This is a genomic window from Acidovorax sp. GW821-FHT10A04, assembly GCF_059415825.1.
Genome location: NZ_JBWKNZ010000003.1, coordinates 54,943 through 170,285, shown reverse-complemented (window position 1 = coordinate 170,285; position 115,343 = coordinate 54,943). Strand labels below are relative to the sequence as shown.

Annotated in this window: 98 protein-coding genes (1 of these 98 running past the window's edge); 65 read left to right on the top strand and 33 right to left on the bottom strand. The window is 63.6% G+C overall.

The window, feature by feature from the left end:
• Window positions 1-105: 105 nt before the first annotated feature.
• Complete coding sequence (locus AC07PF_RS08440) at window positions 106-846, bottom strand: SDR family NAD(P)-dependent oxidoreductase (RefSeq protein WP_494611527.1); 741 nt, start codon at window positions 844-846, stop codon at window positions 106-108.
• A gap of 81 nt (window positions 847-927) precedes the next feature.
• Here AC07PF_RS08440 and AC07PF_RS08435 point away from each other — a divergent pair, with 81 nt between their 5' ends.
• Window positions 928-1,611 (top strand): TetR/AcrR family transcriptional regulator, encoded by a 684-nt coding sequence (locus tag AC07PF_RS08435; RefSeq protein WP_494611526.1) that lies wholly within the window; start codon window positions 928-930, stop codon window positions 1,609-1,611.
• Between the two features lie 81 nt (window positions 1,612-1,692).
• On the opposite strand, the gene AC07PF_RS08430 is transcribed toward AC07PF_RS08435, so the two are convergent.
• Together AC07PF_RS08430 and AC07PF_RS08425 are read right to left on the bottom strand one after the other, a co-directional pair.
• On the bottom strand, window positions 1,693-4,737 hold the full coding sequence (locus tag AC07PF_RS08430) for a DUF2135 domain-containing protein (protein ID WP_494611525.1): 3,045 nt from the start codon (window positions 4,735-4,737) through the stop codon (window positions 1,693-1,695).
• A gap of 109 nt (window positions 4,738-4,846) precedes the next feature.
• Complete coding sequence (locus AC07PF_RS08425) at window positions 4,847-5,644, bottom strand: IclR family transcriptional regulator (protein WP_494611524.1); 798 nt, start codon at window positions 5,642-5,644, stop codon at window positions 4,847-4,849.
• 135 nt (window positions 5,645-5,779) lie between these two features.
• Between AC07PF_RS08425 and AC07PF_RS08420 the strand changes: the two genes are divergently transcribed.
• The 10 genes from AC07PF_RS08420 (at window position 5,780) to AC07PF_RS08375 (ending at window position 12,743) form a co-directional block, all read left to right on the top strand.
• Window positions 5,780-6,481: a 3-oxoacid CoA-transferase subunit A gene (locus tag AC07PF_RS08420; protein ID WP_494611523.1), complete on the top strand. Its 702-nt coding sequence runs from the start codon at window positions 5,780-5,782 to the stop codon at window positions 6,479-6,481.
• A 26-nt stretch (window positions 6,482-6,507) separates the two neighbouring features.
• Window positions 6,508-7,167 carry a 3-oxoacid CoA-transferase subunit B gene (locus AC07PF_RS08415; protein ID WP_492231388.1) on the top strand — a complete coding sequence of 220 codons (660 nt, stop codon included), beginning with the start codon at window positions 6,508-6,510 and terminating at the stop codon, window positions 7,165-7,167.
• Window positions 7,168-7,220: 53 nt separating this feature from the next.
• Entirely contained in the window at window positions 7,221-8,426 is a 1,206-nt protein-coding gene (gene pcaF, locus AC07PF_RS08410; RefSeq protein ID WP_494605799.1) for a 3-oxoadipyl-CoA thiolase, read from the top strand.
• A 29-nt stretch (window positions 8,427-8,455) separates the two neighbouring features.
• A complete protein-coding gene (gene pcaD, locus AC07PF_RS08405) occupies window positions 8,456-9,247 on the top strand; it encodes a 3-oxoadipate enol-lactonase (protein WP_007856469.1) in 792 nt (263 codons plus the stop codon).
• Between the two features lie 104 nt (window positions 9,248-9,351).
• The gene (locus AC07PF_RS08400) at window positions 9,352-10,080 is read left to right on the top strand and encodes an SDR family oxidoreductase (protein ID WP_494611522.1); all 729 of its coding nucleotides are present in this window, start codon (window positions 9,352-9,354) and stop codon (window positions 10,078-10,080) included.
• Between the two features lie 81 nt (window positions 10,081-10,161).
• On the top strand, window positions 10,162-11,163 hold the full coding sequence (locus AC07PF_RS08395; RefSeq protein WP_494611521.1) for a Bug family tripartite tricarboxylate transporter substrate binding protein: 1,002 nt from the start codon (window positions 10,162-10,164) through the stop codon (window positions 11,161-11,163).
• Window positions 11,164-11,410: 247 nt separating this feature from the next.
• Complete coding sequence (locus AC07PF_RS08390; RefSeq protein ID WP_494611520.1) at window positions 11,411-11,572, top strand: hypothetical protein; 162 nt, start codon at window positions 11,411-11,413, stop codon at window positions 11,570-11,572.
• A 25-nt stretch (window positions 11,573-11,597) separates the two neighbouring features.
• Window positions 11,598-11,966, top strand: a complete 369-nt coding sequence (locus tag AC07PF_RS08385) for a hypothetical protein (RefSeq protein ID WP_494611519.1) — start codon at window positions 11,598-11,600, stop codon at window positions 11,964-11,966.
• A 59-nt stretch (window positions 11,967-12,025) separates the two neighbouring features.
• Complete coding sequence (locus AC07PF_RS08380; RefSeq protein ID WP_494611518.1) at window positions 12,026-12,361, top strand: hypothetical protein; 336 nt, start codon at window positions 12,026-12,028, stop codon at window positions 12,359-12,361.
• Window positions 12,362-12,422: 61 nt separating this feature from the next.
• Entirely contained in the window at window positions 12,423-12,743 is a 321-nt protein-coding gene (locus AC07PF_RS08375) for an NTF2 fold immunity protein (RefSeq protein ID WP_494611517.1), read from the top strand.
• A gap of 111 nt (window positions 12,744-12,854) precedes the next feature.
• Here the strand turns inward: AC07PF_RS08375 and AC07PF_RS08370 are convergent, their stop codons facing one another.
• A complete protein-coding gene (locus tag AC07PF_RS08370; RefSeq protein ID WP_494611516.1) occupies window positions 12,855-13,472 on the bottom strand; it encodes a short chain dehydrogenase in 618 nt (205 codons plus the stop codon).
• Window positions 13,473-13,594: 122 nt separating this feature from the next.
• On the opposite strand from AC07PF_RS08370, the gene AC07PF_RS08365 reads away from it, so the two are divergent.
• On the top strand, window positions 13,595-14,491 hold the full coding sequence (locus AC07PF_RS08365; protein WP_494611515.1) for a LysR family transcriptional regulator: 897 nt from the start codon (window positions 13,595-13,597) through the stop codon (window positions 14,489-14,491).
• Window positions 14,492-14,509: 18 nt separating this feature from the next.
• Here the strand turns inward: AC07PF_RS08365 and AC07PF_RS08360 are convergent, their stop codons facing one another.
• From AC07PF_RS08360 to gcvA, 3 genes are all read right to left on the bottom strand, one after another.
• Complete coding sequence (locus tag AC07PF_RS08360) at window positions 14,510-14,851, bottom strand: hypothetical protein (RefSeq protein WP_494611514.1); 342 nt, start codon at window positions 14,849-14,851, stop codon at window positions 14,510-14,512.
• Window positions 14,852-14,874: 23 nt separating this feature from the next.
• Window positions 14,875-15,318 carry a surface-adhesin E family protein gene (locus AC07PF_RS08355; RefSeq protein WP_494611513.1) on the bottom strand — a complete coding sequence of 148 codons (444 nt, stop codon included), beginning with the start codon at window positions 15,316-15,318 and terminating at the stop codon, window positions 14,875-14,877.
• 124 nt (window positions 15,319-15,442) lie between these two features.
• Entirely contained in the window at window positions 15,443-16,354 is a 912-nt protein-coding gene (gcvA, locus tag AC07PF_RS08350) for a transcriptional regulator GcvA (protein ID WP_494611512.1), read from the bottom strand.
• Between the two features lie 124 nt (window positions 16,355-16,478).
• Between gcvA and AC07PF_RS08345 the strand changes: the two genes are divergently transcribed.
• The 3 genes from AC07PF_RS08345 to AC07PF_RS08335 all read left to right on the top strand — a co-directional run bounded on the left by AC07PF_RS08345 (window position 16,479) and on the right by AC07PF_RS08335 (window position 19,054).
• On the top strand, window positions 16,479-17,078 hold the full coding sequence (locus AC07PF_RS08345) for a LysE family translocator (RefSeq protein WP_007856456.1): 600 nt from the start codon (window positions 16,479-16,481) through the stop codon (window positions 17,076-17,078).
• Between the two features lie 244 nt (window positions 17,079-17,322).
• Complete coding sequence (locus AC07PF_RS08340) at window positions 17,323-18,018, top strand: M24 family metallopeptidase (protein ID WP_145695672.1); 696 nt, start codon at window positions 17,323-17,325, stop codon at window positions 18,016-18,018.
• Window positions 18,019-18,106: 88 nt separating this feature from the next.
• Window positions 18,107-19,054, top strand: coding sequence for an NAD-dependent epimerase/dehydratase family protein (locus AC07PF_RS08335; protein ID WP_494611511.1), 948 nt, complete (start codon window positions 18,107-18,109; stop codon window positions 19,052-19,054).
• 32 nt (window positions 19,055-19,086) lie between these two features.
• Here the strand turns inward: AC07PF_RS08335 and AC07PF_RS08330 are convergent, their stop codons facing one another.
• The 6 genes from AC07PF_RS08330 to AC07PF_RS08305 all read right to left on the bottom strand — a co-directional run bounded on the left by AC07PF_RS08330 (window position 19,087) and on the right by AC07PF_RS08305 (window position 25,083).
• A complete protein-coding gene (locus AC07PF_RS08330) occupies window positions 19,087-19,707 on the bottom strand; it encodes a Pr6Pr family membrane protein (protein ID WP_494611510.1) in 621 nt (206 codons plus the stop codon).
• Between the two features lie 157 nt (window positions 19,708-19,864).
• Window positions 19,865-20,506, bottom strand: coding sequence for a trimeric intracellular cation channel family protein (locus AC07PF_RS08325; RefSeq protein WP_007856451.1), 642 nt, complete (start codon window positions 20,504-20,506; stop codon window positions 19,865-19,867).
• Window positions 20,507-20,542: 36 nt separating this feature from the next.
• The gene (locus tag AC07PF_RS08320; protein ID WP_494611509.1) at window positions 20,543-20,899 is read right to left on the bottom strand and encodes a hypothetical protein; all 357 of its coding nucleotides are present in this window, start codon (window positions 20,897-20,899) and stop codon (window positions 20,543-20,545) included.
• The gene (locus AC07PF_RS08315) at window positions 20,896-21,768 is read right to left on the bottom strand and encodes a hypothetical protein (protein ID WP_494611508.1); all 873 of its coding nucleotides are present in this window, start codon (window positions 21,766-21,768) and stop codon (window positions 20,896-20,898) included. Before AC07PF_RS08315 ends, AC07PF_RS08320 begins: the two co-directional genes overlap by 4 nt.
• The gene (locus tag AC07PF_RS08310) at window positions 21,765-22,895 is read right to left on the bottom strand and encodes a PepSY-associated TM helix domain-containing protein (protein WP_494611507.1); all 1,131 of its coding nucleotides are present in this window, start codon (window positions 22,893-22,895) and stop codon (window positions 21,765-21,767) included. Before AC07PF_RS08310 ends, AC07PF_RS08315 begins: the two co-directional genes overlap by 4 nt.
• Before the next feature lie 28 nt (window positions 22,896-22,923).
• On the bottom strand, window positions 22,924-25,083 hold the full coding sequence (locus AC07PF_RS08305; RefSeq protein WP_494611506.1) for a TonB-dependent siderophore receptor: 2,160 nt from the start codon (window positions 25,081-25,083) through the stop codon (window positions 22,924-22,926).
• A gap of 256 nt (window positions 25,084-25,339) precedes the next feature.
• Between AC07PF_RS08305 and AC07PF_RS08300 the strand changes: the two genes are divergently transcribed.
• Entirely contained in the window at window positions 25,340-25,546 is a 207-nt protein-coding gene (locus AC07PF_RS08300) for a hypothetical protein (RefSeq protein WP_494611505.1), read from the top strand.
• A gap of 7 nt (window positions 25,547-25,553) precedes the next feature.
• Here the strand turns inward: AC07PF_RS08300 and kefC are convergent, their stop codons facing one another.
• Window positions 25,554-27,437, bottom strand: coding sequence for a glutathione-regulated potassium-efflux system protein KefC (gene kefC, locus AC07PF_RS08295; RefSeq protein ID WP_494611504.1), 1,884 nt, complete (start codon window positions 27,435-27,437; stop codon window positions 25,554-25,556).
• A gap of 169 nt (window positions 27,438-27,606) precedes the next feature.
• On the opposite strand from kefC, the gene AC07PF_RS08290 reads away from it, so the two are divergent.
• The 4 genes from AC07PF_RS08290 to AC07PF_RS08275 all read left to right on the top strand — a co-directional run bounded on the left by AC07PF_RS08290 (window position 27,607) and on the right by AC07PF_RS08275 (window position 30,516).
• Entirely contained in the window at window positions 27,607-28,245 is a 639-nt protein-coding gene (locus AC07PF_RS08290; RefSeq protein WP_494611503.1) for a LysE family transporter, read from the top strand.
• A gap of 109 nt (window positions 28,246-28,354) precedes the next feature.
• Window positions 28,355-28,972: a nucleotide-binding protein gene (locus AC07PF_RS08285; protein ID WP_494611501.1), complete on the top strand. Its 618-nt coding sequence runs from the start codon at window positions 28,355-28,357 to the stop codon at window positions 28,970-28,972.
• Between the two features lie 75 nt (window positions 28,973-29,047).
• A complete protein-coding gene (locus tag AC07PF_RS08280) occupies window positions 29,048-29,512 on the top strand; it encodes a MaoC family dehydratase (RefSeq protein WP_145695664.1) in 465 nt (154 codons plus the stop codon).
• 62 nt (window positions 29,513-29,574) lie between these two features.
• Window positions 29,575-30,516: a LysR family transcriptional regulator gene (locus AC07PF_RS08275; protein ID WP_007859059.1), complete on the top strand. Its 942-nt coding sequence runs from the start codon at window positions 29,575-29,577 to the stop codon at window positions 30,514-30,516.
• A gap of 236 nt (window positions 30,517-30,752) precedes the next feature.
• Here the strand turns inward: AC07PF_RS08275 and AC07PF_RS08270 are convergent, their stop codons facing one another.
• A complete protein-coding gene (locus AC07PF_RS08270) occupies window positions 30,753-31,301 on the bottom strand; it encodes a tRNA (cytidine(34)-2'-O)-methyltransferase (protein WP_494611500.1) in 549 nt (182 codons plus the stop codon).
• 52 nt (window positions 31,302-31,353) lie between these two features.
• Complete coding sequence (locus AC07PF_RS08265; RefSeq protein WP_494611499.1) at window positions 31,354-32,136, bottom strand: phosphoribosyltransferase family protein; 783 nt, start codon at window positions 32,134-32,136, stop codon at window positions 31,354-31,356.
• Window positions 32,137-32,175: 39 nt separating this feature from the next.
• Between AC07PF_RS08265 and AC07PF_RS08260 the strand changes: the two genes are divergently transcribed.
• The 8 genes from AC07PF_RS08260 to AC07PF_RS08225 all read left to right on the top strand — a co-directional run bounded on the left by AC07PF_RS08260 (window position 32,176) and on the right by AC07PF_RS08225 (window position 38,548).
• Window positions 32,176-33,084 (top strand): biotin synthase, encoded by a 909-nt coding sequence (locus AC07PF_RS08260; protein WP_494611498.1) that lies wholly within the window; start codon window positions 32,176-32,178, stop codon window positions 33,082-33,084.
• A gap of 89 nt (window positions 33,085-33,173) precedes the next feature.
• Entirely contained in the window at window positions 33,174-33,710 is a 537-nt protein-coding gene (locus tag AC07PF_RS08255; protein ID WP_007859054.1) for a DUF2244 domain-containing protein, read from the top strand.
• A gap of 60 nt (window positions 33,711-33,770) precedes the next feature.
• A complete protein-coding gene (gene coxB / locus AC07PF_RS08250) occupies window positions 33,771-34,940 on the top strand; it encodes a cytochrome c oxidase subunit II (RefSeq protein WP_145695660.1) in 1,170 nt (389 codons plus the stop codon).
• Window positions 34,941-34,970: 30 nt separating this feature from the next.
• The gene (ctaD, locus tag AC07PF_RS08245) at window positions 34,971-36,602 is read left to right on the top strand and encodes a cytochrome c oxidase subunit I (RefSeq protein WP_007859052.1); all 1,632 of its coding nucleotides are present in this window, start codon (window positions 34,971-34,973) and stop codon (window positions 36,600-36,602) included.
• 5 nt (window positions 36,603-36,607) lie between these two features.
• A complete protein-coding gene (locus AC07PF_RS08240) occupies window positions 36,608-36,727 on the top strand; it encodes a cytochrome oxidase small assembly protein (RefSeq protein WP_007859051.1) in 120 nt (39 codons plus the stop codon).
• A gap of 27 nt (window positions 36,728-36,754) precedes the next feature.
• Window positions 36,755-37,384, top strand: a complete 630-nt coding sequence (locus tag AC07PF_RS08235; RefSeq protein ID WP_494611497.1) for a cytochrome c oxidase assembly protein — start codon at window positions 36,755-36,757, stop codon at window positions 37,382-37,384.
• A complete protein-coding gene (locus AC07PF_RS08230; RefSeq protein WP_494611496.1) occupies window positions 37,381-37,587 on the top strand; it encodes a DUF2970 domain-containing protein in 207 nt (68 codons plus the stop codon). Before AC07PF_RS08235 ends, AC07PF_RS08230 begins: the two co-directional genes overlap by 4 nt.
• A gap of 79 nt (window positions 37,588-37,666) precedes the next feature.
• The gene (locus tag AC07PF_RS08225; RefSeq protein ID WP_007859047.1) at window positions 37,667-38,548 is read left to right on the top strand and encodes a cytochrome c oxidase subunit 3; all 882 of its coding nucleotides are present in this window, start codon (window positions 37,667-37,669) and stop codon (window positions 38,546-38,548) included.
• A gap of 63 nt (window positions 38,549-38,611) precedes the next feature.
• Here AC07PF_RS08225 and AC07PF_RS08220 read toward each other — a convergent pair whose 3' ends face one another.
• Window positions 38,612-38,845, bottom strand: coding sequence for a twin transmembrane helix small protein (locus AC07PF_RS08220; protein ID WP_494611495.1), 234 nt, complete (start codon window positions 38,843-38,845; stop codon window positions 38,612-38,614).
• A gap of 15 nt (window positions 38,846-38,860) precedes the next feature.
• Between AC07PF_RS08220 and AC07PF_RS08215 the strand changes: the two genes are divergently transcribed.
• Genes AC07PF_RS08215 through AC07PF_RS08195 form a run of 5 tightly spaced genes read left to right on the top strand, consistent with a single transcriptional unit; the run spans window position 38,861 to window position 43,043 of the window.
• Window positions 38,861-39,628: an SURF1 family protein gene (locus AC07PF_RS08215; RefSeq protein WP_007859045.1), complete on the top strand. Its 768-nt coding sequence runs from the start codon at window positions 38,861-38,863 to the stop codon at window positions 39,626-39,628.
• Window positions 39,570-40,322 carry a redox-active disulfide-containing membrane protein gene (locus AC07PF_RS08210; RefSeq protein WP_494611494.1) on the top strand — a complete coding sequence of 251 codons (753 nt, stop codon included), beginning with the start codon at window positions 39,570-39,572 and terminating at the stop codon, window positions 40,320-40,322. The genes AC07PF_RS08215 and AC07PF_RS08210 overlap by 59 nt, the downstream gene beginning before the upstream one ends.
• Window positions 40,319-41,509: a COX15/CtaA family protein gene (locus tag AC07PF_RS08205; RefSeq protein WP_494611493.1), complete on the top strand. Its 1,191-nt coding sequence runs from the start codon at window positions 40,319-40,321 to the stop codon at window positions 41,507-41,509. The genes AC07PF_RS08210 and AC07PF_RS08205 overlap by 4 nt, the downstream gene beginning before the upstream one ends.
• Entirely contained in the window at window positions 41,506-42,408 is a 903-nt protein-coding gene (gene cyoE / locus AC07PF_RS08200) for a heme o synthase (RefSeq protein WP_494611492.1), read from the top strand. The genes AC07PF_RS08205 and cyoE overlap by 4 nt, the downstream gene beginning before the upstream one ends.
• Window positions 42,409-42,419: 11 nt before the next feature.
• Window positions 42,420-43,043: an SCO family protein gene (locus AC07PF_RS08195; protein WP_494611491.1), complete on the top strand. Its 624-nt coding sequence runs from the start codon at window positions 42,420-42,422 to the stop codon at window positions 43,041-43,043.
• 67 nt (window positions 43,044-43,110) lie between these two features.
• Here AC07PF_RS08195 and AC07PF_RS08190 read toward each other — a convergent pair whose 3' ends face one another.
• The 14 genes from AC07PF_RS08190 to AC07PF_RS08125 form a co-directional block, all read right to left on the bottom strand.
• Window positions 43,111-44,175, bottom strand: a complete 1,065-nt coding sequence (locus AC07PF_RS08190) for a Bug family tripartite tricarboxylate transporter substrate binding protein (protein WP_081497280.1) — start codon at window positions 44,173-44,175, stop codon at window positions 43,111-43,113.
• A 131-nt stretch (window positions 44,176-44,306) separates the two neighbouring features.
• Window positions 44,307-45,248: an RNA polymerase sigma factor RpoH gene (rpoH, locus tag AC07PF_RS08185; protein WP_007851592.1), complete on the bottom strand. Its 942-nt coding sequence runs from the start codon at window positions 45,246-45,248 to the stop codon at window positions 44,307-44,309.
• Between the two features lie 453 nt (window positions 45,249-45,701).
• On the bottom strand, window positions 45,702-46,883 hold the full coding sequence (locus AC07PF_RS08180) for a Wadjet anti-phage system protein JetD domain-containing protein (protein ID WP_494611490.1): 1,182 nt from the start codon (window positions 46,881-46,883) through the stop codon (window positions 45,702-45,704).
• Window positions 46,880-50,332, bottom strand: a complete 3,453-nt coding sequence (locus AC07PF_RS08175) for an SbcC/MukB-like Walker B domain-containing protein (protein ID WP_494611489.1) — start codon at window positions 50,330-50,332, stop codon at window positions 46,880-46,882. Before AC07PF_RS08175 ends, AC07PF_RS08180 begins: the two co-directional genes overlap by 4 nt.
• Window positions 50,319-51,011 (bottom strand): DUF4194 domain-containing protein, encoded by a 693-nt coding sequence (locus tag AC07PF_RS08170; RefSeq protein ID WP_494611488.1) that lies wholly within the window; start codon window positions 51,009-51,011, stop codon window positions 50,319-50,321. Before AC07PF_RS08170 ends, AC07PF_RS08175 begins: the two co-directional genes overlap by 14 nt.
• Window positions 51,008-52,444 (bottom strand): Wadjet anti-phage system protein JetA family protein, encoded by a 1,437-nt coding sequence (locus tag AC07PF_RS08165; RefSeq protein WP_494611487.1) that lies wholly within the window; start codon window positions 52,442-52,444, stop codon window positions 51,008-51,010. Before AC07PF_RS08165 ends, AC07PF_RS08170 begins: the two co-directional genes overlap by 4 nt.
• 11 nt (window positions 52,445-52,455) lie before the next feature.
• The gene (locus tag AC07PF_RS08160; RefSeq protein ID WP_494611486.1) at window positions 52,456-53,313 is read right to left on the bottom strand and encodes a WYL domain-containing protein; all 858 of its coding nucleotides are present in this window, start codon (window positions 53,311-53,313) and stop codon (window positions 52,456-52,458) included.
• A gap of 605 nt (window positions 53,314-53,918) precedes the next feature.
• Window positions 53,919-57,320, bottom strand: a complete 3,402-nt coding sequence (locus tag AC07PF_RS08155; RefSeq protein WP_494611485.1) for a TM0106 family RecB-like putative nuclease — start codon at window positions 57,318-57,320, stop codon at window positions 53,919-53,921.
• Window positions 57,321-57,490: 170 nt separating this feature from the next.
• Window positions 57,491-57,670: a hypothetical protein gene (locus AC07PF_RS08150; RefSeq protein ID WP_494611484.1), complete on the bottom strand. Its 180-nt coding sequence runs from the start codon at window positions 57,668-57,670 to the stop codon at window positions 57,491-57,493.
• A 10-nt stretch (window positions 57,671-57,680) separates the two neighbouring features.
• Window positions 57,681-57,959 carry a hypothetical protein gene (locus AC07PF_RS08145; RefSeq protein WP_494611483.1) on the bottom strand — a complete coding sequence of 93 codons (279 nt, stop codon included), beginning with the start codon at window positions 57,957-57,959 and terminating at the stop codon, window positions 57,681-57,683.
• 86 nt (window positions 57,960-58,045) lie between these two features.
• On the bottom strand, window positions 58,046-59,104 hold the full coding sequence (locus AC07PF_RS08140; protein WP_494611482.1) for a helix-turn-helix transcriptional regulator: 1,059 nt from the start codon (window positions 59,102-59,104) through the stop codon (window positions 58,046-58,048).
• Between the two features lie 28 nt (window positions 59,105-59,132).
• Window positions 59,133-59,534: a transposase gene (locus AC07PF_RS08135; protein WP_494611481.1), complete on the bottom strand. Its 402-nt coding sequence runs from the start codon at window positions 59,532-59,534 to the stop codon at window positions 59,133-59,135.
• A 131-nt stretch (window positions 59,535-59,665) separates the two neighbouring features.
• Window positions 59,666-60,088 carry a cupin domain-containing protein gene (locus AC07PF_RS08130; RefSeq protein ID WP_494611480.1) on the bottom strand — a complete coding sequence of 141 codons (423 nt, stop codon included), beginning with the start codon at window positions 60,086-60,088 and terminating at the stop codon, window positions 59,666-59,668.
• Between the two features lie 41 nt (window positions 60,089-60,129).
• Window positions 60,130-62,559: an AAA family ATPase gene (locus AC07PF_RS08125; protein ID WP_494611479.1), complete on the bottom strand. Its 2,430-nt coding sequence runs from the start codon at window positions 62,557-62,559 to the stop codon at window positions 60,130-60,132.
• 241 nt (window positions 62,560-62,800) lie between these two features.
• On the opposite strand from AC07PF_RS08125, the gene AC07PF_RS08120 reads away from it, so the two are divergent.
• From AC07PF_RS08120 to AC07PF_RS08105, 4 genes are all read left to right on the top strand, one after another.
• Window positions 62,801-63,073, top strand: coding sequence for a hypothetical protein (locus AC07PF_RS08120; RefSeq protein ID WP_494611478.1), 273 nt, complete (start codon window positions 62,801-62,803; stop codon window positions 63,071-63,073).
• A 49-nt stretch (window positions 63,074-63,122) separates the two neighbouring features.
• Window positions 63,123-64,406 (top strand): metallophosphoesterase family protein, encoded by a 1,284-nt coding sequence (locus tag AC07PF_RS08115; protein ID WP_494611477.1) that lies wholly within the window; start codon window positions 63,123-63,125, stop codon window positions 64,404-64,406.
• A 39-nt stretch (window positions 64,407-64,445) separates the two neighbouring features.
• Window positions 64,446-67,925, top strand: coding sequence for an ATP-binding protein (locus AC07PF_RS08110; protein WP_494611476.1), 3,480 nt, complete (start codon window positions 64,446-64,448; stop codon window positions 67,923-67,925).
• A gap of 70 nt (window positions 67,926-67,995) precedes the next feature.
• The gene (locus tag AC07PF_RS08105; protein ID WP_494611475.1) at window positions 67,996-68,289 is read left to right on the top strand and encodes a hypothetical protein; all 294 of its coding nucleotides are present in this window, start codon (window positions 67,996-67,998) and stop codon (window positions 68,287-68,289) included.
• A 21-nt stretch (window positions 68,290-68,310) separates the two neighbouring features.
• Here the strand turns inward: AC07PF_RS08105 and AC07PF_RS08100 are convergent, their stop codons facing one another.
• Together AC07PF_RS08100 and AC07PF_RS08095 are read right to left on the bottom strand one after the other, a co-directional pair.
• Window positions 68,311-68,766, bottom strand: a complete 456-nt coding sequence (locus AC07PF_RS08100) for a helix-turn-helix domain-containing protein (RefSeq protein WP_494611474.1) — start codon at window positions 68,764-68,766, stop codon at window positions 68,311-68,313.
• An 83-nt stretch (window positions 68,767-68,849) separates the two neighbouring features.
• The gene (locus AC07PF_RS08095) at window positions 68,850-70,040 is read right to left on the bottom strand and encodes a tetratricopeptide repeat protein (protein WP_494611473.1); all 1,191 of its coding nucleotides are present in this window, start codon (window positions 70,038-70,040) and stop codon (window positions 68,850-68,852) included.
• A gap of 374 nt (window positions 70,041-70,414) precedes the next feature.
• Here AC07PF_RS08095 and AC07PF_RS08090 point away from each other — a divergent pair, with 374 nt between their 5' ends.
• The 28 genes from AC07PF_RS08090 to AC07PF_RS07955 form a co-directional block, all read left to right on the top strand.
• Complete coding sequence (locus AC07PF_RS08090; RefSeq protein ID WP_494611472.1) at window positions 70,415-92,089, top strand: calcium-binding protein; 21,675 nt, start codon at window positions 70,415-70,417, stop codon at window positions 92,087-92,089.
• A 12-nt stretch (window positions 92,090-92,101) separates the two neighbouring features.
• A complete protein-coding gene (locus AC07PF_RS08085) occupies window positions 92,102-92,572 on the top strand; it encodes an SMI1/KNR4 family protein (RefSeq protein ID WP_494611471.1) in 471 nt (156 codons plus the stop codon).
• 82 nt (window positions 92,573-92,654) lie between these two features.
• Window positions 92,655-93,881, top strand: coding sequence for a glycosyltransferase (locus AC07PF_RS08080; protein WP_494611470.1), 1,227 nt, complete (start codon window positions 92,655-92,657; stop codon window positions 93,879-93,881).
• A gap of 596 nt (window positions 93,882-94,477) precedes the next feature.
• Complete coding sequence (locus AC07PF_RS08075; protein ID WP_494611469.1) at window positions 94,478-94,744, top strand: flagellar biosynthetic protein FliQ; 267 nt, start codon at window positions 94,478-94,480, stop codon at window positions 94,742-94,744.
• Between the two features lie 13 nt (window positions 94,745-94,757).
• Window positions 94,758-95,621 carry a flagellar biosynthetic protein FliR gene (fliR, locus tag AC07PF_RS08070; RefSeq protein ID WP_494611468.1) on the top strand — a complete coding sequence of 288 codons (864 nt, stop codon included), beginning with the start codon at window positions 94,758-94,760 and terminating at the stop codon, window positions 95,619-95,621.
• Complete coding sequence (locus tag AC07PF_RS08065; RefSeq protein ID WP_494611467.1) at window positions 95,621-96,715, top strand: EscU/YscU/HrcU family type III secretion system export apparatus switch protein; 1,095 nt, start codon at window positions 95,621-95,623, stop codon at window positions 96,713-96,715. Before fliR ends, AC07PF_RS08065 begins: the two co-directional genes overlap by 1 nt.
• Window positions 96,712-98,808: a flagellar biosynthesis protein FlhA gene (gene flhA, locus AC07PF_RS08060; protein WP_494611466.1), complete on the top strand. Its 2,097-nt coding sequence runs from the start codon at window positions 96,712-96,714 to the stop codon at window positions 98,806-98,808. Before AC07PF_RS08065 ends, flhA begins: the two co-directional genes overlap by 4 nt.
• Before the next feature lie 41 nt (window positions 98,809-98,849).
• Window positions 98,850-99,641, top strand: coding sequence for a flagellar hook-basal body protein (locus AC07PF_RS08055; protein ID WP_494611465.1), 792 nt, complete (start codon window positions 98,850-98,852; stop codon window positions 99,639-99,641).
• A 53-nt stretch (window positions 99,642-99,694) separates the two neighbouring features.
• Window positions 99,695-100,489 (top strand): flagellar basal-body rod protein FlgG, encoded by a 795-nt coding sequence (gene flgG, locus AC07PF_RS08050; RefSeq protein ID WP_494611464.1) that lies wholly within the window; start codon window positions 99,695-99,697, stop codon window positions 100,487-100,489.
• On the top strand, window positions 100,486-101,523 hold the full coding sequence (gene flgA / locus AC07PF_RS08045; RefSeq protein WP_494611463.1) for a flagellar basal body P-ring formation chaperone FlgA: 1,038 nt from the start codon (window positions 100,486-100,488) through the stop codon (window positions 101,521-101,523). The genes flgG and flgA overlap by 4 nt, the downstream gene beginning before the upstream one ends.
• On the top strand, window positions 101,520-102,119 hold the full coding sequence (locus tag AC07PF_RS08040) for a flagellar basal body L-ring protein FlgH (RefSeq protein WP_494611462.1): 600 nt from the start codon (window positions 101,520-101,522) through the stop codon (window positions 102,117-102,119). The genes flgA and AC07PF_RS08040 overlap by 4 nt, the downstream gene beginning before the upstream one ends.
• The gene (locus tag AC07PF_RS08035) at window positions 102,083-103,267 is read left to right on the top strand and encodes a flagellar basal body P-ring protein FlgI (protein ID WP_494611461.1); all 1,185 of its coding nucleotides are present in this window, start codon (window positions 102,083-102,085) and stop codon (window positions 103,265-103,267) included. Before AC07PF_RS08040 ends, AC07PF_RS08035 begins: the two co-directional genes overlap by 37 nt.
• 24 nt (window positions 103,268-103,291) lie before the next feature.
• Window positions 103,292-103,684 (top strand): flagellar basal body protein, encoded by a 393-nt coding sequence (locus AC07PF_RS08030; RefSeq protein ID WP_494611460.1) that lies wholly within the window; start codon window positions 103,292-103,294, stop codon window positions 103,682-103,684.
• Between the two features lie 20 nt (window positions 103,685-103,704).
• Window positions 103,705-104,118, top strand: a complete 414-nt coding sequence (gene flgC, locus AC07PF_RS08025; protein WP_494611459.1) for a flagellar basal body rod protein FlgC — start codon at window positions 103,705-103,707, stop codon at window positions 104,116-104,118.
• Window positions 104,115-104,438: a flagellar hook-basal body complex protein FliE gene (gene fliE, locus AC07PF_RS08020; protein ID WP_494611458.1), complete on the top strand. Its 324-nt coding sequence runs from the start codon at window positions 104,115-104,117 to the stop codon at window positions 104,436-104,438. The genes flgC and fliE overlap by 4 nt, the downstream gene beginning before the upstream one ends.
• Before the next feature lie 46 nt (window positions 104,439-104,484).
• Window positions 104,485-105,963, top strand: a complete 1,479-nt coding sequence (fliF, locus tag AC07PF_RS08015; RefSeq protein WP_494611457.1) for a flagellar basal-body MS-ring/collar protein FliF — start codon at window positions 104,485-104,487, stop codon at window positions 105,961-105,963.
• Between the two features lie 2 nt (window positions 105,964-105,965).
• Window positions 105,966-106,661 (top strand): hypothetical protein, encoded by a 696-nt coding sequence (locus tag AC07PF_RS08010; RefSeq protein ID WP_494611456.1) that lies wholly within the window; start codon window positions 105,966-105,968, stop codon window positions 106,659-106,661.
• Window positions 106,658-107,551, top strand: coding sequence for a FliH/SctL family protein (locus tag AC07PF_RS08005; RefSeq protein ID WP_494611455.1), 894 nt, complete (start codon window positions 106,658-106,660; stop codon window positions 107,549-107,551). The genes AC07PF_RS08010 and AC07PF_RS08005 overlap by 4 nt, the downstream gene beginning before the upstream one ends.
• Complete coding sequence (locus AC07PF_RS08000) at window positions 107,548-108,969, top strand: FliI/YscN family ATPase (protein WP_494611454.1); 1,422 nt, start codon at window positions 107,548-107,550, stop codon at window positions 108,967-108,969. The genes AC07PF_RS08005 and AC07PF_RS08000 overlap by 4 nt, the downstream gene beginning before the upstream one ends.
• The gene (locus AC07PF_RS07995) at window positions 108,966-109,478 is read left to right on the top strand and encodes a hypothetical protein (protein WP_494611453.1); all 513 of its coding nucleotides are present in this window, start codon (window positions 108,966-108,968) and stop codon (window positions 109,476-109,478) included. Before AC07PF_RS08000 ends, AC07PF_RS07995 begins: the two co-directional genes overlap by 4 nt.
• Window positions 109,479-109,777: 299 nt before the next feature.
• Window positions 109,778-110,560, top strand: a complete 783-nt coding sequence (locus AC07PF_RS07990) for a hypothetical protein (RefSeq protein ID WP_494611452.1) — start codon at window positions 109,778-109,780, stop codon at window positions 110,558-110,560.
• Window positions 110,557-110,955 (top strand): flagellar hook assembly protein FlgD, encoded by a 399-nt coding sequence (locus AC07PF_RS07985; RefSeq protein ID WP_494611451.1) that lies wholly within the window; start codon window positions 110,557-110,559, stop codon window positions 110,953-110,955. Before AC07PF_RS07990 ends, AC07PF_RS07985 begins: the two co-directional genes overlap by 4 nt.
• Window positions 110,956-110,978: 23 nt before the next feature.
• Window positions 110,979-112,154, top strand: coding sequence for a flagellar hook protein FlgE (locus AC07PF_RS07980; RefSeq protein ID WP_494611450.1), 1,176 nt, complete (start codon window positions 110,979-110,981; stop codon window positions 112,152-112,154).
• Window positions 112,155-112,157: 3 nt separating this feature from the next.
• A complete protein-coding gene (locus tag AC07PF_RS07975; RefSeq protein WP_494611449.1) occupies window positions 112,158-113,024 on the top strand; it encodes a FliM/FliN family flagellar motor C-terminal domain-containing protein in 867 nt (288 codons plus the stop codon).
• 72 nt (window positions 113,025-113,096) lie between these two features.
• Window positions 113,097-113,486: a FliM/FliN family flagellar motor switch protein gene (locus tag AC07PF_RS07970; protein WP_494611448.1), complete on the top strand. Its 390-nt coding sequence runs from the start codon at window positions 113,097-113,099 to the stop codon at window positions 113,484-113,486.
• A complete protein-coding gene (locus tag AC07PF_RS07965; RefSeq protein ID WP_494611447.1) occupies window positions 113,483-113,887 on the top strand; it encodes a flagellar biosynthetic protein FliO in 405 nt (134 codons plus the stop codon). The genes AC07PF_RS07970 and AC07PF_RS07965 overlap by 4 nt, the downstream gene beginning before the upstream one ends.
• Window positions 113,884-114,648 carry a flagellar type III secretion system pore protein FliP gene (gene fliP, locus AC07PF_RS07960; protein WP_494611446.1) on the top strand — a complete coding sequence of 255 codons (765 nt, stop codon included), beginning with the start codon at window positions 113,884-113,886 and terminating at the stop codon, window positions 114,646-114,648. The genes AC07PF_RS07965 and fliP overlap by 4 nt, the downstream gene beginning before the upstream one ends.
• A gap of 19 nt (window positions 114,649-114,667) precedes the next feature.
• Window positions 114,668-115,343 carry the 5' portion of a sigma-70 family RNA polymerase sigma factor gene (locus AC07PF_RS07955; protein WP_494611445.1) on the top strand. Its footprint extends 149 nt past the window's final position, so 676 of the gene's 825 nt are visible here — the first part of the coding sequence; it begins with the start codon at window positions 114,668-114,670; the stop codon falls past the right edge of the window.

Here is a 115,343-nt window from a genome sequence, read left to right as displayed (position 1 = left end):
TCTTTCACGCGGTGGTAGCCGCGTGGACACATGGCGCATGCGGAAAACCTGGAAAGCGAAAGCCCGCCGACGCCTTTACCACGGCAGCGCCCACGCCATGCCCACCTAGGTCAGAAGCCCGCCATCGACGTTGATGATGGTCCCCGTGATATGCCGTGCGGCCGGGCTTGCCAGGAAGGCAACGGTGGCGGCGATGTCTGCCGGTGCGGCGTAGCGGCCCAGGGGCGTCAGGCTGCGCTGGAAGTCCGAGCTCTCGCCGGTTGACGGATTCATGTCCGTATCGGTCGAGCCCGGCTGCACGAGATTGGACGTGATGTCCTTGGGCCCCAGTTCTTGCGCAAGGCCGCGCGTAAAGGACTGCAGCGCCGACTTCGTCATGTAATAGACCGTGCCCGGCGCGCCCACGATGCGGTCCGCCCCGGCCGAGCCGATGGTGATGACGCGCCCGCCGGCCCCCAGGTGCGGGATGGCTGCCTGCGTCGCCAGCACGGGGCCGCGGACGTTGACCGCGAGCAATGCGTCGATGTCGCTGACACTGAAGTCGGCGATGGTGTTGTAGAGTGCGATGCCGGCGTTGTTGACCAGGATGTCCAAGCCACCCAGCGCGGCGACGGATTCCTCGACTGATCGCTTGATAGCAGCCGGATCAGCGCTGTCTGCCTGGATGGCCAGGCCGCGTTGGCCCAGCTGCTCAATGGCGGACACCACTGCCTGCGCGCGGTCGGCCGCATGCTGAAATGTCAGGGCAACGTCGGCGCCGTTCTTGGCCAATTCCAGCGCAATGGCGGCCCCGATGCCTCGAGATCCACCGGTTACCAGCGCACGTTTTCCAGCAAGATTTTTCACGGATTTTCCTTTTTGCAGTGATCGATGCATAAATCGTAGAATCACTGCGCAGGGATGGTCAAGCTATTTATGCAGTGATTGATGCAAAAAAAGGTTATTGAGTCTTCGAAGTCCGTTGCCAGCGCGCCCCGTGCGCGGGGTCGACCGCGCGCGTTCGACCGGGAGGCCGCGTTGATGAAGGCCATGCGGCTGTTCTGGATCAAGGGCTACGAGGCCACCTCGATCGCCGACCTGACGGCGGCCCTGGGTGTCGGTTCCACGAGCCTCTATGCCGCATTCGAATCGAAGGACGCGCTGTACGCGGAGGCACTGCGGCTTTACTCCGTGACCTATGAGGACCTGGTACTGGGGCGTTTCCGCCAGGCGCCCACGGCCCGCGAAGCCGCGCTCGCTTACCTTCGGGATTCGGCCGCTGCGATGACCGGAGCCGATTGCGACCTGCCTCGCGGATGCATGGTCACGCTGGGTAGCGTGGGCAGCGAAGGCCACGACGAGCTCGGCGAGCTCATGAAGAGCACGCGAAGCGGTGGCTACACCGTGCTGCTGGCGCGCCTTGAGCAGGCCGTGGCTGGCGGCGAGCTGCCCAGGTCCGTCGATGTCACCCACCTTGCGCGGTACCTGCAGACCGTGCAGAGCGGGATGGCCGTGCGGGCCCGCGACGGCGCCAGCCGCGAAGAACTCCAGGCCGTAGCCGAGATCGCCGTGGCGGGGTGGGATCGCATGGTGCACGGAGGCCCTGTGCAGACATCCGCACCCCCCAACTGACCCGCGCCGCGACGCGGCCGCCAGCACATGGTCAGCAACGGTCGGCGCGCGGCTGGCGTCTGCCGGCGCAGCGCCATGCCGTCACGGCCTGCCGATCGTGAAACTCCCCACCGTCACCACATCCCCCCGGCCCGTCAGCCGCAGCACCACATCCTGGTCCTTCTGCGCGGGCGTACCGAAGCCGGTGGACAGGCGCAGCATCAGCGTGGTGGCCGGGGTCACCACCTGCTGGTTGTGGCCGAAGAAGCGGGCGCGCACGGTGTAGGTGCCGGGCTTGGCGTGCTTCAGTGAAAACTCCTCGGGGCCATAGCCGCCCGTGAAGTCGGCGGCCATGCGCCCGCCTTGGTAGGTGAGGCGGTGGGCGTAGTAGGCCTCTTGGCCATTGGGGTCCAGCACGTACAGGTCGATGTCGGTGTTGTCCGCGTCCCACGAGAGCACGGCGCGCAGGTCCAGGGGCAGGTTGCGCAGCAGGCGCGGGTCCATGGCGCTGGTGTTGACGGGCTGGCCCGCGGCCTGGGCCTGGGCGGCGATGGCGTTGAGCTCGGCCAGCGCGACCAGCTCCACGCCGGGGAAGCGCCCGTCCCAGGGCTTGGCCACCACCTGCCACAGCTGGTCCACCGCGGCCTGGGGCTGGCCGGCCTGGGCCAGGGCCAGGCCCAGGTCGCGCCAGGACTGGGGCTCGTCGGGCGCCAGCGCCAGCACGCTGCGCAGCACGGGCAGGGCCACGGCGGTGTCGCCGCCCTGCAACAGGCGATAGGCCAGGATGCGCAGCACGTGGCGGTTCTCCAGCTCCATCTCGGCCAGATTGGACAGTACGCGCCGCGCCAGGGCGCCGTGGCCGCGCTCGTACAGCAGGTCGGCCACGTCCAGGAAGAAGGCCGTGCTGTTGGTGTGCGAGGGGCGCTCGTCGAGGTAGATGGCTTCCAGGTCCTCCACCGAGCCCGCCGCGCGCAGGCGGCGCAGGTAGGGCGCATCGGGCTGCCAGGCGCGCAGCTGGATGGAGGCCGAGGGCGGGGCAGCAGGGCCACCGGGCGCGGCAGCGGCCATGCGCAATGCGGGCTGCCCGCTGGCGGCCGGTGCCGACTGGGCCATGGGTGCGGGCGCTGGCTGGGCCATGGGGGCCGCAGCCGACTGGGCCGTGGCGGGCGCCCCCGCCGGGGGCGGCGGCGCTGCCGCTGCGGCCACCACCCCCTCGCCCGCGGCCTCCTTGGGCTTGGCGGGCAGGTCGCCCTTGGGGAAGTCTTGCTCCCACCAGGCGATCTTGTCGCCGAACTGGCGCGCAATGCGGTCCAGTTGCTGGGCACTGCGGGCCGCCTCGCGGCTGGCACTGTCGGTGCGCAACTGGGCCCAGCGGGCGCGCAGCGCGGGCGGGGGCTCGATGTCGTGGCGTGCGTAGTCCTGCACCGTGTCGAGCACGATCAGCGAGGTCTCGCGGCTGGCGATGCGAAACGCCTGGCCCAGGCGGCGCACGGCGGCGCGCTGGCGCTCGCCCTCGGCTGTGAGCCGTGCCATGCGCAGCGCGGCCCAGCGGTGCGCGGCCACCCCCGTGGCCAGGTCCGGGCTGTCCGCAGCCGGTGCCGCAATGCGCAGGCTGCGCGTTTCGCTTTGACCGCCGGGCAGCGGCCACTGCAGCGTGACCACGGCCTCGGGCCCGGTGAAGCGCCCGGCCAGCGCGATACGGCCTTGCTCGGGCAGGGTGGAGGCCAGCTCCACATCGTCGGCGCCTTCGCTGGCTGTCACCTGCACGCGCGGCGCCTGCCGGGCCAGGGCGTCGAGCGCCTGGGCCGTGGACACAGCCAGCAGGTCCAGGTAGTGGCCGCCGCTGGCCTCGGCCATGCGGCGCAGCCCGGCGGCGTTGCTGCCGGCGCTGGCGCTCACGGCATACGTCGGCACGGCCTGCACGGGCAGGGCGGTGGCGTCGTTGCCCGCGCCCCAGTTGCCCAGCCCATCGCTGAACACCAGGGCCATCTGCACGCCCTCGGGCGCGCGCAACGCGGCGGCCTGGGTCGCACCGTCGTAGGCCATGCCCTTGAGCCGGTCGCGCAGCGCGGCCCAGTCGCCGCCCTGCACGTTGAAGCGTTCGATGGGCCCGGCCACGTCGCGCACGGTCTGCAGCAGCACCTCCACCGTGCCCAGGCGGCGCAGCCAGCCGTCCAGCAGCGCGAGCTCGCGCCCATGGTCGCGTCCGGCTCCGGAGCCCGAGGCGTCCCACACCAGGCCCACGCGCCCGGGCCGTGCGCGCTCGGCGCTGCGGGCAGCCACGGGCAGCTCGGCGTAGAAGTAACTGGCGCCGTCAAAGCGCTGCGTGGCCACCAGGGGCCGGGCCGCTTGGGGCGTGGTGGGCAGCTGTACGCGCAGCTCGTCGCCGCGGCTGTGCCGTGCGCCTGCCAGGGTGATGCGCGCGTCTGCCCCGTCGGCGCGGGCCGGCATGCGCAGCGTGCCCAGCTGGGCCTTGATGCCGCCCGGCGCCACGCCGGCCACGCGCACCGCCACATCGAGCCGCGTGGCCTGTGCCTGCAGGCCCAGGGGCAGGCGCCACAACGGCGCGGCGGCGTTGGGCAGCACCTCGCTCAGTTCCAGCACCACGCGCCGGCTGCCGTTGGAGGGCAGGGGGTAGACGCGCAGGCGGTGGTGGTTGCCGCCCACCGATTCGAGCAGGGCCGGGTCCACGCGGGCGCGCGTGATGTCCTCGAACACCTGGCGGCCCTTGGCCTTGTCGACCGGCACGGCGGGGCGCAGCTCGCCGTCGATGTCGAGCGCAAAGCCGGTCACGCTCTGCCCTTCGGCCAGGGGGAACTGCAACTGCGCCTCCAGCACGCGCCCATTGGGGTTGAATAGCTCCAGCTCGATGCGCGTGGCCGCTGTGCGTCCGACGATGGTGGCCTGTACGTCGAGCCGGCGCAGCTCGATGGGCGTGGCCGCCGATGGAACCTGCCAGGTGAGCATGCGCGGGGGCGCCACCGCCACCAGCGGTGCCTGTGCATGTGCCTGGGGCGTGGGCACCACGCGCTGGGCCTGCGTGGGGGGCGCAAGCGGCAGCAGCACCAGGGCGCACAGGCCGCCCAGCAGGCGGCGTTGCCAGGTTCGGTGCGGCCAAAGGGGGGCTGGCGCGAAGGTCATCGTCATGGTCACTCGCTCGGGGTGGAACAGACCCCGCACGATACGCGCGAAGCCCGCCCAGGACCGCCCCGACGTGCGCACCCTTTTGGGGGATGGCGCGCGGCGCTGCGCGTGCCTACTGGCTCGACCCCATCATGCGCGAGATGGTGCGCGCCGCCTTGAGCAGCGCGGGCAGCATCGCCTGCTGCATCACCTCGGCACTGGTGCGGTTGGCCTGGCCGCTGATGTTGAGCGCGGCCACGGTCTGGCCGGTGCGGTTGGTGAGTGGCGCGGCAATCGAGATCAGTCCTTCCTCCAGCTCCTGGTTCACCAAACACCAGCCCTGCTGGCGCGCCTGCCGGATGCGGGTGAGCAGGGTGGGCACGTCGGTGGCGGTGTGCTCGGTCCAGCGCTGCAGGGAGTGGGCTTCGAGCCGGGCCTGCAGTTCCTCGTCGGGCAGGGCCGAGAGCAGCACGCGGCCCATCGATGTCCAGCACGCGGGCAGGCGCGAGCCCACGCCCAGGTTGGTGCGCATGATCTTGTGCGTGGGCACGCGCAGCACGTAGACGATGTCCAGGCCGTCGAGCACGGCGGCCGAGGAGGACTCGCGCACCTTCTCCACCAGGTCTTCCATCACCGGCTCGGCCAGGTTCCAGATGGGCAGTGACGACAGGTAGGCAAAGCCCAGGTCCAGGATGCGCGGCGTGAGGCGGAACTGCCTGCCATCGGTCTCCACATAACCCAAGGTCTGCAGCGTGAGCAGGATGCGGCGCGCCCCGGCGCGCGTGAGGCCGGTCTGCGCGGCCACCTCGCTCAGCGTCTGCTGCGGCGCGCTGGCGCTGAACGAGCGGATCACCTCCAGCCCGCGCGCAAAGGATTGCACGTAGCTGTCGCTGGGCTTGGGGTCTTTGGCGGGCGCGATTTGGGTGTTCATGGGCGGTGTGACTATAATTCTTTTAGCGAACATTTGTTCTGTAGGCGAACAAATGCCGGCAAAATTTTCCAGGCGAAGTTGCGGGCGCGAGACAACGAACGCGCGGCTTGCCTCCATTCTCAGGAAAGCAGATCGATGATCAACAAGATTGCAGACTCGGTGGCCCAGGCGCTGGCCGGGGTGAAGGATGGCGCCACAGTGCTGATCGGCGGCTTCGGCACGGCCGGCATCCCTGGCGAGCTGATCGACGGGCTCATCGCCCAGGGCGCGCGCGACCTCACCGTGGTCAACAACAACGCGGGCAATGCGGACCACGGCCTGGCTGCGCTGCTCAAGGCGGGCCAGGTGCGCAAGATCATCTGCAGCTTTCCGCGCCAGGTCGACAGCTATATCTTCGACGAGCTGTACCGCAGCGGCAAGCTGGAGCTGGAACTGGTGCCCCAGGGCAACCTGGCCGAGCGCCTGCGCGCCGCGGGGGCCGGCATCGGCGCCTTCTTCTGCCCCACGGCCCATGGCACCGAGCTGGCTGCGGGCAAGGAGACGCGCGAGATCAACGGCAAACACTACGTGCTCGAATACCCCATCCACGGCGACGTGGCGCTGATCAAGGCTGAAAAGGGCGACCGCTGGGGCAACCTCACCTACCGCATGTCGGCACGCAACTTCGGCCCCGTGATGGCCACGGCCGCCAAGACCACCATCGCCACAGTGCATGAGGTGGTGGAACTGGGCGCGCTGGACCCCGAGGCCATCGTCACGCCCGGCATCCACGTCACCCATGTCGTTCGCATCGACCGGGTCGCCACGCAAGCCGGCGGCATCAAGAAGACAGCCTGAACATCGCGGACCGAGTGAACACCACCATGACCACTTCCACCAGCTACCAAAAACGAAGCAAGGACGACCTGGCCCGCCGTGTGGCGCAGGACATCCACGACGGCGCCTACGTGAACCTGGGCATCGGCCAGCCGACCCTGGTCGCCAACCACATCCCCGCGGGCCGCGAGGTCATCCTGCAAAGCGAGAACGGCATCCTGGGCATGGGCCCGGCGCCCGCTGCGGGCAATGAGGACTACGACCTCATCAACGCCGGCAAGCAGCCTGTGACGCTGCTGCCCGGCGGCGCGTATTTTCACCATGCCGACAGCTTTGCCATGATGCGCGGCGGCCACCTCGACATCTGCGTGCTGGGCGCATTTCAGGTCTCGGCCACGGGCGACCTGGCCAACTGGAGCACGGGCGAGCCGGGCGCCATCCCCGCCGTGGGCGGCGCCATGGACCTGGCCATCGGCGCCAAGCAGACCTGGGTGATGATGGACCTGCTGACCAAGCAGGGCGCCAGCAAGGTGGTGGCGCAGTGCAGCTACCCGCTCACCGGTGTCGCCTGCGTCAAGCGCATCTACACCGATCTGTGCACACTGGCATGCACGCCAGCGGGCCTGCAGGTCATCGACACGGTGGACGGGCTCACGCATGCCGAGCTCGAACGCCTGGTGGGCCTGCCACTGCTCGCTGCCGCCTGACCCCTTTCGTCCATCACCGCTTTCATCACAACCATCCTCAGGAGACAAGAACCATGAGCCAGCAAGCCTTTATCTGCGACGCCATCCGCACCCCCTTCGGGCGCTACGGCGGCGCGCTGTCCAGCGTGCGCACCGATGACCTGGGCGCCATCCCGCTCAAGGCGCTGATGGCGCGCAACCCCGGTGTGGACTGGGCCGCGGTGACCGACGTGCTGTACGGCTGCGCCAACCAGGCCGGCGAAGACAACCGCAACGTGGCGCACATGTCCAGCCTGCTGGCGGGCCTGCCCATCGAGGTGCCCGGCGCCACCATCAACCGCCTGTGCGGTTCGGGGCTGGACGCCGTGGGCTCGGCCGCGCGCGCCATCAAGGCCGGCGAGGCGGGCCTGATGATTGCCGGCGGCGTGGAGAGCATGAGCCGTGCGCCCTTCGTGATGCCCAAGGCCGAGACGGCCTTCAGCCGCAACAACGCGGTGTACGACACCACCATCGGCTGGCGCTTCATCAACAAGCTGATGAAGGAAAAGTACGGCGTGGATTCCATGCCCGAGACGGCCGAGAACGTGGCCGTGGAGTTCGGCATCGAGCGCGAGGCGCAGGACCGCATGGCCCTGGCCAGCCAGCTCAACGCCGTGGCCGCACAGAAGGCCGGCCACCTGGCGCGCGAGATCACGCCCGTGACCATCCCCCAGAAAAAGGGCGATCCCATCGTGGTCGACAAGGACGAGCACCCTCGCGAAACCAGCCTGGAAGCGCTGGCCAAGCTCAAGGGCGTGGTGCGGCCTGACGGCAGCGTGACGGCCGGCAACGCCAGCGGCGTGAACGACGGCGCCTGCGCCCTGCTGCTGGCCGACGAGGCCAGCGCCGGCAAGTATGGCCTCAAGCCCCGCGCCCGCGTGGTCGGCATGGCCACGGCCGGCGTGGCGCCGCGCATCATGGGCTTCGGCCCCACGCCCGCTACGCTCAAGGTGCTGGCGCAGACCGGCCTGACCATCGACCACATGGACGTGATCGAGCTCAACGAAGCCTTTGCCGCACAGGGCCTGGCCGTGCTGCGCGCCCTGGGTTTGAAGGACGACGACGCGCGTGTGAACGCCTGGGGCGGCGCCATCGCCTTGGGCCACCCGCTGGGTGCCAGCGGCGCGCGCCTGGTCACCACCGCCGTCAACCGCCTGCACGAGCACGCGGGCCAGTACGCGCTGTGCACCATGTGCATCGGCGTGGGCCAGGGCATCGCCATCATCCTCGAGCGCGTCTGACCCGCAGCTTGTCTACAGGAGCCCAGGCCGTGCCCACCACCTTGTTGCAGACCCCCGCCGGGGCCTTTCGCGTCGCCATCGACGGCCCCGAGGGCGCACCCGTGCTGGTGCTCTCCAACTCCCTGGGCACCACCCTGGAGATGTGGGACGCCCAGGCCGCGCGCCTGGCCCGCGACCACCGCGTGCTGCGCTACGACACGCGCGGCCATGGCGGCAGCGTCGTCTCGCCCGGTCCCTACCGCTTCGAGCAGCTGGGCGGCGATGTGCTGGCCCTGCTCGACGCCCTGCAGGTCGAGCGTGCCAGCTTCTGCGGCATCTCCATGGGGGGCTTCACCGGCCTGTGGCTGGGCGTGCACGCCGGCCACCGCCTGAACCACCTGGTGGTGGCCAACAGCGCCGCCAGGATCGGCACCGAAGAGGGTTGGCGCACGCGCGCCGCCCTGGTGCGCGACAAGGGTGCCGCCGCCATGGCCGAGTTGGCCGCGTCGTCTCCCGGCCGCTGGTTCAGCGAGGCCTTCGTGGCCGCGCAGCCCGACCTGGTGCGCCGCGCCCAGGGCTGGATCGCCGGCATCGCCCCCGAGGGCTATGCCGCCTGCTGCGAGGCGCTGGCCACCAGCGACCTGCGCGGGGACATCGCCCGCATCGCCGTGCCTACCTTGCTCATTGCCGGCGTGGCCGACCCCGTGACCACGGTGGCCGACGCACGCGCCATGCAGGCCGCGATACCGGGCGCGCAACTGGTGCAGTTGCCGGCATCGCACCTGTCCAACCTGGAAGCCCCGGCCGAATTCGACGCCGCACTGGCCGCCTTTGTGGCCTGAGCACTGAAACACGCCACCCCTGCCACCGCGCCGAATGGCGCGTGTGGCGCCCGCTGGCTGGGCGCAACCCTGGCCACCCCTGAACATTGGAAGGAAGAACCCCCATGACCCAAGCAAGCAGCCTGCGCGAGCGCGTCCTCATCACCGGTGGTGGTGCCGGCATTGGCGCGGCCACGGCCGAGCGCTGCCGGGCCGACGGCTACGAGCCCGTGGTCATTGACCGTGTGGTCGACCACGTGCCCGGCGGCATCCAGGCCGACCTGTCGAACACCGCCGACACGGCGCGCGCGTTGCAGCAGGCCCTGGCCGGCGGCCCCATCACGCGGCTGGTGAACAACGTGGGCATCGTGGTGCCGGCCGAGGCCGAGCAGCAGACGCTGGACGAGTTCGACCTGGCCGTGGCGCTGAACCTGCGCTGCAGCCTGCAGTGCATGCAGGCCCTGCTGCCCGGCATGAAGGAGGCGGGGTTCGGGCGCATCGTCAACATGTCCTCGCGCGCCGCGCTGGGCAAGGAGCTGCGCACCGCGTATTCGGCCACCAAGGCCGGCCTCATCGGCATGACGCGCGTGTGGGCGCTGGAGCTGGGCCGCCACGGCGTCACGGCCAACGCCATCGGCCCCGGCCCTATCCGCACCGAGCTGTTCGACCGCGCCAACCCGCCCGACGCGCCGCGCACCCGCGCCATCATCGAATCCGTGCCCGTCAAGCGCGTGGGCACGCCGGACGACGTGGCGCATGCCGTGTCGTATCTGCTCGATGCGCGCAGCGGCTTTGTCACCGGGCAAGTCCTGTATGTCTGCGGCGGCATGACGGTCGGCGTGGCCGGTGTCTGACGCCCCGGCATTTTTCCCCCGAGGTCCTGCAGTGCCAGCGGCCTTGCCTTCCCCCATTTCTAACCGTGTTCAGGAGATGACATGAACCCCATCCGTATTCCCTCCACCCGCCGCACCCTGCTGGCGGCCCTGGCCACCGCCGCCGTCGGCGCTGCCATCCCTGCCGGCGCCCTCGCGCAAGCCGCCTACCCGAGCAAGACCGTGACCATCGTCGTGCCGTTCGCGGCGGGGGGCACCACCGACATCCTGGCGCGCATCATCGGCCAGGCCCTGACCACGGAGCTGGGCCAGCCGGTCATCGTGGACAACCGCGCAGGCGCGGGTGGCAACATTGGCGGCGCGCTGGCCGCCAAGGCGCCGGCCGACGGCTACACCCTGTTCATGGGCACGGTGGGCACGCACGCCATCAACGCCAGCCTGTACAAGAAGATGCCCTTCGACCCGATCAAGGACTTTGCGCCGCTCACGCGCGTGGCCAACGTGCCCAACCTGCTGGTGGCCAACCCGGCCCAGCCCTACAAGAGCGTGAAGGAACTCATTGCCTACGCCAAGGCCAACCCCGGCAAGGTGAACTTCGGCTCGTCGGGCAACGGCAGCTCCATCCACCTGTCGGGTGAGTTGTTCAAGTCGCTGGCCAAGGTGGACATGGTGCACGTGCCCTACAAGGGCAGCGCCCCGGCCGTCACCGACCTGCTGGGCAACCAGATCGGCATCATGTTCGACAACATGCCCTCGGCCATCCAGCACGTGCGCTCGGGCAAGCTCGTGCCCATCGCCGTGACCACCGCCAAGCGCTCGCCCGAGCTGCCCAACGTGCCCACCATCGCCGAAGCCGGCGTGCCCGGCTACGAGGCCACCTCGTGGTTCGGCATGTTCGCGCCCACGGGCACGCCTGCACCGGTGCTGGCCAAGCTCAACACGGCCCTGGTCAAGGTGCTCAACCAGGCCGAGGTGAAGAAGAAGATCAACGAGCAGGGCGCCGAGACCTACAGCGAAACGCCCGCGCAGTTTGCCGCCTTCATCCAGGCGGAAAGCGTGAAGTGGGGCAAGGTGGTGCAGGAGTCCGGCGCGAGTCTGGACTGACCCCCTGCGCCGCTGCGCGCCACGGTGCGTCCGCCAGAGGCGGCCGCTCTTCGTTGCCGCCCAGGCCTGCGCAGGCAGGCTTGGAGCCGCGGCACCCAGGCCCCGAAGGGGACGCCACCCGTGGCATGGCAAAGCCAGTTCCATGGTGGCGCTGGTGTGGCCAAGCGCCCATCACCATCCCCAGCCGGCCGAGCGGCGTGCGCGCCGTGGTCGCCATGCCCCACTTCCGGCCCCGCCGGGCCGCACCATGCCCGAGCGCGACAAGCGCCGCCGGCTGCGCCTGGCCGTGGACCAGGGCATCGCCCGAACCCCGGGCGCGTGGTTCTCCTCCCGCGCCAAGTACGCCCACCACCTGCGCCTGAACATCGCCCGCCCCTGCTGCCAGGGCGCAACAACAGGCGATGGATGAGTCCAATTGGAATGAGAATGGAGCCATGAAAATAGCAAGCGCTGCTGCCGGACTTTTGGCCTGCCTGGCTGGATTGGCGGCCTGCCTGTTTGCCTATGCCCAGTATTCGGACTACAGGGAGAAGGCCGAGTTGGAGAGCTTGGTATTCAACGCGCAGAGCCTGCAACAGCAGTTGGAAGATGCTTTCAGAAAGACCGGCAGGTTTGATGACGGGGTCACCGCGGGTGAAAGTTTCAAGGCCCAAAAGGTATCCGTCAGGAACGGAACGATTGCCGCGACGGGCTCTCTGGGCCAGTTGCTGGTGTTGGTGCCCCAAGTGGATGGCGCTGTGGTGCGATGGCAGTGTTATGCCGCCCCTGAAAGGGCAATACCACGCAATTGCCTTGCGAAGTGATCTGATCTTGCTTTGGGCATGGTGCAGCGACTACGTTGTGGGTGACTGGGGATGTGAATATGGAAGGTGGAATGAAATGGGGGGCTCTGGCTTTTATGGTCGGCCCTCCTTTGGTTTTCTTTCTGATTGCGTACTTTTCAAAGAGCAGAGGGGTGTTCCAGTGGATGGTGACACTGGTGTTTTTGTATTTCTGCTTTGTTTGTACTTTCGCTATCGATGCTCTGTTCAGAGCAGTAGGAAAGGAGGCGCATCGGACCGGCCGATCTTCTGAAGCATTCTCTGCAGGGATGGGCACCCTGTTTGATAGCCTCTCGGAAATCAGGTTGGGGCTGCTCGCCATGGGTGCATTCATGTGGCTGCTGGCGATGTGTGGCACCTATCGGTTCAAGGGCTGAGCGCGAACCACCGATTCCCCCGGGGCCACCCGGGGCCCCAGCCAGATCTATGGGATGACCGATGTCTAAACGCTTTCGCCTGGCACTTTGCTTCCTGCTGCTTGGCAGTGTCCTGGCGTGCGATGAGTACACGCCGCACAACTATGTGCCGGCGGGGGGAATCGTGCCGGATGCTGACACGGCGATCAAGATCGCTGAAGTGGTTGCCGTGCGCATCTACGGCCAGGACCGAATTGACAGGCAAAGGCCGCTTCGCGCATCGCTGTCGTGGGGGACGTGGACCGTTGTAGGAACCTTGCCACCACATCTCGTGGGTGGAACGGTGGAGATCGACTTGTCGAAGGCCGACGGGCGGGTGAGCCGCGTGACGCACGGCAAGTAGTTCGGGATTTGTGACATGGGTGCTCCACGATGGGGCTCTGCCGATGGGATCGCTGGGCAGGCAGGACTGTTTGCGACCCACTCACCCCCAGGGCTGCGCGGGCCTCGGTGCTCAGCCACCCACGCGGTACACCCGTCCGGTCTGCCCCCCTTCCACGCTGCGCAGGTAGGCCAGGGCCACGCGCACCGCGGGCACGGACTCGAAGCCCGGGAAGAAGGGGCCGTAGCTGCCCACCGACTCGGTCAGGATGGTGGGGCTCACGGCATTGATGCGCAGGCCGCGCGGCAGCAGCTCGATGGCGGCAGCCGCCACGAAACCGTCGATGGCGGCATTCACCGCCGTGGCGTTGGCGCCATTGCGGATGGGTTCGATGCCCACGATGCCGCTGGTCAGCGTGATCGAGCCGCCCTCGTTGAGGTAGTGCTGGCCCAGCAGCGCCAGTTGCACTTGGCCCAGGAGCTTGTCCTGCAGGCCCAGGTTGAACTGCTCGGGCGTCATCTCGGCCAGAGGGCCGAAGTGCAGGTTGCCGGCGGTGCTCACGATGGCATCGACCTTGCCCACGGCCTTGAGCAAGGCGGCCACGCCGCCCGGTTGCGCGAAGTCGGCGCGGTGCATGCCGCTGTTGCGGCCCGCGGTGATGACCTCGTGGCGCGCCGAGAGGTTGGCCAGAACGGCCTGGCCGATGGTGCCGCTGGCGCCGATGAGAAGAATCTTGCTGGTGGAGGACATGGCTTGTTCCTTTTGCGGGTGTTGCCCGAAAGCGTTGAAGAAGCCTGGATTGTTTTGTGAATCAATAAGCGCATAAAGTACAGTAAAGTTCTTCTTGAACTAACCCAGGGTTTGCAATCCCCATGGACAAGCTGCGCAACATGGAGGTCATGGTGGCCGTGGTCGAGGCCGGCAGCTTTGCGGCCGCCGCGCGCCAGCTGGACATCTCGGCCGTGATGGTGGGCAAGCACATCCGCCAACTGGAGGAGCACCTGGGCGCACGCCTGTTCCAGCGCAGCACGCGCCAGAACAGCCTGACCGAGGTGGGCGCGGCCTTCTACGAGGACTGCCGGCGCGTGCTTGAACAGGTGCGCTGGGCCGAGTCGGCGGTGGAGCGCAACCGTGCCGTGCCCCAGGGCCTGCTGCGCGTGAGCGCGCCCTTCACGCTGGGCAACCAGGTGATCGCGCCGCTGGTGGCCGACTTCCTGCTCGCCCACCCGCAGGTGCGCCTGGAGCTGCAGTTGACCGACAGCGTGGTGGACATGGCGGGCGAGGGCTTCGACGCGGCCGTGCGCATCGGCGCCATTGCCGACGAGGGCCTGGTGGCCCGGCCGCTCAAACCCTACCGCATGGTGATCGCCGCGACGCCCGGCTACCTGGCGCGCCATGGTTGCCCCGAGCGCGTGGCCGACCTGGCGCAGCACCAGTGCCTGAGCCATTCGGTCTGGCAGCGGCGCGTGGAGTGGACGCTGTACGACGATGGCGGCAAGGCCTTCCAGTGGCCCGAGTTGGCGCGCTTCACCTGCAACCAGGGCGACGGCCTGCGCCAGGCGGCTCTGCGCGGCCTGGGCCTCATCATGCAGCCCGAGGTGCTGCTGGCCGAGGAGATCCGCGAGGGCCGGCTGGTGCCGGTGCTCACCCGCTGCGTGCCCGCACCGCGCCCGGTGCACCTCGTCTATGCGCCCGACCGGCGCCAGTTGCCCAAGCTGGCGCGCTTTGTCGAGTTCGTGGTGCGGGTACTGGGGCAGCCTGCGGCGTAGGCGCCGGCCTGCGGCAGCTCAGGCATCCCCGCCGTGGAATTTCTCCCACGCGATGGACTCGATGTGCCCCGTCGGTTCATTCGATTGCTCGTCGAGCAGCTTGTACATGATCTGGTGCTGGTGGATGGAGGCGCTGCCTTCCAGCCCGAGCAGCACGGTGTAGAGCGCGTCGGTCAGCGCACCGTTGACCACCGTGCGGGTCAGGGCGATCTGCGCTTCGGTCAGGCCCGCCTGCTGGAGCGCGGCGATGCGCGAGATGCTGAAGGTGGGGTTGAAGTAGCCGGCCAGCAGGTGCTCCTTGAGGTCCTTGAACTCCTGGGCAAAAGTCTCCGGCGTGATGGAGAAAGCGGGGTTGCTCATCAAGATCCTTCTACCCCGGGAGGCTACAGATTGCGCACCTTGCACGCCGCCGAAATCATGCGCCGCGACCACTCGCTGGACATGTCCTTGAACAGCACCGGGGCCTCGCCCTCCTTGTACTCCTCGCGGCCGACGCTGGGGCCGGCCCACTCGGGCTGCGCGTAGTACGCAAGCCACAGGTACCAGGCCTTGCGCGAGGGGCAGTCGACCACGACCTTGGCGTAGTAGGAGCGGTATTTCTGGCCGCGGAACGAGGTACGCTGCTGGTCGCGCGAGACGCGCAGGTCGAGCACCACGCGCTGGTCCACGCCGATGGGTTCGGGCAGGATCTCGATCAGGTTCTTGCCCGCATCGGCGCGGTCGCCGCTCAGCGTGAACCAGCCGTCCGAGGAAACGGGCCGCTGCTGCGGTTGCGGCTGCTGGCCCCCTGCCAGGGCTGCGATACATAGAACAACGGCGCAGAGCATGGGAGGCGTGGGGTGTGTCCAGGGACGGTGGCAGCAATCGGAAAAAATCATTATCACTGAGGCAGGCGCTCAGTTTCTCCCTGTTACAACAGGGCGCGTGCCGGGCCATGGCGTGCCCACCCGTTCAGGTGTTGCGCCAGGCCGATGATTCTGCTAACACCCAGTCGCGAAACGCCACCAGGCGCGGCTGCCCGGCCGCCGCCGGGGGGTAGGCCAGCCAGTAGCTGTAGTCGTTGGGCAGGTCGAGCGCAAAGGGTTTCACCAACCGCCCCGCCGTGATGTCGGCCGAGGCCAGGAACATGCGCCCCAGCGCCACGCCCTGGCCCTCGGCAGCGGCCTGCAGCACCAGGGCCGAATCGCTGAACCCCGGACCTGCGCGCACGATGGCATCGGCCCCGCTGCGCGTGGCGCCGGCCAGTGCCAGCCAGCGCGGCCACAGGTCGCCCGGCTGGTCGTGCAGCAGGGTGTGGGCCTGCAGGTCGGCCACCGTGGTCAGCGGTGCCTGCGCCAGCAGCGCCGGGCTGCACACGGGCGACAGGCGCTCGCGCGAAATCAGGTCGGCCTGCAGGCCGGGCCAGCGCCCCAGCCCCAGGCGGATGGCCAGGTCGAAGCCGTCGTGCGCAAAGTCGTGCAGCCCCAGCTCGCTGGTGATGTGCAGGTCGATGCCCGGGTGCAGCGCTCGAAAGCGTGCCAGCCGCGGCACCAGCCAGCGCGCCACGAACGAGGGCAGGGCGGTGACGCGCAGCGGGCCCACCAGGCTGTGGTCGTTGCCGGCCACGCGCTCGGTGGCGCTGGCCAGGGCGTCGAGCAGGCGGCTGAGCTCGGGGGCATAGGCCTTGCCGGCCGCGGTGCGGGTGAGCGTGTGGCCCTGGCGCTCGAACAACTTGAGCCCCAGCCACTCTTCGAGCTGCCGCACCTGGTGGCTGATGGCCGCCTGCGTCACGTGCAACTCGTCCGCCGCCCGCGTGAAGCTGTGGTGGCGCGCCGCGGCCTCGAAGGCGCGCAGGGCATTCAGCGGGGGCAGGCGGCGGGCCATTGCGTGGGGTCCTCTCCATCAATATTACTTATCGATAGCATGAGATTACATCGTTTGGCAACAGTGCGTGTGGCCGCTGTAATCGGCGCTTTCTCCCTCCGTTGTTGTATTGGAAGCGCCGCCCATGATTGCCCTGTCCACCTGGCTCCTGATCCTTGCCTTTGCCGTGCCCATGATCGTCAGCCCCGGCCCGGGCAATACAGTGTTGGCCGCATCGGGCGGGCAGTTCGGGCTGCGGCGCACGGTGCCGTTCTGGATGGGTTTCGAGGCTGGCAACCTGGTGTGGTGCCTGGTCTACGGCTTTGGGCTGAGCGAGGTGTTCGCGCGCAACCCGGCCGCCTACACCGCGCTCAAGTGGGGCGGCACGGCCTACATCGTGTACCTGGCCTGGTGTTTCTTTCGCAGCGCGGGCGCCACCGAGCGGCAGGACCTGCGGCCGCTGGGTTTTGTCGACGGGTTTGTCTCGCTGAGCCTCAACCCCAAGGTGCACTCGATGATTCTGGTGATGTTCTCGCAGTTTCTCTCGCCTGCGCTGCCGCTCTCGGCCCAGGTGCTGCAGATGGCCGTGGTCTTCGTCGTGGTGGGCCTGGCCTGCCACTTCGTGTGGATCTATGGCGGGCAGGTGCTCTTCAGCCGCGCGCAAAGCCCGCGTGCCATTCGGCTGCAGGGGCTGGCGTTCGGGGCGTGCATGCTGGTGGTGGCGGGGGTGATGGCGGTGTCGTGAGGGGGCGGCCGGCCAGGGCCTGCCATTCGATTCACCGATATGGGGTGACAGCCCACTAGCCGCAGTCAACCTGCAGCCCCCATCAAGCCCTGCCCCCGATGGCTCCAGATGCCTGCCTTTCATGATGGACAAATTCCTGCTTGGACTGCAGCCTGTCGGCGTGTAGGCTAGATTTTGACAATCAGCCCCCAGCGGGCTTTCGACGCTATGCGGCGATGTTTCTCCGCTTTCCCTGGAAGCCCACATGCCGACGATCAGACACCATCGCGAAGTCCAAGCCATTGCCAGACGGGTGCTCGCAGACCTGGGCGAGACCATCACCCCCGACGATAGCGAGAGGACAATCGCCGCGCGTGCGACCTCGATGATGAAACGCCTTGGCATAACAGCCACTTGGTACTACGACTGCCCGGCGTTTGTTCTTTTAGGTTCCCGGAGTTGCTTGTCCGTGTCAGGTGCGAACTATGTGCCTGAAAGCGAGCCCGTCGGCGCCACCAATCTCGTCACCGTCGACTTAAGTCCGTCGCTGAATGGAGCCTGGGGAGACTGCGCCCGCAGCTTTGTTGTCGAAAACGGTCGGCACACGGATATGCCCACATTGCCTGAGTTCAAGCGGGGTTTGGACGCAGAGCGACAACTACATCGGCGAGTGATCTCTTTCGCAACCAGGGAAACAAGCTTCGAGCACCTGTTCGATTTTGCGAACGCGGAGATCGCCGCCCTTGGCTTCGAAAATCTGGACTTCTCAGGCAACGTTGGACACAGTATCGAATCCTCTCGAATAGATCGTCGATTCATCGAGGCGGGTAACAGCGCACGGCTCGGCGATGCAAAGCTGTTCACGTTTGAACCTCACATCCGTGAACTGGGAGGCCAATGGGGCTTCAAGCATGAGGACATTTATTTCTTCGGGGCCGATGGGAAAATTGCCGCTCTCTGAGGCCGCGTTGGGCATGTGGCCACCGCACATGGATTTCAGTACCATCTTGGCCACGGGTTAGCCCACTCCAACCGCAAAGTCTCTATCTATGCAGAAGATACTGCTCCTGGGAGGGTCGGTGTTTGTCGGCCGCGCGTTGCTGCAGCGATTGATCGCACAGGGCTTCGACCTCACGGCGGTGACGCGTGGGTTGGTTCAGGCCGACTGGGGCGCTGCACACCACATCGCCTGTGACCGGCGGGATGCGCACCAACTGGCATCGCGCTTGCGCGGACACACTTTTGATGCAGTGGTCGACGCTTCTTGCTACGGCCCGGAGGATTGCCGTGCGCTCCTTGCCGGGCTGCAGGCGATGCCCACCACCTATGTGTTGCTCAGCTCTGCCGCGGTCTATGAGCGGTCCACCGCGCCACTCCCATTTTCTGAGGCATCGCCTGCACACGGGGATGGCATCTGGGGAACCTATGGCCGCGACAAGGCCGCGGCCGAGACAGTGCTCTCCGAATCCTCGATACCTCGCCAATTCGTGGTTCGGCCGCCGTACATCCATGGCCCCGGGAACAACCTGGACCGGGAGCGCTTCGTGTGGGCCAGACAGCTGGCGCAGGACCCGATTTTTGTCCCTGCAGACGGGGAAACGCTCATTCAGTTCGTGGGCATTGACGATTTGACGCGCGCCATCGTCGGATTCCTGGACCCGCGGTGTGCCGTGGCTCCCGGAATCTACAACCTGGCATCACCAACGTACGTTTCCTTCAACCAGTACATCGCACTTCTTGGGCAGATCGCCGGTCGCCAGAGCCATGTCGTTCATGTCTCGGACTCCACCATCCCGGCACGGGAGTATTTCCCCTTCCGCAAGGCGCACCTGATCTTGTCGACGCAGAAACTGGGTACCTGGAGCGAGCGACCTCAGACACCGCTTGTGGAGGGTCTGCAGGCAGCATTCGATTGGATTTCCGCTTCCTCCAACTTCACCGTGGAGCCATCGCCAAGAGAAGTAGACTTGCGGCGCCTTTACGCACCCAGTGCGTAGTTTTTGGCACCACCTGTTTGCGCGGCCGCACACTAAGTTGCCACCCGCGCACGCCGGCTGGCCCAGGCCAGCAGCGCCCACCCTGCGAGTACGACGACGACCGCGATTCCCACCGCATACACCGCTACGCCGCCGTACCCGCCCACCTTCTCCGGATTCAGGAAGGGGTAGGGGTACCACCCCACGGCAGCGCCGCGCACCATCGAATACGCGAGGTACATGCCCGCGAACCCCACCACCCAGCGCAGCGGCCGCACGCCCACGGTCGGGCGCGGCGGCCACAGCAGCCAGTCGAGCAGCACCACGACGGGCATCACATGGTGCACTACCGAGTTCACCCAGGGCCTCAGCTCGCCCAGATCCACGCCGCGCAGCAGCAGCGCGAACACGACGCCGACCACCAGCATGCAGGTGGCGGTCACGGCGCGCAGCGATTCGAAAGCGGCCGAGGGCCGTGCGTGCGTCCATTGGCGGCATGCACCCGCGATCAAGACGCCAGCGGCCAGCAGGTTCGACAGGTTGGTGAAATAGCTGAAGAAGTTGAGCACGTTGTAGCCCAGCCCCACATGCAGCCACAGTTGCCAGCCGACGGCAGCGAGCGTGAGGAGGGCGAATGCCAGGCGGAGAACGGCGGTGAGGGGTGTGGGGGTCATGGTGGATCGGCGTTGATGGCGACGAAGCTGCCGCGTGGTCGAAATTGCGCAATCGATGCATTCAGCCCGTTAATTTAAGCCCATCGAGGCGACCGTTTTCTCCCACTTTGCGCGTGCAGGGTTGACGGAGGCTTGTGTGCGCGCGCAGCCCCTTGCATCACACCCGCCACGCCGGCAGCTCCCAATTGCGCCACAGCGCCAGGCCGCGCAGCCCGGCCGTGGCCAGCACGCAGGCCAGCAGCGGGGCCCAGGGGGGCATGTCCATCTGGCGCAGGGCCACGTCGATCCAGCCGCCGGCAAACGCGCACAGGGCATACGGCCGGTGGTCGCTGAACGCCTGGGGCACCTCGTTGCACAGCACGTCGCGCAGCACGCCGCCGAAGACGCCGGTGGTCACGCCCATCATCACGGCGATGATGGGGGGCATGCCCACGGCGGTGGCGGTGTCGATGCCCACGGCAGCGAACAGGCCCAGGCCGATGGCGTCGGGCAGCAGCATGGCGCGCTCCGTCGGCTTGAAGTGGCGCTGGCGCATGAACAGCATGGCGCACACGCACAGCGCCAGCAGGCCCCAGATGAAGCCGGTGTGGCGTATCCAGAAAAACGGCCGCTGGTCCAGAAGCAAATCGCGCAGCGTGCCGCCGCCGAAGGCTGCCACAAAGGCCACCACGCACACGCCCACCACGTCCATGCGCTTGCGCGCCGCGGCGATGATGCCCGACAGCGCGAAGGCAATCGTCGCCGCCACTTCGATGAAAAAGCGCAGCGTGTGAATCCAGGGGGCGTCGAGCAGGTCCATGGGCGCGATTGTGCCGCGCGCTGCCCGGTCCAGGGGCTATGCCAGTGCGTGCACCAGCAGGCCCAACACACAGCCGGCCCAGCCCAGGGCACCGATGCGCCGCGCCCGGCGCAGGCTGCCCTCTGGCCACTGGTTCATGGCCAGCACCAGGCCCCAGCCCAGCACCATCCACGATGCGAGCATGATGGCGATGCCTGCGGCCGGGCCGGCGACCACCGTGGCTGCAGTGGCCTGCAGCGCCAGCGTGGCCAGCGCCAGGCCCCAGGCCTTGCGCTGCGTTGGCGGGCCGGCGAGGGCATCGCCCCAGGCCCGGGTGGCGGTGGCCTGGGCCCAGTGCACCAGGGCCAGCAGGCAGGCGGCGGCCGCGCAGGCCAGGGCGAGGGTGTCGTTCATGCTGCCGGCTCCGCGTGCTGCGTGGGCTGGGCGGGTTGGGTGGCGGGCACCGATGCTGTGTGCTGCCGCCGTTGCCGCCGTTGCCGCCACAGGCGGTGCAGCACCGCGACGCCCATGGCCAGGCACAGGGCCGCAGCGATGCCCCACACGGTCATGCCCGAGCGCCAGGCCAACCACGCCAGCGCCGCTGCGGCCAGGGCCGCCAGCACGGCGGCGGCGCGCGGCCACCAGGCCTGCAGCGTGGCGGCGGGCAGCACCAGGAAGAAGGCGGTGAGCAGGCCCAGCATGCCGGCCCCGCGCGCGGGCTCGCCCGCCGCAAGGGCGATGCGCAAGGACTCGGCCGCCAGCAGACCCGCAAGCCAGAACGAAAGGGCCTGCGTGGAAGGCATGGAGGGCCAGCGCCACCGCCAGGGCGCGGTGCGGCGGTGTTGGTTGTGATGTGTTCCGTGGCTGCCACCGCTGCTGTCGCGGCGGCGATTCGCCTGCACCCGCGCCGGGCCGATGAAGGCGGCCAGCCCCGCCAGCACAACACCCAACGTCACCAGGCTGGCCAGCATGGGCCACTGCAGCGGGGCATCCAGCACCAGGCCCGCCGCGCCCGCCAGCCCCAGCAGCACGCCGGCCGCGCCCAGTGACACGCGCCACAGCGCCAGGTGGCGCAGCGCCCAGGCCGCGAGCAGCGAGGTGATGAGCCAGGTGGCGATCAGCGTCCACACGGCCCACACCGGCCGCTGTGCCAGCGGCGGCAGGCCGGCCGGCGGCCACAGGTGCACGAGCACGGCCACCAGCACCGCAGCGGGCACGGTGGCGTGCAGCGCGAGGAAGCAGCGCACCATGAAGGATGCGTTGGGGGCGGCCGGCTTCGTCATGCCTGCTGCCTGCCCTGCACGCCCGCCTGTTGCTGTGCGTCACGCTGGCGCTGCCGGCGCGAGTCCAGCCAGATCAGCGTGCCCGAGAGGGAGAGAAACGCCGGCGTCATGCCCAGAATGAAATACAGCCACTTCAAGGCCAGCCCGCCGAAGTCGCCGAAGTGCAGCGGCTCCATGAGCCCATTGACCAGCGACCAGAAGCCGGCCGTGCGCGGGTCCAGCGCCTTTTTGGGCGCACCCGTGGCTGCGTTCATGTCCACCCGCGCCGTGCTGGCCAGGTGGCCGGCCAGTGCGCCGGTAAAGCTGGCCTCGGCCGCGCTGGTGCCCCAGCGGCGCAGCGACACATAGCGTGCCTCCAGCCCCGGCACGGCCTGCTGCGCGCTGCGGTACAGGGCGTCGAGCGATTGCATGGGGGCAGGTTCTGCCGCGGGCGGCTTGCGCGCGGCACTGGCCGCAGGCGCGCCCGCCATCACGTATTTGGTTCCCTGCTCGAACAGCGGCGCCAGCCCCAGCCAGGCGCCCGTGGCGGCGATCAGGATGTGAAAGCCCAGCCCCCAGATGCCGGCGGACTTGTGCAGGTCCGACATCACCACCCGAAAGCTGCGGCCCCAGCGCTGGGTGAACAGCTCGGCCAGGATCTTGCGGTGGATGACGATGCCCGTGCCGATCAGCACCAGCATGGCCACGCCCAGAAAGCCCACGATCCAGCGCGGCCCGAAGAACAAGAACACATGCAGCATGCGCAGGTACTGGCCGAGCTGGCTGTCCACCGGGCCCACCACGGCGCCCGTGTCCGAGCGCAGGGCCACCTTGGTGCGCTGGCTGGCGGGGGCGCCGCGCTCGCGCACGTGGGCGAAGTAGTTGGGGTTCACCTCGTCAGGCAGGGCGATGGTCTCCACCGTGGCGCCCGGGTAGCGCGCCTGCAGCTGGGCCAGCACCGCATCGAGCGGCGCGGGCGGCTGCGTGCGCGGCAGCCCGGCCAGCGAGGGGTTGGCCCACAGGTCGATCTCGTTCTTGAACACCACCACCGCGCCCGAGAAGCAGACGATGAACATCAACAAGCCCGTGACGATGCCCGCCCACGAGTGCAGGACGAAGAGGCGGTTCAGGGTGCGCTGGCTGGTCATTTCGGCTGGCGGTGGGGAGTGAACGGCTTCAGAAGAAGTACGTCAGCCCCAGGCTGAAGTTGCGCGGCAGTGCGGGCGAGACCACGTTGGCGTTGATCGCGCCGTCGTAGTAGGCCTTGTTGAACAGGTTCTTCACCCCGGCCGTCAGGCGGTAGTTCGGCCCCGCGTAGCTGATCGAGGCATCGGCCACCACGTACGAGGGCAGAGTGAAAGGGTACGAGCCGATCTGCTCGCTCACATAGCGCCCGCCCAGGCCCAGCGTCACGCGCGGGTTCTGCGGCAGCTTGTAGGTGGCCCAGGCCGTGAGCGTGTGGCGCGGCGTGAGGTTGAGCGGCAGGCCCACGATGGTGGCGTTGTTGTCGCGCGTGACCTTGGTCTGCGTGTAGGTGTAGGCGCTGGTGAGCTTTACGCCGTTCTTGAGGTCGGCGCCCACTTCCACCTCCAGCCCGCGCGCACGCTGCTGGCCGGTCTGCACGCTGAAGCCGGTGTTCACCGGGTCGGCCGTGGTCACGTTCTCGCGCACCAGGTCGAAGAGGGCCAGCGCACCCGTGAGCTGGCCGCCCGGGGCCTCGTACTTCACGCCCGCCTCCCACTGCTTGCCGGTCTCGGGCACAAAGGGCGTGCCGTTGAAGGCCAGGCCCGAGGTCGGCAAGAAGGACTCGCCATAGCTGCCGTACGCTGCCCAGCCGGGCGTGAACTCGTACACCAGGCCGGCCGACAGCGTGGTGGCGCTGTCCTTTTGCTGTGTTTGCACGCGCGTGAGGCGGTTGTCGATGTCGTTGGTCGACCAGTCGCGGCGCAGGCCCACCAGGGCCGTCCAGCCCTGGCCGAACTTGATCTGGTCCTGCGCATACAGGCCTGCTACGGTGAGCTTGCCGGGCGCATCGTTGGTCAGCGCCGCCGAGCAGTTGGCCTGCACGCCGTAGGCCGGCGCGAACAGGTCCAGCGCCGCGATGGAGCAGCTGCGGCTGGCCAGCAGGCTGTGGCCGCTGCGCGCATCCAGGCCCGTCACCAACTGGTGCTTGGCGCCCAGCGCCTCGAAGCGCGTGAGCAGCGAGGTGTCGGTGGCCAGCAGGTCGTAGTCCATGTACTGGCGCGAGGCGCTGCGGTTCTGCAGCCGCTGGTTGGCCTGCAGCGCCTGGTTGGAGACAAAATTGCCCGTGCCCTTCTCGGTCTCGTAGCGCACGTTCTGGCGGAAGGTCATCGCGGGCGAAACCTGGTGCTCCAGCGCATAGCCCAGCGTGGTGCTCTCCACGTCGTACACGCCGAAGGCCGGCTCGCCCGTGAACAGGGTGCGCGACAGCGTGCCATTGCGGTTGGGCAGCAGCGTGCCATAGGGCGTGATGCCCTGCTGGCGCATCCACTCGCTGCGGCTGTAGGTGGCGAACAGCACCAGGTCGGTCTGCGCACCCAGGTCGATGGACAGCGACGGCGCGAACCAGCGGTCCTTGCGGTAGACGAACTGCGTCGGGTCGTCGGCATCGGTCACCTGCGCATTGATGCGCAGCGCCGTCTTGCCCGACTCGGACAGCGGCCGGTTCACATCGGCCTGCAGCGTGCGCTGGCCGAAGCTGCCCACCTCCACCCCCACCTCGCTCAAAGACTCCTTGCGCGGGCGCTTGCTCACCGCATTGACGATGCCGCCCGGCTGCACCTGGCCATACAGCACCGAGGCCGAGCCCTTGAGCACCTCGAAGCGCTCGTAGCCATAGGGCTGCAGCTTGGCCCACATGCCGGGGCTCTGCACCAGGCCGTCGACCAGGATCGATTCGGTGGAGCGAAAGCCGCGGATGTTCAGGTCATCAAAACCCCGGCGGCCAAAGTTCACGGGGCTTACCCCCGCCACGGTCTGCAGCGCCTGCTGCACATTGGTGATCTGGCGCGACTCCATCTGCTCGCGCGTCACCACGCTCACCGACTGCGGCGTCTCCAGCCGCCGCATGGGTGCCTTGCCGGCCGTCTGGGCTTCGACCGGGGCAAAGCCCATGTCTTTTTCGGTGCTGGCGTTGATGCGCACTTCCTTCAGCTGGGGCGCGGTGGTGGCTGAAGCGTCAGCGGCTTGGGCAAAGGCCGATTGCGCCAGGCACATTGCCAGCGGCGTCAGGGCGAACAGGCGGACGGTGCGGGCGGGTGTGCGGGACACAGGCGCGCGCGAACGCAGCGCGGCGCGGGAGGGCGAAGAGGGCATGGAAAGGGTCCGGGATGACAACAGGAGCAGCGGGCGCTGGCGGGCATCCTGATGGCGGGACACTTGGCTTGCGAGAGGGTATGAATTGTAATGCGAATGAATCGCGTTTGCGAATAATTGTAAAGTCGATCTGTTGGCCTGCGGGGTCAATGGTAGGGCGCTGCAATCAATTCCTGCCGTCGGATACTGTCAGCGCTACGCCGTACAAGGGGCAACGATGGACTGCGAACACAAGAGAGCACGCTATACAACGCTGATGGCCAGCGATGTCCAGCGCGATGGCATGGGGCCGGAGTTGCGGTCGACAATGCAGGGGCAAGCCCGCCCCGTTGCCGAAGTCTTCTACTCAGACGCCGAACACACCTGGACGCTGAATACCTTCGACTGCGACGTTCCGTTGGAAATCATCGAAGAACTGATTGCCGAGGTGAGGCGTCGGCTTCCGCCCAAGGCTGCGGCCTAACCGATCTTCAGCCCTTGTGGGTGTCGGGCGCTCCATCGGCAGGGGGTTCCCCCACCCCATACCCCGGATACCCAGCGTCCCCTCCCGCCTCCGCCGCCTCCTGCCGTTCCCTGGCCATCTGCTCCGCCAACTGATTCCTCCCCTCGCGCGCCACGGCGATCATCTTGGCGCGGTCGCGGTGGTGCGGGTACATGCGGTCCGACAGGGCGATGTTGTGCTCCCTGAAGCGCCGGGTCATCTCGGTGGCCTCGTCGGGTGGCAGGCCCATGAGTTCGAGCACGGTGCGGGCGCTGTGCATGCTCGACTCGAACAGCTCGCGCTGCACCAGGGTCACGCCTTCGTCGCGCAGATTGTTCCAGTGGGTGAGGTCGCGCGCGCGGGCCACCACCTGCAGGTGCGGGAAGTGCTTGCGCGCCAGCACGGCGATCTTGACGGATTGCTCGGGGTCGTCCACCGCGATGACGAGGATGCGCGCCTGGCCGGCGCCGGCGATGCGCAGCAGGTCGAGCCTTGTGGCGTCGCCGTAGTGCACGCGGTAGCCGAAGGTGCGTGCCACTTCGAGCATCTCCACGCTGTGGTCGAGCACGGTGGTGCGTATGCCCTGCATCAGCATCACGCGGGCCACGATCTGGCCGTAGCGGCCGAAGCCGGCGATGACGATGGGGGCGTCCTGGGGCTCCGAAATCTCCTCGGCCTCGGGCGCCTTGAGGTGGGCGTAGCGGCGCAGCAGCACGCGGTCCAGCACCACCAGCAGCAAGGGGCTGGCCAGCATCGACAGCGCCACGGCGCCGATCAGCAGCGAGGCGGTTTCGGCGGGGAACACCTGGGCGCCGGCGGCGGCCTGGAACACCACGAAGGCGAACTCGCCGCCCTGGGCCAGCAGCAGCGTGAACACGGGGCGCTCCTGGTAGGGGATGCCCACCGCGCGCGCCAGCGCATAGATCACCACCGCCTTGCAGGCCAGAAAGCCCAGCAGGATGCCGGCCATGAGCCAGGGCGAGCGCATGAGCACGCCAAAGTCGATGCTCATGCCCACGGCAATGAAGAACAGGCCCAGCAGCAGGCCCTTGAAGGGCTCGATATCGGCCTCCAGCTCGCGCCGGTACTCGCTGTCGGCCAGCAGCACGCCGGCCAGAAAGGCTCCCAGCGCCATCGACAGCCCCACCATCACCATCAGCATGGCAATGCCCACCACCAGCAGCAGCGCGGCAGCGGTGAAGACCTCGGGCGTGCGGCTCTTGGCGATCCAGCGCAGCAGGGGGCGCAGCAGCAGGCGGCCGCCGAGAATGATGGCGGCGATCACGCCGACGATCTTGCCCACCTCGAGCAGCACCTCGCCCGGTGAGTGGCTGGCGGTGTCAGCGCCCGCTGCGGCGCCCAGCAGCGGCAGCAGCGCCAGGATGGGGATGGCCGCCACGTCCTGGAACAGCAGGATGGAAAAGCCCGCCTGTCCGCTCGCGGTGCGCATCAGGTTGCGCTCGGCCAGGGTCTGCAGGGCGATCGCCGTGGACGACAGCGCCAGCCCCAGCGCCCCCACCAGGCCCACGCGCCAGGGCAGGCCCACCAGGCTGGCCAGCCCGAATAGCACGGCCGCGCAGCCCAGCACCTGGGCCGTGCCCATGCCGAAGATGGGGCGGCGCAGCGCCCACAGCCGGCTGGGCTGCAGCTCCAGCCCGACGAGAAACAGCATGAGCACCACGCCGAACTCGGCAAAGTGCAGGATGTCCTGCACATTGCTCACCAAGGCGAGGCCCCAGGGCCCGATGGCGATGCCCGCCGCCAGGTAGCCGATGATGGCGCCCAGGCCCAGGGCCTGGGCAATGGGCACGGCGAGCACGGCCGCCGTGAGGTACAGAAAACCGTAGGTGAGCCAGGTAGGTGCGTGTTCCATGGGAGGGTCGGGCGGCTTGTTGTGGTTGGCGATGTGCTGTATGCCCCGGCATTCATTCTGGCATCGTGGCGAATGCTCTGCTTTTGGTAGCGCGATAGGCCCGCAAACGGCTTGGACGGCTGGGCATTGATAAGATGCGTGCCCTTGCTTTTTGTGTGGTGCTCGCTCCATGGATTTCCAGACCTGGTTGGCTTTTTTCGCGGCCTCGTGCCTGATTGCGGTGTCCCCCGGCTCGGGGGCGGTGCTGTCCATGAGCCACGGCCTGTCGTTCGGCGTGCGCAAGACGGGCGCCACCATCCTCGGTCTGCAGCTGGGGCTCTTGCTCATCCTGCTGATCGCAGGGGCGGGCGTGGGCTCGCTGCTGCTGGCGTCGGAGCTGGCCTTCAGCGTGGTCAAGGTGCTGGGCGCCTGCTATTTGATCTATGTGGGCTTCAGCCAGTGGCGCGCGGGCGATGCCTCGCCGCTGCAGGGCGACGAGAAGGAGCCGGCCGGCACCTGGCAAAAGCGCTGCCTCACGGGCTTTCTGACCAATGCGACCAACCCCAAGGGCATCATCTTCATGGTGGCCGTGCTGCCCCAGTTCATGACCGACACGCGCCCACTGTGGACGCAGCTGCTGGTGATGGCCGCCACCACGGTGGCCGTGGACGTGACGGTGATGCACGGCTACGCGGCAGGCGCCAGCGCCATGCGCCGCCTGATGCGCAGCGCGCGTGCCGTGCGCACGCAGAACCGGGTGTTCGGCGGGCTGCTGATGGCGGTGGGCGCAGGCCTCTTTTTCGTCAAGCGCGGCGGTTCCCACGCATAACTGGCTTGCGCAATGCTATCAATTGGGTAGCATCGCGGCAGAGCCGCACCCCGGTGCGCAATTCTTTCCAGCCGATTTCATTGCCAGACCCAACGCAAGGAGTTTCGTGATGCCAGTGATCGTCGTTGCCAACCCGAAGGGGGGCGTGGGCAAGTCCACGCTGTCGACCAATGTGGCGGGCTACTTTGCCCGCCAGGGCCACCCCGTGCTGTTGGGCGACACCGACCGCCAGCAATCCGCGCGCCTGTGGCTGGGCCTGCGCCCGCCGGCCGCGCGGCCCATAGGAGCGTGGGACGTGAGCTCCGATGTGATCAGCAAGCCGCCCAAGGGCACGACGCATGCCGTGCTCGACACCTCGGCCGGGCTGCACGGCTGGCGCCTGACCGACGTGCTCAAGCTGGCCGACAAGATCATCGTGCCGCTGCAGCCTAGCGTGTTCGATATCTTCGCCACGCGCGGTTTCCTGGACCAGCTGACCGAGCACAAGCGTGCCGACGGGGTGCAGGTGGGCATCGTGGGCATGCGCGTGGATGCGCGCACGCGCGCGGCCGACCAGCTGCACCAGTTCGTGGACAACCTGGGGTTTCCGGTGCTGGGCTACCTGCGCGACACGCAGAACTACATCCACCTGGCGGCCCACGGGCTCACGTTGTTCGACGTGGCACCGGGCCGCGTGGCGCGCGACCTGGAGCAGTGGCAGGGCATTTGCACATGGCTGGACGAATGAGTGCTGGACGCATGAGGGTTAGTACCTGTCACTCGGCCGACATGGGACGGCCGGGCCCGGCGCTACATTGGGGCCATGAAAATCTTCCGCTCCTACTCCGAAGTCAGCGCCTGCGTGGGCCAGGAGGTCGCCGTGACCGACTGGATCACCATCACGCAGGAACAGGTCAACCTGTTTGCCCAGGCCACGGGCGACCACCAGTGGATCCATGTGGACCCCGAGCGTGCCAAGGCCGGGCCCTTCGGCGCGCCGATTGCGCACGGCTTCCTCACGCTGTCGCTGATTCCGCGCTTCTTCGAGTCGGGCCTGTCCATCGAGGGCGCGCGCATGGGCGTGAACTATGGCCTGAACAAGGTGCGTTTCACCTCGCCGGTGCCGGTGGGCAGCCGCGTGCGCGCACGCCTGACTTTGCAGGCCGCCGAGCCACTGGCACCCGATGGCATGCAGATGACCTGGCTGGTGACGGTGGAGCGCGAGGGCAGCGACAAGCCCGTGTGCGTGGCCGAATCCCTGGCGCGCAACTACGGCGCAGCGCCTTGAGGGCAGGGCGCCCGGCGCCCTTTCACCCGGCGTCCTCTCATTGTTGGCAGGAGGGCTGAGCCATGGACCGCCTGCAAGCCATGAAAGTATTCGACCGCGTGGTCGATGAGGGCGGCTTTGCCGCTGCCGCGCGCGCGCTCGACATGTCGCCCCCCGTGGTCACCCGCATGGTGGCCGAGCTGGAACAGCACCTGGGCACGCGCCTGCTGCAACGCACCACGCGCAAGGTGGCGCTCACCGATGCGGGCGAGGTCTACCTGCAGCGCGTGCGCAGCATCCTGGGCGAAATCGACGACGCCGAGGCCGAGGCCGTGGCCAGCACGCGCGACCTGCGCGGCACCATCCGCATCGTGGCGCCGCCGGTGCTCACCACCAATTTCCTCGCGCCGCTCACGGCGCTGTGGCATGCGCGCTACCCCAAATTGATGCTGGACATCAGCGTGGATGCGCTGGCCCTGCGCCGCATCGACGAGTTCGACGTGACCATCATGGTGGCGGGCGAGGACTTCGACGCCAACATCGTGGCCCGCGCGCTCATGCACGGCGAGGCCATCGTCGTGGCGTCGCCAGAGTACCTGGCGCGCAAGGGCGTGCCCCAGGTGCCCATGGACCTGCTGCAGCACGAGTACCTGCGCGACACGGGGGCACCCGCGCGCTCGGAGATGGGCGGCGGGCGCAAGCTGCGCCTGCACCCGGCCGTGGGCGACGGCGACTGGCAGGAGGTGGATGCGCCTGCGGTGCTGCAGTCTGACAGCAACGGCGTGCTGCTGCGCGCGGCCATCGATGGCGCGGGCGTGGCGGTCACCGCGCGCCTGCTGATCGAGGAGCAGTTGGCCAGCGGCGAGCTGGTGCAGGTGCTGCCCGAGTGGATCGTCTCGCGCTACACGGTGTATGCGGCGCTGCCCTCGGGCCGCATGCTGCCCGCGCGCACCAAGGTGTTCCTGGACTTCATGTCCGAGCAGGGGCCCCAGGCCATCGCCGACCAGCGCTATCAGCCAGGCTGATACGGATTTGCCTTCAACCGTAAGAACCTGTTCAAGGCCTTTTTGAAGCCGCGTTGGAGTGAAATCGGGCGATTGGACGCCCCGGCTGCTTGCATGGGCATGAGCCCATGCGGCGCATCCGAAGCATCCACTCATCCCGATTGCACTCCAACGCGGCTGCAAAAAGATCTCGAGCAGGTTCTAACGTCGTTGGTTCGCCTTGCCGTGCTACAGCACTGTCTGCGGCTCCCGCCTAGTTATACGATCGAATGCAAATCCGTAGGAGCCGCCGCCGGCTCCATCGCCAGGGGGGCGGGGGCGCTTGTTGCTGCCGCAGCGTTGGCGGCGCCGAAGCTGTTCTGGCGCCAGGCCTCGAACACCGACACCGCCACCGCGTTCGACAGGTTCAGGCTGCGCTGCCCTTCGATCATCGGCAGGCGCAGCCGCTGGGCGGGCGGGAAGGTCTCGCGCAGCTCGGGCGGCAGTCCGCGTGTCTCGGCGCCGAACACCAGCCAGTCGCCGGGCAAGAAGCAGTTGTCGAACAGGTCCTGCGAGCCATGCGTGGTCATGGCGAACATGCGCGCCGGGTCGGGCTGGGCATCGCGCAAGAAGGCCGTCCAGCCCGCATGGCGCAGCACGGCCGTGTACTCGTGGTAGTCCAGGCCGGCGCGGCGCATGAGCCGGTCTTCCATGGAAAAGCCCAGGGGCTCGATGAGGTGCAGCGTGCAGCCTGTGTTGGCCGCCAGCCGGATCACATTGCCGGTGTTGGGCGGAATCTCGGGCTCGACCAGGACGATATGGAACATGCCTGGTATTTTGCTGCGAACCACGCGCTTTGCGGCCGAGGGTTGTAACAAATTACGGGGGGCTCGCGGCGCCGTCGCCCGGCGCCTCGGTGCGTGCGAACACCACGGCGCACAGCGCTGCCACGCCGGCCCCGCGCAGCGCGGTGGCGGCGGCATGCAGCGTGGCGCCGGTGGTCATCACATCGTCGACGAGCACCACCTGCCGGCCGCGCAGGGCGGCGGCCTGCGCGGGCTCCACCGCAAAGGCGCCGCGCAGGTTGCGCAGCCGCTCGGCGCGCGTGAGCTGCACCTGGTGGGCCTGCTGTGCATGGGCATCACCCGCATGCAGGCGCAGCAGCATGCCGGGGTGCGCCTTGGCGGGCGCCAGCTGCCGGGCCAGCAGCAGGGCCTGGTTGAAGCCGCGCTCGCGCAGCCGCTCGACTGACAAAGGGATGGGCAGCACCAGGTCGGCCGCGTCGAGCGCGGGCGCCAGGCCCGGGGTGCTGTGCACCAGCGCCGCCAGTGCGGCGGCCCAGCCGGGGTCGCCGCGGAACTTGAAATCGGCCAGCAGCCCGGACCAGGGGTAGGCATAGTCCACTGCGGCCAGGCAGCGGTCGAGCGGCGGTGGTGCCCGCAGGCAGGCGCCGCACACCTGCACGCCTTCGGGCACACGCAGTGCGCAGTGCGCGCAGCGCGGCACCCGCTGCGCGAAGCGGGCCGTGCAGGCCGGGCAGATGCGCGTGGCCGGCCAGGCGTGGCACACGGCGCACTGGCTGGGCAGGGCGCCTGCCAGCGCGCCGAGCCCGCGGCCCAGCCCCCATCGCCTGGATAGCCCCGTGAACGCCTTGAACTGCATGAGTCAATATACTCGTTGGACCCCGCCGGTTCCTACGACATGCCCACAGAGCGCCCCCCCACGATCGACCCCCTTGCCGCGGCCCGCTGGCATGCCACCGCGCCCGCCGCCGCCCCCTGGCTCCATGAAGAGGTGGCGCGCCGCATGGAAGACCGCCTGCAGTGGATACGCCAGGCCCCCGCGTCCTGGTGCCACTGGGACCCCGTGCGCGGCGGCCTGCAGGGCCATGCGCTGGTGAGCACCCGCTATCCCAAGGCGGCCTGGCAGGTGGCCGAGACCGCGGCGCACTGCGTGCCCGTGGCCGAGCAGGCGTTGGCCCGGCCCTGGTGGAGTCCGGCGCGCTGGACCGGGCCGGCACCGGCCTTCGGCCTGCCGGCCGACGCCAGCATGCAGATGCTCTGGGCCAACATGGCGCTGCACATGGCGGCCGACCCGCAGGCCCTCATAGCCCAGTGGCACCGCGCGCTGGCGACGGATGGCTACCTGATGTTCTCGTGCCTGGGGCCCGACACCGCGCGCGAGCTGCACGGCGTGTACACCGCCATGGGCTGGCCGCCGGCCGGCCATGCCTTCACCGACATGCACGACTGGGGCGACATGCTGGTGCACGCCGGCTTTGCCGAACCGGTGATGGACATGGAGCGCATCACGCTCACCTTCGCCACGCCCGTGCGCCTGCTGCAGGAGCTGCGCGAACTGGGCTGCAACCTGCACCCCGGCCGCTTCGGCGCATTGCGCGGGCGCGGCTGGCGCGAGCGCCTGCACGCCGCCCTGGTGCAGCACCTGGCCGACCCGGCGCAGGATGGGCAGCTGGCACTGACTTTCGAGATCATCTACGGCCATGCCTTCAAGCCCGCGCCGCGCCTGAAAATGAGCGCCAGCAGCGCGGTCTCGCTCCAGGACATGCGCGCCATGCTGGCCACCGGTACAGGTAGAAGTACCGGGTAGCTGCGTGTCAATGACATGGAACAAGGCACGCTACAATTCAGGGTTATTGGGATTTCGGGCATCTTCCCGCGCAACGTGGCGGGCTGCGCATGCTGCGCCAGTGGCTTTCCTGGTGTGGTCTGCAGCCGGCAGTCTTGTGGGCACCTCCGGTGACAGGCTTGGTTTTTCGTTTTGCCACTGTCTCGGGTCAGCGCATCGATTGGCGCCTGGCCCGCAACTGCTCGGTCACCCCCGCGCAGATGGGCTGGATGTACCTGTCGCTGTGTTCGGTTTCACTGGGCATTGCAACGTTCTTCTGGATGCTCGGAGCCCGTCTGGTCATGCCCTTCGCATGGCTGGAGATGGCAGTTGTAGGTTTGGCATTCGCCATGTACGGACGTCATGCGGCCGATGGCGAGAGGATTTCACTGCAGGGCTCGCGCCTGGTGGTGGAGTTGGAGACAGCAGGCAAGCTCGAGCGCGCCGAATTCGACCGGAGCTGGGTTCGCGTAGAACCCAAGACCGGCGACCGGTCGCTGATCACCTTGTCTGCACAGGGCCGATCGGTGGAGGTGGGGCGCTATGTGCGCCCCGAGCTTCGACCGGCCCTGGCATCGGAGATCCGCATGGCCTTGCGCGCAGCCTGACCCCACGCAGGCGCGCCAGCAGGGATTGGTTAATTTGAGGCTTAGAAGTAAGTGAGAACTATGAAGAGCATTTCCAATAAGCTGGCTTCTCTGCTGCTGATTGCCGGTACATGGGTAGGCGGCGTGGCCCATGCCGTTCAAGACCTGCCTGGCGGTCCCGCAGTCAACCAGCTCAATCTGCATCCTCCGGTCACCAAGATTGCCGAGGAGCAGCATTTCCTGCATTGGATGATGCTCGTCATCTGCACGGTGATCTTCGTAGCCGTCTTCGCCGTGATGTTCTATTCCATCTGGAAGCATCGCAAGTCCAAGGGCGCCAAGGCCGCCAATTTCCATGAATCCGTGACCGTCGAAGTGGTCTGGACCATCATCCCCTTCATCATCGTGATCCTCATGGCCCTGCCCGCCACCAAGGTGCTGGTGGCGCAGAAGGACACGACCAACGCCGACCTCACCATCAAGACCACGGGCTACCAGTGGAAGTGGGGCTACGACTACATCACCGGCGAGGGCGAGGGCCTGGCCTTCATCTCCACGCTGGACAGCAGCCACCGCGTGATGTCCGACAGCGGCAAGGTCGCCGACGCGCCTGCCGACTACCTGCTCAAGGTGGACAACCCGATGGTGGTGCCGGTCAACAAGAAGATCCGCATCATCACCACCGCCAACGACGTGATCCACGCCTTCATGGTGCCTGCCTTCGGCATCAAGCAGGACGCGATCCCCGGCTTCGTGCGCGACACCTGGTTCCGCGCCGAGAAGATCGGCGACTTCTACGGCCAGTGCGCCGAGCTGTGCGGCAAGGAACACGCCTACATGCCCATCCACGTGAAGGTCGTGTCCGCCGAGGACTACACCGTCTGGGTGGCCGACCAGCGCAAGAAGGCCGCCGCCAAGCTCGACGACCCGACCAAGGTCTGGACGCTGGAAGACATCCTCAAGCGCGGCGAGAAGGTCTATGCCGCCAACTGCGCCGCCTGTCACCAGGCCAACGGCAAGGGCGCAGGCCCGATCAAGCCGCTGGACGGCTCGGCCGTGGTGCTCGATGCCGACCATGCCAAGCAGATCCAGATCGTGCTCAAGGGCGCGGCCAACGGTGCCATGCCCGCCTGGGGCCAGCTGAGCGACACGGACATCGCCGCCGTGGTCAGCTACACCAAGAACACCTGGTCCAACAAGACCGGCCAGCTGGTGCAGCCCGCCGAAATCGTCGCCCAGCGTGGCAAGTAATCACCGCCCCAACGTATTGAGGAATTCACAATGAGCGCAGTTCTCGACAACCACGGGCACGGTGGCGACCACGCACACGACGACCATGGCCACCATGGCCCCACCGGCTGGCGCCGCTGGGTGTATGCCACCAACCACAAGGACATCGGTACCCTGTACCTGCTGTTCGCCTTCACCATGCTCATGGTCGGCGGCGTGCTGGCCCTCTTGATCCGCGCCGAGCTGTTCCAGCCCGGCCTGCAACTGGTCAACCCCGAGCTGTTCAACCAGCTGACCACCATGCACGGCCTGATCATGGTGTTCGGCGCCATCATGCCGGCCTTCGTGGGCTTTGCGAACTGGATGATCCCGCTGCAGATCGGCGCATCCGACATGGCCTTCGCGCGCATGAACAACTTCAGCTTCTGGCTGATGATCCCCGCCGCAGCGATGCTGGTGGGCTCGTTCTTCATGCCCGGCGGCGCACCGGCTGCCGGCTGGACGCTGTACGCACCGCTGACGCTGCAGATGGGCCCCTCGATGGATGCCGGCATCTTCGCCATGCACATCCTGGGTGCTTCGTCCATCATGGGCTCGATCAACATCATCGTGACCATCCTGAACATGCGCGCCCCCGGCATGACGCTGATGAAGATGCCCATGTTCGCCTGGACCTGGCTCATCACCGCCTACCTGCTGATCGCCGTGATGCCCGTGCTGGCCGGCGCCATCACCATGACGCTGACGGACCGCCATTTCGGCACCAGCTTCTTCAACCCCGCCGGCGGCGGTGACCCGGTGATGTACCAGCACATCTTCTGGTTCTTCGGCCACCCCGAGGTGTACATCATGATCTTGCCGGCCTTCGGCATCGTGAGCCAGATCGTGCCCGCGTTCGCGCGCAAGAAGCTGTTCGGCTACGCCTCCATGGTGTATGCCACCTCGTCCATCGCCATTCTGTCGTTCATCGTGTGGGCCCACCACATGTTCACCACCGGCATGCCCGTGACCGGCCAGCTGTTCTTCATGTACGCCACCATGCTGATCTCGGTGCCCACGGCCGTGAAGATCTTCAACTGGATCGCCACCATGTGGCGCGGCTCCATGACGTTCGAGACCCCCATGCTGTTCGCCGTGGGCTTCATCTTCGTGTTCACCATGGGTGGCTTCACCGGCCTGATCCTGGCCATGGCACCGATCGACATCCAGCTGCAGGATACCTACTACGTGGTGGCCCACTTCCACTACGTGCTGGTGGCCGGTTCGCTGTTCTCGATGTTCGCTGGCGTGTACTACTGGCTGCCCAAGTGGACGGGCCACATGTACTCCGAGACGCGCGGCCAGATCCACTTCTGGGGCTCGTTGATCACCTTCAACATCACCTTCTTCCCGATGCACTTCCTGGGTCTGGCCGGCATGCCCCGCCGCTACGCCGACTACCCCATGCAGTTCGCCGACTTCAACGCCATCGCCTCGGTGGGTGCCTTCGGTTTCGGCCTGATGCAGGTGTACTTCTTCCTGGCCGTGGTGCTGCCCGCCATGATGGGCAAGGGTGCGGCTGCTCCCGCCAAGCCATGGGACGGCGCCGAGGGTCTGGAATGGGAAGTGCCATCGCCCGCACCGTTCCACACCTTCGAGACCCCGCCCAAGCTGGACGCAACCGCGACCCGCGTGATCGGCTGAAGACTATGCCCACGACCCCCGAACAGAAGAAGAGCAACCTGCGCCTGGGCCTGATCCTGGCGTCGATCGCTGCTGCCTTCTTCATCGGGTTCATGGTCAAGATGGTCCTGCTGTCCTCCCGCTGAAGCAGTAGAAGGCCCTGGACCCACGCCATGAACCTGCGCCGCGAAAACGCCAAGATGGTCGGCAAGCTGGTCGTGATCGCGGCCGGCATGTTCGCCTTCGGCTACGTGCTGATCCCCATCTACAAGCACATCTGCGAGATGACGGGGATCAACATCCTGTCGCTGTCCGAGCGCCAGGTGCCCGGCAACGGCGTGGCCGGCAAGGACGTGAAGGTGCCCGCCAACACGCAGGTGGACAAGAGCCGCACCATCACCGTCGAGTTCGACGCCAATGCGCGCGGCCCCTGGGACTTCAAGCCCGCCCAGCGCTCGGTGCAGGTGCACCCCGGCGAGCTGACGACGGTGATGTACGAGTTCCAGAACGTGCAGAACCGCCGCATGGCCGCCCAGGCCATCCCGAGCTACGCACCGCGCCAGGCGGCAGCGCATTTCAACAAGCTGGAGTGCTTCTGCTTCAACCAGTACGTGCTGGAGCCCGGCGAGAAAAAGGAATGGCCCGTGGCCTTCGTGATCGACCCGCGGCTGTCCAAGGACGTCACGACGATCACCCTGTCCTACACCTTCTTCGAAGTCGGCGGCAAGACGCCTGCGGCGCCCGAATCCACGGCGGCAGCGCCCGCGCTGCAGCATCCCGCTACTGAAGGGGCCGGCTCATGAGCGCCCCCTCGCCGGTACAGCGCAAGGGCTCGCTGCTGCGCACCATCCGCGCGGTGGCCTGGTCCTTCATCGGCCTGCGCAAGGGCAGTGAGTATGCGCAGGACGTCGAGAAGCTCAACCCGGTGCACATCATCGTGGTCGGGCTGGTCGCGGTGTTCCTGCTGGTGATCGGGCTGATCGCCCTGGTGAATTTCATTGTGTGACGGCGCGGCTTAGGCAAGACAGATACCGAGCGTCCCCACGAGTACCGATAACAAAAGATTTTGAGATTCAGGAGCTGAAATGAGTGCATCAACCCCCGGAACGACACCGTACTACTACGTGCCCGCCGAGTCGCGCCATCCGGCGATGGCGGCTGCCGGCCTGTTCTTCGTGATCCTGGGCGCGGGCCAGTGGATCAATGGCCACGACTGGGGCAAGTACTCCCTGGCGCTGGGCCTGGTCTGGTGGCTGTTCGTGCTCTACCAGTGGTTCGGCGACGCCATCCGCGAAAGCGAAGGCGGCCTGTACGGCCACAAGATCGACCTGTCGTACCGCTGGAGCATGAGCTGGTTCATCTTCTCGGAGGTGATGTTCTTCGGCGCCTTCTTCTCGGCCCTGTGGTGGGCGCGTTCGCACTCGGTGCCGGCCCTGGGCAGCCTGGACAATGCGCTGCTGTGGCCCGACTTCAAGGCCGTGTGGCCCAGCATCGCCGCCGGCGCCACGGCCTCGCCCGCCGGCATCGTCGAGCCCTTCCAGACCGTGGGCCCCTTCTGGCTGCCCACCATCAACACCGCGCTGCTGCTGACCTCGGGCGTGACGCTGACCATCGCCCACCACGCGCTGCGCGAAAACCACCGCGGCAAGACCATCGCCTTCATGTGGGCCACCGTGCTGCTGGGCTTCGTCTTCCTGTGCGTGCAGGGCTACGAGTACTACCACCTGTACACCGACCTGAACCTCAAGCTCAGCTCGGGCGTGTTCGGCTCCACCTTCTTCATGCTCACCGGCTTCCACGGCTTCCACGTGTTCCTGGGCATGCTGATGCTGCTGTTCATCACCCTGCGCCTGCAAAAGGGCCACTTCACCCCCGAGAAGCACTTCGGCTTCGAAGGCGCTGCCTGGTACTGGCACTTCGTGGACGTGGTCTGGCTCGGCCTGTACGTGCTGGTCTACTGGATGTAAGGTCCGGCACCCATGAAAAAAGCGCCGCGAGGCGCTTTTTTTGTGCCGGCCAGGCGGATAGGGTCAGCGTGTGCTGGCGGGCAGGCCGGTGGGCTGGATATAGCCCAGTTGCCATGCGACGAGAATGCACAGGAACAGTGCGATGGACAGCCCCACCCGGATGGCCAGCGCCCACGCCATGCGGTGGCCCTTGGCCTTGTCGTCGCTGGCATCCTTGCCGCCGCGCATCATGAAGAACAGGGCCGAGGCCAGGCTGGCCAGGATGGCGATGAAGGTCAGCACAACGAGGTATTTCATGGAGCACATTATCCCGTGACCCACACGCAACGCGCCCTGGGCCCGCTTTTCTGGCTGATCCTGCTGGCCGCGCTGGCCGGCATGCTGGCCACGGCCTCGCTCGGGCGCTGGCAGCTTTCGCGCGCGGCCGAGAAAGAGGCACTGCAGGCCCGCATCGACGAGCGCACGCGCCAGCCGGCCATCGGCGGCCAGGCGCTGCTGGCCCCGGCCTCTGCCGAGGCGCAGCAGGCCCTGGTGCACCGCGCCGTGGCCCTGCAGGGGCGCTGGCTGGCCCAGCACACCGTGTACCTGGACAACCGGCAGATGCAGGGCCGGCCCGGCTTCTTCGTGATCACGCCCCTTCAGCTGGTCGATTCCGGTGCCGTGGTGCTGGTGCAGCGCGGCTGGGCGCCGCGCAATTTCCAGGACCGCATGCAGCTGCCGCCGGTGCAGACGGATGCAGGCGTGGTGCAGGTCGCGGGCCGCGTGGCGCTGCCGCCTTCGCGCCTGTACGAGTTCGAGGGCGGCGACAGCGCCAAGGGGTCTTCCCGCATCCGGCAAAATCTCGACCTGGCTGCCTTCGGGGCAGAGACGGGCCTTGCGCTGGCGCCCCTCACGGTCTTGCAGACCGGGGTTGCCGCCGAAGGGCTGCTGCGCGACTGGCCCGTCATCGGCGCGGGCGTCGACAAACACTACGGTTACGCATTTCAATGGTTCGGGCTCTGCGGCCTGATTGCACTCCTCTATGTCTGGTTCCAAATCGTCCGACGCTTCCTTCGCCCACGCCGCCAGCCAGGCGCCTGAGCGCCCCGGCAACGGCGCGGCCCACCCGCTGGGGCTCACGGTGCACAGCCTGCCCGAGGCGGGCGATGCCGTCGCCGGCAGCCAGCGCACGCGCCATGGCCGCCTGAAGATGTTCGGCGTGCTGCTGATCTGCGCCGCCCCGGTGGTCGCCTCCTACTTCACCTACTACGTGATCCGGCCCGAGGGCCGCCGCGTCTACGGCGAGCTCATCAACCCCCAGCGCACCATGCCCGAACTGGTGGGCACCTCGCTCGAGGGCAAGCCCGTGCCGCTGGCTTCGCTCAAGGGCCAGTGGCTGCTGGTCAGCGTGGCCGGTGGCGACTGCAACGAGCCCTGCCAGAAGCACCTGTACCTGCAGCGCCAGCTGCGCGAAACCCTGGGCCGTGAGAAGGACCGTGTCGAGTGGGTCTGGCTCGTCAACGACGCCGCCCTGCCGCCGCCGCTGCTGGCACCGGCCCTGCAGCAGGCCACCGTGCTGCGCCTGGCCCCCGAGGCCGTGGCAGGCTGGCTGGCGCCCGCCGCAGGCCAGGCGCTGCCGGACCACCTGTACGTGGTGGACCCCATGGGCAACTTCATGATGCGCTTTCCCGCCTCGATGGACCGCAGCGGCGCGGCCAAGGCCAAGCGCGACCTCGACCGCCTGCTGCGCGCGTCCTCTTCGTGGGACGAGGCCGGCCGGCCCACCAAGCCATGACCGACGCCCAGCCCCTGTACGACCTGGCGCCGCTGGCCCGGCTCATGCTGCTGGGCGTGCTCATCGCCCTCGGCCCGCTGGTCTGGGTGTGGCTGCGCAACCGCAACAGCACGCCGCTCAAGCGCCTGCAGGCGCTCACCGTGCTCACGCTGTTCCTCACCTTCGACTTGGTGCTGTTCGGCGCCTTCACGCGGCTCACCGATTCGGGCCTGGGCTGTCCCGACTGGCCCGGCTGCTACGGCAGTGCCAGCCCTGTGGGCGCACGCGCCGAGATTGCTGCCGCGCAGGAGGCCATGCCCACCGGCCCCGTCACCCACGGCAAGGCCTGGGTGGAGATGGTGCACCGCTACCTTGCCACGGGCGTGGGCGTGCTCATCATCGCTATCACCGTGGCCTCCTGGGTGCAGCGCCGCCAGGCCCGGCGCCAGGGCGTGGCCGAGCCGCCCATCAGCCCCTGGTGGCCCACCTTCACGCTGTTCTGGGTGTGCCTGCAGGGCGCCTTCGGCGCGCTCACGGTCACCATGAAGCTGTTCCCGGCCATCGTCACGCTGCACCTCATTGGCGGCCTGGTGCTGCTGGCCCTGCTGTGCGTGCAGGCCGTGCGCCATGCCCACTGGGCCCAGGGCCGGGTGGCCGAGCGCGTCACCCCCGCGCTGCGCCAGGGCCTGGTGTGGGCCACCGTGCTCGTGTCCGTGCAGATTGTGCTCGGCGGTTGGGTGAGCACCAACTACGCCGTGCTGGCCTGCACCAGCTTCCCGACCTGCCAGGACAGTTGGTGGCCGGCCATGGACTTTGCCCAGGGCTTCCAGGTCTGGCGCAAGCTGGGCCTGCTGCAGGACGGCAGCCACATCAGCTTTGCCGGCCTCACCGCCATCCACTACGTGCACCGGCTCATGGCCTATGTGGTGCTGGCCGCTCTGCTGGCACTGGTCTGGCGCATGCGCACGGCCGCCGTGCTGCCGGTGCAGGCGCGCTGGCTGCTGGCGCTGTCGCTGGCACAGCTGGCCACCGGCCTGTCCAACGTCGTGCTCGGCTGGCCGCTGGCGGCTGCCGTGCTGCACACCGGCGGCGCAGCCGCCATGGTGGTGGTGCTGACCTGGGCGCTCGCGTCCAGCCGCGCGGCCACCACGCCGCAAGAAGAAGAGTCCCAAGCGCCATCGCGCGCATCGAGAAGAGTGTCCGCATGAGTGTCGCCCCCGCCGCCCTTTCGTCGCCGCCCTCGCGCGTGGCGCAGTTCTATGCCCTGACCAAGCCACGCGTGGTGCAGCTCATCGTGTTCTGCGCGCTCATCGGCATGGTGCTGGCCGTGCCCGGCCTGCCCACCGGCGCGCAGTTCGGGCGCATGGCCATCGCCTGCCTCGGTGTGTGGCTGGTGGCCGGTGCCGCAGCCGCCTTCAACTGCATCGTGGAGCAGGGCATCGACGCCAAGATGAAGCGCACCGCCTGGCGCCCCACGGCCAAGGGCGAGCTGTCCAATTCGCAGACCCTGCTGTTCTCGGCCGTGCTGTGCGGCGCCGGCTCGGCCCTGCTGTACTTTGCCGTGAACCCGCTGACCATGTGGCTCACGTTTGCCACCTTCGTCGGCTATGCGGTCATCTACACCGTGATCTTGAAGCCGCTGACGCCGCAGAACATCGTCATCGGCGGCGCCTCGGGCGCCATGCCACCGGTGCTGGGCTGGTCGTCGATGACGGGCGACGTGGGCCCCGAGGCGCTGATCCTGTTCCTCATCATCTTCTTGTGGACGCCGCCGCACTTCTGGGCGCTGGCGCTGTACCGCGTGGAGGACTACCGCAAGTCCGGCCTGCCCATGCTGCCCGTGACCCACGGCAACGAGTTCACGCGGCTGCAGGTGTTCCTGTACACGCTGATCCTGTTCGCCGGCTGCCTCATGCCCTTCGTCTACGGCATGAGCTCGTGGATCTATCTGATCGCCGCCGTGCTGCTCTCGGCGGGCTTCTGCGGCTATGGCTTTGCGCTGTGGCGCAAGTACTCCGACGCGCTGGCGCGCAAGACCTTCCGCTTTTCCCTCATCCACCTGAGCGTGCTGTTCGCCGCGCTGCTGGTGGACCACTACGTGCTCTGAAGCCCCACACCATGATGCAGAAACGAAACGCCCTGAAAGCCATCGCCCTGGGCACCGCCGCACTCGCCGGCGGCACGCTGCTCACCGCCTGCTTCGACAGGAAGGAGCAGGCGCTGCAGTTCCGTGGCGTGGACGTGACCGGCGCCGACTACGCGCGCGACCTGCCGCTGACCGACCACAACGGCCAGGCGCGCAGCATGAAGGACTTTGCCGGCAAGGTGGTGGTGGTGTTCTTCGGCTTCACCCAGTGCCCGGACGTGTGCCCCACTGCCATGGCCGAGCTGGCCGAGGTGAAAAAGGCCCTGGGCAAGGACGGCGAGCGCCTGCAGGGCCTGTTCGTCACCGTGGACCCCGAGCGCGACACGCCTGAGGTGCTCAAGGCCTACATGGCCAACTTCGACCCGAGCTTCCTGGCGCTGCGCGGCACCCCCGAGCAGCTGGCCGCCGTGGCCAAGGACTTCAAGATCTACTACAAGAAGGTCGAAGGCAAGACCCCCACTAGCTACACCATGGACCACTCGGCCGGCAGCTACATCTACGACCCGGCCGGCCGCCTGCGCATCTACAACCGCTACGGCAGTGGCGCCCAGGCGCTGACCGAGGATGTGAAGGCGCTGCTGAACGCCGCTGCCTGAACGGCGCCCCTGAAAAAAAGCCCTCCCTCGCCATGCTGGCGTGGGAGGGCTGCCGGGGCCGGTGGGCTTATTCGGCCTTGATCCCGCGCATGGCGATCACGCCGCCCAGCAGGTTGGTATCGGCCTTGATGCGGTTGGCCAGGCCTTCGGGCGAGGTGCCCACCACCTGCCAGCCCTGCTGGAACAGCTTGCTGCGCACGTCGGCGCTGCGCGCGATCTCGCTGATGAGCGCGGCCACCTTGGCCTGGATGGGCTTGGGCATGGTGGCCGGGGCCGCAAACGCATTCCAGATCTCCAGGTTGTAGTTGGTGATGCCGGCCTCTGCCAGGCTGGGCACGTCGGGCACCAGCGGGCTGCGGCCGGAGGAGGTGACGCCGATGGCGCGCAGCTTGCCGGCCTTGATCTGGGCCTGGGCCAGGGCCGGGGGCAGCAGGGCCATCTGCAGCTGGCCGCCGAGCATGGCCGTGGCCACCTGGGGGTAGCCGGGGTAGGGCACGTGCACGGGGTTGATGTTGCTGCGCGACTTGAGCAGCTCGGTGCCGATGTGGCCCACGGTGCCCACACCGGGGGTGCCGTAGCTCCACTTGTCGCCGCCGTTGCGTGCGGCCACGAAGAATTCGCGGGCGTCGGCCGTGGCCGGCACGCCGGGCTGGCTCACGGGCGCGGTCAGCACCAGGGGCGAGGTGCCGATCAGGCTCAGCGGCGCCAGGTCCTTGATGGGGTCGTAGGGCACGGCGGGGTTGAGCATCTTGGCGATGGTCATGTTGCCGTTGATCATCAGGCCGATGGTGTGGTCGTCACGGGCCTTGGCCACGGCATCGGCGCCGATGTTGCCACCCGCGCCCACCTTGTTCTCCACGATCACCGGCTGGCCCAGCGCCTTGGACAGGGGCTCGGCGATGGTGCGCGCCGTCAGGTCGGGCGAGGAGCCGGCCGGGAAGCCGACGATGATGCGCACCGGCTTGGTCGGCCAGGCCACGGGTGCTGCTGCCGCTGCCGCCACCGAGGGGGCCGCAGGCTTGGCGGCAGGTTTCTGTGGGGCTTGCTGGGCGATGGCCCAGGGGGACGACAGGGCAGCGATCGCCAGTGCCAGGGCAGCGCGGCGGGGAACAACAGGGCGTGACAAGAGCATCTCCTTGAAAGTGATCTGCAGCGGCTGCAACGCCAAAGCAAAAGGGCCCCGACGGGGCCCTTTTTGGTGGAGGAGCTTCAGCCGCGAAGCAGCGATGGTAACGCGCTCCCTGCGGTGACCGGCGCCGATGCTTATGCGTATTCCGCCAGCGCCTTCTTCATCTTCTTCATGGCGGCGACTTCGATCTGGCGGATGCGCTCGGCGCTCACGCCGTACACGGCTGCCAGCTCATGCAGCGTCATGCCGCCCGAGCCGTCGTCGTTCACCTTGAGCCAGCGCTCTTCCACGATGCGGCGGCTGCGCTCGTCCAGGTCGGCCAGGGCGGCGGCGATGCCATCGGTGGCCAGGTAGTCGCGCTGGCGCGATTCGATCATGGCGGTGGGCTCATGGGCGGCGTCGGCCAGGTAGGCGATGGGGCCGAAGGCCTGCTCGCCATCGTCGGAGGGGCTCGGGTCGAGCAGCACATCGCCGCCCGACAGGCGGGTTTCCATCTCGATGACTTCTTCGCGCTTAACGTTCAGCTGCTGCGCCACCGAATCGATCTCGCTGTCCGACAGCGTATCGCGGTGCGTGGCTGCATCGGCTGCAGCGGCATCGGCCTTGAAACCCTGCTTCATGGACCGCAGATTGAAGAACAGCTTGCGCTGGGCCTTGGTGGTCGCCACCTTGACCATGCGCCAGTTCTTGAGGATGTACTCGTGGATTTCCGCCTTGATCCAGTGCATGGCGTAGCTCACCAGCCGCACGCCCTGGTCGGGATCGAAACGCTTGACGGCCTTCATCAGGCCCACGTTGCCTTCCTGGATCAGGTCGCCGTGCGGCAGGCCATAGCCCAGGTACTGGCGCGAAATGGAGACCACCAGGCGCAGGTGCGACATCACCAGCCGGCCGGCGGCGTCCAGGTCGTTGTTGTCCTTGAGCGCGCGTGCGTAGCTTTGCTCTTCCTCGTGGGTGAGCAGGGGCAGGCGGTTGACGGCCGAAATGTAGGCGTCCAGGTTGCCCAGCGGGGGCACCAGCGCCCACGGGTTTGCGGGCGCCAAAGTCGTCGTAGCGGTTCCAGATTGAATGTTCATTCCGGGAATCCTTTCCTCTAAGGCATGATATTAGCACTCTCTTGGAGTGAGTGCTAAGGCCGAAGTTCCCCTGCTGCGGTTGGGTGATTGCCGGGGTGTCCGGGCAACGATTTGCCATGGAGTGGCGTGCGTCCCCAGGTGTCGATTCCCGGCGAGTTTTGTACTTTTCTCACTGAGTTTTGTACCGGTTTCCCTCTGAAAGCCACTTCAGCTGCTTAAAAAGTAGTCTACTCAGTGTGTTTTTTGTCGAATGTAGGAGCTGCGCTTGGTTGGCTGTCGTGCAATGCGACTGTTGCTTAAATTTGAGGCAGGTAGATGTGCATCTGCGTGGTCACCCGCAGATACAGACGTCAAACTCAGGCTTGCACAGGCGCGTAGGGACCGCAGGTCCTGCGCGGAAGCTCTTGAAGTCGCAGGGGGAGAACGTAGACACCCTTCACATCGCGCCATTCTTTACTCCCGTTCCAGTGCCTCCTGCTCTGCAACGAATCCTGCCTCACACATCACCTGCCCCAGTTTGGGCCACCCTGCCGTGCAAGCAAAGTGGCAAATACGCTCCAAGGTCCGTGTTGAGGCTCTGACCCGCATGTCCAGTGGCACATCTGTTGGTGACATCCCATACGGCTGCAGGGAAAAACCCGCCCCCCGCGCTACAGCTGCGATCGTCGAAGCGATTCGAAAACCTCCCTCGTCAACGTCACCCCAGTGAAATATCGTGGTGGTCGGCGGCAGGCTCTCCAGCACACGCCCGTACATTGCTCGCCAAGCTGGCGAAGGCATGCCCGCCGTATAGATCAGAAGTACCTTGTCGTCTTGCCGGCGTTTGGCCTCACTGTGAAACGTGGTCTTGTTCTCGATGGTGATGACCTCGGTGACCAAACTGCGTGTTCCCAGAATGGTCGCCGCCGGTAGTCCCATGTATGGCGCGTCAATCAAGCCGGTTGAACGATCCCGCGCGATGTGCACATGCCCGGCCAGTAATACGGGATGCTCTTCCCGGAACAAGCCCAGTTCCTGCCAAACCTGGGCCGCGGCCCTTGGCCTGTCCTCAACGCTGCCACTCAGCAGGATGTCAAGTTGAGGTGTGAGTGCCTCAATCCGCTTGCTGTCTAGAAACAGTCGAGCACTGAATTCACGCACCGGGGCGGCAATTGCGTCCTGGCTACGTGTAGCGCAGGCCCGAACTGTCTTGGCCGCATCGATCCAAGCGCCCGCGTCCTGCGGGCCCAAGCCGCGTATCTTTGCCATGCCAGTCCAGAGTGCAATTACGTCCAAAATCACTGGAAACTCTGCTTTCAGCGGCTCCAGCTGCCCAATGGTCTTTGACAATTGGTCTGCATAGGTGCTGCGGCCCAGGAACCGAGCCAGTGCCTGGACGTCCGCTAGGTCAATGCGCTCAATCAATCCATCCTTCGGATTCAGCTTGTCACGCTGCAACGTCACGGCGCCCGCGTCGCGCGCTGCCAGGAAGGTCTCATCACATTCCTGCTTTTGATGCCAGCTCCGCAGTTCCCTGTAAGGCTTCAGGTGCATGGCTGTCAGCGCGGGTGCGCGGGCACGGGCGCCGGCAGCGTGCTTGTCGCCGGCATCCAACAGTTTGGCCAACAGGTCCTTGGCGATGGTGCCCGCACTCATGGGGTAGCATCGGGAGGTTGTGCAATGGACTCCTGGCGGACGGCCAACAGCTCAGCTTCCAGAAGCTCTGGGTGGTACTCCCACATATCCTCTCGGAACTGCTCCCGCATGGCTTCGCTAACCCGGCGCTCCTCCACGTGGATCACATGGCGGGTTTGGTCCTTCATGATTTCGAAGTAGCGGTGCAGGAATGCAGTCAGTGTGGGCAGGTTCTCCCCTGGACTTGCCAGCAGCACCTGTAGACCGAGCTTTTCGAGATAGCGCATGGTGGCCACGATGTTGGGCGTGTCCATCTTGTCAAAGGCTTCATCCAACAGGATGAGCCGCAAACCATCCTGGTTGTTCTCATCCATGCGGTAGGCCGAGGACAGCGCTGCGCCGGCGATCACGTACAGCGGCGCGCGGTGCTCGCCACCGGAGCCGGGGCCAATGCGCTTGCTCAGGTGCCCGACGGTCTTGGTGATACCGGTGACCGGGTCCTCGGTTTCAATCTCGATATCGAACTCGAAGAACTCCCGATAGTCATCCAGCGGACTCTTGACCGCGGCATTGCCGGTGGTAGTTTTCTCGCGCAGCAGTTCCGCGAACTGGACGGGGATGTCCCCTGGCTCGCCAAACAGCCCACCATCGGCGCCGAAGTCGGCGATGTTCTCGATAAACTTCTTCAGTGGCATGAGGTCTGGGCGCACCTTGGCCTGGAACTGGTACCGCTCCCCATTGGTGAAGGCGGGGGAAGCCTTGAGCGCATCGTTCAAGCGCTTGAAGGTGGTGGTTTGGTACTTTAGGTTGGCGTGCAGGGCCAGCGCCACGTCCTGACGGAAGGTGTTCTGCGAGGCCAGGTAAGCTTCCTGCGCCTGTTCCTTGTACTGGGGTAGCTCCGTGTTCTGCAGCCTGCTGACTTGCTGCTCCATCCATTCCTTGGCTTTACGCCAGTCGGACGTCACCTCATCGCTGATTGCTTCGCGGTGCTCCGTGAGGAAGGTCCCCAGCAGTGTCTGGGCCGGGCCCAGGTGCCGCGTCATGGCGGTATTGCAGCGTTTGGACTGGTTTTCGCAATGGTCGGCCATGGCTTGGTAGTTGTCGCCGTGCTGCTGCAACAGCGCGTCCCAGCAATCGGAAGCAAATTCCGGGTCATAGTCGGCATGTCCACGGCAGGTGTCGTACATCGTCCGCTTGCCCTGGAGCTCCTGCAGCTTGGCGGCGCATTCCCTGGTAAATCTCTCCAGTTCTGTCTCGGCCCGCACAACGGCATCACGGGCGTCGCGGGCATCCTTTGCCAGCTGAGGCTTGCGCGCCTGCAGCGCCAGTAGCCTGGCGCACAGGGCCTGGTACTCTGCGCTGGTGCTGCCAGCGATACGTTGTTGGGCGAGCTGTCTTTCGGTAAGCGCTTCGCCCAGCTGGCGGGCAGATCCAAGCAGGAGGCGCAGGGTCTCAGGGGATGCCAAGCTCTGCACAGCCTGGCGGATCCGGTCAATGTCGCTCTGGCGCCCCTGAAGGTCGGTGACCTGTTGGTTCAGTTTGCGGGATTCGGCCCTGAGTCCGTCGACCTGGCCCTTGGCGCCGGCGCCGATCTGCAGGTCCGCTTCTGGCACTAGACGCAGTCGCTCAAAGTCTCCGGGCCCTACCAGCATGCCATCCAGGGTCAGAGTTCGCTCGCCACGCAGCGCCTCCTGGGCGGAATTCGCGCGTTTGAGGTTGCCCAGCTTGCCACGCAGGTAGGCTACTGCCACCTGGTTGCTGCCCTGTATCAGGCTGGCCACCGTGTCGGCCGCCGGCTGGGCATGGCCTAGCCGGGCTCGGTCGGAGCGCACGATCTTGACGCCGTAGATGCTGCGTTTGCCCTGCAAGGACTGGTAGATGCCAAAGGCTTTTTCCTCCTCCTCCGAGTCCCGCAGCAGAATGGCCTCCACGTTCTTGGCCAGAAAGGCTTCGATCGCTGGTTGCCATTTGGGATCGGTCACCTTCACCAGGTCACAGACCGGTGTGGGGTGCAATCCGTGGTCCGCGAACTCATGCATAAGTAGCGCCGTAGGGGTGCTGACCTGCGCGCGGTTGGTATTGGCGCGCGCCATGCCTAGGCCGATTACTTCGAGACGATTTTTGGCAAGACGAATGTCTTCCTTGACGATGTCGAATTCCTTACCCAGGTGTGTAGCTGCAGCCCGTAGGACTCCCCCCAGACCTTGGACTATCTGTCCCAGCGCCTCTTGGTCGACCTGGTTCCGCTCCCACGAGAAGGCGCCAAGCTGCTGGGCGGCCTGCGCAAGCGCGGGCTGCCACTGGGCCAGCAAATTGTTTGAACTGGCGTTTTGGAGCAGTTGTCGGAAGCTACGCAGTTCCGCCTTCAGCTCTTGCTCCTGGCGGGCGGTTTTTATCTGCGCCTGCGCCAGATCCTGCTGAGCGCCCGCTTTCTCGGCATGGTCCGCATGGGCACGCTGAAGGCCTGTCAGTTGTTCTTCTTCGCGCGCCCAGGCTGCCAGTGCCTGATCGGCGTTGCTGCTGGCCTTGGTGCACTCTTCGAACACGCCCTCTTGGTCAAACTTTTGCCCCATCAGCATTTCGTGGGCCGCGTTGCTGAGCTCGTACGCCGCGGAGGCCTGTAGTCCCGTCCACGTGGCGGATTTTCGAGCCTCGGCCAGTGCAGCTTCAAAGTTCTTACTGACCTCCTGGCCTTGCTTGATTTTGAGCTCGACGCCCTCGACCATGAGGTTGATCCGCTTGAAGGTCTCCACCAGCTGCTTGAATCTGGCGATGTTGGTGGGACGGTCCTCCAGCACATCATTGCGAACAATTTGATCCACCGACTTGGAGAAGCTCATGCGCAGTGCGAAGCGGAAGGCGCGCGCAAACGCGTCGTAGGACGCAGGGCCTGCCTTGCCACGCAGCATAAACAGCACTTGCTTGACGTAGCTGGCGCCATCGTCAAACAGCGGTTCTTCACCAGTGACCTTGGATTGCTCCAGCAACCGATGGCGGAAACTGCTCCAGGGTAGGGGCATGGTGGCACCGTCCACCGTCTGCAGGTGCTCTGACATGCTGAGCTCTACGCCGCGAATGACATAACGGCCCAACACCTTCTCCGCCTCGCTGCTCAGCGAAGCCTCAATGCACACACCCATGGAGACCGGCTCATTAGTCTCGGTGTCCCGCCAGACCAGTGTGATGTAAGTGGTAGCCTGCGGCCGCGCGCACTGTTCAATGGTGTCTCCGTACTGGCCAAGGCAATAAGAACGCAGGGTGCGGCTTTGCTGGTGTGATTTGTTGTCGGCCTGTGCATTGAAGTGCATCTGGTTCTTGTTGGCGCCCATCATGGCAATCTGCACCGCATCTAGCGCCGAGCTCTTGCCGCTGCCGTTGCGGCCAAATAGGCCAGTGATTTCTTCCAGACGGAATTCCTGCTGCTCGTACAACAGGAACTGCACCAGTTTGACACGCTCAAGCCGTTTCATTGTTCATTCCCTGGTTGTCTTCGATCGCCACTGGCTCGCCGGCTGCCACCTCCACATGCGCCTCATCCTTGGCTACTCCCCACTGCGCCAGCCGAATCAAGGCCGTCTCACCCAGGACGTCGACGATGGCCGGGCGGATGGCCACACCGCCGGCTGACTGCTCCTGCAGGGGCGTCAGGTGGCCGCTGTCATCGTCTTCCAGACGCCGGGCGATGCCCCAACGCTTGGCAGAGCGCAGCAGGGTGTCGAGCTCGCCGCGGGTGGGCAGGTCGCGCCCGGTCATGAGGTGGAACTTCTCTTGCAGCTCGATGTAGTCGCACAGGATTTCGCCGTCTTCGGTGAGTCCGCCGGCGCGCACGCCTTCGTCGTACAAGCCGCGCAGCACCAAGGCAAACAGTGTCTGAGCCACGGTCGCGGTACCGGCCTTGGCGTGCCGCGGGAGGGCGGTGACATAGCGCAGCTGCCGGTTGATCGACAGTGACACACCCAGCGGCGCCAGCACTTTGGAGAACTCGCGCTCGTATAGGTCCAGGATTCCATACGTCACCCGGCTGCTGCGGTCGGAGTGGTAGATCACCTGCTCAGCCACCAGTCGGTAGGCGGCGGTCTCGAAGTCTTCGACGGTATAGACACCGTCTAGCCTGCTGGCCAGATCTTCCCAGTCCCGTGGGTTGCTCATTTGGTCCCCCTGTTTTTAGTCTGGCGCTTGCGCCAGCTCAGTGTGAATGGCTTGCCGCTCAAATACGGGTGCTCGGCGGCTTCGTCGCTGGTGTAGCGCAGCTCCATGCCCGGGGCCGATGCCCGACCTTCCATCTCCAGTCTGGGGATCCGGGAGTTGGTGGCCATGGCCACGCTGGTCAGGGCCTGGAAGGCGCGCAAGTCCTCAATGGATCCGCAAGGCAGGGTGTCGCTGCCGGCGGCGGTCGTGTTCTGCAGCACCTTCTCTGCATAGGCGCGCAGCTTCATGGGCGTGATGGACCGGCGCTCCTGCGCGCGGCGCACCAAGTTGCCGATCGCGCGCGTGCGGTCGGAGATGATCACTTGGCGCAAAGGCGTGGGCGCCAGCCGCGGCACCTCCTTGCGTGGCTGGGCCAGACGGGCACCGCCCATCAGGGTATCTGGCGGGAACACGGGGGCGACATCGATGTCGGGATTGGCAATCAACCGGTCCATGGTCTGCCGCAGCAGGTTGTCGATGGGGCGGATCGCGCGCAGCTTGTATTCAAGGAAGGCCAGCGCGCGCCGGTTGGCGACTCGGATCTCTTCGTCCAGCCGCTCCAGGTACTCCTCGATCCGGTCCAGCTCGTACAGGCGCTGTAGGTCCCGTTGGAATGCGGCCTGGCCCTTCTTGTCATCCCCACTGGAGAGTCGGTTCACATACCAGTCCAGCAAGCGGCTGCGCTGCTCGGGCTGCGTGTCGATTTCGGTGACGGCGTGCAGGATCTGCTGGCGCTTGGACAAGGGGTGCTCCCGGGTACGCAGTTCCTGGTAGTCCCCAATGAAGACCTCCTGGACGTAGGAGGTGAAGAAGGACCGCACGTACTGGGCGGTGGTGGGCTCGGCGCCGATGGCGGCCATCAGGTCGCGCACATTGGTGCTGGTGTTGCGGATGTAGACCAACAGGTTGCGGCATTGCTCGGCCGCCTCGCGCAGCAGGTCGCCGCTGGCTTCGCCGCTGTGCACCTGGGCCACGGCAGCATCTATCGCGCGGATCTTGCCGGAAACGAACACCGGGCCCGTCTCCGCAAAGTTGATCAGCTGCGTCAGCAACTGGCCCACGGCCGGCGCCATGTTGACGGTCTTCTCAATGCCGTACCTCTCCAAGCGGAACCATCCTGCATCAACCAGGCGATTGAAGATGCCGATGGCCCGGATGTTCAGTGGAGTGTCGGGCTGATCGCCAGACTCGGGCTGCCATTCGTCGGCGTATTTGAGGTGGTCCTCGATTTCCTGGATGATATCGCGCTGCAGAAAACCGTAGCTGGGTGGCAGTGGCGCGTCGGGGCCGAAACGCCGGCGGTGCAGGTGGCACAGGAGTGCCCAGTAGCCGTGGCGGTTTTGCGAGGCTAGGGGCCCGAAGATGCGCTCCGGGATGCGCTGGAAAAGCGCCATGGAGGCGGGGGTTACGCTGGGAACAGCCATTTGCGCACCTCCGCGACGTTCTCCACCGCCAGTTGATACTCAGGCGGCAATTCCTTGGTCACGTCCAGGGCCAGCCGCAGTTCCTGGACCAGGTAGGGCAACAGGGCGCCGCGGCAGCTGTGCACGCGCGCCGCAGTCCCCTCGAAATACTCGCTGCGGACCAGGTCCTGCTGGCCAGGTGTCAGCTTGGGGTGCGCCTGGATGCGCACCTTCACCACAGCGTTCCACTTTGTGTCTTCTGCGACTGTGGATTCGGCCTTTTGGTCCAGCATGGAAAGCTTCGCGATACGCCCCAGCACGAAGTCCCGGAAGTCACCGGTCTCCAGGCAGTAGCCACGCATGTGCCAGCGCCGACCGGCCTGCACCAGGCTGTGCGGCTCTACGGTGCGCGAGTGTGGCTCAGGTGTGCGCATCGACCGGTAGTCCAGGCTCAGGCGCCTGCCTTGCTCGATTGCCAGGCGGATGCGGGAGAAGGTATTGGGGTTGACCTGGGAGAAGCCCCACGGAGCAACGGTGACGGGTCCAGCACCTGGGGCGAGGTCAGCATGGATGTCAGCTTCTGCAAGGTAGGCAGCCAGGGTGAGGTCTGATGTGCCTGCCTTGAGATCGGCCTGGGCCTTCTTGTATGCACCAGGAGTGACAAAGTAGGATTTGCTTCTACTATCCCACTCAAACCAGTCAGGGGTTTCTTCTCGAACTTCTCGCAGAAGCTGACTCACTCGAATGCCGCTCAGTCCGAGGATGTCCATGAGTCGACCTCGGCTCAGCCGTCCTTCCCATAGAGCCATGCGACGCATGACCTTGTAGCGGTTTTTCTCGAAAAGATTGGCTAGGCTCATCAGGTTGGTTTCATGGTGTATAAAAATATATCATGTAGAAATATATACTATCAAAAGATGGTGTGCTACCGGGATGGCTTCCGCCACTCGCTCCGGGTAGAAGGGATCCTTTTCGACGCGTGGCCAAGCTGGTCTATGGTGAGTGGCTACAGAGGGGGCGATGTAGCTGTCAACCCTGCCATCCTTGAAAGACAGGTGAACGCCGCGGTCGATGCTTAGGTCTCTACGCTCACCGTGGGCAGGTAACCTGAAGCCAGCTTCGCAGCGGGTACGGTCCTTAGCCTTGCTTGGCTCACTGCTGCAAAGCGGTCGATCGACCGATCTCGCTTGCGATGCGTTTGGGCCTAGATTGGACTTCCGCCCCCGCAGGCTCCGCGCCACCGCCAGAAGTTGGAACGCCTCCAATCTCAATCGCTGGCGCTGCCGACGTACCATGCCCCGGAAACGTCATGGACGTCCGACTGTCCGCCCTCGATGGCATGCGTCCGGCCGCCAAGTTCGTCGAATTTTTGGTCGCCTGATCAATCGACTTCGCATCGACGATATCGCCAAATTTTTGAACTCGGCCTTCGCCAAGCGCAGCACCTTCCAGGCATCCGGGATATTCAGGATCGAGATCGGGATTGGGTCAGCTTCGGGTTTCCGACCGAAGCTATCCAGCAAAGTGTGTTGACCAAGCCCATCTGGGCAGGGGTCGTGCACTTGATGGAAGTGAGTGCTGGATTGGCCACGAGGACGGCCAGTGACTTGGCGCGAGAGACAGCAACATTGAGTCGGTTCTTGCTGAACAGGAACTCCATGAAACGTGGTAGCTCGGCTTCGCTGGAGGTCGTCATGGAGATGAGCACCACCTCGGCTTCTTGCCCTTGGAATTTGTCCACCGTTCCAACGCGCGCATCTGCAGGGAGCGTCTCACGCAGCAGGTTCACCTGCATGTTGTACGGAGCGACCACGAGGATATTTTCAGCCGTCATTGGGCGCACCGACCCGTCGTTGGCCGTATAGCGCTGGCGCAAGAGATCCTCATAGAGCTGCTTGATCATCAGAGCCTCCTCCTGGCTCTGTTGAGAGCATCCCGTGTGGTTGATCGGCGCGAAAACAATTCCCGCAGGCTTGAGTAGCGGTAGCGCATCGTCACGCAGGACGAGCACACGCTTCACGTTGTTCGACTGCGGTTCCAGCCGCGAGTCGTAAACGGCATCCGAGATGAAGGAGCACACCTCGGGATGCATCCGCCAGGTCGTCTCCAGAAAGATGCCGCGGTTTGGCGCAATCGTCGCCACGCCATCCAGCAAATAGTCCAACGAAGAGTCTCCTGAGCGTCCAGGATGGACACCCTGGGTCGGCTGAGAAAGCTGCATCTGGTCGCCCAGCAGTACCAGGTTGCGCGCGCTGGTACCCACGGCAATCAGATTGGCCAGGGACACCTGCCCTGCCTCATCGACGAAAAGGTAGTCCAGGTACTGGTCAGCGCTCGGTCGAGCAAACAACCAGGCAGTGCCTGCAACCAGTTTCGCACCGCACGAGAATGCCTCATCGTTGTCGTAGATGTTCTCGATGCCGTCTCCGGGGTACTCCGAGTCTTCCCCTTTGGTGGACTTCTTGACGCCTTTGAAGGACACACCCTGCTCCCTCGCCACTTCGACCACCTTCTCGAGCAGGTGATTGATGGGTCGATGGGAGTTTGACGTGACGCCCAATCGCTTGCCGGCAGCCAGCAGTGCCACGATGACGTGCGAGCCCGTGTAGGTCTTGCCGGCGCCGGGCGGTCCCTGGATGAACAGGTAGCTTTCTTGCATGTTCAACACCACCGCAGTACAGGCCTCGACAGTCGCAGCTCCCTCAATCATTGGAGCTTCAGGGGCCTTGCTTGCAACCGACGGCACATCTCGGCGGAGCACGCTCTGCAGGGCCGGGTACCGATGGTTACCACTGACAAGGGTGTCGGCGAACCTGAAGAGGGCGTCCTGGATGACTGCCGTCGAGATTGGCTTGCCCGGGCCAAGACTCAAGTGAGGCGGCGGAGCCTCCTTGGATGGACCAACCTTGAACTGGACAAGCTTGGCTTGGACATCCATCTGGATGTCGCCGAGCGCGTCCGCGTTGTCCGCTCGTGTGACGCTGCTGCCATCACGAAGCTTGGTCTCCTGGAGGGGGTACGTGTAGGTGTAGACGACTGAGCGCTTGTCTTTGAACGGAGGAGTGTTCGGATCTACTCGCAGCCCGGCCAGGCACTCGGGGTCCTCCATCAGTTCGTCGTCGCTCATCTCCATACGTGCAAACATGGCCCAATACGCGGGCTTGTCAGCGCGTCGATGAAAGTCCAGTAGCTGGTAAGTCAGCTCCCGAGAAGTCTGGTCGGCCGTCCAGTTGAGCCGATCTTCAGGCAACGGCTCCACCAAGGCCGCCCGATACGGAATCAGGCGAGCCTCCGCATCGCTCAACGGCTGCGATGACGACGAGGACGCAGAGCCTCTATTCAACACCCGAGCCGCAGCCCACGGCATTGCACCAGGCCGCAGGGTCAGGAGCCAGTCCCTGAGCTCTTGGGTAGATCGAACGTCGTCTTCGTTGTACTTCTCAATGGCGTCCAACAGGGCCTGATCGCCGGTCTCCTTCCAGCGTTCGTACCAGACGATGCTGGCTCCGGCGTTGGTGACGTCGCCCTCGCGTGCTTCAAGATAGAAATGCTCGATGTTCTTGATGGAGTAGCGGGGCTCGGACACCATGAGGCCTTCACGCACCACTTGGTAGAGGTCTACAAGCACGCTGCGGCGCAGCCAGTTGTCAATCTCTGCTTCGCGTGTCGCGTGAAACGTCATCAGCTTCTTGAGCGCCGTCTCCTCGTACTTCGCATAGTGGTAGACGTGCGCATCGGGAAACTCCTCCAGGCGTTTCACCACGAAGTCGACGAAGCTTTCGAAGGCGACTCGCTCTTCATGACGGCTGTGAGCCCAGAAGCCCTTGAAGACCCACTTGCCGCCATCGCTCAAGTAAAGCCCGAACAGGTATTCCAGCCCACCCTCTTCCAGCGGGTCGCCTTCCATGTCGAAAAACATGTCACCCGGGCTCGGCTTTGGCATTCGACGCAGACCTCGCCCCAGTTCCTCCGGCAGGAGCACCACTCGGCCTTTGCCGGTGCTCCTGGCTTCGACTTGAAGGCTCGCCTGCGCACGCAGTTTCTCAAGCGTCGCCGCAGGAAATTTGGCCACCTGAGCACCAGGCTGCAGCTCAGCCAGCTTGGCCATCGTGTCGACGCCCGCTGCCCGGAGCTTCTGGATCTGACCACGGGCGATGTTGGCAACTTGGTTGAGGTGGTCATCATCCAGCCACTGCGCCTTGCAAAGATGACTCCAGCGACACACATCGCAGTGATTGCAGGGCTCCGGGTAGGTCTCCTTGTGCCCCTCTTCCATGCGCACCAGGAAGCGTGCCAGTAAGGCCTCGAAGTAATGCGCGTAGTCGGCGCAACGATAGGTCTTGCGCGTCCGGTCTCCAAGGATGACATGCATCGACTGGGGCGCTACGCCCTGCACTACAGCCAGCAGCTTCGAATAGAACGATAGCTGCACCAGGAACTTTGCTTTGGGTGTCCGCGAGAGCTTAGTGTCCGAGACCTCGTAACTGTAATCACCCAACGCCGAAGGGGTTGCCACCTTGACTAAGAAGTCAGCGAAGCCGGCGAGATTTCCTTGAAGCAAAGTAGCTTGAAAGATGACATCGACCCCGGCCCGCATGGCGTCAATGGTTGCCGCGACCTTGCTCTCAAGCGTGGTATTGCCGTCGGCGATGTCGATGACCTCGAGCCCCTGCTCTCGCAAGTGCTGAACGTAGGCGTCTTCGTGCTCGTAGCCCTTTTGCTGGATGAGCTGAGTCGATTCGTCCACATCCGCCAGCGGCAGTGGATTTTCGAGATGCCGCAAGTCGAGCGACGTGATGTGCTCGCACTCGAGGAAATTGACCAGATCAGTCGCAGCGTAAAGGCGCCCCGATTCTCGGTTCTGCATATCCGCCCCTCTTCAACCATTCTGATATGGGGAACTCGGTGTCGTCCACAAAAGGCGGCCCCGAGCGGATGACATCCAGCACGAGCTGCTCCGTGAGGTGAGACCTCAACAGCAAGTCAGCCTGCGACAAGAGGCGGGGCACTACACCCCGCCCTCAAGGACAGCATGGCTTACTTGCCGTGCTCCTTGCGCACGCCTTTGAACGGCGTACCGTCCTTCTTCTGGTCCATGAAGCGGCCGGTGTCGGTATCACGCTTCACCCAGGTGTCGGTGACGGGGTTGTGGGTCTGCGAGCGGTCGCGCACGGCGCCCCGGCGAGCGTTGTCACCAGTAGGTGCGTTCTTAGCCATTTGGATCTCCTTAGACGTTGAGGGTGTGGGTCCAGCGCGGCAGTCCACGGCGCGACAGGAAGTCCACCAGGTGCTTGCTGCCGAAAAACTGGACACGACCGCCGGAGCTGTAGGCTAAAGCCGCCTGGTCCACGCGCAGGTTGTTCGCGCGCGCCTTGGCGGTCAGTTGCGCCAAGAGCGCGCCATTGGCGCTCGTGGTGCCGCTGCTCGACCGGGCGTCGAAAACTGCGAAATTGACCCAGCCGCCGCTGACAGCGGGTTGCCGGAGGTGGGCAAGATTGATCTGCATCGCATTACTCCATACCCGCTCGAACTGCAGGCGTGGGATCAATTTTCCAGAGCCACCAGCTCACGGAATGAGCTAGCCATAGGGCCTCACTTGTAGATTTTTGCGGCGGCGCGCAACTGATCCCGAACCCGCTCGCGCAGCTCCGGCGGAGCCAAGACTTCCACATCCGTGCCGAACCGTAGTATGTCCATCACCAGTTCCTGATCCTTGGAGTACGGCACTTCGAGCTGGTAGCTGCCATCATCTAGCCAGGTGCTGGCCTGCTGCGTGTGCCAGCGCTCGAGCGACACGTATTGCGCTCTCGTCTTGCTGAACTTGAGCACCGCCCATTTGTCGGCCTTGCCCGCATAGATGCCGTAGCCGCTCTGGAAGTGTTCCGCCAAGACCTCCTTGGCCACCTCTTTGGCAGGTGTATCGGTGAGTTCCACATGCTGGATCGCGTCTAGGGCAAAGGAGCGAAGCTCTTTGCGCAAGTGGCACCATGCGTCCAACAGCCAGTTTTCTCGGTAGTGGACCAGCCGTATGGGCGAAACCTCACGATCATTCACCTCGTTCTTGTCGCGGTGGTAGTAGCGCAGGCTGACCCTTTTGCGCTCAAGCACCGCCTGTGTCAACTGCTCGAAGTTCTTCACCTCGACGCGCCTGCCTGCGAAATGGATGAGCTTGATGCGCTTCTCGATGTCCTTGGCCGTGGCCGACGACTCGCCCAATAGCACCTCCAGTTTGCCTTTCAGGGGCTGGAGATGCGGCTCGAGCAAGCCCGGTTGAACGCCCCTTATCAGGTGCTGCATCGCCAAAAGTGCGTAAATCTCGCTGGCGTTGAACCACAGGCCTGGCAACTCAAATCGCTTGCCGCCTGGAAGGTCACCAATGACCCACTTGTTCACTTCCCGGTCGAAGCTGATCGGACAGCCAAGGCGGTCCCTCAGGACATCAATGTCACGCTTCAGCGTAGACATCGAAACCTCAAGCTCGTCCATAAGCTCCTGCATCGTCGCGCCGTCCTTTCGACGCACGATGCCCAGGATCTTGTGGACACGCTCCGCGTTCTCCCTTTTTGCTCTTGGCGGCATCTTCACTCCCTCGTGAAAACTTGGTGCTTCTTGGTTTTGGCGAAGTACAGCAGGAGAGACGGAGATACGCAAGCTTTCAATTGCCTTTGCAGGGCTTGCATCAATCACACCGCCATAACTTTGAGTGTGCCGAGAGCAGCGTCACTTGATTGGGCTGTGAATGCCTGCGGAAATTTCGAGCCGCCTCGTGAGCTCTTTTTCGATCCAATTTGAGCCGATGTGCACTCATCAGGTCCTGAATCATTTCATTTCCCGGGCGAAGAAGTCCGATGCTTTTTCGCAGTTCATTGTCCGACTGCAGTTGCCTGACTTGAGATTCCAATTGCCGAATGCGCTGCTGCTCGGCCGTCAGTGGCTTGCCAATGCCTGGATGCCTGGCCGTCTCTTCGTCGTACTGCGCAAGCCAGCGGCGCACCGCGCTGTCCACTAGGCCCAGATCCTTGCAGACCCGGCCTACGCTCAGGTCTTGCCCTCGGATCATCTTGACTGCCACGTCAAACACCCGGCGCTCTCTTGGTCTTAAATGTTTCGTCGTCTCCTCTGGGGTCTATGGGTCCCTATCGAGGTGTCCTATTTGATTGGACCATGACAGACATACTGCTCCCTGATAACGGGGCGGAGGAACAAGCGGCATCAGGCAAAGACAACACCCTGTATCCGGATGGGTTCTCTCTTGGGCTCGTGGCCTTTTACTGCGCCCAGTGGGCCAGCGTGCACCAGTCCTCGAGCCTTGCGAAAGGGCGTCAGCCAAGGCGCGCCGGCTTGGGGCCATGGCAGGGCGAAGTGCAATTGCTGCACCGGCGCGCCAGCCAGTTGTTCCAGCAGCACTTGCACCAGGTGCCCGACGGGGCCGGAAGGTGCGTATTCGACCGGTTGCCCGGCGAGATGGGCGATAAGCTCGCGCAGCAAGGGCCTTATGGTCACGGTGCAGGAGTGCTCAAGCATGCGCGCCACGCCGGGTTGCACGAACAGAAAGAACAGGCGCGCGTTGTCCGTGGCGTGGTAGCGGTGGGGCTTGCCGCTGGGGATCCAGACCGCGTAGTGGGGCGACACCATCCGTTCGGGAGCCGCGTACTAGCGTTGGCGCATTGAAAACCTCAGACCACTCGCTCAGGCTCGCCAATGCTTTTCAAAAGAGAGTTGTATTGCACTTTGTCGGAGGCATAGATTTTGTCCAACACATAGTTAGCAACCTTGGCAATCTCAGGGATTTCAACGGGCTTAAAGCCTCTGTCTGGAACGGCCTCTAGGTGTGAGAACTCGTTGTTAAGGCGATTCACAAGTGCAACTGCTGTGTCTTCCTCCTCCCCAAAAAACTTCTTGATCCGTTCGAAGGAATCGTTCTTGTCGTCGTGATATGGATACTTAAAGAACAAGAATGCCTCCAGGAACTTGCGCAGATTGTTGCCGAAGCCAAAGAATGGCTCGTGGTTCTCCGCTGCGGCAGCTTGGTCCTTGCACTTATAGATTTGATGAAACAGGTAGTGGAATTCTGTGATGTAGTCTTTGAGGTAAGACGGCATAAGCATGATGTTGCTTGATGCGCCATTTCGCTCAATCATGAAGTGTTCATGATCACTGACGCTCTTTGCCTTTACTCCGTCTGCTGCAGGCAGTTTCCTCATCGGAATGGAGAGGCGCTTGAGGTACTTCAGGAAGTCCAAGTTGTGGGTGGAGATGAACAGTTGTTTGTATCGGTAGGAGTTTGAGCCATCTTCTTTCTTCACTGGCTTGGTGATCAAGCTTTCAATCAAACTGAACATGAAGAAGATGTGATTGCCGTCCAAGCTTGAGATTGGATCGTCAATGTAGATGATCAGGTCTTTTCCCTTGGTCTCAGGATCATCAAGCTTGGCAATGAAGTAACAGAAGGCGATCAGGCTGCATTCGCCTTCACTGAGGTTGTAGGCCGACTTGCCATTGCGGGTGATCTCAAACTTGACAGTGGCGTTGTCCGCGCCGTCACGAGCTTCCAGCTTGATTCCGTCATGGCCGAAGAAGTTGTTGAGCAGGGCATTGACCCGTTCTGCCCCCTTGCGCTCATCCTTCTGTTTAGCCCTCAGGGCTTGAACTTCAGCCTCGGCGTCACGGATCTCTTTTTCTGCATCGGTGAAGGCCGTTCCTGCCATATCCGAAGTGGTCTTGAGAGTTGCAATTCGGCCAAGCTCCTTGTCGTAAGTGATGGCGTCAGCAAAGGCGCACACGTCAGCCAGGCGAAGTGCATCTCTGGCAGCGGTCTTGTCCTTTTCGAGCGTGGCAGTCTTGCTGTTGCTCATGCTAATCAGAGTATTGATGTCGGCCACATGCTTTGCGATTTCCTTGGCGTCATGGGCAGGAGCCTTGAGGGCTGTGGGCTGGAACAGGTTGTTCTTCCGAGTCTCAAGCGACTTTTTCAGCGCCTCCAGATCCTTCTTGTAGAAGGCCAGTGCTTGAGACAGGGCTTTGCTGCTGACTTCAAACGCGGTGCGCTCGTCAGCATAGAACTGCGCACCCGTGAAGGTGTTGGGTCCCGCTATGGTGGCAATTTCGGTCGTTACTGCCGTAATAGCCGCATCCAAAGCCGTTTCCAGGTCGCCCGACTCCTTGCTGAAATGCTCGTCCAGCACCTGCCAAATGTCGTGCGGCAGATCTTGCCGACAGAAGGCGCAGGTGCTTCGTTTCTCGCGGTGGTGCCCCATACCCTGCTTAACCCAGAGTTGCAAGGCGCTGTCTTTAAGCAGTTCCTCAATAGCCTTGGTTGGTGTGATCGTCTTGGACAGTAGCGGTTCGGCAATGGCCGTTAAAGACTCTAGCTTGAGGGTAACCGCCAAAGTGCCATTGATGTCAGGCAGGGCTTCCTGCTTGAGCAGACTCAGTTTGACTGCCTGCTGCTCAGTCGTGAGGGCGACGAAGCCTACCTTCTTGGTGGATGCAATGTCACTTTTGATATGTCCAATGTTGTAGACAGCACTGCCGTACTGACGGTTCTTCTTGATCTTGTCATTGGCATGGGCACGCAGTTTTTCTTCTATGTCATTGGACGCAGTAGTGTGGGCAGACTTGGTGCGGTCGCGCTCTTTCTTCTTAGCTTCCAGATCAAACCGAAGCCCTGCCTTGCCTTCCACGCTGCCAAGCTTGGCTTCAATCGTAGCGATGGCGTCGTCAATTTCTTTGTTTTGCTCACCGACGATGGCAAAGGTCTTGATCACACCACCGGCGTCCTGATTGACTAGGAAGCTAAGGTTGTCGGTGACGAAGTCGCGGTTGTAGACCCGCACGTCATAGTTGTGGGCTGCAAGGCCGGTGTGAGCAACGTTGCCTTTCTCCCCATACACTGTGAAGGAAGAGCCAACGTAGTTAAGCGGAAGCTTGCGGGTTTCCAGCGCACGGAAGACCCGCGAAAGGGTGGTCTTGCCTGAGTAATTGCGCCCATAAAGGATGTTGAGCCGCTGGAACGCCTTTACGTTCTTGCCACTGTCTCGGACAGTCTTCTTCCACTCCAGGCCCTGAAAGCTGCCAAAGCTGGCTATGTCAATCTGATTGATCACCTATCCCATCCCCCCGTAGTTGTCTTGCGCCCATTTGCAACAAAGTGCAAGGCGTGAAAAATAAACTATTGCGGCATTTGCAAGAAATTGCAACATTGTTTTGGCAAGCCAGATCTGCAATTGATCGGGGTCAACTTTTCGATCGAACTTAGGGAAAGGATCCCACACAAAGCTGCCAATTGAGGGCGCTGCGCGAAGGAATTGAGTGCTGTAATTCCATCCAGTCATGCACAATCACAGCATGGAACTCGACCAGATCGCCATTGCCCTATTCGGCGCCCTCGCAGCTTGGCTGTCCCAGGCCCGCAGCGAGAACCTCCGCCGCTGGGCCTGTATCTTCGGCATGCTCGGCCAACCCGCCTGGTTCTACGCCGCATGGAAGGCCGACCAGTGGGGAATCTTCATCGTGAGCGTTATCTACCTGGGCGCCTGGATGCGCGGCGTCTGGGTCCACTGGATTGCTCCGCCTGCCGAATCTGGCGTGGGCACCATCCAGATCGTGCCCAGAAAGTGACCAGCGTCTGCAGCCATCCTTCTGCCTGCCATCCAGAGGAGATTCGTTCTTGAAATTCATCCACACCGCAGACCTGCACCTGGACAGCCCCCTGCGAGGCCTCTCCTCCTACCCGGATGCACCCGCGGAGCGCCTGCGCACCGCCACCCGCGATGCCTTCGAGCGCCTGGTCACCGTGGCCACCGAAGAGAAGGTGGACTTCATGGTCATTGCCGGCGACGTCTACGACGGCGATTGGAAGGACTTCAACACCGGCCTGTTCTTCGTGCGCCAGATGGGCCGCCTCCGCCAAGCTGGCATCCCGGTGTACCTGCTCTACGGCAACCACGATGCCGACAGCGAGATGACCAAGGGCCTCGAGCTGCCAGACAACGTCCATGCCTTCGCATCCCGCAAGGCCGAGACCTTCCGCATCGAGGCACTCAAGGTCGCCCTGCATGGCCGCAGCTTCAAGGTCGCAGCCACCGTGGAGAACCTGGTTCCCAGCTATCCCATGCCCATGCCAGGCTGGCTCAACATCGGCGTGCTGCACACAGCGCTGGAAGGCAACAACGAGCATCCAAAGTACGCCCCTTGCTCTGTGACCGAGTTGCGGGCCAAGGGCTATCAGTACTGGGCCCTGGGCCATGTGCATGAGCACTGGATCGAACGCGGTGACACCACCATTGCCTACCCAGGCAACCTGCAAGGCCGCCACATCAAGGAGACGGGCGCGCGCGGAGCCTTGCTGGTCAGTGCCGATGCCGGAGAGATCACCGAGATCGAGCGCATCGAGGTCGACGTGCTGCGCTGGCATGCGCTGTCCGTGGACGTCAGCGCTTGCGATGATCTGCGCAGTGCGGTGCGACTGGTGGGCCAGGCGCTTGAGCAGCTCCTGGCCACCTCGCCGGCAGGTCTCCCGCTGGCAGTCCGCGTGAGCTTCATGGGCCAGTGCGCCGCCCACGCAGCGCTGGCCAGCGACGAAGGGCAGTTGCGGCAGGAGGTGATCGCCCAGGCCGTTGCGCTGGACCCGGACCGCATCTGGATCGAGAAGGTGCGGGTGTCTACGACAGCACCGGAGGCGCCGACCATCGCAGGATCGGACGATGCACAAGACGCGCTCGATGCGCTGCACGACCTGGCTGCGTCGGCCCATGCGGATCCGGAGTTCCTGCAGGCGCTCCATGCCGAGTGGCAGGTGCTGTTGGAGAAGCTGCCGCACGATGTCCTGCTTGCCGCGCCTGAGCTGGCGGAACTGCGCCAGGCGGACTCTCCACTCATCGCCGAGCGCGTCCGCCAGGCCGCCCCCGTGCTCATGGCCCGGGTCGCGCAGGGATCGGCACCCGCCGCCTGACGCAACTGTTGCAACCGTCCACCCAGCTCGACACATCCCATGCGCATCCGCGAACTCAAGCTGATCCGGTACGGCAAGTTCACCGACCGCCATCTGTCCTTGCCCAGGCAACCCCGGGACATCCACCTGATCGTGGGGCCCAACGAAGCCGGAAAGTCCACGGTCCGCTCGGCCATTGGTGATTGGCTGTTCGGCATCCCCGTCAGAACCCCCCTGGCCTTTCTGCACCCGATGTCGGAGCTGCGGGTCGGTGGTGTTCTTGAGCGCGTTGGAGGTGCTTCCCAGGATCCGCCTCTTGCGTTTGACCGAACCAAGGGCAACAAGAACACGGTGCGCTCGCCCCACGACGCGGTGCTCCCGGATGCCGTCCTGCAGCCCTGGCTTGGTGGTCTGCAGCTCAACGCCTTCCAGCGCATGTACGCGCTGGACCACTCCACCTTGGTTGAAGGGGGCGCCGGCATCCTGTCGGCATCGGATGACGTGGGCCGCTTGCTCTTCCAGTCGGCCGCCGGCATCGAAGGCCTCGCCGGCGTGCTGCAAAAGCTCGAAGCAGAAGCCGACAGCCTGTTTGCCAGCCGCAAATCGGGCGCCCGGGTCTACTACCAGGCCCAGGAAGCCTACGAGGCTGCAGGAGCGCAGCTCAAGCAGGCCGTGCTCAAGGCCAAGGATTGGAAGGCACAGCACGATGCGCTGCAATCGACAGAGCAGGCCATTGCCGAGGCCAGACAGCAAGAAAAAGCCACCCGCCAGCAACTGAGCCAGTTTGAGCGCATCCGACGCGTGCGCCCCATGCTGCAGGCCCTTGATGCTGCCCACGCACAGAAGGAATCGCTCGGCCTCACCGACGACGTTCCGCTGCTGCCGGAGAACGCCTCCAGCGTCATCCGTGATGCAGCCCAAGCCATGGCGATGGCCCAGGCCGACAGGCAACGCCTCGAACAGCAAGCATCCAGCCTTCGGTCCGAACTGGAAGCCATCCGCGTCGACCAGACCCTGCTGTCCCTGGCCGCGGACATCACAGACCTCCATGAACGCAGGCTGCAGTACCGTAGTCACAGGACGGACATCGCCAAACGAGGCGAAGAGATCCAGACCCACTGGTCCCGGGTGCAGGAGCTCGCGCAGGAACTGGGCTGGGAAGCCGACACCGAAGAAGCAGTGCGCAAGCGCTTGCCTGCCGCCACTGTGCGGAACCGGCTGGCGAGCCTGCTCAAGGACAAGGGCACACTCGCGCAGCAGCTGCGCGGTGCGCAAGCCTCCCTGGCTGACAGGGCGCAGCAAATCGACCAGGCCCAGCAGGCATTGGAACGCCTGGGCGCACGGGAGGTGAACCCGGACCTGGCCGGCGCAGTAGAGCGCGCCCTGAAGCTGGGCGACCACGCAGCGACACTGGCCCAGCTCGCGCAGAAGGTCGAGGCACTCAACGCCGAGCTTGAATCCGCCAAGGCGGGGCTTGGCAACTGGCGCGCTGAACCCGTTGCACTCGCGGCCATGCTCGTGCCCGAGGATGCTGCCGTTCAAGCTCTCGTCGATGAAAGCCGCAATGGCAACGCCGAAGTGCAGGCAATGCAGGAAGCCCTTGCCGAGAAGACACAGGAGCTTCAGCGCCTGGAGCTGGAGTTGCAGCACTTCGTGCAGGATTTCCAACCCGTGTCCCGAGAACAGGTCGAAGAGGCCCGCCAGGCCCGTGACAAGGAATGGCAGGCGATCAAGGCCGCTCCCGGCGAACTGGCCGCCAAAGCGGGGCCCTACGAGCAGTGGGTGACCAAGGCCGATGTCCTCGCGGACGACAGGCTCGTCAAAGCCGACCATGAGGCCACGCGCCGCTCCAAGGCAGAGCGCTTCGAGCATGTACGGCTGGAGCAGCAGACGCATGAAGGGCGCCTGCAGGGTGCACATGGTCGCCGGGAAGAGCGCAAACGCCGCTGGGATGCTCTTGCCGGCCAGTGTGGACTGCCCGAGCTCCCGCTCGAAGCCGCTCCTGCATGGCTGCGCCAACGCAGGTCCGTCCTGGAGTTGAGCGCCGAGCTGACCAGACTAGAGCAGCAGCGCCAGGATCTGCAGGCCGCCGGTTCTGAACTGGCCACCGCCATCTGGTCCATGCTCGGGGAGCCAAAGACCGAAGCGCAGGCGCCATCCCTCCAGGACTGCCTGCAGCGGGCGCGTGCGCTGCTCACCATGGTCGAGCAGGCACGGGGGCAGCACAGCACGCTGGAGGAGCAACTGGCCGCGGCTCAAACCAGCCTGCCACGCCTGCAGGCCGCAGTCCAGCAGGCCCAGACGGTATGGACCGATTGGGAGTCGTCATGGCAGGCGGCAGTCGAAGCTGCGGGCTACGACGGTGCCACGAAGGCCGAACAGGTCGAGGCTGAGGCGGAAGCAATCCAGGAAGTGGACCGCCTGCTGGGCTTGATCCGAAAGATCCGAACCGAGCGCATCGAGCCGATGCAGATGGACCTTGATGATCTGACGGCATCCGCAGAAGCCCTCGCGAACCGGGTTGCAACCGACCTTGCCCAACAGGATGCCGACTCGATCGCGCAAGAACTCTTTGCTCGCCTGGCAAGCACGCAGCAGGCAGACAAAGCCCTGTGCGAACTGCGCGTCCGGCATTCACAGGTCGAGGCGGAGCTCGCCGATGCCGGGCAACGTCATGAAGGCCAAGCGGCTCGCCTTGCGCCGCTGATGGCTGCTGTGGGCGTGGAAGACGTCAATGCGTTGGCCGCGGCCGCGCAGCAGTCCGAGCAACGCCGGGAGATCGATGCCAAGATCGCCGCAGCGCAATCCGATCTGGTGCACGGCGGTGACGGGATGGGCCTCGATCAACTTCGAGAGGAAGCGCAGAACATCGCGCCCGATGAACTGGTGGCCGAGATCGAACGGCTTGGAGGCGTGTCTGCGCAGCTGGTCGAGCAGATCGCCCAGTTGAGCAACCAGCAGGGCACGCAGCGAAAGGCGTTTGAAGCCCTGGACGGTACCGCCGCCGCGGCGACAGCTGATGCGCGGCGGCAAGAGGCCATCGCATCGATCGCGGATGCTGCCGAGCGATACCTCAAGCTGCACACCACCGCGCGCCTGCTGAAATGGTCGATGGAGAAATTCCGCGAGACCCGCCAGGGCCCCATGCTGGCCAAGGCGTCCTCGACGTTCAGCGCGCTGACGCTGGGATCGTTCGAGCGCTTGCTGGTCGACTCTGGCGACCAGACGCCACGGCTCTACGGTATCCGGCACGGTGGGGCGCAGGTGGAAGTCTCGGGAATGAGCGAGGGGTCCCGGGACCAGCTCTACCTGGCACTGCGCCTGGCAGCGCTGGAGTTGCAGATCGAGCAAGGGCTCAACATGCCGCTCATTGCGGATGACCTGTTCATCAATTTTGATGACCGGCGCACTGCGGCTGGGTTGCGGGTTTTGGGGGAGCTGTCGCAGAAGATGCAGGTGATCTTCCTGACCCACCATGATCACCTGGTGCCGCTGGCCAGGGAGGTGCTGGGGAGTGATCTCAACGTGGCCACACTGTGACGAGATATCGCTGAATCGCAATGGCTCGCTGGTATGCTGCCCGAATCAGATTTTGAAGGATGAAGTGAACATGGACGCCAACGAACGCCTCGTAGCTCTGACCCGCATGCAGGATGCATCGGATGCGTTTTATCGCAGCGCGGTGTCCATCGGCAACCATCCCTTCATCGAGTTTGCTGGGCTCATGAATGAGTACATCACCGCCTGCCGGGCTGCGCACAGGGATGGGATCGATTTCACGCAATGCAATGTGCACAACGGGCAAACGCTGCCGCTGCACCCGGTGATGTCAGACTACATCAATGAGAAGCTGGAGTGCATCTTCACGGGCGCAAAGGTGTTGAGCGCCGCAGCGGCAGCCTGACGTAGTGCGGCGCTCAAGCCGCTATTGGCCCTCTCCTTCTGCCAGCAGGGCAAGGGCTTTGCGTTTGCCCAGGCCGAGCACTGCGCGAATTCGCTCCAACTGGGCCGTACGTGGATTGGCTTTGCCGTTCTCCCATTTTGAGAGGGAGAGCGGCGACGCCTGCAGTAGCTTGGCCATGTCCTTGGCGGTGACACCCAACTCGACTCGCTTGGCGGTCAAAGCTTCTGGCTTGAAAACCCATTGCCGGCCCCCTTTGCGCGCTGGGGCTGGCTCATCCTCGATAGGAGCTGCAGTCACCTTGACCACGCGCTGGGCGGCCTTAAGTTGCGACGTCAGCGTCTTGACTTCGCGCTTGAGTGCCGCGATCTCCGAACGATGTGACGAAAGCGCTTTGCGCATGCCCTGAAGCTCTGGCTTGAGCTCCTTGCGGGCCATGCGGACGACTTCGGAACGGAAGGCATTCGAGAATGTATTCATGGTGAGTGAGTGAGATGCCCAAATTCGATGCCGTTAGTCTAGACACAAACTGCGCAGACGCTGCCCACACCTTCGGAGGCTAGCTAAGATTTGCCAAGCCAATCAGCCATCGACCCTCCAAGGGGGCTTTCACGCCCGCCCAGTAGTCGATTCGCCAGCCGTTGCAACGCTCGCTGGTCTCGGATCTCGCCATTGAGCAAGGCCCTAGCGTAGTGTCCGGAAAGGCTTGTTTTGTCGAGGCCTTGCGCCCTGTCTGCATGCTCTTTTGCTGCTGTGCGGTCACCGCAGTGAATAAGTGCAACCGCCATGGCACCGTGGCTCTCTGCGAAATTTCGGTCCAGTGCGAGCGCATGCTGGAAGGTGGCCAGCGCTGCTTGGTGGGAGCCTTCAGTCAACTGTGCCCAGCCCAGTCCATGCCATGTTCCAACGTGCCCGGGAATCGATTCCAAGGCTGTGGTGAATGTCTTTTGCGCATCCTGGAGTGCGCCGCCCAGCAGTTGAGCGAAGCCAATGACAGACCATGCACGGCCCTCGCGGGGATTCATCTCCAAAGCACGACGGGCAAATTGCTGGGCGCCGGAAACATCCTGATTGCCTAGCAGGAGCGATGCCCATGTGACCAGGGCCTCGGCCTTTTCGGAGTCTTTGATTTCGGCCTCAAGGGCGGTTCGGGCCCATTTCTTGGCGAGAATCGCATCCGAGGCATCCAGCGCAACAAGGCTGGCGATCCCGGCAACCCGCTGCGACAGCTTGCTCTTGTTGTCGAGGTCCTTGGCCCATGCACAGGCCCGTTCGGCGTCGCCTGAGAAATGGAGCGAGCGCAACCAAAGCTTGTGTAAGCCAACCTGTGCCTCATCTTCAGGGTTGGCGGAGTCGCCGGCCTGTTCCTGCTCGGTCATGCGTGGCTCAAGAACGGCAATCGCCTGCGCAAAGTCTTTCTCGCCAAGGTACGAGTACGCAACGTTGTGGAGAACGACGTCGCTGATGCTGCGGGGCGTGCCCTCCATCTTGATCGTCTCTAGGGTCGCCCTTGCTTCGGCAAAGCGTTTCTGCGCGAGCAAAAGATCTCCTTCCCGCATCTTCCAGACGAGGGCATCCGGAGATTTCTGTAGACCTGCATCGATCTGGGCACGGGCTTTGTCCCATTCGGCGCAGCGCAGTGCAGCCTCGAAAACAGCGCTTTGCAGGGACTGATTGTCCGGATCCTGCGCCAGAAATGTTTCCAGTCGATGGAGCCCGTCTCGCTCCATTTGGCTGACTGCACTGATGCCCATTGCCCACCCTCGATGAATTGATGTTGGTGGCGCATCTTACGGTATGGCGCATTGATGAATTGCGGCTCGGACCCTGCGCTCCCCCGCCACTCAGGGATCTCTATTGAACCGCGGTGGTCGAGGTAATAGTCCTGCAATTTAGTCGGATTTCGTTGCCCGTTGATCTATCAAGTTGTTGATTTAAAAGGACTTTTTTTGGCGCGAACTCTCGGGCCTGCTCGATTGCTGGTCTTTTACATCCCGCGCTAAACAAATTCCAAACCCTGCGGATTGATTGGTGAGAAGAGGGGAGGAACCGAGTAGGGCGCGCCGAACATCAGCCGCCATGCCTCTATTCCGTCTCTGTTGTTGTCTAAGAGATCAAAGGAATAGTCATGGTTGGCATCGTTGCGGGCAATAGTTTGGGTCTGTCGTCCACCTCGCTGGGGGTCTTGAACGCGGGGGCGCACGATGCCTCGGCAGCGCAGGGGCGGGGCAAGGATCTGGCCTATGTCAATGCGGCCACTGGCAACCTGGTCATCCAGCGCAGCGACGACCTCATCATGGGGGTGGGTAACGATACTGGCGTGCTGCGGACCTACAACAGCCAGGGTCTGCTCGATGACGACAACGCGGACAATTGGAGGATCGGCTTCTACCGGTCCATCAAGAATCTGGTGGGCACGGTCAATACGGTGGGTAGCTCCATCGTGCGCGTCGATGCGGACGGCTCAGAAGCGCTGTACCGCTATGACGGCCTCAAGCAAGCCTACGTGACCCAAAGTGGTGAAGGGGCCTACGACACCCTGCGTTTTGATACCGCCAGCAACAGCTGGACCTGGAAAGACGGCGCCACGGCCAACACTGAGGGCTACAGCTGGGACGGCAGCCTTGGCAAGATGCTGAGCGCGACCGATGCCAATGGCAACCGGGTCGACTACGCCTACACCGGCAGCCTGCTCACCAGCATCACCAACGCCAGCGGCGAGACCACCTTCCTGGACTACGCGGGGAACAACCTCGCACAAGTCCGCACTGTGTACACCAACGGCCAGGAATCGGTGCTGGTGCGCTACCAGTACGACACCGCCAACCGTCTCTCACAGGTCATCGTCGACCTCACACCGCAGGACTCCTCGATCCAGGACGGCGCCGTCTACACCACCAGCTACACCTACGACGGGGACAGCCACCGCATCGCAAGCATCACGCAAACGGACGGGAGTCTGCTGCAGATCTCTTACGAACTGATTGATGGCCAACACCGGGTGGTGCAGACCACCCAAGTGGTTGCCGGCAGTTCCATCACCACCACCTACACGCACCCTGCCAACACGGCGGCGCAGTCCGACCTGCGCGAAGTGGCGGTGACGGATCCACTGGGTGCCGTCACGAAGTACCGCTACGACGTTGCCGGCAACCTCAAGGAGGTCGTGCGTCCCAACGAAACCAACTCGCCAGACACAGAACGGTTCTACTACGACCTGGCGGGCAACCTCGTGCAGCACGTGGGAGCCGACGGAGTGCTGCGCACCATGGCCTATGACGCCAATGGCAACCTGGTGCGCGAAGACAACGGCGCAGGCGCAGTCACCACGCGCACCTACGGCAGCGCCAACCAACTGCTGTCCGAAGTCACCGCTGCAGGCGGAAGCCAACTGGCCCGCCAGTTCGTCTACGACAGCCAGTACCCCACGCGCGTGCGCTTTGCCATCGCGCAGTCGGGAGAAGTCACCGAATACCGCTACGACGCACTGGGGCAGGTCAAGGAAACCATCCGCTATCAGACCAAGAACCCCATCACGTTCGATGCCAATGGGGCTGTGCCCAAGACTCTGGTCAGCATGGAGACTTGGGCGGGCGGTCAGCCCGTCACCAGCTTTGCCAAGACAGGCTACACCTACGACTTCCGTGGCCAGCTGGCCAGCGCAACCACCTTCGCCAAGCTCACGGCGGCCGGGGAAGGGATCTTCGATGGCTCGCAATCGACCCTGCAGTACGTCTATGACGCCCGGGGCCAGCTCCTGCAATCGGTCAATGCCGCCGGCAAGAGCGCCGTCTTCGCCTATGACGGGCTGGGCCGCGTCATCTCCTCGCAAAACGAACTGGGGCAGCTGGACCTCACCACCTACGCGGACGCTGATGGCAAGACCATCGTCTCGTACAAGAACGGCCTGGTGCGCACCTACGCATACGATGCCGCGGGCCGACTGCTAAGCCTTACCGAAAGCAGCACCGGGGGGGGCGAGCTGGGAGTGAGCCGCTCCTACTACGATGCGGCAGGCCGCCTCGTGATGGGAACCACTCCTGCGGGCAGCAACTTCTGGATCCTGTACAACGAAGTGGGCCAGAAGATCGGCGACATCGATGCAGACGGCACGCTGACCGAATACCGCTACGACAGCTTCGAGCGCCTGGTGCGAACCATCGTGCACGCCAACAACGTCAACGTGGCATTGCTCACCGACGCCAATGGCAAGCCCACGAACCCGACGCTGGAAGCGGTGCGCCCCACGGATTCGGCGCAGAACCGGAGCCAGTGGTCCGTTTATGACAAAGCGGGACGTTTGCGCTTTGAGATCAACGGGCAGGGCAGCGTCACGGAGACGACGTACGATGCCTTCTCCAGGAAGACGGGCACGAGCACTTACGGACGAGCCATTGATGTGGAGCAGCTCGATGGGGATGTGTCGGTCAACGACGTGCGCGAGCTTCTGTGGTTGCCTGCCATCGACGATGCGCCTCCCATGGCCTATCTGCCCGAGGTGGTTGCAGCGATTCCGGATCAGTCCGTCACAACCGGCACTGTTCTAAGCTACAAGATCCCGGCGGGCATCTTCAATGAAGGTGCGATGGCTGGAGCCGCAAGCTACACAGTCAGTCTGGTGGGCGGGGGAAATCTGCCCTCCTGGCTGAAATTCAATGCCGGCACGCAGACCTTCTACGGTAACCCCGGCTTGGCCGATGCTGGTGAGCTCAATATCCAGATCACCATGCAATCGCACCCCTCGGGCGCGATTGCCTCGCAGAGCCTCAAGCTGTCAGTGATCGCTGGGACGGCTGCCGCCGCCACAAGCAATCCCAATGTGGAGTACCTGCCGTTTGGGCACTCCAGTGCGAGCTTCGAGTTCTATCCTCAGCACAGGACCAAGCCTCTCGTCATCGACTTTGAGGCGGGTATCGAGCCCAGTGATGTGAAGATTACCAGAGCAGAGGGCTACCACAATCTCAAAATTGAGCTCGTCAGATCTGGCAAGACCATCACTAACCTGTACTTCTTCTACGACCCGACACCAGGTGCCTATGCCACTAATGGGATCTTGGAGCTTCGGTTTGCGAATGGGACGGTGTTGGATCGTGCCGAACTTGGAAGAATCGTTACGCTCTCAACGGATGCATCGCAGACTGTAGATACGTATGCCACCAACGATTATCTGACCGGCGGAAACGGTAACGATACTTTGCGAGGCGGCTTTGGCAACGACACCTTGGATGGCAGCGCTGGCAATGATCGCCTGGAAGGGGGGAACGGCTCCGACACGTACATCTTCCGTCGTGGTTCTGGGCAAGACAGCATCTGGAACTCGGTCTATGGAGACAATGCTCCGACGAAGCTGGATGTCATTCGTCTGCTCGGCCTAACGCCTGACGATGTCACTTTCACCCGGGTACCCTACACCTACTGGTGGATTGACGGTCAAGGGGCTGGCGATGACCTGCTGATCAGTGTCAAAGGCACGACCGACACACTCCGTGTCATCAACTTCTTCTACGAAGATCCCCTCTATAAGCCGTCTGTCGACCGCATCGATTTCGGCAATGGACTGCAGTGGTCGATCTCAGATATCAAACTTGCGGTCAGCACGCAGACTCAACTGAATGACCGTCTGGTGGGATACACCGGGGCCGATACCATTAGCGGCCTGCAAGGGGATGACCTCATCTATGGCCGTGAAGGAAACGACACACTGGATGGCGGACTCGGCAATGACCAGATCGAAGGTGGGTCTGGTAACGACTCAATCGTGGGCGCCGATGGAAACGACGCGTTGTACGGTGATATCGGTGACGACGCCATATCCGGTGGGACTGGCAATGATTCCATCGATGGTGGTGTCGGCAATGACCAGTTGCTGGGTGGCACGGGCAACGACACGATCAAGGGGGCCACAGGCAACGATACCCTGGATGGTGGAGCCGGAAATGACAGCCTGGAGGGCGGCTTTGGCTCGGACACGTATCTCTTCCGCAGAGGCTCTGGCCAGGACGTCATCACGAACGACGCGCAAGGAGAAAACCTCGCCACAAAGACCGACATCATCAAGCTCGAAGGGCTGTCGCCAGAGGATCTGATTTTTACGCGCGCATATCCGATACGGTACGGATACGCGCGAGATGCGCAGGGAGGTGGAGACGACCTGATCATTCAGATCAAAGGTACCAACGATACGCTGCGTGTTCAGAACTTTTTCTATGAAGATGGCTTCACGGCGTCATATGGAACAGCGGTCGATCGCATCGAGTTTGGAAACGGACAGCAGTGGTCGATCACAGAAATCCGGCTTGCAGCGCGCACTTCGACCGAACTGGGTGATCGACTGGTGGGACACACTGGCGGTGACGTTATTGATGGGATGCAAGGTGACGACACCCTGTTTGGCCGTGACGGCGACGACACCCTGGATGGTGGACTTGGTAACGACCAGGTAGAAGGCGGCGTAGGCAACGACAGCATTCTGGGCAATGTTGGGGCTGACACTCTTTCGGGTGATGCAGGCAATGATGTGATCAGCGGGGGGATCGGTCACGACTCCATGGATGGAGGGGTTGGCGATGACCGTCTGCTGGGTGATGAAGGAAACGATACGCTCAAGGGGGCTGCCGGCAATGACACCTTGGACGGCGGCACTGGCAACGACAGCCTTGAGGGCGGCTTTGGTTCGGATACTTATCTCTTCCGCCGAGGCTCTGGCCAGGACGTCATCACGAACGACACCACCGGAGAAAACCTCGCCGCAAAGACTGACCTCATTAGGCTTGAAGGGTTGGCGCCAGAGGATCTGATCTTTACCCGTGCTTATCCGACGCGTTACAGCTGGGCTCGCGATACGCAAGGAGGCGGCGACGACCTGATCATTCAGATCAAGGGCACCAACGACACGCTGCGCATCCAAAACTTCTTCTATGAAGATGGATTTTCAGCGGTCTATGGACCAGCAGTCGACCGCATCGAATTCGGCAATGGTCAACAGTGGTCGCTCGCGGAAATCAGACTTGCCGCCCGCACTTCAACCCAGACGGGCGACCGGTTGGTTGGAACTGCAGGTAACGACGTGATCGATGGACTGGAGGGTGACGATACACTCTACGGCCGCGAAGGCGACGATACCTTGCAGGGCGGGCTCGGCCACGACCAGGTTGAAGGCGGGGCGGGCCACGACAGCGTCCTCGGGAATGCCGGGAACGACACGCTGCTGGGCGAGGCTGGCAATGACACGCTTGATGGTGGCATCGGCAATGACGTCCTTGATGGAGGGATCGGCAACGATGTGTTCAATCTTGATGCCGGGAATGACACTCTCAAAGGCGGTCTTGGATCGGACATCTACATGTTTGGCCGAGGCGCTGGCCAAGACACCATCTTCAACGATTCCCAAGGGGACAGTTTCGCCTCCAAGACCGATGTGGTGAAGCTCCTCTCTCTGTCGCCTCAAGATGTGACTTTCTCCCGTGCGTCGAGCGTTCGTGGGTGGACCACTGCTCAAGGCAATAGTGGCGATTTGCTGATTCGGATCAAGGATACGAACGACACACTGCGCATCGCCAACTTCTTCTACGAAGACGGTCTGCAGCAGGTGTACGGCTACGGTGTTGATCGTTTTGAGTTTGGCAATGGTGTGGTCTGGACTTTTGCAGATGCCCGGAACGCAGCCAACGCAATCGTGGCAACGCCGCCTCCCGGGCAGTCGTTCTACGGAAACGCTTCTGACAACACTATCTCCGGCGGGGTGGGCAACGATTCAATGTACGGATCCGAAGGGTCCGATACATACATTTTTGGGCGAGGTCAGGGAAACGACTATCTTTCCAACTACACGTATACCGAAGTCCACTCAGGTGTACCAATCACCAGTATTGATACGGTGGAGCTGACCGGCCTTCTGCTGAGCGACATCGTTTTCCGGCGGGAAGGCGATGACCTGTGGGTTCACATCAAAGGCAGCACCGAAACTTTGCAGGTGGCCTCGTTCTTCTACGACAACGGTACAGGCCGTGGCCACTTTCACATTGACCGGTTCAAGTTCAGCGATGGCAGTTTCGTCGGTCTCGACTATGTCAAATCTGCAGTTCAAATTGGCAGCGAAAGAGACGACAAGCTTTGGGGATATGCAACCGACGACACCCTTTCCGGCGGGGAGGGGGCGGACGCGTTCTCCGGGTTGGGCGGAAACGACAGTCTGCTGGGTGGAGAAGGAAACGACACCATCTACGGCAACGCAGGAAATGATGTCCTGGAAGGAAATGCCGGCACGGATTCCCTGTACGGCGGCGAGGGAAACGACACCCTGCTTGGCGGCAATGGCAATGACAACCTATACGGAGAGTATGGGGACGACCGTATCGATGGTGGCAGTGGCAACGATACGCTCAATGGTGGAGCAGGGTCGGACACCTATGTGTTTGGTCGCGGCTCGGGCAGCGATCTGATCAGCAACTATTCATCTGAAGAGTACAACTATGGACTCCCGGTTGGTGTTGATGTCGTCGAACTTTCAGGGCTGACGCTGGCCGAAGTGGTTTTCAAACGCGACAACGCTGACCTGCTGGTGTTGATCAAGGGGGGGGCTGACTCCTTGCGAATTCAACAATTCTTCTATGCAGACGCGGAAGGCAGAACGCACTATCACATCGATCAATTCCGGTTCAGTGATGGAACGGTGGTCGATACAAACTATGTCAAGGCAGCGGTCCAAGTCGCGGGTATCGAGAATGATGCGTTGTGGGGATATGAAATAGCCGACTCACTCGCCGGAGGTGAGGGCGCGGATTGGATTTCGGGAAATGGCGGCAACGACAGCGTGGCTGGTGGTCAAGGGAATGACACCCTTTACGGAGGAGCTGGCAACGACACGCTTGTCGGCGACGCTGGAAACGACTCATTGGACGGTGGAACCGGTGACAACCTGCTCATTGGGGGCGCAGGAAACGACTCGCTTGTCGGTGGCATCAACAACGACCGGTTGGATGGGGGAATCGGGAACGACTATCTCGCTGGGGAAGCCGGGGCGGACGTCTATGTTTTTGGACGCGGCTATGGAAACGACACCATTGCCAATGGATCTTCAACCGAAAGCTCGTCCGGCCTTCCGCTAGCTCTGGATGTGGTCGAAATGACCGGGCTGCTGCTGGGCGATGTTCAATTCAGACGCGATGGCATGGATCTGCTTGTCCAGATCAAAGACAGCAATGACACATTGCGCGTTCAGTGGTTCTTCTATGACGAAGGAGGAACCCGCAATCACTACTACGTGGACCAGTTCCGCTTCAGCGACGGCACAGTCGTCGACGCCAACTACGTCAGACTGGCTGTTCAAGCGCCTAGCAATGGTGATGACTTTGCCATTGGATATTCCACACCGGAATTTCTTACAGGCATGGGCGGCAACGATCGGCTTCAGGGCAATGGCGGCAACGACACTCTGGAGGGGGGGGCTGGCGAAGACACTCTTGAGGGGGGGACTGGCGCCAATACCTACCTGTTCGGCCGTGGAGATGGCCGCGACCGCATCGCTGCGCGCCCGGCTCGCGGCGAGAACATCCTTGCAAACCGAAGCACGCTGGCATTCAAGCCAGGGATCTCTGCGCGCGATGTGATTGCAAAGCGCGTGGGCACCACGTTGGAGGTGGTCATCCGGGAAACTGGCGACACCGTGACGATCGAAGGCTTCTTCGTCGACGGCAGCCCTTCCAATGATCTCAACCCTGTGCAACTGGTGACGTTTGCGGACGGTACTCGCTGGGATCTGGTGAGCATGTTCGAAACGCGCGTGGAGCGCGATGTCCTTGACGCCAACGGCCGGGTGCTGGGCCATCTGGATGCCGCAGGCTACCTCACTCGCAACACCTACGACGGCTTGGGACGTCTGGTCCAGACAACGGTCTATGCCACCAAGTCGCCAGGCAACCCTGACACCTGGGGCGGCGCGACCATCGACCAGTTGACCCCGACGACCACGGTCAACGATCAAGTCACAGTTCGTCTTTACAACGCCAAAGGCCAGGAGGTCGCGCAGCTTGATGCGGAAGGCTATCTCACCGAATACGTGTACGACGTGGCGGGCAACTTGCAGCAAAGCGTGCGCTACGCCACCAAGCTCGCCGCTTCTTCGGTCACCACGGCTGCGCAGCAGGCCCTTGCCAATGCGTCTGCTAACACCAGCATCACCTCACTGCGCCCCGCCTCCAACCCCAAGGACCAGACGCGCAGCTTCGCCTACGACGACCTGCACCGCCTGACCAGCAAGACCGACGTTGACGGCACGGTCACCGAATACAGCTACAACCTGGCAGGCCAACTGACCCAGACCGTGGCAGCCAAGGGAACGGGCGAGACACGCACCCTCACCGCACGCTACGACGTCCAAGGCCGCCTGACGGCCGAGTTGAACGCCAACGGCGCAGCCCTGCTCACCGGCAACCAGACCGCCGCAGAGATCGACGCCATCTGGACGCAATACGGCGTCTTCCACAGCTATGACGCCGACGGCCTGCGCTTGCGTAGCGCTGACGCCTTGGGTACCACCACCTTCTTCTACAACGTCGACGGGCGTCTCACCCACACCGTCAACGCCCTTGGAGAAGTCACGGAGCGCAGCTTCAACGCTTTCGGCCAGGTAGTTGCCAGCACCGTCTATGCGCACCCCCTCAGCGCCGCACCGGGCACACTGCTTGGCGGAGTACTGAGCACATCGCCCACGGACAGCGTCTTGGTGATGTTCGAGACCGCCAAGGCAGCAGGCGCAGCCACCAACTCCGTCACCCGCTACGAATACGACACCGCGGGCCGCCTGACCAAGACCATTGACGCAGAGGGTGCCGTGGTCAGCCACGCCTACAACACCTTCGGCCAGGAGACCGAACGGGTATCGGAGATCAGTGAAGGCAAGAGCCTGCGCGAAAGCTCCATCTATGACGTCAGGGGCCAACGCATCGGCACCCAGGCCGACCCCGAAGGCATCAACGCCGCGGAGCAGAACGCCTACGATGCCTTTGGCCGCGTGATCCGCACCGTCGACGCCAACGGCAACACGCGCACCCTGACCTACGACCGCCTGGGCCGGGTGATCACCCAGGTCCAGCCGGCCGGAATGAACAGCGCTGGTGTGGCCACGACAAGCGCCAGCTACGACGCATTCGGCCGCGTGCTCAGCCAGACGGACTCGCTGGGTGCCATCACCCAGTACAGCTACAACGACAGCGCACGCAGCGTCACCGTCACCTCGCCAGAAGGCGTGGTGGTCACCACCACCAACAACCGCTTCGGCCAGACCAGCAGCATCAAGGACGGGCGCAACAACACCACCAGCTACGACTACGACAAGAACGGCAACCTGGTCAGCACCAGCCGCCCAGTGGGCACCGCCACGGCAGCCTACGACCAGCGCAACCGCCTGATCGAAGAGCGCGACGCCAACGGCAACCTGGTGAGCTACGAATACGACGCCGCCAACCGCGTGCTCAGCCGCACGGTTGATCCCACGGGCCTCAACAGCACCACGCAGTACGTCTACGACGCCAAGGGCCAGCGCGTGAGCGTCATCGACGCCAACAACAACCGCACGGACGTTGCGTACGACCGCAATGGCCGCACCCTCAGCCAGACGGTCGACCCCACAGGCCTGGCGCTCAAGACCAGCTACGCGCACGACAAGCGAGGCAACGTGCTGAGCGTGACCGGGCCCGATGGCTCGGTGACCGAATACGAGTACGACACGCTGGGACGGCGCGTGCGCGAGACGGTGGACCCGTCAGGGCTGGCGCTGACCAAGACCTACGCGTACGACGACAAGGGCAATGTGACCAGCTCGGTGGACGCCAACGGCAAGCGCACGCTGTATGTTTACGATGCCCGTGACCAGTTGGTGTACACCATCGATCCGCTGGGGCAGGTGCAGAGCAATAGCTATGACACGGAGGGGCGCATCCTTCAAGTGCGTGGACATACCGCGGTCATTGCTCCGTTGGCGCTAGCGGGATTGGGACAAACTCCGACCCTGGCTCAGGTGGCCGGGCTGTCGGCTGCTGCGACCGCGGACAGCGTCGAATGGCGCAGGTACGATAAAGACGACCGGTTGACGGCCACGGTCAATGCATTGGGCGACGTGACCACTTACCGGTACGACAGCAACGGCAACGTGATTGAGCAGCGCCACTATGCACAGCGAGTCAGTGTGTCTGGATGGACGTCGGCCGCATCACTGTCGGTGGTGAATAGCGCTCAGGACATCATCCTGACGAAGACCTACGACGCCAACAACCGCTTGGCGACCGTCTCCAACGGTCTGGGCCTGGTGACCACGTACGCCTACGAAGCCAATGGCAACGTGACCAGCATGACGGGGGCCAACGGCGAGTCGGGCACGACCACCCTGGTCTACGGTGCAGACAACCGCCTGCTGATGACGACCGGTCCGGAAGGCCAGCGCCACTGGTACCTGTACGACGCGGCAGGCCGCAAGGCCGGCGAGATCGACTCCGAAGGCGTTCTCACCGAGTACAAGTACAACCGCAACAACCAGGTCACGCAGACCCTGGTGTATGCCAACCGCGTCAACGTGAGCAGTCTTGTTGATGCTAATGGCAAGCCGACCACCGGCTTCAACGCCAACCCTGCCGCAGCGCCGGCCGGCAGCCAGACCTTGCAGACCCTGCGCCCTGCCGCCAGCGCCACGGATTTGGTGTCCTGGTCTCTCTACGACGAAGCGGGATTGCTCACCGCGCAGATCGATGCGCTGGGCAACCTCACCCGTCTGGAGCGTGACGGAGCACACCGGGTTGTAGGCACCACGCAATACGCCGCAGCCGTCAATGTCAGCTTGCTGGGTGACGGCACCCAGGTGGCACTGTCCGTCGATGGAGGCAGCCTTGTCATCGGCCAAGCCTCGCGCGCAGCTGCAGGCGAGCAAGTGGTTGCCCTGGTGGCCACCAGCAGCGCAGCGACCGATCGTCACAAGGAACAGGTTCTCGACAAGTCGGGCCGCCTGCTGGGAAGCATCGATGCCCTGGGCTACCTGACGGAGAACCGCTACGACGCGGTGGGTCGCCTGGTGCAGACCATTGCCTATGCACAGCCCATCCCCGGCTTCGCCAACGCTGCAGCGTTTGCCACAAGGCTGGCCGAGGCGCAGGCCGCAGGCAGCGTCGCAACGCTGCTGCCGGCCTCCGGCACCAACGACCTAGTCAGCTTCAACTACTACAACGCTCTGGGGCAGCGCGTCGCACAGGTGGATGCCGAAGGCTATCTCACGGAGACAACTTACGACTCTGAAGGGCAGTTGCTGCAAACCTACCGCTACGCCAACAAGGTTCGTGAAGCGCCCACAGTTGGCAGCACGCTGGTGCAACTGAGGCCGGCCACCCACGCCCAAGATCAGCGCAGCACAGCCACTTGGAATGCATTTGGCTTGGTGGCCACCCAGGTCAATGCCCAGGGTTCCAAGATCGACTACCAGTACGACGTTGCCGGCAACCTCAGCACCACCGTCCAGGGCCAGGGGCAAGAACAGGAGCGCCGCTTCCCGGTACGCCGCGACGCGCAAGGGCGGGTCATTGCCGAGCTGTCAGCCACCGGCGCTGCCCTGCTGGCTGGAGCGAGTACCACCGCTGCCATCAACGCCATCTGGGCCCAGTACGGCACGACCTACACCCTCAACGGAGCCGGCCAGCGCATCAGCGCCACCGACCCCAACGGCAACCGCACCGCCTACTACTACGACGGCGAAGGCCGTCTGCGCTATACCGTCAACGCAGAGGGTGAACTTACCGAACGCAGCTACGACAGCTTCGGCCGCCTGAGCCAGACCACCGCGTACGCTACCCGTATCCCTGCCGGCTCTCTGGTCGGCGGAGTCATCACCGCCCCTGGTAGCGTAGGCGTCGCGGCGCAAATCCAGGCCGCCACGGCAGCTGGGACAGCCAACAACTCGGTTACACGCTACGAATACGACGCCGCCGGCCGCCTGGTCAAGACCACCGATGCCGAAGGCGCCGTGGTGCGCCACATCTACAACGCCTTCGGAGAAGAAACCGAGCGCGTGACAGAACTGGCCGGCGACGACCTGCGCCAGGTCAACGTCTACGACAACCGGGGCCAGCTCACCAGCACCACGGCCGATCCCGCAGGCATCAACGCCCAGCAGCAAAACGAGTACGACGCCTTCGGCCGCTTGGTGCGCACCGTGGACGCCAACGGCAACATCCGCACCCAAACCTATGACCGCTTGGGCCGGGCCATCACCCTGACCAAGCCCGAGGGCATGGGCGGCAACAGCACCGTGTCCTCCAGCAGCAGCTATGACGCGTTCGGCCGTGTGCTAAGCCAGACTGACGAGAAGGGCTTCACGACCACCTACGCCTACAGCGACAGCGCGCGCACCATCACCGTCACCTCGCCAGAGAACATCGTAGTCACCACGACCACGAACCGCTTTGGCCAGACCACCAGCATCAAGGACGGCCGCGGCTATACCACCAGCTACGAGTACGACCGCGACGGCAACTTGGTCAAGACCATTGCCCCCAATGGCCAGGAGACCAAGACCTACGACAAGGCCAACCGCCTGATCGAAGAGCGCGACTTCAATGGCAACCTGGTGACCTATGGCTACGACGCGGCCAACCGCGTGCTCAGCCGCACCGTGGACCCGACGGGCTTGGCCCTGAAAACCCAGCACGTCTACGACGCCAAGGGCCAGCAAGTCAGCGTGATCGATCCGAACAACAACCGGACCGACATCGCCTACGACCTGAACGGTCGCACCCTGAGCCAGACCGTGGATCCCACAGGTCTGGCCATCACCACCCGCTACACCCACGACGAACGTGGCAACGTGCTGAGCGTGACGGCGCCCAATGGCACCGTCACCGAATACGAATACGACGTACTGGGCCGCCGCGTGCGCGAGACCGTCGATCCGACGGGCCTGGCACTCACCAAGACCTATGCCTACGATGACAAGGGCAATGTCACCAGTTCGGTGGACGCCAATGGCCATCGCACGCTGTACGTGTACGACGCACGCGACCAACTGGTCTACACCATCGACCCAATGGGCCAGGTACAAGGCAGCGTCTACGATGCCAAGGGCCGGGTCATCGAGACACGCCGCTTTGCGACAGCCATCGCGGAAACGCAGCTCTCCGAGTTGGGCCTGGCGCCCACAGTGCTTCAGGCGCGCGCCCAGGTCTTGGACAGTGCGCTCGACAACATCGAGTACCGCCTCTACGACAACGACGATCGCCTCGGTGCCAAGGTCAATGGACTGGGTGAAGTCACCACCTACGTTCGCGACAACAACGGCAATGTTCTGGCCGAGCGCAACTACGTGCATCGCATCAACATGGCGACCTGGGTTCCACAAACCCAGATCCCGGTTGTCCTCAACGAAATGCTGGACCAGGTCAAACAATGGACCTACGACGGCGTTGGCCGGGTGCTCACGAGCAACAACAGCGGTTCGGAATACCTGACCTTCACTTACGACGCAAACGGCAACGTCACCTCGCGCAATACCTATTCCGGCGGAACCGAGCGGTACAGCTACGACAAGGCCAACCGACTCGTCCTGAGCATGGATGAGGTTGGTGCCGTCACCAAGTACCAATACGACGCTGCAGGCCATGTGGTGCGCGAAACCCGCTTTGCCAACAAGTTCGGCAACCTTTACTCGATTGGCGAGCCCGTGGCCGATCCCGCACACGACCAAGTGCGCAGCTTCGCCTACGACGCAGCCGGCCGACAGCGCTTTGCGATGGACGCCACCGGAGGGGTGGTTCAGAACAAGTTCGATGCCCTGGGCAAGGTTACCGAGCGCATCAGCTACGTCAACCGCATCCCCACGGGCACCGCGCTGAACGAAACCGCCATGGCAGCCGCCGTGGCCCTCATCGCCAGCCCGTATGTGGATCTGCGCGAACGCTTCGGCTACGACGCAGCTGGCCGCGAGCGCTATGCCGTGAACGGTGCCGGTGGCGTGACAGAGAGCGTCTATGACGCACAAGGCAACGTCATCAAGCGCGTGGCCTACGCACAAGCCCTATCTATCTCGGCAACCGTTGGCTCGCCTGGTGCGAGTCTTGACGACCACACGACCGTCTACGCCTTCGACAGCGCCAACCGTCAGGTGGCCATGGTCGATGCGCTCGGAGGTGTCACCACCTTCGCCTACGACGCCAAGGGCAACCTGGTGGAACGGCGTGACTACGCGAATCGCGCCACTGCGCCCGATGCGTTCTCCAACGCAGTGGACACGGGCATCTTCGTTGCCCAGGCAGTGGCCGCAGCCAGCGGCGACGACCGCATCATGCGCCAGGGGTTCGACGCCCAGAACCGCGTGGTGGTCACCATCGACGCCAGCGGCGCCGTCACGCGCCAGCAGTACGACGCCTTTGGGTTGCTGCGCGTGCGCACCGCCTACGCCACGGCGATCGACCAGGCAACCCTGGCCGGCCTGGACAGCGACGATGTGACGGCAGCCGTTGCAGGGCTCATCGTGCCCACCAGTGCGGACCGTGTCACGGTGGACAGCTACGACCGCGCAGGTCGCCTGCACTACAGCGTCGATCCTGCTGGCTACATCACCTACCGCGAATACGACGTCCTGGGCCGCATGACCGCGGTGGTTCAGTACGCGACGCCAGTGACCGGACTGGGCTCGGACCTGAACACCCATCTGACTTCGCAGTCCATTGCAGCAGCGGTGCAAGCCAATGCCAGCAATCAGGTCGCCCAGGTAGTGCGGTATGGCTTTGACGCCGCCGGCAACCTGCTCTCGGTGCGCAGCGCGGACAACCTGCTGGAAGTCACAACCTACGACGGCGCCGGCAACAAGCTCACCCGCACGGACAAGAACAACGCCGTCTGGAACTTTGACTACGACGCGGCAGGCCGCGTTATCGAGGAACTCTCGCCTGCCGTCACCCTGGGCACTGTCACCGAAGGCGCTGGCGGCCACTTGGCCGCGGGCGCTACGAGCTCGCAGCGCATCACCACGCGCTACAGCTACGACGGCGCGGGCCAGTTGGCGCAAAAGGTCGAAGCCTACGGCCGACCCGAGCAACGCGACTCCTCGTACGCCTACGATGGCGCAGGCCGCCAGATCCGCGTCACCTATTCCGCGGTGGGCGTGTTCGACGCAGGCAGCGCGACAGGCGCTGCCCTGGGCTCCGCCACCCGTGGAGACCAGCCGCAGGTGCTGAGCACCTCCACCAGCTATGACGTCTTTGGCAACGCAATTGCGCTGACCGACACCGCCGGCTACACCAAGCACCAGGTGTTCGACAAGCTCGGCCTGCTGCGCTTTGAAATCGATGCCTTGGGCAACGTGACCGGTCATCTGCGCGATCGCTTCGGCAACGTCACCCAGCTGACCCGCTACAACCAGGGCCTGGGCGAAGGCTTCGCCGGCCACCTGCCGCTGTCCGCGCTCAACGGCGCGCTCTCCACGCTGGCCAGCGGCCTGGACCGCACCATCACCACCGAGTACGACAAGCGCAACCTGGCAGTCCGAGTGACCGAACCCGTGGTCTGGGCCAACGGCGGCAATGGCGGTGCTGGCTACGCCGGCTCCCCGGTGACAGAAAACAGCTACGACACCTTCGGCAACCGGGTGCAGGAGCGGCGCCTGATCGACGGACCATCCAACACCTGGCTGACCAATACCTTCTTCTACGACATCCGTGGCCTGAACACCGCCTCGATTGACGGCCTGGGCTACCTCACCACCCAGGACTTCGACGCCTGGGGCAACGTGACTCGTGTGACGGAGTTCGCCAAGCCGGCGCTGGGCGGCAGTCCTGTGCCCTCTCAGACCAGCCCGGATGATCGCACCACGCTGATCAAGTACGACCTGATGAACCGCCAGGTGGAACGCACCCAGGTGGATGTCGAGTACAGCGCCAACGCCACCGGCACCCGCGTGCGCGGCAACCTGGTGTCCAAGATGACGTACGACGCCTTGGGCAACGTGCTCACCACCACCGATGCGCTCAACAACGTCTCCAGCAACACCTACGACGTGCTGGGGCGGTTGATCTCGAGCCAGGCCCCCGCTTCGGCCATGACGCGCTTCGTGCGCGATGCGCACGGCAATGCCTTGGTGGTGACCCAGGAAGGCGGCTACTACGACGGCGGAAACCGCGTCACCGTCACTAAGTACGACAGCCACAGCCACGCGCTGCAGGTCACCCGCGTCAGCAAGAACGCCCAGAACCAGGATACCTCCGTCAGCAGCTACCAGTCGTACGACGCGCGTGGCCAGGTGTCGAGGCAATGGCAGTCCGTCACCGGCGGTGATGGCTCCACGCAGACCCTGTTCACCGGCTACAAGTACGACGCCCTGGGTCGCCAGAGCCACGTGTACACCCCGGTGGGTGTCAGCGGCCTGAGCACCAGCTCCGCAGCGCTGGCAGCGCAGCAAGGTGCCGGCTTCGTGGATCAAGATGCGGAGTACAACGCCTTTGGCGAAGTGATCTCCCGGGGTACCAACGGCTACGCCGAGCGGGCAACCTACCAGTACGACAACGGCGGCAAGCTGGTGCGCAGCTATGCGCCAGGGCAAGACGCCACCAGCGACAAGGGCGCGGTGGTCACCTTCACCCTGTACGACCTGCTAGGCCGCCAGACGGCGACCATCGAAAGCGATGGCTCGACCGATCTGAGTGCGGTGTTCGGATCTCCGACCGCCGATGCCTTGAGCCAAGACAATGTACGCCGCACCGATTACCAACGCGATGTGCTGGGCCGCACGGTGCAGATCACGCTCGCTCAGCGAGAGGGCAACGGCGAAGGCGGGGCAACCCGCCCTGCAGTCCTGCAGACCTTCGACCGCTGGGGCAACCTGCTCAGCCAGAGCGATCCGCGCATGGCCAGCTGGGTCACGCACTTCAAGTACAACGCCTTCAACCAGGTGGTACAACGCATCCAGCCTGAAGTGGCGACCCTTGGATCCGGCAGCACAACTGCCACTCCAACCACCGAGTACTACACCGATGCGCTGGGCCGGCAGGTCGCCGAGCGCGATGCCAACAACCGCGTCAACGGCAAGGTGCTGAACACGGCTGGCCGCGTCATTCAGGAGATCCATGCGGATGGAGGCAAGGTCAACTACGCGTACAACGAGTTTGGCGAACGCACGCAGATGACCGATGCCATGGGGTACGTGACCAAGTACACCTATGACCAGCAAGGCCAGCAACGGGTCATCACCGGCGACTCTGTGGAGACGAACTCCTTCAACGGAGACACTCTGGTCAGCCAGGGCTCGCTGCAGCTCAAGACCACCATGGTGTACGACCAGGCGGGTCGCCTGATCAGCAAGACCAATGCTGCCGGCGAAGTGACCCTGTTCAAGTACGACGCCCGGGGCAACGTGATCGCAACCACTCAACCCATGGGTGAAACCAGCCGTGCTGCCTACGACTCGCAAGGCCGTGTGATTGCTCAGCAAAACGCCAACGGCGACATCGCCAGCAACAGCTACGATGCCTTCGGCAAGCTGACCAGCAGCACCGACATCGGTGGTGCGACCACCACCTACACCCGCGACCATGCGGGCCAGGTGACAAGCAAGACCAGCAGCCGCGGTCAGGACATCGACTACCAGTACGACAACGCTGGCAACCTGCTGCACGTGACGGACAACGCCACGGGCACCGACTCGCACTACGAGTACGACGCACGCGGCCTGCGCATTTATGAGCAGACCAACAAGAACGGGGAGCTCCTGCAGCAGCAGACCATCGGCTACGACAGCCTGGGCCGGCTGGCCGTGGTCAACGCGCTGGACGGCATCACCGTCAACCGCACCTACGATGCAGTGGGCAACGTGATGCTGCAGCAGGTCAACACGTCCATTCCATTGCCCAGCACCACGGAAGGCATGGAGCTCACCGAGGTGGGCAAGGCCTGGACCCAGGTGGACACCAAGACTGAGGTGGTGATCGACCCTTCCACCGGACAGCCCAAGGTTGACCCGGTAACGGGTGCTGTCATCACCAAGCAGGTCCCCGTGTACGGCTGGAAGCCCTTCAAGGATCTGCGCAACCAGATCACCACCGAAGAAGGCAGCCGCACGAGCCAGTCGCAGTACTTTGCGTACGACGCCATGAACCGTCAGATCCTGGTTGACGGCGCGTTGAACAACAACGCGAACGACCAGGGCAACCTTACGGCAGACCAGGGCCACATCCTGAGCTACGACCTCAACGGCAACCGCACCAGCGACACCTACTTCGGTCGCCAAGTCGTCGTCGCCCCCAGGCCCTACGCGCGTGATGAAAACGGCAACCTCATCCTCGACGCGGCAGGCAACCCGCAGTACGGCTACGTCGCCGAACGGGCGGATACGGGCAATAGTGGTACTGGCAGCGAAGCCCTGAGCAGCACCTTCTACAGTGCGCAATTGGGCACGGTCACACAGAACTACACCTACGACAGGGCCAACCGACTCAAGACCGTCAGCCACCAGACGGTGAACGCAGAAGGCGCTCCTGCCGGCTCTGCCATGCTGCTCGACACCCGCAAGTACGACGCTGCAGGTCGCCTCATCCAAAGCGGCCCTGCAGGCTCGCTCAACGCAGAGTTCGTCAAAGCCCTCACAGGCGAAGATCTGGCGGCCAGCGGCCTGGTCACCAAGAAGAGCCACTACAACGCCAACGGCGAACTGGAGCGCCAGGAAGTGCTCAAGGCCGATGGCAGCGTCAGCTACAACGTGTTCTACGACCAGGTGGATGCCGTGGGCAACGTCCTGCAGCACCGTGTGGTCGACGAAAACGATGTCACGCAGACGTACACCAAGACCTACGAGAAGTTCGACACCTACGTGGAGTCCACCGTGCACGGCGTGCGCTCGGACAACACCGGTCGCCCCAGCGACAGCGCGAGCACCTACGATGCCAACGGCCACCTGATCAAGGTCAGCGAAACCCACTGGCCGGAGGACAACGCCGAGGCCGAAAGCCCCGGACCCCGCCTGGAGCGCCTGTTCAGCAACGACGTCAACGGCATCGTGCTCAAGAAGGTGCAAGAGGGCAACGAACTCAAGCAGCTGGTCGTGGGCGGCATGGTGCTCTCCACGTACGGCAAGGGCGTGGACAACGACAAGCCCTACGATGAGGACGGCAAGACCAATTACGTGGCGCAAGGGGACTTCGGGCTGACCTACAAGTCCATCAACAGCCGCAGCAGCGCCGGCAACATCAACTACACCGTTCGTGCTGGCGATACGCTCAGCGCCATCGCGTTGAACGTGTGGGGTGATGCCAGCCTGTGGTGGAAGATCGCGGACGCCAACGGCCTGGCCGCCAGCGGCCCGAATGCAGCGCTCACGCAAGGCCAGGTCCTGACACTGCCAGCCCAGGTGAGCGGGCTGCACAACAACGCAGAGACCTACCGTCCGTACGACGCCAGCGAGGTGGTGGGCGATACGACCCCCAACATGCCGGCGCCGCCAGCGGACAGTGGCGGTGGGTGCGGGATCATCGGCACAATCATCATGATCATCGTGGCGGTGGTCGTGACGTATTACCTTGGACCAGCAGCTTCCGAGTTGTGGGCCACCATCGGCAGTTCGGCTGGCGGAGCGGCAGCTGGCGGGGCAGCCGCAGGTACCGTAGCAGCTGGCGGGGCAGCAGCAGGTACTGTGGCAGCTGGCGGGGCAGCAGCAGGTACTGTGGCAGCAGGCGGAGCAGCAGCAGCTGCGGGCACCGTGACGGTTGCTGGTGCCGCAACAGCAGCCGCAGTGGGCTCCATCGCCAGCCAGGCGGTGGGCATTGCTATCGGGGCGCAAGACAGCTTCAGCTGGAAGGCTGTGGGGTTGGCGGCGCTGTCTGCTGGTGTGACACAAGGCGTAAGCGCGGGCTTCAACCAGGCCCAAATAGCGATGTCTGGCTTCGGAGGCGCTGTGGTCCGCGCTGCGGTGAGCAGTGTGATCACCCAGGGTATCGGGGTGGCCACGGGCCTTCAGAAGAGCTTCAGTTGGAGGGGCGTTGCGGGGGCCATGGCAGGTGCTGCAGCGGGTGCCGTGGTGGGTGATGCATTGGGAGGGGCTGCAAAGTCCTTCCCTGGGCGAGTTGTGACCAGCTTTGCGTCGGGAGCTGCTGCGGGGCTGGCGCGTGGTGGTCGCGTGTCCGTTACGCAGGTGGCGGCTGATGCGTTTGGGTATGCGATTGGCCAGGGGATCGTGGACTCATTCAGCGCACCGACTGCGCAAGAAGCATTCCGCAGGAGTGAGCTGTTGGAGCAGAAGGCGGGTGCGGGGGCGCTGACTGTTAACCCGTTAAGTTTTGCTGACGACCATCGCATGCGGATGGCGGCGATCAATCCCATGATGCTGCCCACCTATGTAGCTAGGCCTGAACAAGCTGCGAACTCGGGGGGGACGGGAGGCAGCTATCTAGATTTTTCTGCCGACAGCGACCAGTCCAACGACACTGATAGCCAAGAGACCTTCTCTCGTGCGGCGCGGCCGGACACGCCAAGCTCGCTCAATGCCTCCCCCAGCAACTATCCGGTTCCTTCTGTGATTGCTCGCAATGCACAAGGTGGGTATACCTGGAGTAGCGGATCGGACAGCTATCCGGTCGCAATTAGAAGTGTTCAAGGCCAAGACCTCGAGCCGATTCACCTGAGCTACGCTCTCAAGCCTAGCCACAACTCCAACTGGTTTAGTCGAGAGTCGATGAACCTCTATTGGGAGGGAGGGGGCATTGTCAACAATATTATGCGTGCGGGTGGCAACCTTGCCTATGATGTGGCGGAAGCCATTGCTCCGGTGGTGCGCAAGGGTGAGGATGTTGTCAACAGCGCCATGACTGCAGCTGGGAACTTTGGCTCCAAGGTAGCAGATGCTCTTTCTCCAGCATCCCCAACGCCTCAGGAGTTGCAGCGAGCGCGTGAGTTGGGGCAAATCCGGCACGCGTTCGAGGCAGCAAAGTCTGCAGGTGACATCGGAGCTATGCAAAGCCTGCAGGCGCGGCATGCCCAAATTACCTCTGTCGAAGGCAATCCCTCGATGGTTCAGGTTCCTATGGCATCGGCGATTACTCGCGCGCAGTTGAATGCGGGTTTAACCATTGACAAGAAGACATTTGAACCTGCAGCCTCTGCCGCCATCACTGCAGGCGTTAGTGGGGTGGTGTCACCCGGGAGTGGGGGTATGCTTCCCCCAAACAACGTCGGCGGGCGCACAGCTCAAGGTGCATCAGCCCATCAAGCGCCTGTGCTGCAGATTAATGGTGCGGATAAAGGGGGCGCTAAAATCGCGGCTGATGAAGTTGCTAGTGCGCAGCGAGCGCACGTGATGCAGAACATTGCCGCGACAAGGAAAGGAATCGACTCGAGTAAATTCGAGGTTCATGCGACTACTTCAAGTCTTGTTGATGAAAGAGTCCGTTTAGGACTGACGTCTAATGGAAGTCGTCAGCGAAACCTGGCGGTCGCTGAGTATTCAGTCGGTGACGATCGGGGTAAGCTTATAGCGCTTAGCAATACCCACTCGCCAACTGGTACAGTCGGAATGCCTCAAGAACGGTTTTTTAAAACTTTCTCAACGCCAGAGCACCACAATCGAGCCTTAGACAGTGAGATGAAAATACTCGAAACTTTTGCGCATCAATATAATCCTAATAGGCTTGCTATTGTTCAGGATGTTAGGGGCGACATGCGTATCATGTCTGAGTTAAAGATTTGCGCATCATGTAACGGTGGCCTGCAACAATTCGAAAAAATGTTTCCAAATGTAAAGATTGAGATTCAAACTGGTCCCAATACTAGTAAACCACGTTTTAACTGATGAGGTAGTTCCATGAAGAAATATATCAAGTGGTTAGTGGAGGCAGGACTGGCCGAGGAGTCTGAAATAATTGGACTGACAGACGAAGAAATAAAGGAAATCGAGCGCGAACGCTCGATTTCGCTGCCCAACGACTACAAGGAGTTTTTGGCTCAGTGCGGTCGTCGTGCAGGGCTGTTTGGTAGGGATATTGATATTTTCTACCCCAACTTCCTCAGTTTAAACAAGGAATTTGACGAAGTTGCAGAGGAATTTGATATTCGTTATAGACCTGGGGTCGGTGCGTTTTTCTTCTCGGCGTATCAAGGTGGCTCTTTTCACTATTTTTTGTGCGAGGGTGATGATAGAAAAGTATATGTATTAAATGATGGCGATATCGCTCCGGTGGTTGTAAGTGAATCGTTTATTTCTTTTTTCTTTAATGCAGTGTCAAGTTATCAGGATGCATTTTTTACGAAACCTGATAAGACTTGGATGTCGTAGTTGGGGTGATTTTTTTGGTACTGTTGATTCAGGTGGGGTAATTATGTCTGGGCATTAATATCGCTCCAATCAGATGCCCCGCATGAACTTCGTTTTTATTCACCAGAACATGCCGGGCCAGTGGCGACACATCATTGCCCATCTGGCCGCTGAGAAAACCCATCGCATTGTTGTGATTGGCAAGCGCAAGCGACTCGCTTCAATTGGGGTGGATCACCGCACATACCACTTGGGCAGCCGCTACGACGAGTTCGGGGGCCACGTGGCGCTGAGTTCATTCGAAAGCTTTCTGGCCCACGGCCGGGCAGTGGCCTCCATCCTCCAACTTCTGAAGACAGAGGGCTTCCAGCCCGATGTGATTGCTGCGCACCCGGGATGGGGTGAGTCGCTGTTCGCCAAGGACGTGTTCCCCGAAGTGCCTTTGCTGCACTACTGCGAGTTCTACTACCGCTCGCGCGGTAGCGACTACGGTTTCTCGGGCGGGGGTTCTGCGATGCAGGAGATGAACCTGCGTGCGCGCAATGCTGGACTGTCGCTCGGGCTGGAAGCCATGGACTGGGGAGTGAGCCCAACCCAATGGCAAAAGGACCTGCACCCCGTCGATTCGCAACACCGGATCTCGGTAATCCACGATGGCATTGACACCGACGTGGTGCGCCCCGATGAGCACGCCCAGTTAAAGCTGCCCAACGGTCAGACGTTGACCGCCCAGGATGAGGTGGTTACCTTCGTTGCGCGCAACCTGGAGCCGCAGCGCGGGTTTGACCGGTTCCTTCTTGCAGCTGAAATTCTTCAGAACACGCGCCCCCATGTCCAGGTCGTGATCGAAGGCGGTGATGGCGTCAGCTATGGCAAAGGCCCGGCGGACGGCGGTTCATGGAAGAGCCATCTGCTGGACAAAGTTCGCCTCGATCCACAGCGCACGCATTTTGTCGGACGCCAGTCGTTTGCTGATCACATCAAGCTGCTGCAGATTTCCACTGCACACGCCTACCTGAGTGTTCCGTTCGTGCTCTCATGGTCAATGACCGAAGCCATGAGCGCAGGCTGCCTGGTGGTTGGCTCGGACACGGCACCGGTGCGCGAGTTGATCCAGCACGGCCGCAATGGCTTGTTGGTGGACTACTTCGACGTGAACAACATCGCCACCACGCTTGCGCATGCGTTGCAGAAGCGGGACGCAATGCGCAGGCTGCGGGCCAATGCGCGGGCCACGATCGTAGATGGGTTTGATCAGAAGCGCCTGTGCGTGCCCAAGATGGCCCAGTTGCTCGAGGACGTTGCTCGCCACGGCAGGCCCTTGCGATGACTTGGTAGCGAGTTGGAGGCAACGTTTGCTCAGCCGTTGGCTCGTGACAGGACGAGTGAATCAATTGCACCATTGTCGGATATCGCTGCCTTACCTCTGCGTAACGTGTCCTGCTTACTAGTTGGTAAGTTCACATTGCGTTGTTGGAAATTTGCAAAGTCGTAACGGTTCTGTGCAATGTGTGTGAAAACGCAAAAACCAAAGTAGACTCGCCTACGGCACATCGGCCGGGTAGCTGTTCAGCGCGTTTGAAGAAGAACCGCTGTGCACCCTGGTGGCCTTTGTCGTATCAGTACTAAAAAGTCTCAGCGCGTGTGTATTGCTCTGTGGGAGCGCTGCACGCCGATGAGGAGAGCAACGCTGTGTGCTTTCGGCTTTGTAGTGTTTGCGGCAAGAAAAAATGAGGGTCAGTAGGGATGGGAGTTGAAGCGGCAACACCTCGGGTGGGGGTGTGCTTCATGGGGAATGCCGGGCGTCCACTCAATAACAGCATGAATAGCTGAGGGGCGTCTTTCCAGTACCAATTTTTGTTTTTCTTGGCGCGCGCCGCCTTGCGGCGCAGCCATGCGCGCGTGCTATTGAGAGTTGGTGCTTGTATGAATGCGGATCTTGCGTTGAAGATGCTTTCGGACCTGTTCTGGACAGGGCTCATCGTCTGCCTGCCCGTGCTCGGGCTGACCATGTTGGTCGGCTTGTTGATCAGCGTGCTGCAAGTGATGACGCAGGTGCAGGAAATGTCGCTCACCTTCGTGCCAAAGCTGGTCATGGCGGCCGCGGCCATCATCATTTTTGGGCCATGGATGCTCAAAAAGCTCGCGCAGTTCGCCACCCAGCTGTGGGTCGGCATCCCCAGCATGTTCTGAGCATTTGTCTGCCATGGCTGCCGGCTCTCTGGATGCATTGGTGTTCTCCGCGCTGCGCGGTGAAACACGCCCCATGGTCCTGCTGGCTCCGGTCTTCCTGCTGTCCTTGCGCATCGCCACTGTTCTTGCCATGACTCCGGTTCTGTACGCCATGCCTATCCCCGCGAGGGTCAGAGCGATCGTGGTGCTTGCGCTGGCTGTCACCATTGCGGCAGGATTGCAAAAGCCGGTGGGCATCTCGGTGGACGGCGCCGGCCAGTGGATCCAGGCGGCGCTTGTGGAGATGGCACTGGGCGCCACCTTGGCGCTGGGTGTTCTGGTGGCTTTCGCTGCATTTTCCATGGCAGGTAATCTGCTCGATGTTCAGATCGGATTCGGTCTTGCCCAGGTGTTCGATCCTGTGAGCCAGCGACCATCGGCGCTGCTCGTTTCCACCTTCAACTACGCGGCGGTGCTGGTGTTCTTCCTGGTGGACGGGCACCACGCTCTCTTGCGCGCGCTGGCTTACAGCGTAGAGGCTTTCCCCTTGGGCGCACCGTGGTCGGCCGAAGCCGTGGCGGGCTCTGTGCTCAAGCAGGCCGGCGGCCTGTTCAGCCTGGGGTTCGCACTGGCTGCCCCTGTGGTGTTCTGCATCCTGATGGTGGAACTGGCATTGGGCGTGGTCTCGCGCAACCTTCCACAAATCAACATGCTCGTTCTTGGCATACCGACCAAGATCGTCGTCGGATTCGCGGTCCTGTCCTTGTGGTTCGCAGGAATGGGCGGAGCCATGAACCGGGTGTACGCCAGCATCTATGACACCTGGGCGTCGATGTTCCTCGCAGCTGCAGCAGCAGAGCCAAGCCGCGCCGCTCCCGACCAGGGAGGGACCCGCTGATGGCCGAGCAAGACCTTGATCGCGAAGAAGCGGCAACACCCTACAAGCTGGAGAAGGCCCGAGAGAAAGGCCAGGTCTCCAAGAGCGCGGATGTAGTGTCCGCAGTGGTGTTCATCGTGGCCGTCGTGTATCTGAGCTCACGCGGCTGGGAAACCGTGCTGGCGCAGTTCCAGTTCGACCAGAAACTGCTGCTCAAGAGTTGGCAGCTCGATCCGGGCGGAGCAAGTCTGTGGCCGCTGATCGAGGGGGCGCTGAAGGTCACCTTCATCTGGCTCGCGCCGTTTCTCATCACGATCGTGCTCGCCGCGGTCCTGGCCAACGTGCTGCAGACGGGCATCATTTTCTCGTTCGATCCGATCATTGCCGACATCACGCGCCTCAACCCGGTCAACGGGTTCAAGAAGGTGTTCTCGATGCGTACGCTGTTCGATGCGGCACGGGCTTGCGTAAAGCTTGCGCTGCTGATCGTCACCGCGTACTACGCGCTGACGGCGCTCGCCCCACAGTTCTACAACCTGTCCGGTCTTTCTCCGTTGGGCTACGTGCACACCCTTTTGGGGGATATGGCGAGCCTGGGCTTGAAGATGGCATTGATTCTTGGTTTGATCGCGCTCGCGGATTTGCTGTTCACCAAGCGTGAGTTCGCCAAGCGGATGCGCATGAGCAAGCGCGAAATCAAGGACGAGGCCAAGAACCGGGACGGGGATCCGCGCATTCGCGCTCGCATGCGTGAACTGCGCAACGAGGCACGCAAACGCAGCCAATCCTTGCAGCAAACCAAGAACGCGGACGTCGTGCTGACCAACCCTACACATGTGGCGGTAGCGCTGCGCTACGTCCACGGCGAGATGGACTCGCCACAGGTCATCGCCAAGGGCGCAGGACACCTGGCCGCGGTCATGCGCCAAGTGGCGGCACGGCACAACATCCCGGTTGTGCGCAGCCCTAGCCTCGCGCGCAAGCTGTTCAAGGAGTTGGAGCTCGAGCACTACGTGCCGCCTCATATGTTCGTGGAAGTAGCGCGGATCATCGTTTGGGTTTTTGCAATGCGCGACCGCAATGCACAGGGCGCACGCGCAGGGACGGCAGCATGAACGCGCTTCAACGCTTCTTTGGCAAGCACAGCGACGTCGCCATGGTGCTCGTGGTGATGGGCGTGCTGGTGGTGCTCTTTGCGCCCATCCCGAGCCCGCTGCTGGACTTCCTGATCCTCACGAATTTCAGTTTCGCTTTCCTGATCCTGCTGCTGACGTTCTACATGGCGCGGCCGGTGGAATTCTCGACATTTCCGTCGTTGCTGCTCATCGCGACACTGTTTCGCTTGTCGCTCAACGTGGCGGCCACGCGCCTGATCCTTTCGGACGGCGATGCCGGGCAGGTGATCGGGGCCATCGGCGCCTACGTGGTGGGCGGCAACTACGTGATCGGCCTGATCGTCTTTCTGATCCTGATCGTTGTGCAGTACGTGGTGGTGACCAACGGCGCCCAGCGCATCTCCGAAGTGGCGGCACGTTTCACACTGGACAGCATGCCCGGCCAGCAGATGAGCATCGATGCCGACCTGAACATGGGCTTTATCGATCAGGAAGAAGCACAGCGCCGCCGCAAAAACATTGAGAAGGAAGCTGGCTTCTACGGCGCGATGGACGGGGCCAGCAAGTTCGTGAAGGGTGATGCGATCGCCGGGATCATCATCCTGCTGATCAACATCGTGGGTGGCCTGGTGATCGGTATCTTGCAGCACAAGATGCCCTGGGACCAGGCATTGCGCACGTACTCGCTGCTGACCATCGGCGATGGCATCGTGACGCAGGTGCCAGCGCTCATCATTGCAGTGGCCACCGGCATCATCGTGACCCGCTCGGCATCGGACGGCAACCTGAGCCAGGAGGTGCTGCGCCAGATCACCTCGTTCCCCAAGACTCTGTTGCTTGTCGGCGCGGCCTTGTCCGGGCTGCTCCTGCTCCCGGGCATCCCGATGCTGCCGACGATGGCCCTGATCACGTTTGTCGGGGCGGTGGCCTGGTTTGTGTACCGAACCGTCAAGGCCCAAGCGACCACCACCGCCAATGCAGAAACAGCGGATGGTGATGGCGCTGCGCAAGCCGGATCGGAAGAAAACGCGGAGGACCCCTATGCGGCCCTGCAGGTAGAGCCCATCGAGATCCACGTGGGAAGCCAGTGGGCCGCGCTCGTGAACCAGCCAGGCAGTGCTTTCATGGAGCGGATCGTCACCTTTCGCAAGCAGCACGCCCAGGAACTGGGGTTCGTTCTGCCGCGCGTACGCTTCAAGGATGCGGTTCGTTTGGGTGCAGACCGGTACGAGATCCATCTGGATGGCGTGATCTGCGGCCGCGGCGATGCGCGAGTTGACCGAATCCTCGCGATCCACCCGTCTGGCAAGACCGACGGCCTGGCGGGCCAACCGACACGCGATCCGACCTATGGCCTGCCGGCCCTGTGGATCGAGGAAGAGCAGCGCGGGGCGGCCATGGCGGCCAAGTTCACCCTTGTGGATGCGCCTACCGTTTTCATGACGCACCTGACTGAAGTCCTGCGCCGCGAGTCAGCGGCGCTGCTCACGCGCGCAGAGACCGACAAGCTGCTTGCCCGGGTGCGTGCGCAGCACGCCAGCCTGGTGGAGGAATTGATTCCCACGGTCCTGTCCGTCAGTGACGTGCAGAAGGTTCTGCAAAACCTGTTGCGCGAAAAGGTCTCGATCCGCCACATCGAAGCCATCCTGGAAACCCTTGCGGATGCAGGGCGCCAGTCCAAGGATGCGAACTACCTCACCGAGCTGGTGCGCCTGCGACTGGGCCACGCCATTTGCCAAGGCCTGTTGGGCGACTCCACGGCACTTCATGTGCTCACGCTGGATCCGGTCGTGGAAAGCCAGTTCCTGCACAGCGTCCAGACAGCCCAGGCCGCTGGCGCGGAAGGCAGCAACGCAGCCCCAAGCTCATTCGTTCTGGAGCCCAAGATGGCTGAGCAGTTGATGGTCAAGCTGATGCAACAAGCCGAACGAATGATGAAGGGCAACATGCTGCCCGTACTGCTGTGTGCGCCAGAGCTGCGTCGTCATGTGCGTTCATTGTCCGAGCGGGTCATGCCACACCTGCGTGTGCTGTCCATGGCTGAGATTCCGCACACCATTGAATTGAAGTCCTACGCCGTAGTGAGTCTCTGACGATCCACGCCACTTCGCTACTTTCCACATCCAACCCCGCCATGCAAGAAGTTCTCGCCCTCGCTTTGCAGTCCATGCACACCGACATGCAAAAGCTCGACCGCGTTGGCACCAACCTCGCCAATGCCCTGACGACGGGCTACCAGCGCGAAGTGCTGGCAAGCCAACCCATGGGAATTGCCGCACAGGCGTTTTCTGCGGTGGTGGAGGGCATGCAGGCGCAGCCTTCTGGAGCGGCCGTAGCGGCGATGCCTTCGCTGAAGATGTCATCGATGCTGGCGCAGACCGACATGCGCCCTGGCACGCTCAAGTCCACGGGGCAGAGCCTGGACGTGGCGCTGGCAGGACCTGGCTACTTTGAGGTCATGACCGAAGCCGGCCCCGCTTACACCCGCCAGGGAGCGTTTCGGGTTGACGCCCGTGGGCGCCTGGTATCCGCCCAAGGGCATCCCGTCATGGGCAAAGGCGGCGAGATCAACCTGAACGGCGATCGTCCGTTCATCGATGCAGCCGGCAATGTCTTTGAGTCGCGCACGGGCACGATGGACAGCACGACGCCAGTTGCCCAGATCAAGGTGCTTCAGCCAGAGGACACCAAGTCCATGCAGCGCCTGGGCGAGGGTTTGTTCTCGGCAGACGGCTCGTTCGCAGCGGTGAAGGAATCGGACATCCAGATCCGTCAAGGTTTTCTGGAGAACTCGAACGTCAACTCCATGCAGGAGATGGTGCAGCTCATGCAGACCATGCGCCACTTCGAGTCCATGCAGAAGGTTGCGTTGGGCTACGACGACATGACCGGGCAGGCCGTGCGCAAGCTCGGTGAGCTTTCCTGAGCTGTCCACATTCATCCCCCTCCAGGTATCTCTCTTTTTTCCTCGGGAATTCCATGTTTGACGCCCTCTACATCGGTGCCACTGGCATGCAGGCACAGCAGCTCAACGTCGACACGATCGCGAACAACCTCGCCAACGTGAATACCACCGGATTCAAGAAGGGCCGGATCGGATTTTCCGACCTGGTGGCCAAGGATCCGACCCGCCTGGCGTCCATCCAGGCCAATGCCGAAGCGGGCTTGCTGGCCCCCGGCCTGCGGGCAGGCGCTGGCGTCAGTGTTGCGAGCCTGTCCAAGATCTTCGATGCGGGCGATCTCAAGAAGACGGATTCGGCGCTGGATGTCACGGTGCAGGGTGATGGCTTCATGGAAGTGCTGATGCCCGACGGATCGTCCGCCTATACGCGTGGCGGCACCCTGAAGGTGAACAAGGACGGTCACCTCGCGACGCAGGCGGGATACGCACTCAAGCCCGGCATCAGCATGCCCGATGGCGCACAGGACCTCACCGTGTCCCCCGACGGGCGGGTGCAGGTGCGCATTGCGGATCAGAGCTCGCTGACGGAAATCGGCAAGCTCGATCTCGTGCGCTTCACCAGCCCGCAGGGCTTGACGGCGCAGGGGGACAACCTCTACCGCAGCAGTGTGGCGTCGGGTGAAGCGATTTCTGCCCGCCCTGGCGAAGACGGAATCGGCACGTTTGCGCAGGGCTACCTCGAGGGTTCCAACGTCAAGATGGTCGAGGAGATGGTCAATCTGATGGTTGCCCAGCGCACCTACGAGGCAAACGTCAAAGTTGTTCAAGCGGCCGACGACATCATGGGCATGGTCAACGGACTGCGTCGATGAAACTGCTCGGCAAGTTCATCGAGCCCGGTCTGGCAACGATGCTCCTGGGTCTAGCGCCGTTCGTGCTGCACGCGCAAGGGACGGCTGCAACGCTGCGGGTGGAGATGCGGCCCTCCGCAAGCGTGTCGCAATCACAGGTTGCCCTGGGCGAGATCGCGTACCTGAGCAGCACGGATCTGCATCTGCTGCGTCGCGCCGTGGTGCTGCCCATCGGAATGGCACCACGCGCAGGCGACAGCACCGTCCTGGACAAAGAGCGTCTCGCTGCCTGGATCACCACCCGGCTCGGCGTTTCGCCGGAGAGGATTCAGTGGGAGGGCACAGGCACTACTGTGGTGCAAAGTGCAGCGCGCGAAATGGCCGGCGAGGCCCTGGTCGCAGTGGCAGAGCCAGCCCTGCGGAACTACCTGTCTGCCGTGGCACGCGCTAAGGGGTTGGAGGAAGCTCGGGTAGAGCTGACCCCGGTCTCCTTACCCACTAGCGTCTTTGTTCCCGAAGGAGAGTCTGAGTTCCGGGTACGACCGCTGTCTGCTGTGGCACCGGGCAAGCGCATGCTCGTGTGGATCGATATCTTCGCCGGCCAGCGCCATGTGAAAGCTGTTCCCGTGCGGTTCGAAGTGAGTGTCTACACGCAGGCACCCATCGCGGCACGTTGGATGCGCTCGGGTGAAGCCATCGGCACTCAGGACACGGTCCGGGAACAGACCGATGTTGCGCATCTTCTTGGTCGCCATGGTTCCGAACTTTTCCCGCCTTTGACCGCGGCCCAGCCGGTGCTGGCACAGCCGCAGACCCGCACGGCGGTGAAGGCTGGAGAAGTGCTCACGCCCGAGCGGGTCCGTACTGCATCTGCCGTATCGCGTGGCGACCGCGTGACCATGATCGCGCAAAGCGGCTTGGTGTCACTGGAGAGCAAGGTCGAAGTCCTGCAAGCCGGCGAGATCGGCCAGGTGGTGCGCGTTCGCGCCAGCAATGGAACTGCCCCTGTCATGGCCAAAGTGGTCGCGCCCGGGCAATTGGAGCTGCAGCAATGAACACGCGCAAACTTTCCATCGCAGTGCGTGGATTGGCCTCGCTCTTGGCCGCGTTCGCGCTGATGCACGTGCCAGCAAGCGCCGAGAGCCTCTACCAGGAGCAGAACTTCCGCTCGCTGACAGGCGACAACAAGGCATTCCGCGTGGGCGACATGCTCACCGTGCAAGTGTTCGAGAACTCAAGCGCCTCGACCAGTGCGGACACCGGAACGCGCCGCAAGAACGGGATTTCGACCGAGCTGTCGCATCGTTCTGGGACTGCTTCCCAGATGGGATTGTCGGTGGGCGGTGATTTCGATGGCGGTGGGCGCACGCAGCGCACGAACCGGGTCCTGGCTACGTTGACCGTTTCCGTGCGAGAGGTCCTTCCCAATGGCGACCTAAGGGTGGCAGGCGAGCAAGTGCTCACCGTCAACCAGGAGCCACAGAAGGTCACTCTGGAGGGACGCGTAAGGCCTCTGGACATCTCCGATGGAAACATCGTGCTGTCCACACGTTTGGCCGACGCAAAGATCAGCTACGTGGGTGACGGCGATATCGCCGAGCGCAACCGCAGGCCATGGTGGCGCAACCTGCTCGATTCGATGGGGCTTTGAACAGCATGCGCAGTCGTATTTCAACAGGCCGCCTGGGTGCTCTGTTCGGTGGCTTCGTCATCGGCATGACGCTGCTGCTGGGCAATGCCAATGCACAACCCGTGCGCGTCAAGGATCTGGGCAAGCTGCAGGGCTGGCGCGAAAACGCCTTGGTCGGCACGGGCATCGTGACCGGCCTGGCTGGCACGGGTGACTCCCCGTCCAACCGCAGCGCGCGGCAGGCGCTGTCCAACGCCATGTCGCAGTTCAATCTGAACATCGCACCGGACCAGATCCAGAGCCGCAACGTCGCCGTGGTGATGGTCAGTGCTGCCCTGTCCCCATTCTCTCGCGAGGGTGACACGCTCGATATCACCGTGACATCCGTGGGAGACGCGCGCAGCCTGGTCGGCGGCAGCCTGATGCTCACACCCCTGAAGGCCGTCAATGGCCGCATCTATGCGCTGGCCCAGGGACCGCTTTCTGTGGGCGGATACCGCTACGACGCCAACGGCAACGTGGTTCAGAAAAATCATCCCACCGTTGGCTCGGTGCCGAGCGGCGCCACCGTGGAAGTGGGCGTGAAGTCTCAGGTGCTCTTGGAGAACTCACGCATGACCTTCGTGCTGAGCGAGCCAGACTACACCACCGCGAACCGTGTGGCCGACGCCATCAACGTGCGACTGGGAGCCGGACTGGCCCAGGCTCGTGATGCTTCCGGTATCGAGGTGTACGTGCCGGAAGACCAACGTCGCCAGGTGGTCTCGTTCGTGGCCAGGCTGGAGTCCGTCATGGTGGAACCCGACCGCCGTGCCAAGGTAGTGCTCAACGAACGCACAGGCACCGTGGTTTCCGGAGGCGATGTGCGCATCTCTAAGGTGGCCGTGTCCCACGGCGACATCAAGGTGTCGATCCGCAACGAAGTGGCCGCATCCCAGCCCGTGTTCATTGGCAATGCGGGCGATGGTGTGCGCACGGCCCTGGTCACTAACACGCGGGTGGATGTGGACGAGCAGAACGCCGGCGCCGGTTTTGTCACTGGCGGAACCACTGTGTCCGACCTGGTCCAGTCGCTTGCGCGGATGAAGACACCCACGCGCGACATCATTTCCATCCTGCGGGCCATAAAGACCGCCGGTGCGTTGCACGCAGAGCTCATCGTCCAGTAACCGTTCCTCCAAAAGACTACGCATATGACCGAAGGAATCGAAGCCATCACGCAGACCAGCCTGTCGCTGGCGCTTGATGCAGCCAGTCTGCGCCACCAGGTGATCTCCAACAACATCGCCAATTCCAGCGCGGAAGGCTTCATCCCGATGCAGGTGAAGTTCTCGACGCAGATGGAGGAAGCCCGTCGGCAGCTGAGCGAAGGCCGACTTCTGGACCGCAGCCATCTGGCGGCGATGGCGGAATCCTCGAACGCACTTGAGCCCGCGCCCATCGGGCTGGGTCTCACCCAACAGGTGCGGCTCGATTCGGAGGTGGCACAGATGGCACAGAACGCCGTTCACTACCAGGCGTTGCTCAAGGGCTTGTCACGCCACATGGGGATCATGTCGTTGGCCGTGGCCGACGGCAAACGCTGAATCGCTGAGGAAACACACACATGGAATACGAACGTACCTTTGCGATCAGCGCCAGCGCCATGACGCTGGAACGCACCCGCGTCGAAATGGCCGCCTTGAATCTGGCAAACGCCAATACGGTCGCGGGTCCCGACGGCAACGTCTACCAGCCACGCCGTGTGGTCGCCACCACCGCCTTCAGTGAAGCTGTGTCCCAAGGGCTTGCAGCACCCACCATGTCGCTGGAAGTCACCCAGCAGGCTCCCCGCATGGTGTACGAACCGGGCCACCCGATGGCAAATGCCAGCGGATTTGTTGCCTACGCCTTCGTGGACACAGCCACCGAGATGGTCACCTTGATGGGTGCCATGCGCTCCTACGAAGCGAACGTTGCTGCGATGAACACGTCACGAAACCTGGCCCTGAAAGCGCTTGAAATCGGGGGCAACCAATGAGCGCCGAAGCACTCGCTGCGCTGCCATCGATCACGGCGGCCGTTCAAGGCGCGACGCCTCAGGGATTCTCGACACCTACAACAGCCGCAGCAGCGTCTGCTCCAGGCTTTGGCGACATGGTCTCGCAAGGACTCAACCACGTGAACCAGCAGCTCATGGTCAGCCAGGCAGATCTGCAGCAGTTGTCTGTCGGCAATGTCCAGAACCTGCACCAAATCATGATCCGACTGGAAGAGAGCAGGCTGTCTTTCCAACTGATGATGCAGGTACGCAGCCGATTGCTTGAGGCGTACCAGGACGTCATGAAGATGCAGCTGTAGCCCGACCTCGCTCTCTTTCCTCACATACCGTAATCGAGATTAGAAAATGACTGAATTCTGGGAGGGCTTGGGCCGCTCCGCGCGCGCAGGCCTGATCGCGGGAGTCGTCTGCATCCTGCTGGCGACTTCGCTGTTCGCCTGGTGGATCCTGCGCAGCGACTACCAGGTGCTGTTCTCCGACCTGAAGCCACAGGACGCGACGGCGATGACAGCAGAGCTGGAAAAGCTCAAGGTCCCTTACCGGGTGGACGAGGCCACAGGCTCCATCCTCGTGGACAAGGCGCAGGTACACACCACGCGGATCAAGCTCATGGGCAAGGAAATGCCGCTGCAGGGCGCTGTAGGCTTTGAGCTGTTCAACAACACGGACTTCGGCATGACCGAGTTCGCGCAGAAGATCAACTACCAGCGCGCGCTGCAGGGCGAACTGACGCGCACTATCTCCTCCCTCTCGGAAATCCGCGATGTTCGTGTGCACCTCGCGCTTCCCGAGCAAGGCCTCTTCAAGCAGGCCAACGTGCGACCCAAAGCTGCGATCACGGTCAGTCTCAAGGAAGGCCAAGCCCTCAAGCCTGCCCAGGTCAGCGGGATCCAGCGCTTGGTGGCGGCTGCGACACCTGGCATGACAGCCCAGGATGTGACCGTGGTGGACAAGCAGGGTGTGGCATTGAGCCGATCGCCGGACGAGCCCGCGGACGCGGCGACCGCCGGCACCGGCGGTGTCCGGCTGGAACTCAAGAAGGATACGGAGCAGCAGCTCGCCAAGAAGGCCACCGCCGTGCTGGAACAGGCTTTTGGCAAGGGCCAGGCTCTGGCGACCGTTGACGTGACTCTCAACATGGACCACGTAAGGGTCACCACCGAAGACGTGATCCCCGCCCCCTCCCGTGGCTCCGACAGTCGCGGCGTGATCGTCAAGGAACGCGAATCCGTTCGGGATACGGCCGGCGCATCGTCCACCGAAGCGGCTCGTCCTCTCAACGGTTCCGGCTCCAGCACGCAGCGCGATGTCGACTACCAGGTGGGACGCCGCGTGGAACAGGTGACCAGCCAGGCCGGTTCCATCCGCAAGATCCAGGTGGTCGCGGTGGTGCGGCAGTCTCTGGACGCGTCGCAGGAAGACAAGGTGCGGCGGATGCTGGCGGCTGCAGTGGGAGCGAGTGCAGATCGGGGCGATCTGGTCGTAGTGCAGTCCCTCAACGCATTGGTTCCGGCCGCAGCGGCGAGCAATGCTGGTGCGGCTGTTGGCTCTGAAGCTCCGGCTGAATTCGTAGAGACTCCTCAGCCCTCCAGGGCAGTAAGCAGTGCACCCGAGTTTCCCTGGAACTACGCAAAGATCCTGGGCGTGCTGATGCTGATCGCCGTTGCCTTGGCAATGGTCATCCACGCAGCCCGCCGCCGCCCGAATCAGCCCGTCTCGCTGAGCGAGGCCGAACGGCAGGCAGCCCTCAGAAAAGTACAGGCGTGGATGCAGGCCGAGGACCGGGGGCCTGCGGCGCTCGGTACCGCGGGTGTTAAGCGGTAAGCATGATGTTTTCTGAACTCGCCTCCATTCGCGTCGACGGCGCCAAGCAGGCTGCTCTGCTGTTGCATTCGCTCGCCCCCTCCGATCGGGCCTGGGTGCTGTCCAAGCTGGATGCCGAGCAACTCACCGAGCTGCAGCCTCTGATCGCGGAACTTGACGAGATGGGGCTGCCGAGCCGCCTGACGCCTATGGATCGTGAGGCACTCGAACAGAGCCTGGACCTGGCGGGCGGAACGCTGGCCGCAGACTTGCTCGCTCGCGCAGCAAGTCCTGCAAACATCGACAGGACAGCGTTGAGCGACGCCGATTTCCTCAAAGGACTCACCCCGCAGGAACAGTCCGCGCTGGCGCGAGCCTGGTCGGTGGAGCAGCCTGAACTGGTCGCCTACGCATTGAAGCTCCAGCCATGGCCCTGGCAAAGCACGCTGCTGGAACAACTTCCTGTGGCACAGCGCGGCAGGGTGCAAAACTCGCTCGATCTGTTGTCCCCGGTGACGGCGGAATCGAGGCTTGCCGTCGCACTGATGGGCCAGATGCGGGCACTCTGTGCAGGCGCTAAGGGCGAAGCGGGTGTAACCGCATCCGCTCCCGCTGCCAGCACATCTGGCAAAGCCGCCAGCACTTCAGCACAGCCTCTGGACTTCCTCCTGCAGGGATGGAAGCGATGGACCGCAGGCCTGCAGCGCGAGGCTCCATGAACACAACCCCGTTGATCCTGCGCGATGTCGCGATGAACGCTGAAGCTCGGACCCTGCGCCGACCGAGGTCGGACACGGGCCCGGCGCCATCCGTGCCACCGTTGGCGGGTGTGGAGCCCTCGCTGACGCCCTACGGTCGACCCGAGCTGGCGGGGGATTCGCAGCACTACGTTGCCGGGGAGCTGACCACGCAACAACAGCCTCAGCCTGTGGAAGCGGCAGCGTTCGAGCGGGGCCGCCAGGCAGGTCGTGAAGAAGGTGTCCAGGAGGGCATTGCCCAGATGCAGCAGCAACTGGAGCAACGGGCCCAAGTTTTGGCGCAGTCGCTTGCCGAGGAGCAGATTGAGCAGGCACAAACCCATTTTCAGCGGGAGGCCAATAAGCAGATCGAACAGCTGCACGCTCAGTTGGTGCCGCAGTACGAACTTCTGATGTCCTTGCTGCGCAAGATGCCCCTGGAACTGGAGCGCCGGGTCGCAGAGGCGGAGGACGACGTCGTCGCGCTGGCTTTCGAAGTCATTTGCAGAGTGATGGGTGACAAAGCGGCCACCGCGGATGGCTTGGAGGGTTTGGTCAAGGCCGCGGCCAAGAACTGGCACGGGCGCTCGGCACTGGAGATCCATCTCCACCCCCACGATCTGGAGATGCTGCAAGCGCAGTTCAACGTGGCGGATCAGTTGGCTGCACAGCGCCTCGGCCTTGACGGGTTGGAAGTGCGTTGGGTGGCCGACTCGAAGGTGTCCTTGGGAGGGTGCCTGCTCCAGTCTTCCGAAGGCGCCCTGGATGCGCGCCTTGAGCTCCAGATGGATCTGCTGCGCGGCAGCCTGCTGCGGACCCGGGAAGAGCGCAAACGGATCGAAGGGCTCGTTGCGCAGGAAGGGCCCGCATGACACCCAACCTCCACGCCCACCCAGGAGTGCTGCGCGACTACCGCGCTGCGCTGGGCCAGCTTGAGCTGACCCGCAGGATCGGCTGGGTGCGCCAGCTTCAGGGGATGGCGATCGAATCCCAGGGACCTGACGCCACAGTTGGTGAGCTGTGCCGCATTGAGCCTCGCACTCGTGCATCCTCTTCCGTCGCAGGCAGCGGATCGGACGGTGTCTTGGCCGAAGTCGTAGGTCTGCGTGGCGGCTCGATCACCCTGATGCCCTACGGATCCATGCAGGGCGTAGCGGTGGGATCTCCAGTCGTGGCGCTGGGGCGTCAATCATCTATTGGCGTAGGGCCACAGTTGCTGGGGCGTGTGATTGACGGCTTCGGCAAGGCCATGGACAACCTTCCTGACCCCGACATCGCAGTCCAGCGCCCTTTGCATGCGGCGCCGCTCAATCCTATGCAACGGCCCCGCATCCACAACGTGCTCCAGACGGGGGTGCGCAGCCTCGATGGGCTGCTGACGCTCGGTCTGGGGCAACGTGTCGGTATCTTCGCCGGTAGTGGCGTCGGTAAAAGCACCTTGCTGGGAATGATTGCCCGGCATGTGGTGGCGGATGTCAACGTCATCGCGCTGATCGGAGAACGGGGACGGGAAGTTCGCGAATTCATCGACAAGCAGCTGGGCGCCGAAGGCCTGCGCCGCTCCATCGTGGTGGTGGCAACGTCCGACCAGCCAGCCCTTGCACGCATCCGTGCCGCGCACGCTGCAGTCACCATTGCCGAGTACTTCAGGGATGCGGGCAAGCAGGTCTTGCTGACCATGGACTCGATCACGCGACTGGCCATGGCACGGCGCGAGGTGGGCTTGGCCGCAGGCGAGCCGCCAACGGCTCGCGGGTATACGCCTTCTGTCTTCGCGGAACTGCCTCAACTGTGCGAGCGCTGCGGCACCGCGCCATCCGGCGGCTCGATCACCGCACTGTTGACCGTGCTGGTTGAGGGCGACGACATGAACGAGCCCATTGCAGACAGCCTGCGCTCGATCCTGGACGGCCACATCGTGCTGTCGCGCTACCTGGCTCACGAAGGACAATACCCAGCGATCGACGTGCTGCGCAGCGCCAGCCGCCTGCTGCCAGACCTGACAAGCCGAGAAGAGCAGGAGCTGATCTCCGACGCGGTCAAATGCCTGGCGCTGCTCGACCGAAACCGGCAGCTGGTAGACATCGGCGCCTATGAAAAAGGTGCCAATCCGGAGCTCGACCGCGCGCTATTGCTGGCCCCTGACCTTCAGCAGTGGCTGCGCCAGTATGACGGCGGCGTACCCCGCTCGGTCACGATGGACGCCCTCAAGACGGTGCTTTGGTCCGGGCGGACCGCGTCCTCGCCACACGCGCAGGCGCAACCTGTACCCGCCAGAGGTGCTGCATGAGCAAGGAGCAGACCCAGAGCTCGCGGGTCGACACCCGAGGCTTCACCTATGCCCTGGCGCCCTATATGCGCAAACAGGAATGGCAGCTGGAGCTGTTGGAGATCCGCCTGGCCCAGGCACAGAAGGTACTCGACGTAGCCCGCCAAGAGCGGGAACGCCTGGACGCCCTGTTTTCTGATCAGCTTTCGCACCTGCAGGAGCAGTCTCAAGTACGCCCCAATCCTCAGATGCACAGCCGCGGTATTGGTTACCTTGCGGATCTGCGCACGCGCATGAGCGCGCAGGATGAGGAAATCGCCAAGCTGCGCGCCCGGCGCGACGAGTTGCAGGCTCAGTTGGTCGCCCAGCAGCGCACCATCGATGGCTTGGTCGAGCACCGGGACGATGCACTCAAGGAGTTCGTTGAAGAAGAGACACGCCGCCAGGCCGCCGAGGCGGACAGGGACTGGATCGGTCGCGCGCTGTTTCGATCCCCCAAGGCTGCCGATTGGGAGGGCGGTCTGGCATGAGTACAGTTGACACGACGCAACCCGGCGCCACTGCGGCAGCCAACCCCGGTCTTCAGCAACGGGCAGCCGCAAGCTCTGAGCAGCGCGGGCCTGGTGCTGGCGCCAGCAAACAGGCGTGGCTGCGAGAGATGGAGAGAGCGCAGACTTCTGGGTGGTTTCAGCCATTCAATGAGACAGCTTCTTCGGCGGGAGCCGGTAAACCGAACGAAGGGGCTGCGCCACGGCCACTGACGTCATCGCGCTCCCCAGTGGCTTTTACACGGCTGACCCAACGCGAAGACCGCACTGATAGCCTAGGCTTGGAACAGCAGCATCTGCAACAAGCCTCCTTTGCCTCGCAAGAAGAGAGTGCCGGACTCGCTGAGGCGGCTCAGTCTGTTGCCGCGGATACCGCGAACGTAGATGCGAGTGGGAGTACTGCAGCAGCACGCAGCATGGGTGGCACGCTAGAAGATGCCCAATTCGAAACCTCCGTTGAAGTTCAAGACGCGGCCGCCCTTGAGAGCAGCTCGCAGCCTGTATTCCTCTCCGTGGGTGTATTCGGACCACGGGCAGCATTGGCTGGAAGCGACGCATCGAGCACTGTTGACCCGGCCAGGCCGCTGGTGCGGGCGCCTCTGGCGACTTTCGTACCTGTGGTTTCTCAAAAGGCCTCATCCCTGTCTGCTGCGATCGAGGCATTGGCCCAACGACAGGCAACGGACGTTTCGCAGCAGCGAGAGGACGATATCGATGGACCGTTGAACAGCTCGAACGTCCTCAAAGCGGTGTTGGCTGGCCAGTCGTCCACCCGCCTGCACACGGCATGGACCGACGAAGGTTTGAATCTATGGCTGGGCATGGATGGCTCGGCGCAGCAGGTAAGCGCTCAAGCCGCCTTGATCGCCAACACCCTTCAGCACGCGCTCAAGAGCCACGGCCAGCGATTGAACCGAGTGGTCTGCAATGGAAGCGTCGTGTTCGACGCTAGCACGACCCCGATTTCCAGTCTTCGCGACTTTTCTTCCGAGCTTGAGCGCCATGCCTCGGGCTTGCCGTCAGCCGCATCCCATTCTTTTCTGTTCCAGAAGGAGACTTCATGAGCATCGATAGCATCGCATCCACGAGCACGAACCTGCGGGCCAACAGCTTGAACCAAGAGGACTTCCTCAAAATCCTTCTGACCCAGCTGACCTACCAGGATCCCATGAAGCCGGTGGACAACCAGCAATTCATGGCGCAGATGGCCCAGTTCACGAGTCTTGAGCAGACCCAGCAGCTGAACGACAAGATCTCGGTGCTTATCAGTAACCAGGCCGCGCTGCAGTCCGTCGGGCTGATCGGCCGAACGGTGGACATCACTGCAAACGGCTCAACAGTCACAGGTTCAGTCACTGCACTGTCCCTCTCGGGTGAGTCTCCGCTCATCACCGTGAAAACAGCCGCCGGCGCCACGCTGGCAAACATCAGCTTGAGCCAGGTCACCGCAGTGCGCTGATCCAGTCAACCCAAGGATCCCCAATGATCGATTCCATCTACGTCGGCATGACCGGCCTGTCCAGTTTCTCCAAGGGCCTGCGGGTGATCGCCAACAACACGGCGAACATGAACACACCGGGCTACAAAAGTACGTCTCTGCAGTTTTCCGACGCCTTCTATGCCAATGGTGGCTCCACAAACAAACAGTTTGGCCAGATGGGCTACGGCGTAACGACCGCAGGCACGACGATGTCGTTCAAGGCCGGCGAACTGCGCCAGACCGGCAAGGGCCTCGATCTGGCCATCGACGGCCAGGGCCTGTTCACCCTCAAGGGAGAGGATGGGAAGATCACCTATACGCGCGCCGGGCAGTTCCAGTTCAACAGCGACGGCGTGCTGGTGGATCAAGCCACCGGTGCCAAGGTGATGGGTGTCGGTCCGGATGGGGCCAACACCGAGATCGTGGTGGCCAATTCCAAGACCAACGCGGGCAAGCCCACCACCACCGTCAAATTCACGGGCAACCTTTCATCCGCTGGTACGGACCAGACGGTCAACGGCGTGCGCGTTATTGATGCTGCTGGCGGCGAGCATCTGCTGACCGCAAAGTTCACCAACACCAATGCCACCACGCCCGGCAGCTGGAAAGTGGAGTTGCTTGAGGGGACGACACTCATCGCGACCCAGCAACTGATCTTCGCGACGGGCCGTCCGACAGCAGGTACGTCCAAGCTCTCTTTTTCGTACACGCCTGCGGGCCAGGCCGTCATGCCGGTCACCCTGGACTTCAGCACCGACGTGACGTCGTTCGCCTCCGGCACCTTGTCCACGCTCGCATTCGCTTCACAGGACGGTAGCGCCCCGGCAGAGATGAGCGGAACCTCGTTTGATTCGAGCGGCACCTTGGTAATGACCTATGCCAACGGACAGACCGTCAAGGGCGCAAAATTGGCGCTCGCGCGCTTTGATACGTCAGAGGCCGTCGGTGCCATCGGAGACAACCAGTTCGAGGCGCTGGACGGCAGCGCATGGCATACCGGTGTCTCCGGTGGAGCATTCGGCTCTGTGCGCTCGGGCTACGTGGAACTGTCCAACGTCGACCTGTCCCAGGAATTCAGCGATCTCGTGATCGTTCAGCGCGGCTACCAGGCAAGCTCTCAGGTCATCTCGACGGCCAACGAGATGCTGCAAGAGCTTTTCTCCATGAAGAGCCGATAAATCGTGAACACGTCGCCCAAACCTGCGGCCGGCACGCCAAGTGCCAACGCCGGATCCGCGTTGTTGTCCCTGGAGGATTCACGCCGTCTGGCCAGGACTTTGCGTTCGCGCAGCCATGCCGAGCGGGAACTGGTGCGCGAGACGCTGCAGAAGGTCTATACCGATTGGCACGGTCAATGGGCACTCCCTTCGGCCGCAGCTGGCGCACGCCCAGACATTCACCTGGTCGATGTCGTGTCCACGACCACGCTCAGCGATGAGCGCGCACAGGAGCTGACAAAGGTGGTGCTGTTCGGGGAGCGTGCAACACGACCGGACCTGTCAGCACGCCCGACCGATGGCTGGGCCATGAGCGAGGCTCTCGGTGACGAGGCATGGGCTGCCTGGCTGGCAGCCCTTGCTCCATTCCTGGAAGGCTCAGGGCGTACAACAGTTTCTCCTGGGCGCGTAGACCCCTGGTCTGGGGCCCTGCACATCGCATTTCCGTGGGCAGGCAGTGAATGGATCTTGCAGTTGGGCGCTCTTCAGGTGGACCGACTCCTCGGACGCCGCCGCGCGCCGCCCGTTCCCAATCCACAGGCCGTCTCCAAACTTGCCGGCCTTACACCGCTGTCCAGCGCCATGGGCCGTCACGCTCTGGCGGTCCGCGTGGAGCTGGGATCGCTGACCCTGAACCTCGGCCAGCTGCGCTCGCTTTCGGTCGGCGACATCGTGACCCTGGACCACGCGCTGGATAGGCCGGCTGCGATGTACCTCGTTCCGCTGGAAGACGACGGTTCGTCTGGGCGCTCGAGCGCCAACCCGCTGTGCGCAAGCTGGCTTGGCCAGACCTCGGGCCAGATGGCCGTCGAGCTCCTTCCTCTCTCCTGACCACGACTTCTTTCGATCATGTCCCGACCTATTTCCTCTACAGGCTCCATTGAGCCAGGCCTGTATTCCCACTTGTCGACCCACGCAGGCACTGCCTCGACCACCGAAAGCGTGCCCCAGGCCCAGCGCATCGAGCTGAGCGAGCTTTCAACGCCGGCGCACGACATGTCCCGTTCGGCGGCAAAGACAGCTCCCTTGGTTCCCAGCCTTCACCCACTGCACCAAGTCAAGACCACCTTGCAGGTGTGCGTAGGCTCCGCAACGCTGACCGTCGGGGAGCTGCTGGGCGCGCAGGAGCAGCAGGTGCTGCAGCTTGACCGCGACATCCACCAGCCCGTGGACCTGCTGCTGGAAGGACATGTCGTCGCGCGAGGCCAACTCGTGGCCGTCGGCGATCGCTTTGCGGTTCGTATCACCGAGCTGCCCTTGCCAATGGACATCGCGGGTGCAGTCCAGCCATGACCTTGCCCGACAGCATTCCGCTGCGGCGTGAGCCACCGGGGACGCCCATGACGGCAGGCACCGAGCTCGCGTGGCTCGGGCTTTTTATCCCCCTTGCCCTGGTTGCGATTCTCGTACTGCGTCGGATGCAGAAGCTACGCGATCCAAGCGCCCGAAGCGATGCTTCGAATGCCCCGAAGACCCTGCTTGGCTGGTTCAAACCGAATCTCGAAGGCGGCGGACTCCAACTGCGCGAGAGCCGCAGGCTCACCCAGACCCATAGCGTTCATGAGGTGCAATGGCGTGGACGCACTCTCCTGATCGGATGCAGCAGTCAGTCCATCCAGCTGCTCGGTGAGGTGCCGCAGTCTCCTTCGCAAGCCGAAGCCTCTGCCAGCTCTTCAGAGGGTGCATCGTCATGAAGGGCGCTTGGATCGGTGTGACGGACCTCATGCCATTTGGTCGTTCTACGCGCACCTGGATCGCTGGCGCATTCGTCGCTCTACTATTGTGCGGTGTAGCCCACGCGCAATCTGCGGCGTCTTCCCCAAGCGCTGAGACCTCGCAAGCGCTGCGCATTGTCCTAGGCCTGACGGTACTGGCGGTACTTCCTGCACTTTTGGTGTGCGTCACCGCATTCCTGCGCATCATCATCGTGTTGTCGATGCTGCGGCATGCGATTGGCATGACCGAGACTCCACCGAACACCGTGTTGATCGGCCTGGCGCTGTTTCTGACGGTCTTCACGATGGCGCCGGTCTTCGAGAAAGTGAATCAGGAGGCATTCCAACCGTTCATGTCCGGCAAGATCGGCATGGAGGCCGGCTACGCAAAGGGGATCTCCCCCCTGCGAGAGTTCATGGTGCGCCAAACCCGCGAGCAGGATCTTGCACTCATGGTGGAGCTGTCCAAGGCGCCGGCGCCCAAGTCGATGGAAGACATCAGCAATGTGCAGTTGATTCCCGCCTTTATGCTATCCGAGCTGCGCGCCGCGTTTCAGATCGGCTTCGTGGTCTTCTTGCCGTTCCTGCTGATCGATCTCATCGTATCCAGCGTGCTGATGACGCTGGGCATGATGATGATGCCGCCCACCAGTATTGCCTTGCCGATCAAGATCCTGATGTTCATTCTCATCGATGGCTGGAGCTTGCTGCTTAAGGCACTGGTGGGAAGTTTCCACTGACGGGGTTTCGATCCGAGTCATGGCATCTGCAGCCGCGCACAGTACCAACTTGCTCGACGCTTCGATAGTCGAGGTCGAGTTGTGGATGCGCTGGCGCGATATGAAGGATGCCAGCGCGCGGGAGGCGCTGATTCACCTCCACATGCCGCTTGCTCGGACGCTCGCTGCCGTCAATTTCAAAGGTCGGTACAGCGATGACGTTGAGTTCGCCGACTACATGCAGCTTGCATGTGTGGGGCTCATGGAAGCCGTTGATCGGTTTGATCCAGAGCAGGATGTGCCTTTTAAGGCCTACGCATCGCATCGCGTTCGCGGAGCCATCCTGAGCGGGCTGGAAAAGGAAACCGAAAAGAACCAGCAGATCGCTGCTCGCAAGAGGATCCGCAAAGATCGTCTGGAGTCGCTCAAGGAAGAAGCCAAGGCATCGCTAGACCCCGTTACAGATACGGATATCAGACCTCGTACTGCCAGAGCTCAGCAAGCTCTCCTTGGCTACCTTGCGGAAGTCGGCATCGGCATCGCCTTGGGGGTGCTCCTGGAAGACTCTGCGATGATGGCAGATGCCGATGATGTGGATGTATCAGAGTCCGCTTCTCCGGAAGTCAGCTACTTTCGGAAAAGTGAAACGCTCAGACTTCGTGAGCTGCTACGTGCCTCGTTGGAAAGACTGCCCCCCCAAGAGCGCAGGGTGATTC

Coding starts and splice junctions, on each gene's coding strand:
- AC07PF_RS08435 (WP_494611526.1), top strand. CDS start 928: ATGCAAAAAAAGGTTATTGAGTCTTCGAAGTCCGTTGCCAGCGCGCCC.
- AC07PF_RS08430 (WP_494611525.1), bottom strand. CDS start 4,737: ATGACGATGACCTTCGCGCCAGCCCCCCTTTGGCCGCACCGAACCTGG.
- AC07PF_RS08425 (WP_494611524.1), bottom strand. CDS start 5,644: ATGAACACCCAAATCGCGCCCGCCAAAGACCCCAAGCCCAGCGACAGC.
- AC07PF_RS08420 (WP_494611523.1), top strand. CDS start 5,780: ATGATCAACAAGATTGCAGACTCGGTGGCCCAGGCGCTGGCCGGGGTG.
- AC07PF_RS08415 (WP_492231388.1), top strand. CDS start 6,508: ATGACCACTTCCACCAGCTACCAAAAACGAAGCAAGGACGACCTGGCC.
- pcaF (WP_494605799.1), top strand. CDS start 7,221: ATGAGCCAGCAAGCCTTTATCTGCGACGCCATCCGCACCCCCTTCGGG.
- AC07PF_RS08400 (WP_494611522.1), top strand. CDS start 9,352: ATGACCCAAGCAAGCAGCCTGCGCGAGCGCGTCCTCATCACCGGTGGT.
- AC07PF_RS08395 (WP_494611521.1), top strand. CDS start 10,162: ATGAACCCCATCCGTATTCCCTCCACCCGCCGCACCCTGCTGGCGGCC.
- AC07PF_RS08390 (WP_494611520.1), top strand. CDS start 11,411: ATGCCCGAGCGCGACAAGCGCCGCCGGCTGCGCCTGGCCGTGGACCAG.
- AC07PF_RS08385 (WP_494611519.1), top strand. CDS start 11,598: ATGAAAATAGCAAGCGCTGCTGCCGGACTTTTGGCCTGCCTGGCTGGA.
- AC07PF_RS08380 (WP_494611518.1), top strand. CDS start 12,026: ATGGAAGGTGGAATGAAATGGGGGGCTCTGGCTTTTATGGTCGGCCCT.
- AC07PF_RS08375 (WP_494611517.1), top strand. CDS start 12,423: ATGTCTAAACGCTTTCGCCTGGCACTTTGCTTCCTGCTGCTTGGCAGT.
- AC07PF_RS08370 (WP_494611516.1), bottom strand. CDS start 13,472: ATGTCCTCCACCAGCAAGATTCTTCTCATCGGCGCCAGCGGCACCATC.
- AC07PF_RS08365 (WP_494611515.1), top strand. CDS start 13,595: ATGGACAAGCTGCGCAACATGGAGGTCATGGTGGCCGTGGTCGAGGCC.
- AC07PF_RS08360 (WP_494611514.1), bottom strand. CDS start 14,851: ATGAGCAACCCCGCTTTCTCCATCACGCCGGAGACTTTTGCCCAGGAG.
- AC07PF_RS08355 (WP_494611513.1), bottom strand. CDS start 15,318: ATGCTCTGCGCCGTTGTTCTATGTATCGCAGCCCTGGCAGGGGGCCAG.
- gcvA (WP_494611512.1), bottom strand. CDS start 16,354: ATGGCCCGCCGCCTGCCCCCGCTGAATGCCCTGCGCGCCTTCGAGGCC.
- AC07PF_RS08345 (WP_007856456.1), top strand. CDS start 16,479: ATGATTGCCCTGTCCACCTGGCTCCTGATCCTTGCCTTTGCCGTGCCC.
- AC07PF_RS08340 (WP_145695672.1), top strand. CDS start 17,323: ATGCCGACGATCAGACACCATCGCGAAGTCCAAGCCATTGCCAGACGG.
- AC07PF_RS08335 (WP_494611511.1), top strand. CDS start 18,107: ATGCAGAAGATACTGCTCCTGGGAGGGTCGGTGTTTGTCGGCCGCGCG.
- AC07PF_RS08330 (WP_494611510.1), bottom strand. CDS start 19,707: ATGACCCCCACACCCCTCACCGCCGTTCTCCGCCTGGCATTCGCCCTC.
- AC07PF_RS08325 (WP_007856451.1), bottom strand. CDS start 20,506: ATGGACCTGCTCGACGCCCCCTGGATTCACACGCTGCGCTTTTTCATC.
- AC07PF_RS08320 (WP_494611509.1), bottom strand. CDS start 20,899: ATGAACGACACCCTCGCCCTGGCCTGCGCGGCCGCCGCCTGCCTGCTG.
- AC07PF_RS08315 (WP_494611508.1), bottom strand. CDS start 21,768: ATGACGAAGCCGGCCGCCCCCAACGCATCCTTCATGGTGCGCTGCTTC.
- AC07PF_RS08310 (WP_494611507.1), bottom strand. CDS start 22,895: ATGACCAGCCAGCGCACCCTGAACCGCCTCTTCGTCCTGCACTCGTGG.
- AC07PF_RS08305 (WP_494611506.1), bottom strand. CDS start 25,083: ATGCCCTCTTCGCCCTCCCGCGCCGCGCTGCGTTCGCGCGCGCCTGTG.
- AC07PF_RS08300 (WP_494611505.1), top strand. CDS start 25,340: ATGGCCAGCGATGTCCAGCGCGATGGCATGGGGCCGGAGTTGCGGTCG.
- kefC (WP_494611504.1), bottom strand. CDS start 27,437: ATGGAACACGCACCTACCTGGCTCACCTACGGTTTTCTGTACCTCACG.
- AC07PF_RS08290 (WP_494611503.1), top strand. CDS start 27,607: ATGGATTTCCAGACCTGGTTGGCTTTTTTCGCGGCCTCGTGCCTGATT.
- AC07PF_RS08285 (WP_494611501.1), top strand. CDS start 28,355: ATGCCAGTGATCGTCGTTGCCAACCCGAAGGGGGGCGTGGGCAAGTCC.
- AC07PF_RS08280 (WP_145695664.1), top strand. CDS start 29,048: ATGAAAATCTTCCGCTCCTACTCCGAAGTCAGCGCCTGCGTGGGCCAG.
- AC07PF_RS08275 (WP_007859059.1), top strand. CDS start 29,575: ATGGACCGCCTGCAAGCCATGAAAGTATTCGACCGCGTGGTCGATGAG.
- AC07PF_RS08270 (WP_494611500.1), bottom strand. CDS start 31,301: ATGTTCCATATCGTCCTGGTCGAGCCCGAGATTCCGCCCAACACCGGC.
- AC07PF_RS08265 (WP_494611499.1), bottom strand. CDS start 32,136: ATGCAGTTCAAGGCGTTCACGGGGCTATCCAGGCGATGGGGGCTGGGC.
- AC07PF_RS08260 (WP_494611498.1), top strand. CDS start 32,176: ATGCCCACAGAGCGCCCCCCCACGATCGACCCCCTTGCCGCGGCCCGC.
- AC07PF_RS08255 (WP_007859054.1), top strand. CDS start 33,174: ATGCTGCGCCAGTGGCTTTCCTGGTGTGGTCTGCAGCCGGCAGTCTTG.
- coxB (WP_145695660.1), top strand. CDS start 33,771: ATGAAGAGCATTTCCAATAAGCTGGCTTCTCTGCTGCTGATTGCCGGT.
- ctaD (WP_007859052.1), top strand. CDS start 34,971: ATGAGCGCAGTTCTCGACAACCACGGGCACGGTGGCGACCACGCACAC.
- AC07PF_RS08240 (WP_007859051.1), top strand. CDS start 36,608: ATGCCCACGACCCCCGAACAGAAGAAGAGCAACCTGCGCCTGGGCCTG.
- AC07PF_RS08235 (WP_494611497.1), top strand. CDS start 36,755: ATGAACCTGCGCCGCGAAAACGCCAAGATGGTCGGCAAGCTGGTCGTG.
- AC07PF_RS08230 (WP_494611496.1), top strand. CDS start 37,381: ATGAGCGCCCCCTCGCCGGTACAGCGCAAGGGCTCGCTGCTGCGCACC.
- AC07PF_RS08225 (WP_007859047.1), top strand. CDS start 37,667: ATGAGTGCATCAACCCCCGGAACGACACCGTACTACTACGTGCCCGCC.
- AC07PF_RS08220 (WP_494611495.1), bottom strand. CDS start 38,845: ATGAAATACCTCGTTGTGCTGACCTTCATCGCCATCCTGGCCAGCCTG.
- AC07PF_RS08210 (WP_494611494.1), top strand. CDS start 39,570: ATGTCTGGTTCCAAATCGTCCGACGCTTCCTTCGCCCACGCCGCCAGC.
- AC07PF_RS08205 (WP_494611493.1), top strand. CDS start 40,319: ATGACCGACGCCCAGCCCCTGTACGACCTGGCGCCGCTGGCCCGGCTC.
- cyoE (WP_494611492.1), top strand. CDS start 41,506: ATGAGTGTCGCCCCCGCCGCCCTTTCGTCGCCGCCCTCGCGCGTGGCG.
- AC07PF_RS08195 (WP_494611491.1), top strand. CDS start 42,420: ATGATGCAGAAACGAAACGCCCTGAAAGCCATCGCCCTGGGCACCGCC.
- AC07PF_RS08190 (WP_081497280.1), bottom strand. CDS start 44,175: ATGCTCTTGTCACGCCCTGTTGTTCCCCGCCGCGCTGCCCTGGCACTG.
- rpoH (WP_007851592.1), bottom strand. CDS start 45,248: ATGAACATTCAATCTGGAACCGCTACGACGACTTTGGCGCCCGCAAAC.
- AC07PF_RS08180 (WP_494611490.1), bottom strand. CDS start 46,883: ATGAGTGCGGGCACCATCGCCAAGGACCTGTTGGCCAAACTGTTGGAT.
- AC07PF_RS08175 (WP_494611489.1), bottom strand. CDS start 50,332: ATGAAACGGCTTGAGCGTGTCAAACTGGTGCAGTTCCTGTTGTACGAG.
- AC07PF_RS08170 (WP_494611488.1), bottom strand. CDS start 51,011: ATGAGCAACCCACGGGACTGGGAAGATCTGGCCAGCAGGCTAGACGGT.
- AC07PF_RS08165 (WP_494611487.1), bottom strand. CDS start 52,444: ATGGCGCTTTTCCAGCGCATCCCGGAGCGCATCTTCGGGCCCCTAGCC.
- AC07PF_RS08160 (WP_494611486.1), bottom strand. CDS start 53,313: ATGAGCCTAGCCAATCTTTTCGAGAAAAACCGCTACAAGGTCATGCGT.
- AC07PF_RS08155 (WP_494611485.1), bottom strand. CDS start 57,320: ATGCAGAACCGAGAATCGGGGCGCCTTTACGCTGCGACTGATCTGGTC.
- AC07PF_RS08150 (WP_494611484.1), bottom strand. CDS start 57,670: ATGGCTAAGAACGCACCTACTGGTGACAACGCTCGCCGGGGCGCCGTG.
- AC07PF_RS08145 (WP_494611483.1), bottom strand. CDS start 57,959: ATGCAGATCAATCTTGCCCACCTCCGGCAACCCGCTGTCAGCGGCGGC.
- AC07PF_RS08130 (WP_494611480.1), bottom strand. CDS start 60,088: ATGGTGTCGCCCCACTACGCGGTCTGGATCCCCAGCGGCAAGCCCCAC.
- AC07PF_RS08120 (WP_494611478.1), top strand. CDS start 62,801: ATGGAACTCGACCAGATCGCCATTGCCCTATTCGGCGCCCTCGCAGCT.
- AC07PF_RS08110 (WP_494611476.1), top strand. CDS start 64,446: ATGCGCATCCGCGAACTCAAGCTGATCCGGTACGGCAAGTTCACCGAC.
- AC07PF_RS08105 (WP_494611475.1), top strand. CDS start 67,996: ATGGACGCCAACGAACGCCTCGTAGCTCTGACCCGCATGCAGGATGCA.
- AC07PF_RS08100 (WP_494611474.1), bottom strand. CDS start 68,766: ATGAATACATTCTCGAATGCCTTCCGTTCCGAAGTCGTCCGCATGGCC.
- AC07PF_RS08095 (WP_494611473.1), bottom strand. CDS start 70,040: ATGGGCATCAGTGCAGTCAGCCAAATGGAGCGAGACGGGCTCCATCGA.
- AC07PF_RS08090 (WP_494611472.1), top strand. CDS start 70,415: ATGGTTGGCATCGTTGCGGGCAATAGTTTGGGTCTGTCGTCCACCTCG.
- AC07PF_RS08085 (WP_494611471.1), top strand. CDS start 92,102: ATGAAGAAATATATCAAGTGGTTAGTGGAGGCAGGACTGGCCGAGGAG.
- AC07PF_RS08080 (WP_494611470.1), top strand. CDS start 92,655: ATGAACTTCGTTTTTATTCACCAGAACATGCCGGGCCAGTGGCGACAC.
- AC07PF_RS08075 (WP_494611469.1), top strand. CDS start 94,478: ATGAATGCGGATCTTGCGTTGAAGATGCTTTCGGACCTGTTCTGGACA.
- fliR (WP_494611468.1), top strand. CDS start 94,758: ATGGCTGCCGGCTCTCTGGATGCATTGGTGTTCTCCGCGCTGCGCGGT.
- AC07PF_RS08065 (WP_494611467.1), top strand. CDS start 95,621: ATGGCCGAGCAAGACCTTGATCGCGAAGAAGCGGCAACACCCTACAAG.
- flhA (WP_494611466.1), top strand. CDS start 96,712: ATGAACGCGCTTCAACGCTTCTTTGGCAAGCACAGCGACGTCGCCATG.
- AC07PF_RS08055 (WP_494611465.1), top strand. CDS start 98,850: ATGCAAGAAGTTCTCGCCCTCGCTTTGCAGTCCATGCACACCGACATG.
- flgG (WP_494611464.1), top strand. CDS start 99,695: ATGTTTGACGCCCTCTACATCGGTGCCACTGGCATGCAGGCACAGCAG.
- flgA (WP_494611463.1), top strand. CDS start 100,486: ATGAAACTGCTCGGCAAGTTCATCGAGCCCGGTCTGGCAACGATGCTC.
- AC07PF_RS08040 (WP_494611462.1), top strand. CDS start 101,520: ATGAACACGCGCAAACTTTCCATCGCAGTGCGTGGATTGGCCTCGCTC.
- AC07PF_RS08035 (WP_494611461.1), top strand. CDS start 102,083: ATGGTGGCGCAACCTGCTCGATTCGATGGGGCTTTGAACAGCATGCGC.
- AC07PF_RS08030 (WP_494611460.1), top strand. CDS start 103,292: ATGACCGAAGGAATCGAAGCCATCACGCAGACCAGCCTGTCGCTGGCG.
- flgC (WP_494611459.1), top strand. CDS start 103,705: ATGGAATACGAACGTACCTTTGCGATCAGCGCCAGCGCCATGACGCTG.
- fliE (WP_494611458.1), top strand. CDS start 104,115: ATGAGCGCCGAAGCACTCGCTGCGCTGCCATCGATCACGGCGGCCGTT.
- fliF (WP_494611457.1), top strand. CDS start 104,485: ATGACTGAATTCTGGGAGGGCTTGGGCCGCTCCGCGCGCGCAGGCCTG.
- AC07PF_RS08010 (WP_494611456.1), top strand. CDS start 105,966: ATGATGTTTTCTGAACTCGCCTCCATTCGCGTCGACGGCGCCAAGCAG.
- AC07PF_RS08005 (WP_494611455.1), top strand. CDS start 106,658: ATGAACACAACCCCGTTGATCCTGCGCGATGTCGCGATGAACGCTGAA.
- AC07PF_RS08000 (WP_494611454.1), top strand. CDS start 107,548: ATGACACCCAACCTCCACGCCCACCCAGGAGTGCTGCGCGACTACCGC.
- AC07PF_RS07995 (WP_494611453.1), top strand. CDS start 108,966: ATGAGCAAGGAGCAGACCCAGAGCTCGCGGGTCGACACCCGAGGCTTC.
- AC07PF_RS07985 (WP_494611451.1), top strand. CDS start 110,557: ATGAGCATCGATAGCATCGCATCCACGAGCACGAACCTGCGGGCCAAC.
- AC07PF_RS07980 (WP_494611450.1), top strand. CDS start 110,979: ATGATCGATTCCATCTACGTCGGCATGACCGGCCTGTCCAGTTTCTCC.
- AC07PF_RS07965 (WP_494611447.1), top strand. CDS start 113,483: ATGACCTTGCCCGACAGCATTCCGCTGCGGCGTGAGCCACCGGGGACG.
- fliP (WP_494611446.1), top strand. CDS start 113,884: ATGAAGGGCGCTTGGATCGGTGTGACGGACCTCATGCCATTTGGTCGT.